Here is a 115,343-nt window from a genome sequence, read left to right as displayed (position 1 = left end):
TTTCCGCGTACGGCGTGAATGCAGGCGTGACCTTCGCGAACGAGTTTGACCGTATGACGGGGGAGAAGCTTCCGCTCGGTCCGCTCCGCAAGATCGCACGGTTCATGGAGAAGCCAGCTTCGTGGGGGCAGGCGGCAACGGGCGCCCCGCTCGCGGTGTACACCGCTGTGCTGCTTGGTGACTCGGCGCTTCCCGCGTGGAATGGCGGCAAGTTCTCGCTTCCGTTCTTGTTTGCCTCGTCGGCGAGCCTTGCCGCGTCCGGCACGGCGATGCTGTCGACCCCGCTTGACGAGATCGGTCCGGTTCAGCGTCTCGCCCTCGCGGGCGTTGCAGGCGACATGCTTTCGCTTCGCGCGATGAAGAAGGAAATGCACCCGCTCGAAGCCGAGCCGCTGGAAATCGGCGATGGCGGCAAGAAGATGCACATCGCGGAGAAGCTGCTTATTGCGGGCGCCGTGACGGGGCTTTTCGCGAAGAAGCACCGCGCGATCGCGATTGCTTCGGGTGCGTGCCTCGCGGCGGCGAGTGCGTTTACGCGTTTCGGCATCCTCGACGCGGGCTTCCAGTCGGCGCGCGATCCGAAATATACGGTGATTCCGCAGAAGGAGCGCCTCGAGCGTCGCCGCAAGCACGGAATCGTGGACGATTCGATCGTGACGGGTCCCGAAACCGACTAGTCTCCTCGAATTCCATAGAGGATGTGGGGGTTATGGCCGAGTGCCATAACCCCCACTCTCATGCTTTTTGACGTCAGTGGCCGCGAGGGACAGCTCAAACCCCCACAACCCCTATGCAATCCAGGGATTAAGCGAGGGGCGATAGCGCATGCCCTTGCGCTCGAGGATCTCGAGGTGTGCCGGCAGGCGTTCGAGGGAGGTTTCGAACATCGGCGGGTTCTCGCTCCAGGCCCGCTCCGCGAGCGCAAAAAGCCTCGGGAAGAGCATGTACTGCAAGTGTTCGGCGTTCGGGATGAACTCGGACCACGTTTGTGCTTGAAGCCCCAGGATACGGGCCGATTCTTCGGCGGTAAGGTTTTCGGGGAGTAGCTGGTCCGTGTACACGTTCTCGAGGGTAGCCACGTGACCGCCCCAGCGTGCGGCGAGTGGTTCGGTCTCACGATCAGGTGACTGCGGGAAGTCGAAGTACAAGGTGGGTGCAGTCGAGACCACGACATCATGCCCACGGCGCACGGCCTCAGCGACCGTGTCGGCTGAGCGCCAGTTCATGATGACGGCACCCTCGGGAAGTTTGCCCTCGAGGATTTCATCCCAGCCCACCATGGCGCGGTCGCGTTCGGCGAGGATCGCGTGGGCCACTTCCGTGTATTTCTGCTGCACGTGCCCCGGTTCGTTGAGTCCCCACTCGCGAAGCTTTGCCTCAACGGCAGGGCTGTTTTCCCACTCGACCCGGGGGACCTCATCGCCGCCGATGTGCACGTAGGGTGCGTCGAAGATGTCGCTCACTTGGGTGAGGACGTCTTTGACGAACTGGAAGGCCTCGTCGCTCACGCCGAGCACGTGTTCGCTCACGCCCCAGGTGTCGCGCACCTTGTGCTGTACTTCGGGGCGAGTGCCAAATTCCGGGTAGGCGGCAATTGCGGCCTGCATGTGGCCGGGAAGGTCGATCTCGGGCACAACGGTAATGCCGCGCTCACGGGCGAACGCTACGAGTTCGCGCAGCTCGGCTTGCGTGTAGTAGCCATCGTGACGCTCCTCAAGATACTGATCGGCATCCGGATCCTTGACGTTGTGGTGCCCGATCACGGTGCGCTCGCGCCACGCGGCAATGTCCGTCAGCCGCGGGTAGCCGTTGATCTCGATGCGCCAGCCCTGATCATCCGTGAGATGCAGGTGCAGGATGTTGAGCCGGTAGAGGCTCATCACCTCGACGATGCGGCGCAGTTCTTCCATGGGAAGAAAGTGTCGGCAGGGATCGATGTGGAGGCCGCGCCACGAGAAGCGTGGCTGGTCGCGAAGAATTAATGCGGGGATCCGCACTTTTTCGCCTTCGCGGCACAGCTCGGAGAGCTGTTCGAGCGTGAGGCGCGCATTCAGCGCGGCTTCATTGCTCCCGGCGCGCACCGCGATCGCCTCTTCGCTCACCTCGAGCTCAAATTCCGCGTCTTGAAGCTCATCCGTGATGTCGCATGTGAGCACCGCGAGAGGATCGGCACCCTCCCACGCGCCCTCGCGCGCATCGAGGTGCGTGGGGCTGGGGATGAGGGGAAGTTCGACGGCGGACTGGTACACGGTGCGGGCCTTTCGCTCAGTTTTTCTTCCGACGGTGCCTAGCGGACCTGGACGCTGCCTGCGGGTGCATCGGCACTTGCGGCCACGATCTCACCGATGACCGGGTACCCGGGGATCTCTCCCACGACGAGAAGGCCGCCCGAGGTCTGCGCATCGGCGAGGAACAGTAGATCCTCTTCGGTAATGCCCGCTCCTGCACGAAGCAAGGGGCGTACCCAGTCGAGGTTGCGCCGAGTGCCTCCCGAGATAAAACCACCCGCGAGCGCGTCGAGCGCATCGCCCATCGCCGGCACGGCCGCACGCTCGAGCACGGCGCTCACACCTGAGGCGCGCGCCATTTTGTGCAGATGCCCAAGTAGGCCAAAACCGGTCACGTCGGTTGCGGCTTTCGCGCCGATCTCGAGAGCCTTCGTCGAGGCTTCGGCGTTGAGGGTCGTCATCCATTTCACAGCTTCGTCGATGCTCGAGCCCGTTGCTTTGTGGCGGTTGTTCAAAAGACCTACGCCAATCGGTTTCGTGAGCGTGAGCGGCAGGCCTACCTCGGCCGCATCGTTGCGCAGGAGAGCGTCGGGCTTCGCGATGCCCGTGACCGCCTGGCCGTACTTTGGTTCGGGATCATCCACGCTGTGACCGCCGATGACGGGTACGCCCGCTTCGCGCCCCACGTCGAGCCCTCCGCGCAGCACCTCCGAGAGCATTTCCATGGGGAGTTTTTCGCGGGGCCAGCCCACGAGGTTGATGGCGACGACCGGCTCGCCGCCCATCGCGTAGATATCCGAAAGGGCGTTCGCGGCGGCGATGCGACCCCAGTCGTAGGGGTCATCGACGACGGGGGTGAAGAAGTCAGCTGTCGACAGCACTGCGAGATCCCCGCGCACGCGCACGGCAGCGGCATCATCGCCGTCATCGAGACCCACGATCACCGACTCGAATTTCTGACCGGTGAGAGCCTTCACGGCATCTTCGAGTTCCCCGGGCGGAATTTTGCACGCGCACCCGCCTCCGTGCGCCATGGTCGTGAGACGCGGGTAGTTGCTGAAGTCAGGTTTGTCGGTGCTCTGGGGATCTTCGTTGACGTTCATGCTTTCCACTTTAAGCGTTTTCACTGGTAGATTCGTGCGCGGAGGCGTACGTGTCCTGGTGGGCGCCCCGGTCTTCAAAACCGGTGATATCGAGTAGCTCGGTATGGCGGGTTCGATTCCCGTCCGCCTCCGCCAAGCTTTCGCGCCTCGCCTTTTCGGCGGGGCGCGCGTGGCACGTGGGGATGCTGGTCCGACGCTTGCCACGTCATCCGCGATTTTGAGTTTTGAGCGAAGAGGCTCGGAGGTAGTGGGGAGAACTACGTGCGATAAGGGGGATCGCAGATGCTTGTGGCGTACCTTGACGAGAGCGAGGACCGGAGACGTCAAAGGTATTACTTCGGTGCACTAGTTCTGGACGGAGAGTCTGCCACGAGGACAGTCGAGGCGATGGAAGCAATTGCACGCGACGCGGCGGAGAGGTTTCCTGTGCCCCCCGAAATAGAACTGCACGGCTACGACCTCATGAACGGGGCTGGCGCGTGGGAATGCCTCGCGGGAAAGATACGAGCGCGGTTGGGGATTTTCAAAGAATCTCTACAGGCGGTGACCTCCCAGAGGGGTGAATTTCTTGTGCGCGAGGTGGATGTGCACGCTGTTGAAGAGATCCCCGATGCAGCGGAAGCCACCCCTCACGAAATTTGCTTGGTTCACGTACTCCAGACGCTTGACCGAATTGCAGAAGAGCGGGGCGAGTATATTCTCGTGATCGCTGACGAGCATCATTTAGCTGGGAACCTCCGCGAGCAATTGCGACAGTGGCGTGCCGAGGGGACGCCTGGTCACTACAAACGAACGTACTTGTCGAGAGTCGTGGATACCATTCATTTCACGCCGTCGAAAGAAAGCCGGTTGCTCCAGGCCGCCGATTTGCTTCTCTACTTCCACCAACGTTATGAAGGGCGCACTCTTGGAAGAGACCAGCGCGAGATGAAGTTCTTGGAACTCATGAAGGTAGAGGTATCGCGGATCGAGCATCCGGACTCCGGCGGGTGGCCTCCGAAATGCACGAAACCCCCGGCCGATAGGCGCGGGGGTCAAGGCGGGTCTGAAGCCTAGGCTTCATGGCTCTAGTTTTTCACACGATGCGTGAGGTGACAAGAGGTTGGGAAGTGGCCGTAGGGGAGCAGCGACCCCCTAAACGGAGGGTGTTAGAATCGTTCGCAGTCACTATAGAGCCTGTTGAGGGCATGTTTTTGTGATTGTGGTTGCGGCTGACATGTGGTGGCCGCGCGTTGTTCTCGACCCGAGTTTTGAGCGAAGGTGCCCCGCGATATGTCACGAACCGCGCCCCCGGCAGCAAGCGGCGATCCACGACGGCGAATCCCACGGACCGATGCTTTACTCACGCTCGAGGCGGTCGAACAGGCGAAGCGGCGCATCGGTGAGGAGAACGTGCGCGAACTCGTGCGCGAGGCGCAAAACCGCGCGCGCGCCGGGAAGATCGCGCCGGAAGAGGTAGAGGGCGAGGTGCTCGCCGCGCTCGAGAACACTCGCGTAAGTGCTTTTACGCCCGTCCTCAACGCTACCGGCGTGATCGTCCACACCAATCTTGGGCGCGCCCCGCTTTCACCCCAGGCCCTCGAAGCGCTTGAGGCAGCCGCGGGCTACGTCGATGTCGAGTTCGATCTCGAGACAGGTCTGCGAGGCAAGCGTGGCGTCTCTACGCGTGAGGCGCTGCTCAAGGCGTGCCCGGCAGCGCAGGACGCGCTTGTGGTCAACAACGGTGCCGCGGCGCTTTCGCTCATCGCGACGACCCTTGCGGGCCCCGGGGCGGGGGAGCGGCGTGAAATTGTGTTGAGTCGCGGAGAGATGATCGAGATCGGCGCGGGATTCCGCCTCACCGAGCTCATCGAATCCACGGGACCCGTGATTCGCGAGGTGGGCACGACAAATCGCACGCACATCGCCGACTACGAAAAGGCCCTTGGAGAAAGCACTGCCGCGATCCTCAAGATCCACGCGAGCAACTACGTCATTAAAGGCTTCACAAGCGCCGTGGGCGTTGCTGAACTCGCCGAACTCGCCCACGCCAATGGCCTGCCGCTCGTGGTCGACATAGGTTCGGGGCTCTTTTCTCCGGAGCCGCTGCTACCGGACGAACCGACCCTCACCGAAGCCCTCGAGAACGGCGCGGACCTCGTGCTCGCAAGTGGCGACAAGCTCGTGGGCGGCCCCCAAGCGGGACTCATCCTCGGGAAGAAGGAGTGGGTCGAGCGCGTGGCCCGCCACCCTCTCGCACGAGCGATGCGCGCCGATAAACTCCTGCTCGCCGCGCTCGAGGCAACCGTCGGAGGACCCACGCCGCCCGTGCTCGAAGCCCTCCACACCGAACCTGCCGCACTCAAAACCCGCACCGAAAAGCTTGCGCGTGCAATCCACGAGCGCGTGAACGAGGCGTGCGAGGTTGTGCCGCACGACGGTCGCGTGGGCGGGGGCGGAGGCGCCGAAGTCCCCATCCCGGGATGGGCGCTCAGCATCCCAGAGCGCCTCGCGATCGAGCTTCGCAGCCTCGAGCGGCCGATCGTCGCGACAACGCACGATGGCGCATGCCTCGTGGACCTGCGCTGCATCCCCGAATCTGAGGACGACTCCCTCGCGAGCGCGATCGCTGCGCTCCTCCAACGCTAGGAAGGACGCCATGCACGTCATCGCGACCGCCGGGCACGTTGACCACGGCAAAAGCACCCTCATTCGCGCCCTCACGGGTATCGAGACGGACCGCTGGGAAGAAGAGCAGCGCCGCGGGCTCACGATCGACCTTGGCTTCGCGTGGTGCACTCTCCCTTCGGGGCGCGGAGTGAGCTTCGTGGACGTACCTGGCCACGAGCGCTTCATCGGCAACATGCTCGCGGGCCTCGGCCCGGTGCCGATCGTGTTATTCGTGGTCGCTGTGGATGAGGGCTGGAGCGCCCAATCGAGCGACCACCGCGATGCCGTGAAGGCCCTCGGGATCTCGCACGGCATCATCGTGGTGACGCGTGCCGATCGCGCACCTGATCGCGTCGAGGCCGTGATTGCCGAGGCACGGCGCGAACTCGCCGACACGGGACTTGCCCACGCTCCCGCATGCGGTGTTTCCGGCGTGACGGGGGAGGGCATCGACGCCCTCCGAAGTGAGCTCGACGCTCTCGTGGCAAGCGTCGCAGCCGCGTCCCCGCACCAGAGCGTGCGCCTGTGGATCGATCGCTCTTTCACGATTGACGGAGCGGGAACCGTCGTGACCGGCACGCTCGGGGCCGGCACCGTGCGCCCTGGCGACGACCTGATACTCGTGAGCACGCGACACGACGGCGCTGAGCCCCGAAAGGTGAGCGTGCGAGGCGTGCAGTCCCGGGGTGCGCGCGAAGACGCTGTTGAACCCGTGAGCCGCGCCGCCCTCAACCTTCGCCAGATTCCCGCGAGCGACATCCATCGCGGCGATGTACTCCTCACCCCCGGGGCTTTCCATCTCACTCGCGTCGTGGACGTGCGCAGCGTGAGCGGCGACAGCCTCGACGATATTCCGCGCGACACCATGATCCACGTGGGCAGCGCGGCCGTAAACGCGCGGGTGCGACCGCTCGGCGCAGACCACGCCCGCCTCACCTTCGATAAACCCCTCCCGCTCGTGATCGGTGATCGACTCGTCATGCGCGGCACGGGGGAGAGAGCAGTGCTCGGCGGCGTGCGGGTGCTCGATGTCGACCCCCCAGAGTTGCGTAGGAGAGGTGCCGGGAGCGCGCGTGAAAGCGAGCTCGAGCACATGAGCGAGCGTGGGGATGCGCGGCGCGAGATCGAACGTCGCGGTGCCATGCGCGAAACGGACCTCAGGAAAATGGGCTTTGAGGTGTCGGATGCGCTCGAGGAGTGTGTGTCCGACGGCGGCTGGCTCGTGAGCGCAGCCTTCCTTGACCGCGGTGCCCGCGCGCTGAGAGAGCGCGTCGCGGCTGCCGCCAAGGCACGTCCTCTTCGCCCGGGGCTTTCCCGCAAAGAAGCGGTCGAAGCTCTCGCGCTTCCCGCTCTCGAACTCTTGCCCATGGTCGTGAAGAAGGCGACGCTCATCGAGCGCGATGGGCTCATTGTCGACCCTTCGGTGCAGGCGGGGCTTGGCGAAGCAGAAGCGAGCGTTGCCGCGCTTGAGGCGAAGCTCAAGAACGACCCGTTCAACGCCCCCGAACTCGGCGAACTCGCCAATCTCGGTCTTGGCGCCAAAGAGCTCGCGGCCGCGGCGAGACAAGGACGGCTCCTGAGGATCGGCCTGCCGAGCGACAACCTCGTGCTTCTTCCCACTGCGCCCGCGCTCGCGATGCGCGAGCTCGCAGCGCTACCTCAGCCGTTTACGACCTCGGAGGCTCGTCGCGCGCTGGGGACCACAAGACGCACCGTAATCCCGCTCCTCGAACACCTCGACAAAAAGGGGTGGACGCGCCGCATCGATGCGGGGCACCGCGAAATCGTTCGTTAACGGGGCTCTCCCCGCCCCGCGATTTTCTGTGGACGGCTCGTATGTCAAGCGCGTCCTGAGGCCGCGGGGCGCGTCAGGAAGATGTACACCGTTACAGCAGTGGCGGTGAGAAGCGGCCAAATAATAAGGGGAACGGTGATCGCGCCGATATCCGCGAGTACACCCCCGAGAAGCGCAGCGAAGGGGACAGTGCCCATTGTCAACATTCGCATCGCAGCGCTCGCGCGGCCGAGGAACTTCTTGTCGACGACCTTCGCTATGTACGAGAACCCTGCGATGTTGGCGACGGTAAGGGTGAAAGCCCAACACGCAGATTGAACGAGGAAGAGGACATGAGCCCAGTTCGGGGTCATGAGTGCCAAAAGCGGAAGGCATGCCACGAGCGCTTGAATGATGGAGCTTGAAATGTAGAGCGTTCGTACCGGGACGGACTTCACGATCGCGGGAGCGAGCGATGCTGCGAGGATTCCTGCGATCGCCGACACTGTTCCGAGGATGCCGAAGGAGGGCATGCCAAGATCCAAGATCCTCAGAATGACGACGTTTACCATCGAGTCGCCCAAGGCGAGCCCAATGTTGCCAGCTGAAATCAGACACACGGCGCCGAGAAGAAAGCGATTACGACCAAGGATGCGGAAACCGTCGGTGAGCTTCTGAGAGAGGGGCCGTGTGTCGTTCTCGAGTTCAGACTCATCACTGCCATCGTCTGCGACGTGCGCGGCGCTGGCGTGATGAGTCGTGCTGTTGATCGGGGTTAGGCGCTGCAGAATACGCCAAGCGAAGACCAGAGCTAGAACGAAGAAGAGCGCGGCTGCTCCTGTTGCCGTAGTAGGGCCAAGGAACGCCAAGGTGAATCCGGCTGCTGCCGGTGCGATGACTCCTGCAATGGAGTCTGCCATTGCCATCCTGGAGATCGTAGTTTCTATCTGGCTGCTGCTTCCGGTCAGAAACGGCACTACGCTCGTTTGAGCACTTTCCGAGGCGATTGCGGAGATTCCGAGGAAGAAGACGAGAGCCATAAAAAAGACGGGACTCGTGAGCTCAAAAGCGAGTCCGAAACATAAGAATACGCCGAGCAGAACCTTGAGGGCGAGGGAGATGACCAGAATGGTTTGCGGCCGGTAGTGGTCGACCAGAAGTCCGATAGGAAGTGCCAGGAAGAGGGCAGCTCCCGACTCGAGAAAATCCAAAATGCCGATCTGCGTCGTAGAAAATCCCAGGAGCGAAATCGCGATAATCGCTATGGAGGAGTCAATGAATTCACGGCCGACGGCGTCACTCGCATTAGAAACTTGCAGGGACCGCAGGAGTCGTCGTTCCGAATTCTCGCGTTGCACGACTTTGCGCTCCCTTCACTCAGAGTAAGAATCGTACGCTAAAAGCGCTCTCCCCGCACCGAGATAGCCCCGGGCGGGGAGAGCGCGCGTGATGCAGAGTGCGTGTTTAGACGAACTCGATTGTCGAATCCGCGTGGCCGAGGATCAAGACGGGCGTGATCGCCTTGTAGCCCGCCGCTTCGATCGCCGAGCGGTCGAAGTCCACAAGAGGCTGGCCCGCGACGACGCGATCACCGTTCTTCACGCGCACCGTGAAGCCCTTGCCGTTCATCTTCACGGTGTCGAGGCCCACGTGGATGAGCACCTCGGCGCCGTCGTCGAGCGTGAGAGCCACGGCGTGACCCGTCGGGAACGCTTGCGACACCACGCCCGCGGCGGGAGCCACGACCTGGTTGCCGCTCGGGTCGATCGCGACGCCGCCACCGAGAAGCCGTTCGGCGAACGTTGAATCGGGAACATCCTCGAGCGGGACGATTGCCCCCTCGAGGGGCTGGCGCATGCGCACGAGCGCGAACTCGGGTTTGTCGGCAACGGTAGTTGCGGCAGGAGAAGCCGCGGGGGCGGCAGCGGAGCCCTCAGAACTCGCGACGGGTTCCGGATCAGCAATGCTTTCGGCCTCGGCGCGCGCGGGCGGTTCAATCGAACCGTCCATGAGCCCCTCCATCGCGTCTTTCACGAACTGGACGTTGAGTCCGTAGATCACCTGATAAAGGTTGCCTCCAGGCTTCATGACGCCAGTCGCGCCCGCGGCCTTGAGAGCCTGCTCATCGGCAAGAGACACATCGTTGAGGCTCAAGCGCAGGCGCGTCGCGCAGTTCTCGACCTCGTCGACGTTGCTCTTGCCGCCGAGCGCCTCGAGAAAACGGTGTGCAGTGAGGACGTACTTGTCGGCGCCGGTGGCCTGAGAGTTGCTTTCGTCATCGGTCTCATCCTCGTCGGCACCGCGGCCCGGGGTCTTGAGGTCCCACTTGAGGATCACGAAACGGAACACGAGGAAGTAGATCACGAACCAGATGGCGCCCATGAGGAAGATTGCCCACGGGTTCATCGCGAGGGGGTTCACCCACTGCAGCACGAGGTCGATGAAGCCGCCCGAGAAGCCGAAGCCCGAGCGAACGGGGAGGGCAGCAGTGACACCCATCGAGATCCCCATGAAGATCGCGTGGATCAGGTAGAGCCCCGGCGCAAGGAACATGAAGAGGAACTCGAGAGGCTCCGTGATGCCCACGAGGAACGCCGCGAACGCGGCGCCAATGAGGATGCCGCCCGTGGCCTTCTTCTTCGACGGCTTTGAGGTCACATACATCGCGAGCGCGGCGCCGGGAAGACCCATCATCATGACCGGGAAGAACCCGGTCATGTACTGACCTGTCACGCCACGCGTGCCGGTGCCTGCGAGGAAGTTGTTGAGGTCGTTCACGCCCGCGATATCGAACCAGAACACGGCGTTAAGCGCGTGGTGGAGACCGAGCGGAATGAGAAGACGGTTGAAGAAGCCATAGAGACCGGCACCGACCGGGCCGAGCGTAAGCATCCACTCGCCGAAGGCCACGAGACCACCGAAGACGAGCGGCCACACGAACATGAGCACGAGTGCGGCGACGAGAGAGAGGAGGGCCGAGATGATCGCCACCGAGCGCTTGCCCGAGAAAAATGCGAGGAAGTCAGGAAGCTCCGTGTCCTTGAATTTATCGAAGCTCCACGCTGCGATGAGGCCGCAGATGAGGGCCACAAAAACGTTATTGACCTTGCTGAATGCGGGGTCGACCTGCGCCACATCGCTCAGGCCCTGGAACTTCATGATGGTCTCGGGTTGGAGGAGAGTGGTGACCGTGAGCCACGAGGTCAGGCCGGCGAGGGCTGCGACGCCGTCGGCCTTCTTCGGCATGCCGATCGCGACACCGATCGCGAAAAGGAGCGGGATGTTATCGATCAGCGCGCCGCCCGCTGCCGCGAGGAACGCTCCGATGATGTTGTTCGGGTCGCCCGTGGCCCCCGCGATCCAGTAGCCAAGCCCCGAGAAGATCGAGGCGACGGGAAGTACGGCGACCGGCAGCATGAGTGACCTGCCGAGCCGCTGGAAGAATTTCATCAAGACGTATCACTCCAAGGGAAAGTGCGCATCCTTGCGCGAGGAACGCGGACGCGGTCACGCCCGAGGTAGGAATATACTACGGGGTTGGTAAAACGCAGAGATCAGCGTCGCCGTGCACGCGTGAGGTCCATGTCCCAAGAATAGTGCCGGGGAAGTTCCGGAAGATCCCATGAGGGGTTGGGGAAGAAATATTCGAAGCCCGCATTGAAGGGATAGCCCCAGGCCTCGATATCGCGTTCGGCCTCACGGCCCCACGTGCGAATCTGCTCCGTCATCTCGTGGCTGAAGTACCCGATTCGCTCGGCGCCCTCAAGTTCGTCCTCATCCTTGTAGTGGTAGTCGTGGCGGGGGAGCACCACGAGGTCGAGAACGAGATCGCGTGAGCGGACCCCCTCCTCAGTGCGCTCGAGGGGGGGTTCAAGGTTCACGTAGTAGCAGCCGAGTGTGCCATCGTCCTTATAGAACAACCACACCGAGTAGGGCTTATCGGGCAGGCCGATCATGAGAATGCCGTTGCCTGTCCACAGCTGCTTCGATTGGGTGCGGGGGGCAGTAAACATGCCCTCATCGCCGGCGCGCCTGAGCGGGGCGCCCGATTCAAGAACGGGGAGGAGAACCTCCGTGCCTGGCGCGATCCACACGACGATTCCGCGGTCATCATCAATGACGACGGTTCCCGGCCGCACGGTGATGGTCTCGTGCGCGTGCGTGTAGTACGTCCAGGTCACGTGGTCCCCGGCGGACCAACGCTTCTGGGTATTCATGACTCTTCCGTGGCCCCATAAGCCTCCCGGATGCTCCGCGACGGGCCGTTTTCGCGAAGTCATTTGTGCCCCGGAAGGGGAAACGAGTATGCCTCGAGCCTACCGGAGTGCGAGCACGTTATGCGAGTGTCATCCTTCACGGCGCGTCAAAGAGCGGTACCTGACGGAGGGAAAGGCGAGAGCGCTCAGCCCGAAAGCGAGGATTGCCCTTTAGCGAGACCAGGCATTCCACAGTTCGGCGTAGCGCCCGCCGAGCGCGACAAGTTCCTCGTGACTTCCCGATTCCACAACAGCGCCGTCGGCCATGACCAGGATTCGATCCGCCTCTTTCGCTTGTGAAAGGCGGTGCGCCACGATGAGCGTTGTGCGACCGCGTGCGACCTGGATCGCGGCCTGTTCGAGCACGCGTGCACCCGAACTACCTTCGTCGGCGGTGGCTTCATCCATGATGAGAATGGCTGGGTCCTGAAGCACAATCCGGGCGAGAGCGAGTTGCTGTCCCTGCTCTGCGGTGAGTTTCGCCCCCTTTTCACCGACCTCGGTGTCGAGCCCTTTGGGAAGGAGTCTCGCCCATTCTTCGGCACCGACCCGCGCGAGAGCGCTCCATAGCTCATCATCGCTCGCCTCAGCGTTCGCGAGGCGAAGGTCTTCGCGGAGAGTCCCGTGGAACACGTGGACGTCCTGCGAAACGATCGAGGCGTGAGAGCGCACGGCCTCGAGGTCCGCATGCGCGAGGTCGGCGCCGCCGTGGAGCACACGACCCCAGCGCGGGGTGAGCGTCCCCGCCATGATCGAGGCCAGGGTCGATTTGCCCGCGCCCGATGCCCCCACGAGTGCGACCGTTTCTCCCTCCTCGATCGATAGATCGATCGGAGCAAGCACGATCCGGCCGTTCTCGTGATACGAGTGGGCGACCCCCTCGAGGCGAATGGAGCCGTCCCTCGGCACTTCGGTCCCGGGCGAAGCGGCGGGGTCGATGGAGGTGATGACGCCGACCATGCGCGTAAGGCTCGCCGCGGCCGACTGCACGTCGTCGAGGGAGAAGATGAGCGACTGAAGGGGCCAAAAGAGCGTCACGATGTAGATGCACGCCGAGGCCACGAGCCCCACGGGCATGAGCCCTGCTTGGACGGTCGCGTACCCGATGAGCAGCACAAGAATGACGGCGAGGGTTTCGGGGATCATCATGATCCACACGACTTGCACGATGAGGCGGAAGATCCTCAGCACGAGCGCGTAGGCGGCGGCGCTGAGCGCACCAACGTGCCGCGTCTCGCGCTCTTCGATGCCGTAGGCGTGCACGGTCGGGGCGCCATTGATTGCGGCAAGGAGACCCTGTGCACGCGCGCCTTTTGCAATGCGTTCGACGCGATAAATGCGGTTCGTGCGCGGAAGGTAAAAGCGCAGTGCCCACACGTAAAAGGGAATGATCGCGACAACGAGAATGAGAAGCCACGGGCTGATCATGACGAGCGCGATGAACGTCACCGTGATTTGGAAGATCACCGTGACGAGCCACGGCACGATGTTGTTGACGGCTTTCGCGGTCACATCGACATCATCGGCGACTCTCGAGAGTGCGTCGCCGATGCCCGCCTGCTCCATCGTTTGCGTGGGCAGATCGAGGGCGCGGTCGATCACATCCTCGCGCATTCCCGCTAGGAGGCGCTGGCCGAGTCCCGAGATGAGGGCGCGTGAAAGAGCCGAGGCGAGCGCTTGGACGGCGCCCGCTGCGACGAGCATTCCGGCGATGGTCCAGAGCGCCTGAGTAGTTCCTCCGGTCGTGACCACGTCTACCGCGCGCCCCATGAAGTACGGGCCGAGTGCACCTGCAAGCGCGGCCATGATGGTTGCCGCAAGCATCCCGAGGGCGAGAGGAGTGAAGTCGCGAAGCCGGCCGAGTACGAATCGGCCGGTCTCACCGAAGGAAGCAATCGGAAGGAGCTCCGCGTGGCGCGAAAGCTGGCGCGCCACGTCGCCTTCGGCCTCCATCGAGGCGATCAGGTCGCGTTCGGCTTCGCTCGCAGTGTTTGCTGTGCGCGTGCTGTTTTCGCTCATCGTTGCACCACCTTCCGGTATGCCTCGGCGTGCATGAGCTCGTGGTGGGGGCCTTCGGCGCTTACCTCGCCGCCTCGTACGAAGAGCACGCGGTCGGCCTGATCGAGAAGCGCCGGAGCCTTCGCGATGAGCACCGTGATGCGGTCCTCGACCTTGCGCGCCTCGCGCACCCCTTGGGCGATTTTGTGTTCCGTCACGGCGTCGACCGCGGTCGTCGGGTCGTTGAGCACAAGCACGGGAACATCCGCCGCAAGTGCGCGTGCGAGAGCCAGGCGCTGGCGCTGGCCACCAGAGAGGTTCGCGCCGCGGTCAAGGATGCGCGTGTCGAGCCCCTCGGGCAGGATCCTCAAAAGATCATCTGCACCGGCTGATTCGAGAGCCGCGTGCGCCCAGGTATCGGGATCGTTCGTCGTGCCGGGTGAAGCGCCTGGAGCGGGGCGTTTTGTGTCGAGTTGCTCGCGCAGCGTACCATCGAAAAGGTCGACCGCGTGCGGCTCGATAAGGAGGCTTTCGCGCGGAATGTCGAGCGAAGAAAGTTCGCTGAGGGCGAGGCGGGCGTCGGAAGCGGATTCGGGAACGAGTGCGACGATCTGAGAATCGCGCACGGTCCCGAGAAGAGGGGTGGAGATCTCCCCGAGGCCCGGAAGACGTGGGGGAGCAGTGGGCTCCGTGCGTGCCGAAAGGGCCTCGGGCGAGCCGGCCTTGACGAGAGAATTGAGCGCGGGCTCGGTGATGCTTCGCCCCATTTCGCTCAGGAGCTGGCGGATGCGGCGCGCCGAGGTCGAGAAGCTCGCCCACCACACGGGCACGCCGGCGAGGCCCGCCATCATGCCCGAAAGATTGCGCACGAGACCCGCAATCGAGATGAACACGCCTACCGACATCGCGCCCTCGAGCGTGAGCGTACCCGAGGCGACGACGACCGCGGCAATCATGATCGAAGAGGTAAAGAGCATGAGGCCGTCTGAAAGACCTGAAAAGCGAGCGTTGGTGAGCGCGGCATCGAGGGCGGTGCGTGACCGAGTGCGATACGTGGTGCGGGCGCGAGTCTGCACGCCGAGGCCCTGCAGCACGCGAAGGCCGTGGACGAGGTCTGTCGCGGTCGCGGCAGCGTCGGCGGCGCGCGACTGCTGGTTGTCGTACTTTTCGGAGAGAATCGGGGTGACGACCCTCAAGATCAGCACTTGCAGGGCGAGGCTCGCGAACACAATGAGTCCCACGAGGGGATTCATGAGCGTGAGCCACACACCCGCGCCCACGACGGCGATCGACGCGGGCACCGCCCACGTCATCATGTCGAAGACATCGGGAGCGCGATCAGCATCCGAGGTCGCGATTGAAAGGATTTCCCCTGCGGGGCGATCGATCTGTCGGGACGCGGGGTCGAGGGCAGCCGCGGTGACGGCGAGGCGCAGATTGTGCTGCTCGCGCGCTCGGATCTCCATGATCGGTTCGAAAAATCGCGCCCAGCACCAGTTGGAGAGAAGCAGGAGTCCTGCAAGACCCACGGCACCGCCCGCGGTGAGCCAAGGATTGGCTTTAAGGATGCCGTGGTCGATCACGAGGCCGATCCCGATGGGGATGAACATATTGATCGCTTCGCTCGCCATCGCGAGCACCATGAACCACGTGAGTGGGCGCGCATTGCGGCGCACCATCGCGCGCATCACCGAGCGCTCACGAAGTTCGGTTCGGCTAAGGTGAGCCTCCGAAGCATGGCGCTTGTCTCTCGTGCGAGCACGGGTGTTTGTAGTGCTCATAGGCGTTTCGCTCATCCGTTTAAGTGAACGAAGAAAGGCGGGGTTGTGCAATCGGTTCTCGGAAAACGGACGGTGGCGTCTGACACAATGGGCCGGAATTGATTCGCCACGAAAGGAGTGCCACGTGAGCACCACGAATCGCGACGTTCTTCTTTACATCGACCCCACGTGCCCTTTCGCGTGGGTCACGAGCCGCTGGCTTCTCAACGCCGTGCAGGCACGGCCCGAGTTCACGCCACGCTTCTCGATCATGTCGCTGTACGTACTGAACGAGGGGCGCGAGCTCGACCCCGACTATCGGGCGGCGATTGACAAGACTCTGGACCCCGCCCACCTGTTCATGGCTGTGCAGCGCGAACTCGGCCAAGAGGCGTTCTCGAAGCTGTACACCGCTTGGGGCGAGCGTTTCCACGTCCAGGACCGCCGCGACGACTTCCTTGAGGTGGCGCGCGAGTCCCTTGAGGAAGCCGGAATCGATGCCTCGTATCTCGAGCATTGGGAGGGACGCACCTACGAGGCTGAGTTGCGTGAGGAGCAGGCAAAAGTTGAGCGCCTGGTAGGCAACGATGTTGGTACGCCGGTGATTTCCTTTGGCTCGGGAACCGCCTATTTCGGCCCCGTGCTCACCCGTGCGCCGCGCGGTGAGGAAGCCGGTGCGCTTCTCGATGGCCTTGCGTCGATGGCGAGCGTGCGTGGCTTCGCGGAACTCAAGCGCGCTCGCACCGGCGGCCTCGACTTCTCCTGACGTCTCCCACCGCTACAATCAATCACTCACGAAAGGGCTGTCATGCGCCTCCATATCGCCACTGACCACGCCGGCTTCGATCTCAAAAACCGGCTTATCAACGTTTTTGAGGGTAAGGGTCACGAGGTTGTCGACCACGGCGCGTTCGTGGTCGATCCGCTTGATGACTACCCGCCGTTTTGCTCGGATTGCGGTGAGGCGGTCGTCGCGGATCCCGGAAGCCTGGGAATTGTGATCGGCGGCTCCGGCAATGGCGAGCAGATTGCTGCCAATAAAGTTCAGGGCGTGCGTGCGGCCCTCGTGTGGAACGAAGCGACAGCGAAGCTCGCGCGCGAGCACAACGACGCGAACGTGATTGCCGTTGGCGCCCGCCAGCACAGCGAGGAGGAGCTCATCGCTCTCATCGAGACGTTCGTCAACGAGCCATTTTCTGGCGACGAACGTCATGTGCGACGCATCGGCAAGATCGCCGAATACGAGCAGACTGGCACGTACCAAGAGCGCTAACGAAAGGGCGGTGAGTGATGCCCGAGGGGCATACGATTCACCGGCTCGCGCGCGCGATGAACGCCGCATTCGGGAGTTCCCGAGTGCGGCTTTCCTCACCGCAGGGCCGGTTCGAGCAAGGGGCCGCAGAGCTTGACGGTTGGGTGATGGTGCGCGCCGAGGCAGCGGGAAAGCACCTGTTCATGGGCTTTTCGCCGCACGGGGACACCGAACCGATTCGGTTCATTCATATCCATCTGGGGCTTTATGGCTCGTGGACGTTCGCGGGCAGCGAGAGTTTCCACGAGGCGCGCGCGATCGGTGCGCCTCGAAGGGGGCTTGAGGTGGGGTCCGACGGCACCTGGGCCTCGATTGTGCCCGGGGTTAACGTCAGACTCCGCATTCGCGGAGCAGAGGGGCTCGCCGACCTGACCGGCCCCAACCAATGTCGCGTGATCGACGTTGCCGAGCGCGAGGCGGTTCTCGAAAGGCTTGGACCAGATCCCCTTCGCCGGGACGCCGATCCGCGTGAGTTCGTGCGGCGCATTAAGAAATCACGCCAAAGCATCGGTCAGCTCCTCATGGATCAGCGCGTGTGTGCTGGCATCGGCAATATCTACCGCGCCGAGCTCCTGTTTCGCGCGCGGCTCGACCCGTACGTGCCCGGCAATGAGCTCACGGTGCCGCTGATTCAGGCCCTGTGGGAGGATCTGGTGCCGCTCATGGCCTACGGCGAGCGCACGGGCCGCATCGTCACGACTCAGCCCGAGCATCGAAAAATCCATCGCGAACTCAACGAGCGCACGGTTCCCGTGTACCAAAACGGGGACGATGACCCCGCGAGTGTTCCGCGCGAGGAGTCGTTTTACGTGTATCACCGCCAGGGTTTCCCGTGCCGCGTGTGCGAAGCGAACATTCGCGACGCCGACCTTGCGGGGCGCGCGCTCTACTGGTGCCCCCGCTGCCAAAAGCGCCGCGTGCGGAAAGCAGGCTGGACGGAGGCGAACAGCGCGGCGAGCTGGGCCTACACTCGGGAGGGTGAATGAGATGACACGACACCCCAAATACGCGATGCGGACCCTTGCCACGAGGCCCGACGGAGCCCAACTTAAGGCCGCCCACCTCAGTTTCATGGACCCCGAGATCGTGTACTCGCTGTGCATGCTCCGCCAGGACGTGTTCATCATTGAGCAGGGGGTATCGAGCGAACAAGAGCTCGACGGGCTCGACCGCGAGGATTCCACCATCACCGTGTGGTGGGAAAAAGACGGCGAGGTGATTGGCACGATCCGCGTGTTCCCCGGAGAAGACTGCATGAGAATCGGTCGACTCGCATGCGCGAAGAGCGCCCGACGCGGCGGTTACGGCGGCGCCCTCATGGCCGCGGCGATCGACCTGTGTAAGGAACGCGAGAGCACCCAGAAAATCGTGATCCACGGACAGTCCTACCTCAAAGATTGGTACGAATCGCTCGGTTACGTGACCGTGAGCGACGAGTTCGACGAGGCCGGGATCGCGCATTACACGATGGAGTACCACCACCCGTAGGTGTTTCCAGGAGGAGCGACGATGAACACGAACGTGTCTGCCGCGCGCGCGGCCGGCGAAGAGAACGTCCAGCCACCAGCCACCCTTACGCTCCACCGGGCGAGCGCCGAGCCGTGGGCACTTGCGATTCACGGCGGTGCCGGAGGGCGCATCCTCGAGCTCGGCGAACAGGCCGACTACGAGAGCGGTATGCGCGAGGCGCACGCGGCAGGCGAATCAATTCTCGCCGCTGGCGGGAGCGCACTCGAGGCGTGCTGCGCTGCTGTGCAATCGCTCGAGGAGAACCCCCTGTTCAACGCGGGTCGTGGTGCGGCGCTCGCGAAAGACGGGCGCGCCGAACTCGATGCCTCGGTCATGGACGGGGCTAGCGGCCTCGCCGGCGCGGTTCTCGCGAGTCGGCATGCCAAGAGCCCCGTGCGTGCGGCGCGCGCCGTCATGGAACGCACCGACCACGTGATGATCGTCGATCCGCCCGCCGACCTTGTGCGTGACTGGGACCTCGAGGTTGCGGACCGCGCGTGGTTTGTGACCGAGCGGCGCCTCGCACAGCTGCGACGGCTGCTCGACAAGAAAGAGAGCGGCCCAAGGCACGGCACCGTCGGAGCCGTGGCCCTTGATACGAACGGCCACCTCGCCGCCGCCACCTCGACGGGAGGAATCAGCGCGCAGGATGTGGGCCGCATCGGGGACACTCCCGTGATCGGGGCCGGCACGTACGCGCGCGACGGACTCGCGGCACTGTCATGCACGGGGGAGGGCGAGGCCTTCCTCCGCGGCGTTGTGGCCTACGACGTTGCCGCGCGCATGAGGTATGCGACCTGCGACCTTCCCACCGCCGTCGCGGCCACCATCGAGGAGACCCTCACCGAGAAGGGCTCGAGCGGCGGTCTCATCGCGGTGTCGCCCACCGGGGAAATGGTCATCGCTCATAATTCGCCCATGATGTTTTCGGCGTACCGCGACGGGGCCGAGGTGTGCGTCCACCTCTAGTCACGAGTCGCGCCCCGCGTCGCACGCCCCAAACGGTGAGGGTGAAGAAAGCGACGCGATGAGCCCGTTTTCTCCACCCTCAACCACTGATTCCGACTACCGGGTGCGAGTGGCCTTCGACGGCGCGGATTCGTTCCACAGACGATCGAGCGCTGTCACGACGATCCACTCACCGCCCGCGACCCCCTCAACGTGAACGCTCTGGCGCACGACTTGCTCATCGGCGCGCACACACGCGAGAAGGTTGCGGCCATCCTCGAGTTCGGCGGGATCGAATCGCACACCGGAGACCCGGTAGATCGCGAAGCTCATCGCCTCAGAATGAGGGTGGCGATTGAATTCGACCACGGCATTGCCGCGCGAGCAGCGCACCTTGAGGCCGTTTGGCGTGCGCGGCGCGGCCCCGCCCATGTGAGCGATGACAGGCACGATCGCGGGATGTGTGTAGTGGCGGCGAACAACCTCGCCCATCGCACCGTCTCGCTCATCCCGCACTGACTTCGCCGAGAAGTACACATCGCCCTCGACACGCGGGTAGTCGCGATTGAAGTCGAGGTGGCGTGCCATTTCTCCCGGATCTTCGATTGCGCCCGAGGCCTGCTTATACATCGCTTGGCCAATGTAGAGTGCGACATCGGTGCCCTCGACGACATCGTTCCACCAGGGAACGAGCGCCGCGTAGTCAGCGACCTCGAGCCCGATCGGCCAGTAGATTTGCGGATTGATGTAGTCGACGAGGCCGTCTTTGACCCACGCGCGCGAATCCGCGCAAATGATCTCGTAGCTCTCCGACCCGCTCGTCGCAGAACCGGCAGGATCGCTCGTGTCGTTGCGCCAAATGCCGAACGGGCTGATGCCGAACTTCACCCATGGCTTGCAGGAGCGGATCCTCTCTCGCATCTCGCGGATGAAGAGCGTGATGTTCTCGCGACGCCAATCATCGCGTGAGGACGTGCCATCCGAGTAGCGCTCATAGGTCGCCTGGTCCGGGAAGTCCTTGCCTTCAACCTTGTACGGATAGAAGTAGTCGTCGAAGTGGACCGCATCGATGTCGTAGTGCTCGACCGAGTGCATGATCGCGCGTAGCGAGTGCTCTCGAACCTCAGGGATGCCCGGATCGAAATAGGTCTTCGTGCCGTACGCCCATGCCCACCCCTCGTTGACGAGCGCGGGGTGGTCGGGGACGAGGTGGTCGACGGATTCGGTCATCGACACCCGGAACGGGTTGTACCACGCGTGGAATTCGAGGTTGCGCTTGTGGGCCTCCTCGATCTGGAATGCGAGGGGATCAAATCCCGGGTCCTTGCCCTGTTCGCCCGTGAGGAACTGCGACCACGGTTCATACGGCGAGGGCCAGAAGGCATCGGCAGCCGGGCGAATTTGCGAAATCACCGCGTTGAGGTTGAGTTCTTTCGCCAGGTCAAGCCAGGCGAGGAATTCCGCTTGGGATTCCTCGACGCTGAGGCCGGTGCGGCTCGGGTAGTCGATATTGTCGGTGGAGGCGATCCACATCGCGCGAAACTCGCGTGCGCGTGGGGCCACGGCTGCGTCGGAGGCGCTCGGCTCCTGCGGTGAAGGCGATGCGACGGCCGGGACCGCACCGATCGCGACGGCGAAGGCGCCCGCGCTGGCGGCGCCGGAGAGGGTCACGAATGAACGGCGTGAAAGATGAGTCATGAAGGTCTCCTCGTTGAGATGCTCGTGACGGTGGAGAAACGACGTTAAGTGCCGAATGCGGGCCCTGACCTGCAGTATTCCCCACCCTGAAAGTGGAAGGGATGAAGCGCCGGTAGTGTGGGTTACCGCCTCCTCGCCGAAACCGCGGAATAGGTGCGCGCGAGCGCCTCGTGAGCCTCGTCCATGCGCGTTTGCGCGATGGCGACAAAGAGGAAATCTACGACGGTGAGCTGCGCAATCCTTGAAGCCGTCGCCCCTGAGCGAAGCTCCGACTCGTGGGCGTGGGTCAGCAGAGTGATATCCGCAAGGCGGGCGATCTCGCTCGACGGTGCATTCGTCATCGCGATCGTTGCCGCCCCCGCATCCTGCGCAATCGCAAGAGAATCGAGAATGTCCAGCGTTTCGCCGGAGTGCGAAATCCCGACCGCGACATCGCCGTCACCCATGAGCGACGCCGCAGGCAGGGCCTGGTGGGCATCCACATAGCTCGTGGCGCGCATACCGATGCGGGCGAGCTTTTGTTCGAGGTCCATCGCCGCAAACGCCGAGGCTCCCACACCGAACGTGACCACCTGGCGGGCTTTCGTGCACAGCGTCCGCGCACGCTCGAGTTCGCTGATGCTCACGGCATCGGCGGTATCGGCAACCGCGCGCGAATCGGCAAACGCCACTTTCTTGACGACGGCTTCGAGTGAATCCTGCGGATCGATATCGGCAGCAAGCGTGCTCGCGGCATGCTCATCGCCCCCCGCAATCGTCGTCGCGCGCCCGCGCGAAAACGCCAGGTCTTCACGGAACGCAGCCCTCAGCTCCCTAAAGCCGCTGAAGCCGAGACTAGTGGCAAGTCGCACGATGCTCGCCGGTGACGTGCGAGAGGCCGCGGCAATCTCGGCGATCGGCTGGGTGAGGGCCTCATCGGGATGATCCAGAAGGTAGCGGCTCGCGCGCGCGAGCGTACGCGACTCGCTCGTCGCGGCATCCTCGAGAGCATCGAGGACGCGTGCCGGTGGGCGCTGGGAGCCTTCGCTTGTCATGGTGGGGTGCCTATCGTTCCTCGGCGGCCGTCGGAGAGCTCACGCGGGCGCGCAAGGCTTCGCTTGCCGAACGAATCCCCGAGGCGTCCCCCGGGCGCTTGGCAGAAGGCGGGAACTGCGCGAGAACCTCGAGGGCCTCCGGGGCCTGCTCGAGCGGAGCACCGGCAAGCACGAGGACAAGAGCGGCACGCAGATTGTGGCCCGTTGCCTCGAGCGCCGCACGCGCCTCCTCTTCGCTCACGTCGGTTGCCTCACGCACGATCCTCACGGTACGAGCGACGAGCTTCTCGTTAGTGGCCCGCACGTCAATCATGAGATTCTCGAACGTCTTGCCGAGACGCACCATCACCGACGTCGACAGGGCGTTGAGGAGCACCTTTTGCGCGGTCGCAGCTTTCATGCGGGTCGACCCCGTGACAACCTCGGGGCCAGTGTTCACGAGAAGCGGGACATCGGCAAGCGCCGCGAGCGGTGCGTTCGGGTTTGCGCTCACGAGCGCCGTTGCGAGCCCGCGCTCGCGGGCAGCCGCAAGCGCACCCTTCACGTACGGGGTTCGGCCACTCGCGGCAAGCCCCACGATGACGTCGTGCTCACCCGCGTGGTCCGCAACCACACTCGCGCCAAGCTCTTCGCTGTCTTCGGCGCCCTCGACAGCTTTCATCATTGCCCCATCGCCGCCGGCCAGATGCGCGACGAACATATCGGAGCCTGCGTTGTAGGTGGGAAGGAGCTCGACCGCGTCAAGAACACCGAGACGACCCGAGGTCCCTGCTCCCACGTAGTGCACGCGGCCCCCATTCGTGAGGGCGTCCACGCAGAGGTCGGTCAAACGCGCGATCTCGTGCGTCAGCGCTTGCACGGCCGCGACGACCGTGGCATCTTCCGCGAGGATGCGCTCGACGACCTGTGCGGATGCGAGCGTGTCGATATCGCGAGAGCGGGGATTGCGCTCCTCGGTGGGCGAATGCACTTGGACAAGCGGCGTGAGCGGGCCATGTGAATCAGTCACGGGAATCCTCCACGAGAAGTTGGCGGGGTGTGGTTGTCGATATCGGGACGGTGCGCAGGGCGTGCGGCGGGGTGAGTTGACCGAGCACAGCGGGCTCTGCCGCGCCGGTGGCATCGATCAGCGCACCGGGTAGGCCGTGCGCAGAGTAGTAGCCGATCAGGGCCATGAGGAACGCTTCTTTGATGTCGGGGTCGAGACCGCCGAGCGGACCCGTGGTCACCGTACATGCAGGTAGGAGCGCTTTGATGCGGGTCATGAGGGTCGGGTTGTGGGCGCCGCCGCCGGTCACGTGAAGGCGAGTGCGAGGCTCGTGCCCCACTTCGGCCTTGAGAGCATCGGCGAGAGTGCGGGCAGTGAGTTCCGTGAGCGTCGCGAGCAGATCCTCTGTGCTGAGCGCGTCCAGGTCGATGCCCGCCTCGTGGGCGCGGGCGGCGAGCCACGCCGGCGAAAAGTACTCCCGGCCCGTGGACTTTGGAAAGGGAAGTGCGAAGTACGGGTCGGCGAGCAGCGCTGAAAGAAGGCCTTCGTGCACGCGCCCGGCAGCGGCAAGGGCGCCATCCGTATCGCACGCCGTTCCCGTGCGAAGGGCGGCGGCCGCGTCGATGAGCCCGTTACCGGGGCCCGTGTCACCAGCGCGCACAAGCGTAGGAGCGGCGGTTCCGACGGCTGCCGGGGTGCACAGCGTCGCATTGGCAATCCCGCCGATATTCACCGCGCATCCGCCATCGGGGCCGAGCAGGAGTTGGTCGAGGAGAGGGGCGAGTGGCGCGCCGGTCCCGCCACGGGCGATGTCGGCGCTGCGAACGGTACTCAGCGCCGCAATCCCGGTGGCGGCGTGGATACGGGAGGCATCCCCAATGGCGAGGGTCGCGAGGGTGTGCCCGCCCTCGACGTTGTGAAAAAGGGTTTGCCCGGGCGAGACGACAAGATCGAGTGGTGTGTCGGCTCCGAGGTCGCGGGCATCGTCGCGCACGCGTGTGACGACGTCAGCGAGGAACTCGCCGACGTGTGCATCGAGCAGTGTGAGTTCCGCGAGCGAGGGAACGCTCGCCCTGGTCACGGCCTCGAGGACGCGACCGCGAAGTGCGTCGGGCCACGAGTACTCGCCCGAACTTACGAGACGCGCGCGAAGCACGTCGCCGTTGCGGGAGAAATCGACGAGGGCGAAATCCGCCGAATCAACCGACGTGCCCGTCATGAGACCGAGGATCCTCATCGAACGACCTCTCCCAGAGCGAGATCGGCTGCGGCGTTCATGACGCCCCGGCTCGCGCCGTAGGTGAGAAGAACGGCGGCGGGCGATGAGAGAGTGTGGGCGAGCGGCGCCGTTTCCGGAACACCCGTGTGAAGGACGATCAGGCGCGAGCCCAACTCGTGTGCATTCGCGACGGCCTGATCGAGACGAGCCGTTTCCGCATCACTCGCCGAGCCAAGCCGCGTGAGCACGAACGTCACCTGAGGGTTTTCGTAGCCCGGCGGCGGGTCGGCGGGCAGAAGACGAATACCTCGATGCTCGAGTACCGGCGCGAGAAAGGTGCGCCCTTTACCCGCCGCGTAATCGTGCGCGAAACGCGCATCGACGATGGCTGCGGTGGAAACTTGGTCCGCGACAGGCGACGACTCGAGTGCCCACCGCACCGCACGTCGAGAGGCACGCTCGCCAACTGCCTCGAGATGAGCCTCCGCACTCTCGAGTGCCTCCGCGGTGCACGCAGACGCGCTCGCGCGGCCCGCGAATGTCGTGCGCACGCGCTCGGCGCGCGAGCGCAGCTCACCGCGATCGAGCCGCCCCGAACGAAGAGCCTCAGCGATCGCGTCGTGGGCCTCGACAAGCATGTTCTCGCCATCGCGGCGGATCGACGTCCCAAGACACAGCAGGTGCGCACCTGCCTCAAGCGCCCGCACGGTTGCCTCCGCGTAGCCCACCGATTCGGTAATCGCCCCCATGTCGAGAGCATCGGTCACGAGGAGTGCATCGGGATTGATCCGCGCGGCGAGGGCATACGACCACGGGGCAATCGTCGCGGGCCCATCACCGAGCGACGGCACACACATGTGACCCGTCATGAGGGCGTCGGGCGCGCTGCCGAGCTCGCGGAAGGCCGCGACATGCTGGGCGAGGGCGTCCTCGCGCGACAGGGCGACCGTCGGAACTCCCAGGTGCGAATCAACCGCAGTGTCCCCGTGTCCGGGAAAATGCTTCGCGCAGCTCAGCACCCCCGCGCGCGAAAGCCCCTCGCACACCGCCCGCGCATGCCGCGCGACCGGCCCCGGCGACGTGCCGAAACTGCGGGCACCGATCACGGGATTTGCAGGGTTCGTGTTGACGTCTGCGACGGGGGCGAAGTTCATGCGTACGCCAATCGCGGCGAGCACCTTCCCGATGGCCTCGCCGTACTCGCGCGAAAGCTCGGGATCGTCGATGTCCCCGAAACCACGGGCTGCTGGAAACGCGCCGCCGTGCGCCGCATAGAGCCGAGTGACGTCGCCGCCCTCCTCGTCGATCGTGACGATCGGCTCTGTGCAACTCGCCTCACGCACCTGGGCGATAAGCCTTTGGGCCTCGCGCGTATTCGGCGTGTTGTACCCGAACAGGCACACACCGCCGAGTCCGGCGCCGAGCGCCTGCGCGAGCCATTCAGGGACGTCCGTGCCGGGAAAAGACGCGAGGAGAGGGGCGAGAGCATCGGCATCAAAACGAGACTGAGACATGGGTCACCTTCTAACCTTTGACCGCGCCTGCCGTGAGTCCCGACGACAGCTGGCGCTGGACCAGGACGAAGAAGATCACAACGGGAAGCGCGATGATGGTCGAGGCGGCCATGATCGGCCCCCAGTCGGCCGTGTTCTGGGTGAAGAACGTCCGCAGACCAACGCCTACCGTGTACTTCGAAGAGTCCGTCATAAACGTGAGGGCAAAAATGAACTCGTTCCACGCGGTGATGAACGCGAACACGCTCGTGGCGACGAGACCGGGGGCGACGAGCGGCAGGAGAATCGAGAAGAACATCCTGAACCATCCGGCGCCATCGATGTAGGCGGCTTCCTCAAGTTCCTTCGGGACCGCGGCGACAAAACCCTTGAGGTTCCAAATCCCGAACGGAAGCGAGAAGGCGAGATAGACGATCACGAGCCCGAGGAGCGAGTTGAGCATATTGAGGGTACGTGCCTGGAGGAACAGCGGGATCACAAGAGCCTCGAGCGGCACCATCTGCACCATGAGCACGAGCACGAGCACGACGGTGCGAAGGCGGAAGCGGTAGCGAGCGACACCAATCGCCGCGAACAGCGCGATTGCACCCGACAGGAGCACGGTGCCGGCCGCGACGATGAGGGAGACCTTGATGTACTCGAAGAAGTTCGCGTCGATCAGAACCGTTTTAAAGTGATCGAGGGTAAAGCCCGAAGGCAGAATACCCGCGCCGCGAGAATTCGCGTGCGTATCCACGGCGGTCGTGAGCATCCAGTAAAACGGGAAGAGCGCGTAGAGGAGCAGAAGGGCGATGCCGAGAGCCTTCGCGATATTTGCGGGGCAAAGCGGGTTCTTCTTATTGGCGGGTGTGGCGCCGGTGGGAGCGGGGGTACTCACAGTTCATCCTCCTTCATGAGTGCGCGCATATAGACCACGGAGATCGCGAGAAGGACGAGAGTGAGAAGTACCGCGATAGCAGAGCCCATGCCGTACTTTCCCTGCCCAAACGACTCGGTGTAGGACCACACGCCGAGGTTCATCATGTGTCGGTTCGACCCATCGCCGCCGGGCATGAGATAAATCTGCGTGAAGACCTTGAAGTCCCAAATCGTCGACAAGATGATGCACACGGCGAGGATCGGGCGGATCATCGGGATAGTGACGTTCGTGAAGCGCTTGAACGCACTCGCGCCATCGACCTTCGCGGCCTCATACAGGGACTCCGGGATCGTGAGGAGCCCGGCGAGGGTCGTCACGGCGATAAAGGGAAAGCCGTGGTACACGACATTGAGCGCGGCAATTCCGTAAAACGCGAGGCGAGAATCCCACCAGTTGGCGCTGCCCGGAGTGAACAGTCCGAGTGATTCAAGGACGCTCGCCACGAACCCGCTCGTGGGGTCGAAAAGCCACACAAACACGTAGGTGCCGGTCAGCGCTGGAACGGCCCACGCGACCATGATCGCGCCGATGCAGATGTTGCGCCACGTGAGCGAAAGCGTATTGAGAAACAGCGCAACGGCAACGCCCACGAGCATCGTCAGCACCACGCACACGGCCGCAAATCCGACGGTGTTGGGAAGCACGGTTGTCCACAGATGCGGGTCACTGAGAATCGCCGAATAGTTCGCGAAGCCCACGTAGTTGGTGGTGCCCTTCAGCAGGTTACGCAGGCCGTACTCCTGAAGCGAGAGGTCGAATACGCGAAACAGGGGGAAGATCAACAGGACCGCGAGCGTGAGAAGCCCGGGTGCGAGCAGCAGCCACGGCGGCAGGTGTCGGCGCGCCCACATCGACAGTCGTGACGAGCGGCTCGTGTCAGCCGGGGGCAGCGCACTCTCGTGAGTGTCGTTCATGGTGGTCATCGAGGAAGCTTTCGAACGTGAGCTGGGGGCTCGGGACCCAGCCCTCAGCGAGTGGGTCCCGAGCGATGGTCGGTGAACAAAAATACGGCTTAGGCGCCGAAGATTCCGTCCATTTCCTTAGCGGCAGCATCGGCGGCAGCCTGCGGAGCCTGGCCACCGGCGAGGACGTTGCTCAGGAGGTTCGGGAGGGTCTTCTTGCCCTCGATCTGGCCCCACATCGGAGTAACGGGTACGGACTTGCCGGCCTCGGTCATTTGCGAAGCAAAGACCTTTGTGAGGTCAGTGCCGTTCTTGATGGTCTCGTCGAGCGCTGACTTCGTGCCGGGGAAGAAGTTCGTCTCTTCACTCCACCGGGTCGCGAATTCGCCGGTTGTCATGAGCTTGATGAGTTCGAAGGCGAGCTCGGGCTCCTCGGAGTCCAGGAACCGGCACAGGTGGGAACCGCCCACGAAGCTGCCGGCAATCGCCGAGTCCTTGGCGGGGATGGTGAAGGCCGTGAGCTTGTTGAACAGCTCTTCGTCGCTCGCCTTCACGGTTGCGGGCACCCACGAACCGGTGATGAACATGGCGACCTTGCCCTCCTGGAACTGCTTGAGGGAATCGGTCTCCTTCCAGGTCGAGGCCGCCTCGGTCGACGAGCCATGCTTGAGGGCGAGGTCGGTGTACCACGTGAGGCCCTCGACTGCGGGCGCTTCGTTGATGGTGGCCTTCCAGTCTTTGCCGGAGCCTTCGGCAATGTCGCCGCCTGCTCCCCAGATGAAGGGGAGGAGAGCGAAAGGGGATCCGCCGTTGACCGGGAACGGGATGACGTCGGGATTCTTCGCCCTAAGGGTTTCGATCATGGCGAGGAGGTCATCCCACGACTGGGGCTGGGAGTTGACCCCCGCAGCTTCGAGGATCTCCTTGTTCGCGAGGATCGAGCGGATGCCCGCGTACCACGGCATGCCGTACAACTTGCCGTCAAGCGTGCCCGCTTCCTTGAGTGCATCGACGAGGTCAGAGTCGATGCCGGCCTTCTTGACGTCTTCCGTGAGGTCATCGAGGCCGCCGGCATCCGCGAACTCGGGAGTCCAGGTTGTGCCGATCTCGGCAACGTCGGGGCCGGTGCCACCCGCCATGGCGGTCACGAACTTGTCGTGCGCGCCATCCCACGGCTGGACCTCGACCTTGAGAGTCGCGCCCGTGTGCTTGGTGAACTCCTCCTGGAGGGCTTTGACGTACTCGTCAGTCTTGGCGTTCGTGCCCTCCATGATCCACAGGGTGATGGTCTTGCCGTCATTGGCGGCCTTATCGGTGGGGTTGGAGGAGGAACCGCCCGAATTGCCGCACGCGGCGAGGCCCACGGTGGCCGCGCCGAGTGCTCCGGTGGCGATGAGGTTCCTGCGGGTGATCATAGTGTCTCCTTTGAGCTATGGGGGACGGGCAGCGTCGTGAAAAAATATTTCATCCGTATGCCTCAAGATGAAACTTACCACAACTTGTGGGGTGGATGACATACTGGGCGAGACCGAAAGGACTGCTGACATGCCGATTTCCGTGATTCTGGGTGCCGACGTCGGAGCGACCCACACGCGCCTCGCAATCGAGGGAGCCGATGCGCGAAGCCGCGAGAGTTTCACGCCGGTCCGCGTCGAGGGCGCGGGGTTCAACGTGAGGTCCTCCGGGCCCGACGCGCTCGAGCACTTCGAGCAGACGCTTGCGCGCGCCTTCGCTCCACTCGACACCGGCAGCACCCTGGAAAAAGCCGTCTTCGGCATATCTGGAGCGGGGCCCGCCCGCCACGAGCGCATCGAGGCGCTCGTGCGTGAGGCCGTTGTCTCGCAAGCGGCCTCTCACCACATCCAGGTCGATCCCGCCAACGTTCGTGTCGTCGATGACCTCTGCACGGCATTCGCGAGTGCCTTCCCGGCATCCGCGTCACGACCCACCGGCGTTCTCGTTCTCGCAGGCACCGGCGCGGCAAGCGTGAGCTATGTACGGGGCGTGGAGTCGGTGCGCCGCGATGGCATGGGATGGCTGCTAGGAGACGTCGGCTCGGCGGTGTGGCTCGGCAAGCGCGCTCTCGAGGCAGCGGCGGCGGACCTCGACGCGCGCGGGAGCTCGACAGCCCTCACCGACCGTGTATGCGCGGCGCTGGGCTTCAACCCACGTGACACCGCGGCTCAGCTCGACCCGCGCCAAGCGCTCATCCGTGAAGCCTACGACCTGACCCCGGCCGAGTACGGGCGTTTCGCCCCGATCGTGACCGAGCTCGGTCACTTCGGCGAGGACGAAAGCGACGAGGTCGCACGCGAGATCGTCGCGCAAGCCGTGGACAGCCTCCTCGAGGGGGCCCTTGCGCTCGCGGATCCTCTTCGCGGCAATTCGCCCGTGAGCGTCGTCCTTGCGGGCAGTGTCCTCACCGCTCGCGGTCCGATTGGGGATCTTGTGCGCTATGCGCTTGAACGCGAGGGGTTCGACGTGCGTGAGGCTGCCTCGCCGCTCGAAGGCGCGCTTGCGTTAGCGCGCGCGGAAGCTCGCCTTCAGAAGGCGTAGGTGCGGGAGAAGAACCGAGCGCTCTCGCGCGCGCTGGGCACTCCCGCATCTGGATCAGCGCCGGCCTCAACGAGCACCTTGACCGCGTCGTCGAAGCCTTTGAATACAGCGCCCGCGAGCGGGCTCTGACCACGGTCGTTGAGAAGGTCGACGTCCGCGCCGTGCTCTGCAAGCAGCTTCACGAGTGCCGCGTGGCCGTGGTAGGCGGCAAGCATGAGCATTGTGTTGCCGTCTGCATCTTGCATGTTGAGGGGAATTCCCGCCTCGATGGCCGGGCGGAGAGCGTCGAGGTTTCCCTCGCGTGCGGCGTCCATGAGGGCGCGCGCGAGTGCGGCGGCCTCATCGGCGTCGGTACCGGACTGGGGCGCGGTGTTTTCACTCATGCCACAAGCGTAGCGATGATGGGCGCGGCCAGAAGGACGATCCCGAGTCCCACGCCCCACGCATCGTGCCACGTGAAGTGCGCACTATGGACCCACGTGCGCCGTTGCGCCGTCGCGAAACCGCGCGCGTCCATCGCGAGCGCTTGGATCTCCGCGCCGCGCAGCGTCGAGACGAGAAGCGCAAACGTTGCACCGGCGTAGAGTGCGAAGGAATTGCGCTGCTGGATGCCGCGGATGCGGCGCGTGAAGACGATGTCGCCCCACTGCGAAAACACGTGTCCGAGCCGCGCGAGGCCCGCACTCATGGCCGCCGCGAACCGCGCGGGAACACGACACTTTTGGGCGAGAGCCTGACCGAAGCGGGTCGGGTCCAGACCTTCAAGAAGGATCGCACCGGGGCCGACCATGGCGAAGATTCTCAGGCCTTCGACGCCGGCGCTCTGCCATGTCGACAGTTCGCCGAGTGGCCTGCCGGAGAGAATTCCGGCCGACCACGCGATGGTGAGCGCCGCGAGCACGATTGGTGCAAGGCGCGCCATGAGCCGGGCCGGAGTGCGCCAGGCGAGAGGGATGAGCATGAGAGTGAGAATGGTGCCCGTGAGCGTCGGCGCGAGCGTGTGCATTCCGAACGATCCCGCGAAGGCTAAAGCGGCGATCGCGAGGATCGTGAGTGGATTGAGCTTATCGGCAGCCACGGCGCGCGGCGGGTGGGGGACGCGCGGGATCGGGGAGCGGGGGACGGGTCCGACGGTTGCTGGCACTCGATACTCTCTCGGAGATCGTCACGCCCCGGCGCCGCCTCGAGGGCAATCACTCGGTCGCACGCGCGCACGAGCCGCTCGTCATGAGTGGCCGCAAGGACTGCGCGGCCGCTGACGAGTGCGCGAGCAATGAGCTCAGCCACCGCACCAAACGCCGCGTCGTCGAGGCCCACAGTCGGCTCGTCGAGCACGAGAATGTCGCGGCCCGAGGCGAGTGCCGTCGCGAAGGCGAGGCGCCGCTGCTCACCCCCTGAAAGCGTGAAGGGGCCGGCGGATTCGAGGTGAGCGAGGCCTGTCGCCTCGAGCCATGCCCGTGCGGCCTCATCGTCGTTCGGATCCTCGGCGCCAGCTTTCACTTCGTCGAGTACGGTGCGGGCGACGAAGCTCTGCTCGGGGTTTTGTGGGAGCCATGCGGCTCGAAACGGCGCCTTCTTCGCTGCGCGCTTACGCCTACCCGCACGTTCGCGGGTCTCCTCGAGAAGGTAGCGGATCAAGGTGGACTTGCCGATGCCACTTGGACCCGTGAGCGCGGCGAGTTCTCCGTTGTAAAGCTCGACGTGGACGGGGCCGGCAAACAGAGTGCGGCCTTCGAGCGTCGCGGGAACCTCGAGGTCAATGAGGGCGGCCCTCTCGCTGCCTCCTCGCAGCGATTTTTGCTCGCTGCCGAGCGCACTTTCGCCACGAGAGTTGTCCGCGCGCCATGCCCCCGCGGGAGCGTCCTCAAGTATCTGACCGCCCGCACCTATGCGGATGACGCGGTCGACGTGGTCGCGCCAGAGCTCCACTTGGTGATCCGCAACGACGAGGGTGAGGCCCTCGGTTGCTTCGCAAATGGCGTCGCGTACCGCGAGTGCCGTCTTGGCGTCGAGCATCGCAAGCGGCTCGTCGAGAGCGATCGCCCCGGCACCCGTGGCGATCAGGCCCGCGAGGGAAAGCCGCTGCTGCTGCCCTCCAGAAAGGTGGTAGGGGTTGGCGTCGAGCGGAGAAGAAAACGCGGCCGCGGCGTGTGCATCGCGCACCATCGCGGGCATGCGTGCAGGATCAACGCTCGCATTTTCCGGGCCGAAAGCGGTATCGATTCCCGTCGTCGCGCCCACGAACGAGTGGACGGGATTTTGCACCATGAGGGCGACGCCCGGCACGGGAGATGCCTCGGGGAGCGGCGCCGAGGGGTCGGCCCCTTCCGGTGGGTCCTCGGGAATGAGGCCGCTCAGGGCCTTGAGAATCGTCGATTTTCCCGAGCCGCTCGCGCCCGTGAGGAGAACGCGTTCACCCGCAGCAATCTGGAGGGAAAGGCCAGAGAGAACCGGGGCCCTACGCCCCGGTGGTGTATAGGTGAAGTCGTCGATCCCCACACCCACGGCACGGCGGGTGGAGGCAAGCGTCGGGCTCTCACTCACCGCTGTGCGGCCTCCTCACGCCCGGGTGCGAAATTCCCGAGAGCCCCGGTCTTCGCAAGCGCGCGCACGATTGCCGGCGCCGGCAACGCAAGCAGAATGACGCCAGAAATGATGAACAGTGCGAGGTGGGCGAATCGGAACGGCATGGCCCAACTCGGGAAGAACACGAACTGCTCCCAAATCCACTGCAAAACCATCGAGATCCAGGCGCCTGCGAGAACCCACTTAAACGACGGCTTCGCGTATTTCGTGGCGGCACCCATGACCTCGAAGCCGATCGCAACGATCGCGCCCGAGATCAGCACCGTCCACCCGAAGTGCGAGCCGAGAAGTGCCTCGATGATCGCGCCAATCCACATCGTGCCAAGTGCCGAGCCGGGTTTACGGACGATGAGCATCGAGAGCGCCGCCGGCAGAGCCCACGGACCCGCGGCGATGCCTTCACTGGGCGGGAAGAGCGAGAAGACGGGCTTGAGCGCGCCGAGACCGGCGGCGTAGGCGAAGAACGCGACGCCCGCGATCAGGCCCATCGATACAACAACGAGAAGATCAATAGTGCGGTAGCGAAAAATAGAATAGTTATCAGGAGCAGTTGTCTTCATCATGCATCGATTCTAGAACCGCCACGCGGGGCTTGAGAGACGGCAAAGTCCCTGCCCACCGGAAACTGATTGAGTGCGCCGGCCTTCGCGAGTGCCGTGACGATAGCGCGCCCGAGGGCAGCGAGAAGCGTGAGGGCGCTGATCCAGAAGAAAACGAGAAGCATGACTTTGTAGCCCGCAGACCACGAGGGGAAGTACGCGGTGATCTCGTAAAGCCATTCGAAGAGGGTCGACAGAAGCGAGCCGCCAATCACGACCGCTGCGCTCGTACTCGCCCACCCCGAGAGTGCGAACGCAATCTCGAAGCCCGCTCCCTGAAGAAGACCCGAGATGACGGCGCCCACGCCGAAGTGGCTCCCGAGCAGCGCCTCGAGGCACGCCGCGATAATCTCCGCGCCGAAGGCCGCGCCCGGGCGGCGGACGATCAACATCGCGACGAGGGCCGGAAGGCACCAGAAACCCGTGAGGAGGCCCTCGAGCGGGGGGAACACCGAGGTGAGAGGCGCGGTGAGGTTGTAAAGCTGGGCGTAGCCGGCGAAGGCAACGCCGAAGGCCACGCCCACCATGACGATCACCACGAGGTCGATCGTGCGGTACTTGATGCGGTCCGAAAAGCCCGGTCGAGGGGCGTGTGCGTTCGTCATCACCACTCCTTCCCACTCGGAAGGGGCACGCCCCGGCAGCCTTGCCACCGCGGCACGCGAGAAATCCCGACTCCCTACGCCGGCACTACCCGGATCAGGTTCGAGGGTCAGCGCCCTTTGCGCACTCTCAGCACCGGTCGGTGCTCCCCTGTCTGTGGATGACGCCGAACATCCTACATGGCTGTGTCGATGCTCGCGTGATCGCTCAGCGCGCGAATGAGATCGCCGCCGCAATCGCCTCCGCGGCTTCGCGAGGTTTCTCGGGACTCAACAGATACGCCTTGCCATCGCGACCGATGATCTCGACCAGCTCACCGCCGTGCGTGACCGCGAACGACGTGTCGGCCTGGGGGCCGAGGAGTGTACGAGGCTTGAACGGTTCGACCGCACTCACGTCGCTCAGAGTCGAGACCGTGACCTCTGCGCGCCCAAGACCGATGTTGCCCACGAGGGAACCCACGCGTTCCGGTGCGACCCTGCGCACTTGCACGGTGCGAAAGCTCTCGAGGGGCCACGTAGGGCGAGGAATGAACCCGCCGAGGCTCGGCGTGATACCGCGGTCGTCCACGAGGAAGGTGATCGACGTGCGCAGCCACGCCCACGCCGCGTACCCCGCGAAACCGAGCGCGAGGATCACGGCGGTGCCAATCCCGGAATCGCCAAACGTGAGAAGCACGAATGCGCAGATTGCCGCGCCGATCACGAGGGTGAGGAGAACGCGAGCCCAGGCGACCCGCCCTGGCCTCACCCTGCCTTTAAAGGGCGCGAGAGTTTCGTTCGTGCGCGCCATCGCTCACCAGATGCTCACGCGATGTTCGGGGGCGAGGAAGAGCCCGTCGCCTTCCTTCACCTCAAAGGCGTCGTGGAAGGCATCAATATGGCGCACGACCCCGTTCGCGCGGAACTCCATGGGCGAGTGTGGGTCGATCGCGAGGCGACGAATGGCATCAGCCTCGCGGTTCTTACCGCGCCACACAGCACCCCACGAAAGGAAGAGGCGCTGGATGCCCGTGTAGCCGTCGGGCCCCACCTCGTGTGCCGCTGCGCCCACCTCGTTGAGATACGCCTTGAGCGCGATCGTGAGCCCGCCGAGATCGCCAATGTTCTCGCCGATCGTAAAGGCACCGTTCACGTGATGCTCATCTGAGAGGTCGCGCGGGCTCATCGCATCGTAGTCGGCGATGAGTGAGCGCGTGCGCTTCTCAAACTCTTCGCGGTCCGCCTCGGTCCACCAGCTCTTGAGTGCGCCGTCACCGTCATACTTGGAACCCTGGTCGTCGAAGCCATGGCCAATTTCGTGACCGATCACCGCGCCGATCCCGCCGAAATTCACGGCATCATCCGCATCGATACCAAAATACGGCGGCTGAAGGATTGCCGCGGGGAACACGATCTCGTTCGCGCCCGGGTTGTAGTAGGCGTTCACGGTTTGCGGGGTCATGTGCCATTCGCCGCGATCGACGCTTCGGCCGAGCTTTGCCAGCTCGAAGTTGTGCGTGAAGGTCGCGATATTTCCGACGGTGGCGAGGAGCGAATCGGGATCGATCGTGAGGCTCGAGTAATCCCGCCACATTTCGGGGTGGCCGATCTTCGGCGTGAACTTCTCGAGCTTCGCGAGGGCCTTGTCGCGGGTCGCCGGGGTCATCCACTCAAGCGAGGAGATCGACTCGCGGTAGGCGGTGATGAGCGCCTCGACGAGCTGCTCCATGCGTTCCTTCGCCTCCGGCGGGAAATACTCGGCCACGTACTTTTTGCCCACGGCCTCACCGAGCGCGGAGTCCACGAGGCTCACGCCGCGCTTCCAACGCTCGCGGATCTCGGCGGTGCCCGAAAGCGTGGCGCCGTGGAAGGCGAAGTGGGCGTTCACGAATTCATCGCTCAGGTAGGGCGCAGCCGCGTCGATCGCGTGGAGTGCAAGCCACGCGCGGAGGTTCTCGAGGCTTTCGCTGCCCCACATCTTCGAAATGGCCGCCGTGTATTCCGGCTCGTTGATGTTGATGGTCTCGACCCACTCGGCCTTCGCGCCGGCGCCCTCGAAGTAGGCGCTCCAGTCGAAGCTCGGGAAGGCGCTCGCGCGCTCGGCGACATTCATCGGGTTGTTCGACTTCTCGCTGTCGCGCCGGCGCACGACGTCGACATGCTCTTTTGCGATGCGAGTCTCGAGATCCATGACGGTTTCGGCCAGTGCGCGCGCATCGCCTTCGGGGAGCCCGGCACGTCCCGGAAGTTGCGCAAGGTCGGCAAGGGTCGCGAGATAGTCAACGTAGGCCTCGCGGATTGCCCGGTACTGCTCATCGCGGTAGAACGATTCGTCGGGAAGCCCGAGGCCCGCTTGGCCGATCTGAGCCTGGTAGCGGTCGGGGTTGTTGGCGTCTGTCCACACGTACAGAGCGATGATGCCGGTGGGGGCCGTTGCTTCGCCAGTGAAGCTCGTGAGCGCTGAACGGTCGGCGAGGCCGAGGATCCGCTCGAGCTGCGGCTCGAGGTCGCGCGTGCCCACCTCGTTCAAGCGTTTTTCGTCCATGAACAGCCCATACAGCGCGCCGATCTTCCCCTCGATCGTTTCGGTGGAGGCCTCAGTTTTGGCGGCGTTCTCGATGATGCCCCGAACACGCTCCTCCGAGAGGTCGCGCAGGCGCATGAACTCCGAGTAGCTCGGCTTATCGGCGGGGATCTCAGCCGAGGCGAGCCACGCACCGTTGATGAAGCCGAACAGGTCATCCTGGGGGCGAACACTCTCATCAATCTGGGTGAGATCGAGGCCGGTCATGGAATCGGGCGAGGTCATGAGTCTCCTCAGAGGTAGGGGAGTCGGTTGTCCGACGGTTCCCTCCACCCTAGCGATCCGGGCTTTGCAAAAGGTGCGTGTGTCACATTGCGGTCGCGAAAACCGGGGGAGAGCGGGACTGGATTTTTAGAATGGGCCCGTGCCTACGCCTTCTTCCCCCGTTTCGTCCTCCTCCCTCGCGCCCGGACTCGTGCCGTGCCTCCTCGTCGCAGTCCTCGCGGTGATCGTGAACCTCGCTGCACCCGCGGTGAGCCCGTTGCTCATCGCGATCGTGCTCGGTGCACTCCTCACGAACGTCACAGAGATTCCTGAGTCGTGGGGAGCAGGCATCCAGTTCGCGTCGAAGAAGCTCTTGCGCGTGGGAATTGTGTTACTGGGCCTGCAACTCGCGATCGGAGACATTCTGTCGCTCGGCTGGCGCGTGATCCTGGGGGTGGTGCTTGTCGTGACGCTCTCGCTTCTGGGAACTCTCGCGATGGCACGGCTACTGGGGATCAGCCGCCCGCTTTCGATTCTGATTGCGTGCGGTTTCTCGATTTGCGGAGCGGCTGCTGTGGCCGGTGTGGAGGACATCGCCGATGCCGACGAGGAAGAGGTCGCCACAGCAATCGCTCTCGTTGTCCTTTTTGGCACCCTCATGATTCCGCTCGCGCCGCTCGCTGCCCACGCCATGGGCATGGGAGAGGTGGCAGGCGGTACGTGGATCGGCGCGAGCACTCACGAGGTCGCGCAGGTCGTCGCCGCGGGCGGGGCCTACGGGGCTGCGGCGCTTTCGGTCGCCGTGATCGTGAAGCTCACGCGCGTCGTTCTCCTCGCACCGGTCGCCGTTGCGCTCTCCTTCGCGGAGCGCTCGCGCGGCACGCTCCGCGAAGGAGCGAAGCGCCCGCCGATCGTCCCGTTGTTCGTTGTGGGGTTCCTCGTGATGGTCGGTATCGGTTCACTCCACATCATCCCCGCCGGGGCGCTTTCGGGGCTTAAGTTGCTGCAAACCGGGCTGCTTGCTGCGGCGATGTTCGCGCTTGGCCTCGGCGTGAAGGTCAAGGGGTTGATGCGCGTGGGCGGGCGTCCCGTCATTCTTGGCGCGCTCAGCACCGTGTGGATCGCCCTGCTGGCGCTTGCCATGGTGGTTCTTTCGGGAACGATGGGCGCGTAGCAAGCGTCGGGCGCCTTAGGAAAGCGCGGCGACCCCGGGCGCAAGCACAAAGGCGACGGCGAGGGCGGCCGTCACGACGCCGATCGCACAGGGGGCGAACACCCACGGAGAGTTCTTACGCCGCTCAGGGCTCAAACTTTGCACGATGAGGGTGGAAAGGCCCGAGGCTATTGACAAAACGATTGTCGCGACGGTCATGATCGGAGCTGCTGTCACAAGCGTGCACGCGCCGAGTTGGAAGAGGAAAAGACCCGCGATATCAACAAAGCGCACGGTCATCGCTCGGCGCACCGAAATGCCACCGTCGAGGACGCTCAGGACAGTCTCCTTCGACCAATCCGACGGGTGCGCGATGCGCCGACGCGACGAGGCAAGCTGCACGGTCGCGAGAATGGCCCACACGAGCATCGCCCCCACGCCGATCCACAGGCCCAAAGCGCCCCTCCATTGCCAGCTGAGGGTCACGAGGGCGATGAGGGCGACGAGCAAACGCAGGAGCTCTTCGATGGCCACGCGGCCAACGAGGAACCACGGCGAAGTGGTCATCGCCGGGCCCTTCTTCGCACCGACCGTGCCGGCCACGAGCATGAGCGCGAGATGCGCGAGTCCGAGTCCAATGCCGAGGAAGAGCACCCCGGCCGAAGTCGGTGTCGCCACGAGGCACGCGGCGAAGAGGACAAGGGCGAGAAGGGGAGTGAGGAGCGAGAGGATCGCAAACCCGCGCCCGAGCGCGTGAACGATGTCGTTGCCCGTAGGACCGTGATCATGATCGCTGCCGCACGAACAACGATCGGTGCCGGGATCCACAACGTGGGCGGGTTCGGGCGCTGTACTCACACATTCTCCTTGGTCAACCGGGTGCCGGATGCGCCCTCCAAGCGTAATGAGACAACTCGCATTTGCCCATTAGGCACAGGAAAATGCGAGGAACCCAGCTTAAACTTGGCACATTGGTGTGCGCGACGAGGCGTGGGCTCCGCGCCGTGCACTCACCGCACCGGCAAACTATGCGAAGAAAGGGGAACGAGAAATGTCGAACATCGCCCCTTCACACGAGGCCCCAGAAGGTCCAGGAAAACAGGACCTCCGCGACACCCCTACCCTGAAGAAACAGCAGCGTGAACGTGCACTCGGTGCAGTTCTTGGAGCTGCCACGGGCGACGCGCTCGGCGCTCCTTACGAATTCGAGCCGCCGATCGCAGACTCCGACGATGTGGCGATGGCTGGCGGAGGTCAGCTCGGCTGGAAGCCGGGGGAGTGGACCGACGATACGGCAATGGCGATCGTGATCTTGCGCGCCGCCGCCCACAGCGAACACACGGCACCTTTCGAACGCGAAAGTGCCCTCGATGCGATCGCCGCCGGCTGGTTCCAGTGGTCGCGTGAAACGCCCGACATTGGAATCCTCACCTCGAATGTGCTCCTTGCCGCGCTCGAAACAGCCGAGGCCCACGGCAACAGCGTGCCCTCGGGCCGCGACATGCACGAAGCCGCGCGCGTCATCAACAAGGAGAGGCATCACACTGCTGGCAACGGTGGGCTCATGCGGACACACTCGGTCGTTCTGCCCCACTTGCACGCGAGCGACGATGAACTCGAGCGTGCCGTCGTTGCCGTCAACACCCTCACCCACGTCGATCTCGACACAATCGAAGCCGCGGTTCTGTGGAGCTTCGCGATCCGCCACGCGATCCTCACGGGGGAGCTCGATGTCAGCATCGGTCTCACACGACTTGCACCCGAACGGCGCGAGCGTTGGAGGGGACTCATTGCCGAGGCGCACAGCGCGCCGCCCGCCTACTTTGCGCGAAACGGCTGGGTGATCCACGCCTTCCAAGCGGCGGTCTCGGCGCTGTGGCACGCGGGTGGCGTTCCCGAAGACAAGTTTGAGCGGCGCGCCTACTTCGCGCGCGTGCTCGAAGCGTCGGTGCGCAGCGGTAACGACACCGACACGGTTGCTGCCATCGCCGGTTCCCTCGCGGGAGCCACGGTGGGTTTCAAGGCGATCGACCCCGTGTGGCGGCGGGCGCTCAATGGCTGGCCCGGCATCACCGGAGAAGATCTCGTGCAACTCGCCACGACCGTGCTAGAGCGCTCCGACGTTTCCTGAGCCGCCACGCTCGCCCGTGAGGGGCGGAGGAACCCGCCGAATACGCCCTCCATTTCCGGATTGCCCTGCACCTTTTCACCCGCAAAAGAAGAGGGGTGGAGGGCGGCGTGCACGCACCGCTCCCCACCCCTGTGCCGACCGCTATGAGAAGAGCCGGGCACGAGGCATTTTCTTCCTATTCATCCCTCCGTGCGAGCGCTTGCGCGGGCGCTGCCGCGCTCGCCCGAAGCCCGGGAAGAATCGAGGCGAGGATGCCGGCGATGAGCCCAGCCACGACAATCACGATGAGATACAGCCACGGGACTGCAGGGTAGAAGGCGAAGTCCCCTACGAGGAGCGAGCGCACACCGAGGATGCCGAACAGACACCCGAGCACCGCGCCGATCAAAGACCCAAGCGAAGCGATGAACGCGCCTTCCCACAGGAGCATCGCGCGAATCGCCCCTTTGGATGTGCCGAGTGCCCGCATGAGCGCGTATTCACTCGAGCGTTCGATGACGCTCAAGCTCAGCGTGTTGGCAACGCCCACGAGTGCCACGACCACAGCTACGGCGAGGAGCACGACCGTAATCGTCAAGAGGGTTTGGATCACCGTGGACATGATCTCGCGCTGGGCGCCCTCGAGTTTCACCATCATGACGGTGTCGGGAGGCAACTGCTCGGAAAGTTCCCCGACTGACACGACAATGTCGAAAATGGAGGTATTTGCGCGTTCGGGGGAGTTCGGGTCCGCAAACTTTGCGAACACCGCCTTGCCCTCGCGAACGCCGAGATCGTGGAGGGTGTCTGGGTTGATGAGAGAAATCGCGAGCCGCCCCGAGACGCGGACCTTGAGCTCGTGAGACGAGCCGTCTTCGCCAGAGATACTAAGGGTTTGGCCGTCCTTGACGTTGAACCTTTCCGCGCGGTCCTTGCCGAGAATGATTTCTCCCGGTTGTGGCAGTTCGATCTGATCGGACGTTGCAACGGCTTTGATGTCGTCCGCGGTCGGGGCGAAGGTCGTCATCTCTTCGGAAGCGCCGCCGATCATCAAATCAGCGGCGGGAACCTCTCGGGCCTCGCCGACGCCCGGGGTGCCTTTGACCTTGTCGAGGAAACCGGCGGGCATATCCGTCGCCGCAATAATCGAGTCGACCGGGACGCGGTCGGTGACCTCCCGAATGAGGGTCTTTTCGGCCGTGACCGCCCCGGCGGCCATCGTCGCCATGAGGGTTGTGCCAATAATCAGAGCCGACATCGTGATACCCGTGCGCTTCGGATGGCGCGCCGCATTGAGGAGCGCAAAGCGTGCGCTCGTAAGGCCGAGGGCCGAGGCGATCGCGTTGCCGGCCTTCGCAACGGGCGGAATGAATGCGGGGAGAACCCCGATCACGCCGAGAAGTACGGTGATGGAGCCAACGAAGGCAAGGAGCATCGAGATAAGTGGCGCGTATTCGTCGTCTTTGAGTGCAATTGCCACGGCGAACGAGCCGAGTATCAGCACGATGCCGAACGTGACCACGGCGGCAGAGAAGATCGTGCGAATAAGCGAGGCGTGTTTGCCCGAGGCCACCTCCGCAGGCCGCAGAGCTTCGAGAGGCTTGACGCGCATCGCGCCGAGGGCTGGGAAAACCGATGCGCAAACGGCGAGGATAAGCGAGGATACGAGCGGGACGAGGACCGCGAGGATGTTGAAACCCGGGATCACCGGCAGTGCTTCGGTGTAGGTTGCACGCCCGAGGAGCAGGATGCCCCACCACGCGAGGTAGGCGAGGAGAACACCGGCAAGGGCGCCCACGACACCCACGAGGAGAGCGTCACGAACGATCGCCCACATCGCCTGTCGGCGTTTCGCGCCGAGTGCACGCGCGAGAGCGAACGAGCGTCGGCGCTGGGCCATTGTGACGGCGAAGGAATTGGTGACCACGAGCGCGCTCGTGGCAATCGCAATCAGGATGAATCCCAAGAGGACCGTTGAAAGCAACCCCATAATGATGAGGGTCATCGTTTCTGTTTCCTCGAGGTACTTCGTTACCGTGATTGCCGAATCGTAACCGGCGCTCTTGAGGTTAGCGACCAGCGTTTCTTCGCTTACCCCCGGTTTCGCGACGACGGCTATGGGGTACATAGAGAAGGATTGATTCTCGGAGTCGCTCCCGGTGGAGCCAATAATCACATCGATGCCGGCATTCGAAAAGGTGAGTCGGCCCCCCGGGTTGAGCACCTGTGAGAGCAGGGGGCGATTGATACCCGAGACGGTGAACTGGAGAGTCTTACCGGTGTCGAGGGACTGGATCGCGAGCGTGCTGCCGACCTTGAGGTCGCGCTTTTTCGCGTACGTCGAGTCAACGGCCACCTCGTTTTCGGCACTCGGCTCCCGCCCTTCAACGTAGTCTGCCCCCACGCCTGGCCGCACGGGGTTGACCGGCACGAAAGTGCCCTTCGACTTGAGCGGGTTTTCTTGGCCTGTCTCGCCTTCATCGAGGGCGATGGCCACCAACCCGGTCGACATGTAAAAAGCGCCGTCGGCACCCTCGACCTTCCCCAGAGCCTCGGGTGTGAAAACCGCCGAGTTCGTGTCGCTACCGTACGTGGGTTGCGCAACCGCGCTCGCACCGGCGACCGGCTCGGTCATTTGTGCGCGCACGGCGTCGCCAAGAAAACTGACGGCGAGAACAGCAATGGCGATGAAGGCGCTCGTGAGGGCAATCGTGATGGCGGCGGCAAGGTGCCTGCGCCGCGGCTGAAGTTTCAGAGTACTCACTGTGCCTGCACCGCTTTCTGGCCGATGTACTCATCGGCGACGATTCGGCCGTCATGCATGCGAAGAATGCGATCTGCCCTGTGGGCAGCGTCGTCTTCGTGCGTCACCATGACGACGGTGTGGCCGAGAACGTCGACGCTCTCACGCAAGAAGCTCAGTACGGCCTCGGTCGAAGCCGAGTCGAGGTTGCCGGTGGGCTCATCGGCAAAAATGACAGCGGGGCGCGTGACGAGAGCGCGCGTCAGCGCGACGCGCTGGATCTGGCCACCCGAGAGCTGACTGGGGCGGTGCCCGAGGCGCTCGGCGAGACCAAAGCGCTGCACAAGCATCCCGAACCATTGCTCATCCACCTTGCGACCGGCGAGTTCAAGTGGGAGAAGAATGTTCTCCTTAGCCGTGAGCATGGGCAACAGGTTGAACGACTGGAAGACGAATCCGATTCGGTCGCGGCGGAGGGTTGTGAGCTGCGAGTCCGAGAGCTGAGTGATGTCGACGCCCTCAACCACGATCGTCCCCGAGTCGATTGAATCGAGACCGGCGAGGGAGTGGAGAAGAGTCGATTTTCCGGAGCCCGAGGCTCCCATGATCGCGGTGAACTCTCCGGCACGGATGTCGAGCCCGACTGCGTTGAGAGCGGTCACCTGGTTGCTGCCGCTTCCGTAGGTTTTGGTGACCCCGCGCGCGCTGACGGCGACGTGAGAGGGGGGAACGGTTGTGGACATGGGTACTCCTCTGGATGTCCGGGGTGATGTGATCGGTCAGACATCTCTTATTCTTCGCGAGCGTATGCGCTGAGGCAACAGTCTCGAGGCGCGGATGTTCTGAGGGGATCTCATACGTGAGATTGAGGGGGATTGCGACTTTTGGAGCGTCATAGTGCGTCACACCTTTTGGTTTTCTCCGCCGAAAACCCCTACTATGGAAGAGCTTATGGGGTGCATAAGCGTTAGTTAGCGCGGATGGCCTCGAAGAACGGTGTAACGACACGATTGAGGAGAGACATGCATATCGATACCCGCGCCATTCTCGCGCCGCGCACGAGCGAATTCGGGGCGGTTGTTCCGCCCGTCCACCTCTCCTCAACCTTCGAACTCGATATCGACACGATTGATGGCGACTACGCCTACCAGCGCGGCTCGAACCCCTCGCGCGGCGATCTCGAGTCTGTGATCGCCAACCTTGAGGAGGCAAAGTACGGCTTTGCCTTCGCCACAGGAATGGCGGCGGTGAGCTCGGTCTTCAGCCTTTTGAGTCCTGGCGATGAGGTTCTTTTCTCCTCGGATGTCTACGGCGGCACCTTCCGCTACGTCGAAAAGATCTTCCCGCGCGCAGGTCTCACCGGCACGTTCTTCGACGACCTCGGCTCTATTACGAGCGAAGACCTGAGCGAGAACACGCGCATGATCTTCGTCGAATCACCCGGCAACCCCACGCTGCGCGTCGTCGATATCGAGCGCCTCGCGAAGCTCGCGCACGCGCACGGCGTTCTCCTCGTCATCGACAACACCTTCATGACCGCGGTGCTTCAACGCCCCCTCGACATGGGTGCCGACCTCGTCGTGCAGTCCGCGACGAAGTTCCTCGGCGGACACAGTGACCTTCTTGCGGGTGCCGTGACCACGAATGATGCCGAGCTCGCCGAGAATATTCGGCTGAGTCAGAAGGTTTTCGGCGGGGTTCTCGAGCCTTTCACCTCGATCCGTCTTCTCCAGGCGATCAAAACTCTTCCGCTGCGCATCACACGTCAGCAGGAGAATGCCGAAAAGCTCGTCGCCTACCTCCGCGAGCATCCGGGTATCCAGACCGTGCTCTCAGCCGGATCCTTTAGTGAGCATGAGCGCGAAATCCACGAGCGCCAGGCCGCGGGCATCGGTGCAGTTTTCTCCTTCGAGCTCGCCGAGGGTTACGACCTCAAGACGTTCCTCCACGCGCTTGAGATTCCCTCCTTCGCGGTGAGCCTTGGCGGAGTCGAATCCCTCATGTCGATTCCCGCGACGATGAGCCACGACGGCATGACGCAGGCTGCGCGCGAACGCGCCGGCATCACGGATACTCTCGTGCGCTTCAGTGTGGGGATCGAAAACATCAACGACCTCCTCGCTGACTTCGATCAGGCGCTTGATGCCGCCAAGAACTCATAATCCAACCCTCATTTCAAGGAGTCCTCATGTCCCGTTTCGTTTCGCGTCGCTCGATCCTTGCCACCTCCGGTATTTCCGCCGCCGCACTCGCTCTCGCGGCGTGCGGTTCCTCCACAGGTGAGAAAGGGGGCGGCGGCTCGAGCAGCGCCGGAGACGTGCTCAAGGTTGGTGTCGAAGGCGTCTACAAGCCCTATAACTTCCACGATGAATCGGGAAAGCTTGTGGGATTTGAGATTGACATCATCGAAGCAATCGCGGAGAAACTCGGCACGAAGGTCGAGTATTCCGAAGCGAAGTGGGACAGCCTCCTCGCGGGCCTTGACGCCGGGCAGTACGACCTCGTGATGAACAACGTCGCGGTGACCGACGAACGTAAGAAAGCCTTCGACCTTACCGTCCCCTACGCCCTCACCCAGGGGCGGCTCGGCGTACCGGAAGGCTCGGACATTACGTCCCTCGCTGACGTCAAGGGGCGCCGGGCTGCCCAGACAACAACCTCAAACTGGGGGGACGTAATGACCGATGCCGGTGCCGAAATTGTCGCGTCCCCCGGCTTTGCTGAGTCGATTGAGCTTGTCTCGTCGGGCCGCGCTGACGTGACCGCAAACGAAGTCGTCGCCTTCAACACGTATCTCGAAGAGCACCCCGATGCCCCCATCACGGTGCTCGACGAGGAACTCGAGACCGAGATCCTCATCGCCGGTGCGCTCAAGAAGGGAAGCGAGCTCACCGAGAAAATCAATACGGCCATCACTGCACTTCTTGAGGACGGCACGATCAAGAAGATCGACGAGGAGTGGCTCGGTCTTGACCTCACGCCCAAGAAGTAACCCGTCACGGAGACCTCCTCGTGAATTTTGACCTTTCGCGCGCGATTGACGTGTGGTCGAGCGCCCTTGGGCCCATGCTTCTTGCCACGCTCAAGGTCACGATCCCGCTTTCGCTCATCGCCTTCGCGATTTCGCTTGTGCTCGCCGTTCTCGCGGCGAGCGCGAGGCTCTCGCGTTTTCGCCCGCTCAAGGCGATTGCGTGGCTGTACGTGTGGGTTTTTCGCGGAACGCCCCTACTCGTGCAGCTCTTCATTGTGTTTTACGGTCTCCCGAAGGTCTTCCCGGGGCTTTTGCTCAATCCGTGGACGGCAGCCGTCGGAACCCTCGCCTTGAACTGCGGTGCGTACGCTTCCGAGGCCGTGCGCGCGTCGATCCTTTCGATCCCGCGGGGCCAGTACGAGGCGGCGGCGACTTTGGATCTTGACCAGCGCACCACCTTTTTCAAGGTCATCGCGCCGCAAGCGTTCCGGATTGCGCTCCCACCGCTCAGCAACGACTTTATTGATCTGGTGAAGGGCACGAGTCTCGTGTCGACGATTACCCTCCTCGACATGTTCATGGTCGCGCAGCAGCATGCCGCCGCAACCTTCGAGCCGTTCTACCTCTATATCCTTGTGGCGGCGATTTACCTGGCCCTCGTCTCGATGCTGAGTCTCCTCCAAAGGTGGCTCGAGAAGAAAGCGAGCGTGTACGTTGAGCGCGACTAGCATCCCGGAAAACATTGACGCGAGCGTCACTCGCGAGCCTCTGAAACTACGGTCAATCACGAAACGGTTCGGCGCCCTCACCGCGCTCGATCACGTTGACCTCGATATCGAGCCCGGTAAGACTACCGTTCTCCTTGGCCCCTCCGGCTCGGGGAAGTCGACTCTTCTACGCTCGATCAATCTGCTCGAAAAGCCGGATGAGGGCACGCTCGATTTTGGCGGTGGGCCGATCGAGGTGAGCCAGAGACTTTCGGATCAGAGGATTCGGGAGATCCGGCGCCATTCGACCATGGTGTTCCAGCAGTTCAACCTTTTTCCGCACCTCACGGCCCTGCAAAACGTGACGCTCGCGCCCGTGAAGTCCCGAGGCATGGCGAGGGCCGAGGCGCGCGAGCGGGGTATTGAAGCCCTCACCCGCGTGGGCCTAGCGGAGAAGGTTAATTCCTATCCGTCGCGGCTCTCGGGTGGTCAGCAACAGCGAGTCGCGATTGCTCGAGCGCTCGCCCTGAGTCCCGACTATCTGCTTTTCGACGAGCCCACCTCGGCGCTCGATCCGGAGCTAGCTGCCGAGGTGATCGCGGTACTTTCGTCACTTGCGGCGGAGCATCGCACACTCGTGGTCGTGACACACTCGCTTCAGTTTGCGCGCAGCGTTGCCGATCGCCTCGTGTTTCTCGAGGAAGGAAAGATCCTCTTCAACGGCGATCCCGAACGCTTCTTCAACTCTGAGGATGAGCGCCTCAAGCGTTTTGTGAGCGTCGTGGGGTCCGTCTAGGAGTGTGAAACGGTAGGGAGGGCCGACGGTTGCCATTTTTGCGGCGTCACGCCCGTGGCGCGTCGCCCTCTTCGAGCGCGAGCAAGAAGCGCTTCTTCTCAAGCCCTCCGCTATAGCCGCCCAGGCTGCCGTCGGACTTCACGACCCTGTGGCACGGCACCACGATCGGGAGGGGGTTCATGCCGCACGCTGTGCCTACCGCCCGCACGGCCTTCGCGTTGCCGGCACGCTCAGCGACCCACGCGTAGCTTTGCCGTTCCCCAAAGCCGATCTGCTCGATCGCTTCGTGCACGCTTCGGCGAAAGCCCTGGGAGAGGGTGCGGTCAAGGGGGAGCGTGAAGGTCCGACGGTTGCCGGCGAGGAAGTCGAGGACCTCATTTTTTGCGTCGCTCAGCACGTCGCGAGGATCGAGAGGCTTCTCTTGCGCTGTGAGCGGTCGGGATTTGCGTAGCTGTGCTTCGGTAAGGGCCTTCATGGCCTCGAGGTCGTCACTTTCGAAGGCGATGCGCACGAGCCCGCGTGATGTTGCCGCGAAAAGAAGAGTTCCGAGAGGTGAGGGGGCTTCAGCGAACTCGAGTGAGAGGGCGTCGGCGCAGTGTGTGGGCATGGCCGCTTCTTTCTTCGGCTCGAGGGTGGAGGACGTGGCGCCTGGGCGCTGTGGTGATTGTGGCACGCGTGCCTTTGAACTGTTTTCATGGGGCGCCGGAAGGAGCGCAATGAGCACAGATGTGTTGTGCGTCATATCTGGAGCGGCCTGGAATAAGCGCAGCCTCGCAAGAGTTGAGCCTAGTGAACTCAAGTTGAGTGATACATCGATTGACAACCCCGGTTTGGGGAGCGTTGACTAATCGCGTTCTTGAGCACAGCCAAGTTGATAGCGGTGCGGCCACCACGCAAATCCACCGGTCGCACACGCGGAAGGAGAACACTTATGTCACAGGCAGTAGGAATCGACCTCGGCACCACCAACTCTGTTGTTGCCGTTCTCGAAGGTGGCGAACCCACCGTTATCGCGAACGCCGAAGGTGCTCGCACCACCCCTTCGGTTGTGGCCTTCTCGAAGTCCGGCGAAGTCCTCGTCGGTGAAGTCGCAAAGCGCCAGGCCGCGACCAACGTTGACCGCACGTACTCGTCCGTGAAGCGCCACATGGGCACCGACTGGACGACCGATGTGGACGACAAGAAGTACACCCCCCAGGAAATCTCGGCTCGCATCCTCGGCAAGCTCAAGCGCGATGCCGAGTCGTACCTCGGTCAGAACGTGACCGATGCGGTCATCACCGTTCCCGCGTACTTCAACGACGCGGAACGCCAGGCCACGAAGGACGCCGGCCAGATCGCGGGCCTCAACGTCCTGCGCATCATCAACGAGCCCACCGCGGCCGCACTCGCGTACGGCCTCGAAAAGGGCAAGGATGACGAGCGCATCCTCGTGTTCGACCTCGGTGGCGGTACGTTCGACGTTTCGCTTCTCGAAATTTCGAAGGATGAGGACGGCTCGGCTATCCAGGTCGTGGCAACCGCTGGTGACAACCGCCTCGGTGGCGACGACTGGGATCAGCGTGTCGTGGACTACCTCGTGAGCCAGGTCAAGAACAAGGACGGCGTGGACCTCTCGAAGGACCGCATCGCCCTTCACCGCCTCAAGGAAGCCGCTGAACAGGCCAAGAAGGAACTCTCGAGCTCGACCTCGACCAACATTTCGCTCCAGTACCTCTCGATGAGCGAAAACGGCCCGATCCACCTCGACGAGAAGCTCACGCGCTCCCACTTCGAGGAGCTCACGAGCGACCTGCTCGAGCGCACCAAGGCACCGTTCCACCAGGTCATTAAGGACGCCGACGTTTCGGTTTCCGAGATCGACCACGTCATCCTCGTGGGTGGCTCGACCCGTATGCCGGCCGTGACCGAGGTTGTCACCTCGCTCACCGGCAAGGAGCCCAACAAGGGCGTCAACCCCGACGAGGTCGTGGCGTACGGCGCCGCGCTCCAGGCCGCAGTGATCAAGGGCGACCGCAAGGACGTGCTCCTCATGGACGTCACGCCGCTCTCGCTCGGCATCGAAACCAAGGGCGGGCTCATGACCAAACTCATCGAGCGCAACTCGGCGATCCCGACCAAGACCTCCGAGGTCTTCTCGACCGCTGACGACAACCAGCCCTCGGTCGCCATCCAGGTGTACCAGGGTGAGCGCCAGTTCACGCGTGACAACAAGCTGCTCGGCACCTTCGAGCTTTCCGGAATCGCTCCGGCACCCGCAGGCATGCCGCAGATCGAAGTGACCTTCGACATCGACTCCAACGGCATCGTGAACGTGTCCGCCAAGGATCGCGGCACCGGCAACGAGCAGTCGATCCAGATCACGGGCGGCTCGGGTCTCTCCGACGAAGAGATCGACCGTATGGTGAAGGACGCCGAGGCACACGCAGCCGAGGACGCCGAGCGCCGCAAGAACGCTGACGCTCGCAACACCCTCGAGCAGCTCACCTACCAGGGCGACAAGCTCCTCAAGGACAACGGCGACAAGATCCAGGATGCCGATAAGACCGCGGCTGAGGACGCGATCAAGGAGGCCAAGGAAACCCTCGCCAAGGAAGACGCCTCGACGAGCGACCTCGAAGCCGCACGCGAAGCACTGAGCGAGAAGCTCCAGGCTGTCGGCACCGCGATCTACTCGGCCGCTCAGGCCGAGCAGGAAGGTAACGCCGAAGGCGCCGACTCGGCCAACGCCACCTCGGGCGAAGACGACGACGTCGTCGACGCCGAGATCGTTGACGATGAGGACGACAAGTGAGCGAGAACGACAAACCGTTCACGTTCACCGATAAGCGCACGTCCACGAAAGGCGAGGAGCCAGACATGAACGAGCAGCAACCAGGCGGCGCGCCGGAGGAAACTCCCGCGCCCGCCGCGGCCACCGCGAACAGCACTGACACGCCCGAAGGCGCCGAGGTCGACGATCTCTCCGCCGAGGCCGGAGCCCTCTACGAGAGCGCTGTCGCCGAGACCGAAGCCCTCAAGGCGAAAGTGAACGAGCTCGAAGAGCAGCTCAAGCGCGACCAAGCAGAGTACGTGAACTCGCGCAGGCGCATCGAACAGAGCGCCGTCGTGGGTCAGCAGCAGGCCGTCGCAAAGGTCCTCACCTCGCTTCTGAGCGTCCTCGACGACATCGAGCTCGCTCGGCAGCACGGGGATATCGCCGAGGGCAGCCCGTTTGCCTCGATCACGAGCAAGCTTGAGGAAGCACTCGGTGCGCACGGACTCACGCGCTTTGGCGAAAAAGGCGAAGAATTCGACCCCGAAAAGCATGAAGCGCTCATGCACTCGAGCAGTGATGAGGCCGAGGCAACGAGCCTCGAGGTCATCATGCAGCCCGGTTACATGATGGGGGAACGTGTCCTGCGCCCGGCGCGCGTGGGCACGGTCGGCCCCAACTAAGGCAGGGCAAGCGTCGGCCCCTCCCGCCACGTGACACCGGAACGGGGCGGGCCGACGCCACCAGCACACCGCGAGGCGGCGGGCACACGCACCGCCGCCTCGCTCCATAGATTCACACTTTTGACGAGGAGACACCATGAGCCAGCAGGAATGGCTGAGCAAGGACTTTTATAAGATCCTCGGCGTCTCCCAGGACGCCTCCGCAGCAGAGATCAAAAAGGCCTATCGCAAGAAGGCGAAGGAGCTGCATCCGGACAGGCATCCCGGGGATGCCAAGGCAGAAGAGCGCTTCAAAGAGGTAGGCGAGGCTTACTCGATTTTGAGTGACGCCGAGCATCGCAAGCAGTACGACGCGATTCGCGCGATGGGCGCGGGCGGCGCACGCTTTTCCTCGGGCCCCGGCGGTGCCTCCGGCGGTGGATTCGAAGACCTCTTCGGTGCCTTCACCGGCGGTGGTTTCGGTGGTGGCGCGGGCGGCGTCAACATCGAAGATCTCATGGGAATGTTTGGCGGAGGCGGCTTCGGTGGGGCTCAGGGCCGCGCAGGCTTCTCGCCGAACGGCGGCTTTGGGCGCCAGGCACCTCAAAAAGGCGCCGACGTGAGTGCGAGCGTGAAGCTGAGCTTCCGCGACGCGGTGCTCGGAACCGAGGTGTCGTTTAGCGCCGGCGGGCGGAATATTACGACCCGTATTCCCGCGGGCGTTCACGACGGGCAGAAAATTCGGCTCAGGGGCAAAGGGCAAGCGTCGGCGAACGGTGGCGCCCCCGGCGACCTCATGCTCACCGCGAAGGTTGCACCCCACCCGCTTTACACCATGGACGGGATGAACCTGCGCATTGACGTTCCCATCACCCCCGCAGAGGCTACATTCGGTGCGAAAGTGCGTGTGCCGCTCCTCGATGGCGGGCACGTCACCATGAAGGTCCCCGCCGGCACTCCCTCCGGGCGCACGCTGCGTGCTAAAGGTAAAGGCGTTCGGGCCAAGAAGGGCACGGGTGACCTGCTCGTGACGCTCACGATTGCGCTTCCCGATACGCTCAGCGAAACCGCCGAGCGCGCCCTTCGCGACTTCGCCGAGGCCACGAGCGACTTCGATCCCCGGGCGGATTTTGCAAAGAACGCCACCCGTTAGCACCACGACCGACGGCCACGAGAAGGAGGAGACATGGCACCGTCACGTTTCGATGAGCACGCGGGAGTCTTCGTCATCTCGGTCGCGGCCGAGCTTACGGGGATGCACCCGCAAACCCTGCGCACCTACGATCGGCTTGGTATTGTGTCGCCGCAGCGCACGAGTGGGCGCGGGCGACGCTACAGCGCATGGAACATCGCGCAGTTGAGGCAGGTCCAAGCCCTCTCGCAAGAGGAAGGCATCAACCTTGCGGGAATCAAGCGGATCCTCGAGCTGCAAAACGAGGTGGAGAGGCTCAGGGCCGAACTCGACGAAGTCACCGAAGAGCGAGACGAGCAGCGCCGCCGCGATAGCCGCATTTTCGCGACCTCGCAAACCGGTGAAGTCGAAGCGATGCGCCGCGGCCAGCGGCCACGCCGACGCCAAGCGGGTGCGCTCGTCGTGTGGAGGCCCGAAGGTTCCCGCTAGCGCGTGAGCTGGCTCCGGTAGAACTCGCGCCACTTCGCGGCGACCGACGCCCTCGAATAGCGGGCCGCGCCTTCGCGTGCGGACCGCTGGGCCTTCGCATACGCAGCGGGGGAGTCCTTCAGACTCGTGAGGGCCTCGACGAATCCATCGATCTCACCACGGCCGGCCTGAACGCGCGTCGCGTGATCGAACAGCACGCCTTCGTAGTACACGAGGTCACGCACCACGATAGGGGTGTCGGTTGCCATGGCTTCGAGGATCGTCATGGGAAAGAGCTCCTCGTAGCTTGGCAGGAAAAACGCATCCGCGGCGTTGAAGCACTCATTCATCTCCTCGCGCGGCACAAGCCCAATGAGCTTGACGTTCGTGGGGAGATTCTCTTTTGCCTTTGTGATTTGTTCGTAGCCGCTCGTGATGCGACCGAAAGAAAAGTCCCCGGCCCACACGAAAAGCGCCTCAGGCATCGCGCGTGCAACGTCGAGAAGATCAAAAAATCCCTTGCGGGTTTGGAGCTGGCCGGCACACATGACCACGAAGCGAGTGTCCTCTGCACCCCAGGCCCGTCGCCGCTGTGCGATGCTCTCGTTTCTCTCGAGCGGATGGAACTGTTCCTCCGAAACGAAATTCGGGATAAACGTGATGCGTGACGGATCGAAGCCGTATTCGCTTTCGAGCGCCGTGATGAACCAGGGATTGACCGTGACGAGCGTATCCGTGGCGCGGTAGAAGTTCAGCATATAGCGGTAGAACGCCCAGCGTGCCGGTTTCGGCATCGCGATCGAATCATCGACGGTCTCTGGAATGAAGTGCACGTGGGCGAGCGTCGCCCCACGCCGCTTGGCGAGGGGGATCGCAGCGCGATATTCCGGATTGATGGAATGGAAATGGTTGATGTCGCCGAAGCGTCCGAGGCGTGCTCGCGGGTTGATATCGAATTCGTCGCTAAGCTCCGCGCTGATGAGTGCGACCTGCTCGAGGTAGGCGCTTCCCACCCCCTGACCCGCGACGGAGTCGGCTTTCGAAAATGCGTGAATGCGTGGTTTCGCCATGCGTGCGCCCTCTTACCAGGGGAGGAGATTGGTGACGAGCGCGCTAATGCCGAGCCCGTATGCCACGAGGGTGGGGATCTTCCCCAGGAGGATGATCCACGCGTACGTCGAGAACTTCATTTTCGTCGTGCCCGCGAGGTAGCAGAGGAGGTCATCCGGGGCGATGGGCAGCACGATCGCCGCTGCAAACGCGGTCGTGAAACCGGGTTTCCTCGTCCACCCGAGATACTTTTCGATCGTCTTCTCGCTGAACATCGCTTCGATGAGAGCCATGCCCACCTGGCGTGCCACGATGAAGTTCGTGAGCGAGCCGGCGCACACCGCGAGCCAGTTATAGATTGTGCCCTCGATCGGCCCGAACAGAATTGGAGCAGCGATCACGAGGAGCCCGGCGGGGATGATGGGAAACATCACCGAGGCGAAGCTCGCCGCCATAAAACCTATCGGTCCCCAGATCCCGAGCGAATCGATGTACGCCTGAAGGGAATCGAGGGACTTGAGTGTACCGGTCTTAATACCCCACGCGACGAGGCCGATCGAGAACGCGAGCCCTACGAACGGCATGACCTTGACCGCAATCTGAATGGCCTTCTTGTGTGCGGTAACGCGTTCGGCGGTGTGCTCACCGAAGCGCGACTGATGGTGCTCTCTCGCACTCATCTGATCCCGCGGTTCGATCGCGGGAGCGATATTGGTGCGTGAACGCTCCGTAGGAGTAAAGGGAAGTTTTTCGGCGCCCGGGAACGCTGGCGAGGAGCTTTCGGTTGGTGCGGTTGTGGGATCCTCGTGTGCACTCATGCGGCCAGGCGCTCTTCTCCATTGGTCGTGCAGCGAGGGGCCTTTGCGGCGCCCTCGGGTCGGGTGGAAATCTTCAAACTCAACGGGCTGCGGTGGCGTCCGGTTCCGACGCTTGCGAGCACCTTTTCGTAGACCTCTTTTGCGGAGCGCCCAAAAGCTTCCGCCGAAAAAACCGTGGCGGCGCGCCGAGCGGCGCAGGCTGCCATGCGGGCACGCAGCGCATCATCCTCGAGAATGTCGGCAAGACGCTCGGCGAACTGGGTCGAGTCTGCGTAGGTGTAACCAGTTTTGCCTTCGAGGATCACGCCGTCGAGGGAATCATCCTTGCGGCACAGGAGCGGGAGGCCACACGCCATGGCCTCGATGAACGTGAGGCCCTGGGTTTCGCTGAGCGAAGCCGAGACGAAAAGATCGGCCATGCGGTAGTAGTCGGCGACCTCCTCGGGCGGGCGGAAACCGGCAAAACGCACCATGTCGCGGATTCCGAGATGGTCGACGAGACCTTCGAGCTCGTCGCGCGAAGGGCCATCGCCCACAAGCACGAATACGGTGTTCGAGGGGCGAGCTTTCGCGAGGTGGCGAAGAACATCGTCGACGCTTTTCTCCTTCGCGAGGCGGCACACCGAGACGAGAACCTTCGTGCCTTCGGCGATGCCGAGTTCGCTGCGAATCTCGCGGCTGCGCTCGAGATCGGCACTCGTCTGGGCGGCGCGGAACCGGGAAAGGTCGAGGCCCGTGGGAATCACGGCGATCGGTTGTGTGACGCCGTAACCGCGCAGAAGCTTTTCGACTTTCGCGGTCGGTGTGATCACTGCACTGACCTGCTCGCAGAACTTCTTCGAAAAGGCCGTGATCATCTTCTTGCCCATCGTCTTCGTGGGCGCGTAGTAGTGGGTGTAGTCCTCGTAGATTGTGTGGTACGTGTGCACGATCGGGATGCCTAGCGCCTTCGCAATCGTGCGGGCCCACAGGAAGGTCGAAAACTCGCACTGCGAGTGAATGACATCCGGGTGCCATTCCTCGATTTCGCGGCGGATCTTCCGGTTCGGGAGCACCGAGATACGCGCGTGGTCATAGAACATCGAAGCGTTGAGAGAAGCGAGCCGGTACACCCCGTCTCGTGAGGAGGACCTGAGGGACTCGGCGAGGGTCAACACACGCACGTCGCAGCCAAGCATTTCGAGCTGCTTCTTGAGCGTGAGAACGCTTGTGACGACCCCGTTGACAACCGGCTCGTACCAGTCGGTTGTAATAAGGACCTTGAGAGGCTCTCGATCACTGCTGTGCATCATCATGTCTCCATCGTGAGTCGCGGAGGCTTGTGGACACATCAGTCATGGGGATCGACTCAATCATCCCCGAGACTGATATTGCTCAACCCGCGAGGCTAAGACCTCACCGGCAAGCAAGGCTTGCAAACCCGCAGGCGGGCGCGTGACCACAACGCTTCGCACTTCGAGACTATGTGTCCTATGTTTCGGGGCGGTGAACGCCATCCCGGAGTTTTCCCGGAATCGCGTGCGGGGAGAAAGGCCTCAGTTGCGCGAAGTCACGCGCGCGGGAACGCAACTGAGACCTCGAGGCTCGATATAGTCGCGGCTATGGTGCACACGGAAAATTCGCCGGAAGCGGCGGCCTTGCTCGATATACAACCGGTCATTGTCGGGGGTGACATCGGCGCTTACTCACTAGCGCGCGCCTTTCACGAGGCGTACGGGGTCAAGTCGATCGTTGTGAGCGCGAAACTCGGTTGGCAGATCGCGAGGAGCGCGATTATTGACAACGTGTTGTGCGAGGATCCCATGGACCCCGAAGTGCTCGCGTCGTCGCTCACTGCCATCGCCGAGAAGATCAGGCGCGCGCGGCCGGACGCTCACGCCATCGTTTTGGGGTCCGCTGATGCCACGGTCAAATCCATCATCCGGGTCCGTGATGAGCTCGGAGCAATGGACCCCACGTGGATCGTGCCGTACGTGGGTCTCGAGGCGTTCGAGGCTGGCACCGAGAAAAACAACTTCACGCGCCTGTGCGAAAAGCTCGGTGTCGACCACCCCGAAACGGTGATCGTCGATCTCGCAGCGGGGGTGCCGGAATCATTCGACCTCCCCTTTGACTACCCCGTAATCGCGAAACCGGCCGACGTTTCGGCGTGGAAGCGAACGAGTTTTGTTGGGAAATCCAAGGTCCACACTGTAGCGAACGAGCAGGATCTGCGTGCACTTTTTGCGAAGATCCACGGGGCCGGCTATCGCAAATCGATCATCGTCCAGGATCTCATTCCCGGGGACGATCAAAACATGCGCATCCTCACCGCCTATTGCGACCGTGACTCCCGTATTCGGTTTGCCTCGTGGGGGCGGACGCTGCTCGAGGAACACACTCCAGGCGCCATTGGTAATCCCGCAGCGATCGTCTCGGGCGTCAATTGCGAAGCCGTGGCGCAGGCCCAAAAAATTGTGACTGAGCTCGGTTGGACCGGCTATGCGAACTTCGACCTCAAGTATGATCCGCGAACGGGCCGAACCGTGTTCTTTGAGCTTAATCCCCGACTCGGCCGCTCTAACTACTACATCACCGCAGCTGGCCACAATCCTGTCACCTACTACGTCAACGAGCACCTCCTCGGTGCCTTCAAAGAGCCGGGGGAGATTGTTCAGGACCAGCCCGAAACGCTCTACACCGTGGTGCCGGTGGCCCTGGTCAAGCACTACACCCGCGACCCCGAATCGCGCGCGATCCTCGAGCGCGTACTCAAGGCGAGACGTGTCAAGAATCCGCTTAACTATCGCGGAGTCGAAAAAGACCCGAAACGCTGGTTCTACTACTATGCGGCGCTCGTGAACTACGTGAAAAAATTCCGCACGCACTACAAACCCGATTATGCAGACGTGCAGGCTTCGGGGGAGAAGTGATGACGGTGTGGCAGAACCCTTTCGTAGGGGTACTTGGAGGGGTGGGGCCCGGGGCGACCGCCGTGTTCATGGACGTCCTTGTGCGAGCGACCGCTGCTCGAACGGACCAGGACCACATTGATTGCATCGTGATGCAGCACGCGAGCACCCCCGATCGTACGCGCCATATCCTCGACCCTGAGCATGCAGAGGACCCGGGCCCTGTGCTGGCCCGCGATGCGGCATTTTTGGAGAATGCGGGAGCGTCGTTTCTCGTGCTGCCCTGCAACACCGCCCATCACTACGCCGAAGCGATCGATTCGTGTGTGGACATCCAGCTGCTCTCGATTGTCGATGTCACGGTACGAGCCGCCACCCAGCGTTTACGAGAGAGACGAGCAGAGGGGGCACCCGTTGCCGTTTTCGCGACAGAGGGCAACATCCAAGCGCGGGTGTATCAGGATGCACTCGAGCACGCGGGTCTCACTGCGCTCGTTCCCGAACGAGACGTTCAAGATGTCGTGAACTCTCTCATCTACGACCAAGTCAAGGCCGGCCGCCCCGTTGACCTCCCTGCTCTTTCGGGCATTATTGACGCTATGGAGGCGGCTGGCGCGGGTGCCGTGATCTTTGGGTGCACCGAATTGAGTTTGATCTTTGACAAGGAATCGATGTCAGGCGACAGGCGCATTGTTGACTCGCTGCGTGAGCTCGCGAAGGCGACGGTCAAGAATACGGGCAGGCACCTTACACCGGCCTTCGCGCACTAAGCCCCGGGTCTTAGAAGCCGGTCTGGGTGGGGCGCGGGTAGTGTGTCTGGAATTTTCTTATGTGATTGGCGGCAACTGCGAGGGAGTAGAGCTTGGCACGCGGGTTGTCGGGACCGTATACCCACGGATTCTTCACGCCCTTGCGAGCAGCCCTCTTAACCTTCGTCCACAGAGCCGAATCCTTCACATAGCGTGAAAGAAGAGCCATGGGCACAAGCGAGTAGAGGATGCTTTCCTTGACGTCGACACACTCGAGTGAGGTGTCATGGAGAGCGTCGGCTAACGGGAATTGGGCAACGTTTGCACCCGCGCCCGTCACGTAAAAATTATTGCGCCCTATTCGTGGGTTGATCTCGAGAAAAAGAAGTGTGCCCGTTTTCGGATCGCGTTTGAGGTCGACATTCGCGAAGCCTCGGTAATCGACTGCATCGAGAAGCCTTGTAGCCTGCGCGAGTACATCGGGATCGAATTGCGTGAGCATCGCCGCGGGGCGCCCGAGTGCTTCGGGGGTGTGCTCTTCAAGAAGGACGCGAGCACTCGCGCGCAAAGTCACGCTTCCGTTCTTGTCGCGATAAAGCGTGAGGGACCACATGGCAGTGTCATCCCCCGGAATCAATTCCTGGACAACGAAACGCCCAGTGAAGGCCGCGTCGCGATGGTTGGTCCACACCTGATCGAGCTCGGCCTGTGAGCGGACAAAATAGACTTTCTTCTTCTCGGGAATAGAGAGACCGAGAAGAGCTGAAGCTTTCGCGACCTTTGCGACCACGGGGAACTCGAGCTTGGTTGGTGAGGGGAATGGGTCGCACGAGAAATCGACAATCTCAGTGCGCGGCGCGGGTACCTTATTGGTCGCGCACAGCTTCGCGAATTCCGCTTTGTCCACGATCGCCTCGAGTGCCTGATCAGAAGGGATCGGAAGTACAAAGTACTTCTCGAGCGACCCTCTGTGCTTAGCGAACATCTCGACAAGCGCGTCCTCGTTGCACAGCAGGAGGTGTTTTGCAGGTGTTCGCCCCGCAGTCAGCGCTTCTGCTTCACGCGAGCGGGCGCGTGCGAGCAGTTCCGCGACGATGTCGGCATCGGAAGCCGTCGGACCGAGCTCGATGACCGCTCCACTCGCTGAGTGCTTCTGTGCCGCGATAGGGGTGCGGGTAATGGTTGTGGTGCGCACTCCTGTCAGTGCGTGAAAAGCCGTGGAAAGCGTGTAGATGCCGAGCCCTGTACCGACGAGAAAAATCTCGAGCGAAGATTTGTATCCGCTGTTCACGCGACGACCTCCGTGCGTTTGATGAAGAATTCTTCGTGCCACACGAGGAAGCAGTAGATCGACCAAATGCGTTTCATGTAGCCATCGGTTCCGGAGAGATGGCGATCGAGGAGCCCGTTGATGTAATCGCGATCGAAAAATTTTTCGGCAGCTTCCGAATTGAATGCTTCTCGCACTTTCGTCGCATACTCTTCCTCGCGGAGCCAGCCGTTGAGCGGAACGGGAAATCCGAGTTTCTTTTTGCGGGCAGTTGCGCGGGGAATGCGTTTTTCCGCAGCGTAACGAAGTGCGGTCTTCGTGCTTTCCTTGGATACTCGAAGGGGGGTAGGAAGGCGTCGAGCCACCGCCCATACGCCTCGATCAAGGAAGGGGACTCGAAGCTCGAGTGAGTGAGCCATGGACATCTTGTCGGCTTTGAGGTTGATGTCGTGCATCATCCACGTGTGGATATCCACGTATTGCATCGTTGTGATGTCGTCGAGGTGCGAGCAGCGCCTAAACAATGCACGAGTGCGCTCCGCAGTGGGGACCGCGCTCGTGGCTGCGAGCGACCCCTTTTTCAGCACTTTGAGTCGCTCGGCCTCGCTGAACACGTATTGGTTGCGGAAGAAGCGTTCGCTCAGGGGCTTCGCAGCGCGCGTGAGGAAGCGTCGCCCAGGAACCTTGGGAAGGTGGACCGCTCCTTTCGCCAGCAAGCGACGCACGGGTACCGGAACCAAGCGGGTGTAGAGCGCGTAATCGAGAGGCTCGCGGTACTGGTTGTACCCTCCAAATAACTCGTCTGCACCTTCGCCGCTCATCACAACCTTGACGGATTCCGCAGCGTGTTTCGTCAGAAAGAAGAGGGGAAGTGCCGAGGGGTTGGGGAGGGGCTCATCCATGAAGTATTGGATGTCTGGAACTGTCGCGAAAGTCTCTTCTGCACCGAGCACCTTAGCGGAAAAGTTGACGTCGATATGATTTGCAAACTCTCGCGCATAGCTCAACTCAGAGAATTGCTCTTCGCTATAGCCCACCGAGAAGGCCTTGACATTGGAAGTCTTCGAAGCAAATTCGTTCGTGATATATGACGAGTCGATTCCTGAAGAAAGAAAGCAGCCAACCTCGACATCGGAAATGCGGTGCGTGTCGACGCTTTCTGTGATGCAAGTCTGAATTGTTTCGGTCCACTCGTCGAGGCTTTTCGTTGGATCTTCGTCGAACTCCGGCGTGAAATATCGTTCGATTGAGAGCTTGCCCTCACGAAAGGTGAAGAAATGGCCGGCAAGAAGCTTCTTGACCCCATCGAACATTGTCTCTTCGCCAGGAATGTACTCGAAGCTCAGGTAATCGGCCAGAGCGCGTTCGTTGACGGCCTTGTGGAAATGGGGGTGTGCGAGGAATGATTTGATCTCGCTCCCGTAGAGAAACGTTTTTTCGTTGTGCTGGTAGTAGAAGGGTTTGATTCCGAATGGGTCGCGCGCACCAAAGAGCGTGCGTGACTCGCGGTCCCAAATCACGAAGGCGAACATTCCGCGGAGGTGGTTGACGACGTCTTCTCCCCACTCTTCGAAGCCATGGAGGATGACTTCCGTGTCGGCGTCAGTGCGAAATGTGTGCCCCGCCTCCTCGAGCTGTTCGCGAAGGAGTGGGAAGTTGTAGATCTCTCCATTGAAGGTGATCCACTTACTCTCGTCTTCATTGGCGATTGGCTGGTGACCGTGATCGAGATCGATGATCGATAAACGGCGGAATCCGAGAGCAGCGGAGTCGTCGACGTAGTAGCCATCCGAGTCGGGGCCACGGTGCTTGATGAGGTCGGCCATGCGCGAGAGAACAGCCTTGCGTTCAGTCGTGGTCGAATCTATGAAGCCGGTTATCCCGCACATGTGGATCCCTTCTGGGGTAACAACTGTTAGATTTTGCTGACCCCACCACTCTAAGTGGCGCCTCTCGTGTCGGGGTGCAGCGTTGATGGTGTGTTGATCTCATGATCGCGTACCTGCGCTTTTATGCAGTCTGAGTGATGTGTGTGACAAGGGTCCCAGGAGGGTGCATACTGGTACTGCAACAGGGTTGCCAATAGCGCAACGCGAGAAGAGATTCTCGTGACGTGATAGCCCCGGCGCCCTTGAGCACAGCAGCCGGGTTCCGGCTGCGCCGATCGCGGGATGCTCGACGCAGCGCATTCGCGCGATCGCACATACGCAGTGCTGCGTACCGATCCGCGGCGATGTCGCGTGAGAAGAAGGAGAACTCCATGACTGAGAAACCCGCTACATCCGTATCCGAACTCGAAGCCCTCAAGACCATCCAGAACGGCGAAAAGCAGAAGCTCACCTTTTCCGACGCCGAAATGGAACGCCGCATCAGCGGCCTTCGCGAGATCATGGCCGCGAAAGACCTCGACGCCGTTGTACTGACGAGCTTCCATGGCATCAAGTACTATTCCGACTTCCTCTTCACCTATTTCGGGCGCCATTACGCCTTCGTCGTGACACAGGAAAGCACGTGCACAATCTCTGCGAACATCGACGCGGGAATGCCGTGGCGCACGAGCTACGGCGACAACATCGTGTATACCGACTGGAACCGCGATAACTACTATGAGGGTATTCGCGAGGCCCTTCGTCGCGCGGGCGTGAGTGCGAAGCGCGTTGGCGTTGAGGATGATTCGCTCCCCACGCTCCTGCGCGGTCGCCTCGAAAACGCTCTCAATGGCGCCGAGCTCGTGGATATCTCACTTGAATCGATGCGCCAGCGCATGTTTAAGAGCGCCGAAGAGATTGAGGTCATCAAGCATGGTGCGCGCATTGCGGACCTCGGCGGTGAAGCGATCCGCGATGCCATTCGCACCGGTGTGACCGAGTATGAGGTCGCCCTTGCAGGTACCGAGGCGATGGTGCATGAAATCGCGAAGACCTTCCCGCATCGAGAGGTACGCGACACGTGGGTGTGGTTCCAGTCGGGCATCAACACCGACGGCGCGCATAACTGGCCAACCACCCGCAAGCTCGAGGCGGGCGACATTCTCTCGCTCAACTGCTTCCCGATGACCTCGGGCTACTACACGGCCCTCGAACGTACTCTCTTCGTGGGAGAGCCGAGTCCCGAAGCGCACCGCTACTGGGACATCAACGTGGAGGTTCACGAGGCAGGTCTCGAGCTGATCAAGCCCGGTGCCGTATGTAAGGACATCGCGGCCGAGCTCAACAAAATCTACGTGGACTACGGGCTTCTTCCGAACCGCACGTTCGGTTACGGTCACTCGTTCGGCGTTCTCTCCCATTACTACGGTCGTGAGGCCGGCCTCGAGCTTCGCGAAGACATCGACACCGTGATCGAACCCGGCATGGTGGTTTCGATGGAGCCCATGATTACGATTCCGGAAGGACAGCCGGGCGCCGGTGGCTACCGCGAGCACGATATCGTCGTGGTCGGCGAGGACTCGACTGAAGACATCACGAAGTTCCCGTACGGGCCGGAGAAGAACATCATCCCGGCCTGAAGTCTCGCATCTTGAGCAAACACGCGGCGCGGCCACCGCATCGTGGCCGCGCCGCCTACGCTTTTTTCGTTAGTTGCGCCCGATTCGATTCATCCCGCCCCATCTCCAGGAGCCAACCGTGGACATCGACCCGACTATTCTCGACACCGCCGTATCCCCACACCCCGAACGCGACCTCGCTTTTACCGCAGCCCCCGACTATGCCGCGTGGTGCCGAGGGCGCTCCGTCGTGCTCATCCCCGTCGGCGCCCTCGAGCAGCACGGCCCCCACATGCCGCTCGGTACCGACGCCCTTCTCTCGCACGCCGTGGCACGCGGAGCGTGCGATCTCGTCAACGCCAAGGCGTATGGTGACGTTGGTCCGGTAAAAGTCGCGCAGCCGTTCGTATACGGATATAAATCCCAGCAGAAGTCCGGCGGGGGGAATCACCTCCCCGGCACAATTAGCCTCGATGCCCACACTCTCACGAGCTACGCACGCGACATCACGCGGGGTTTTCTCGCACAAGGCGTGAGCAGCGTGGTGTTCGTCAACGGACACTATGAGAACTACCAGTTCCTCTACGAAGGCGTGGACCTTGCTCTTCGAGACCTCGGGATCGTGCAGGGATCCGAGCGCAGCGCGCTCTTGCTTAGCTATTGGGACTATGTGGATGACTCGACGCTCGCGAAGGTGTATCCCGACGGCTTCCCTGGATGGGACATCGAGCACGGCGGAGTGCTTGAAACTGCCCTCATGATGCGTCTTTACCCGAGTCTCGTGAACGAATCCGCGATGGTCGATCACCCCGCGGCTGATCTACCTCGCTTCGACCGTCTCCCCGTCGTGCCCGAACGTACGCCCGAAACGGGCTGCCTCTCGTCACCGCGAGGAGCCAGCCGCGAAAAAGGAGAGTGGCTCTTTAGCGCTGCGACCTCCGCGATCGCTGCTGACCTCCTCCAAGAACTGAACCTTACCTAAGCGCCCATAGGCGCCCGCCCTAACGAAGGACAGAACTATGCCCCGACCGAGAAAGCCCGAACCGGATCAGGTAGGGCCAGAGCAATCACAAGAGGAACCGAGTACCCAGACCACGGAGGTACAGCTCCCTCGGTTCCGAGGTTCGATCATCCCGCCTATTGATTCCCTCATTATCAAGGCGCTGCCACCGGTTCTCATCGTGTGCGTGGTGGTCGCGGTTGTGGTGAATCCCGATGGAACCGCGAACGTGATCGACGGTCTTCGCACACACATCACGGCGGGATGGACCTGGTACTTCGTCGCATACTCGGTGCTTGCGGTGGCACTGTGCGTGTGGCTCACCTTTTCCAAGCTCGGCAAGGTGCGGCTCGGCGGCCCGAAAGCGAAGCCCGAGCACTCGGCTTTCGCGTGGTATTCGATGCTCTTCGCGTGTGGTCAAGGTATCGGCCTTATCTTCTGGTCGCTCGCTCAACCCATCATGATGAAGGAGGATTCAGCGATCCTCCCGATCACGGGGAATCCTGGTGAGGGCGGCATCGTGTGGACGTACTTCCACTGGGGTTTTACCGCGTGGGCCATTTACGGCGGTATCGCCGCGTGCCTCGCGTACTCGCACCACAACCTCGGCAAGACCCTCACCTTTAGGGAGGCCACCGTCGACATCCTTCCAAAGAAGGCCCAGCGCCCCGCGGGTGTGGTCATCGAGATGCTCGCGATCATCGCGACCGTCCTCGGTCTCGCCACGAGTTTCTCGTTCGCCGCCATCCAATTCTCTTCGGGGCTCAGCTCACTTACGAGCCTCGAGAGTGGTAATACGGTGTGGCTCATCGTGATCGCCGTGTTCGCTGTTTTTGCCGCGTTCTCCGCCTTTATGGGAGTGGATAAGGGCATGAAACGCATTTCTGAGCTCAACACGATTCTTTCCGTTGTGCTCGTGCTCGGCGTGCTGCTTTTCGGCCCCACGGTCTACATCCTCTCGAACCTCGTGCAGACCTCGGGAAGTTTCATCAGCAACTTCCTTTCGATGAGTTTCTTTACAGCGCCCGAACTTACGATGACCCCGATCGATTCGTGGCAGGACAGCTGGAACGGCTGGTGGACCGTGTTCATCTGGTGCTGGGTGATCGCGTTCAGCCCCTTCGTTGCCGGCTTCATCGCGCGCATCTCGCGCGGCCGCACGATCCGTGAGTTTGTCGTTGGCGTGACGATCGTGCCGTCGGTTATCGTCATGGTGTGGGTGGGCGTCATTGCCTCGGCCGGGATGTTCTACGACGAGAAGAGCGGCGGTGCCGTCACCGAAGCAGTGGGGATCGATAATGCGGCGGGCCTCTTTGAGATGCTCGGCATGATTCCCTACATCGGCACGATCCTCATCATCGTCGCGACCGTCCTCGTGGGCACCTACTACGTTACCTCTCTTGATTCAGGCACGTACGCGCTCGCGGAGTTCGTGAACGCCCCGAAAAAGGCGAGTAGCGCCTTCAGGGTTGTGCTTGTCGTCTCGATCGCCGTCGTCGCAATCGTGCTCCTTTCGCTCGGCTCCGATTCGGTTGTGGACACCGTGCAGACCGGCACGATCATCGGCGCGTTCCCCTTCTCGTTCGTGGTGCTGCTCATGATCATCAACCTGTTTAGACGTTTGCGCCATCGCGACCGCGAAACCCGCTTGCTCGAGCGTGAGGTCAACGATCCCGAGGTACGCCCCGAGGACTTCACGGTCGACGAGCATGGCCTTCCGCTTCCGCCGGAGGAGATTCCCGACGACATCCCGGGCCTTCCCGAGAAGTCATAACGCTCATCACAGTACTTGCGAGAGGGTCCCCGCTTTGCGCAGGGGCCCTCTCAAGGTGATTAGCATGGAGCCGTCATGACGAAAGCGACCACGAACACCGCGCCTCAGGCACCGCGCTCGAACTCCACGATTTCGACCGTCGCGGCCATCCTTCGATGCTTTACCGTCGACGAGCCCGAATGCGGTGTCACCGAAATTTCGGAAGCCGTCGGGCTCCACAAGTCGAGCGTGTCCCGCACCCTCCGCACGCTTGAGGCGGAGCGGATGGTCTCCCAGAACCCCGAGACCAAAAAATACCGGCTGAGCTGGGGGCTCCTCTCGATCGTAGGCCCCCTTCTTTCGCACCTCGACCTGCGCTCGCTCGCGTATCCGGTCATGAAAGATCTTGTGGCCGAAACCCGCGAGACCGTCTCCCTGTGTGTCTTTGACGGGGTGGAGGCGATCGTGGTCGAGCAGGTGCAGGGCACAGAGATGATTCGCCACGTGCCCCCGATCGGCACGCGCTACCTTTCGCTCGAACACGCGACGGTGCGTGTGTTCCATGCGTGGCGCGGGGGCGAGGTGGGGCTCAAGACTGCGGGGGTACGTGAGGCACAGCCCGAAGCAGCCGGCTGGGATCGTGAACAATGCGAGAAGCGCCTCGAAGACATCCGCCAAGACCAGGTCGCTGTCAATAATCGTGATTCAAATGACGACGAAATCGGCATTGCGAGCCCCATTTTCGATCACCGAGGCGGCATCGTGGGGGCCTTGCTGCTCGCCGCGCCGGCGTTTCGCACGCCGAATGCACGCCTCGATTCCCTGTGCCCAGCTGTGCGCGAGGCGGCGGAGAAAATCGGCAGAAGCATGGGATTTACGCCCGAAAACTTCAGTTAAAAGCGGCGGGCGCCGGTCCCGGGGCTTCCCGGTTCCGACGCCTGCCAGCTCAGCATCGCGCCTTCAGGCGCACGCGGTGCTTAGTTTTTGATCCATACCGTCGAGTTCGCGGCGAGAGTATTCTTCGCGTCCGGGACCGAGGCGAAGAGGACCTCGGCACCTGCGGGAAGCGGTGCGTCCTCACTGGTCGTGTTGACGAGCACCGTGACGGGGCCCGACGTGAGCGAGAGGATGCCCTCGCCGAGCGAATCGTTGATGGTGACGTCGGTGCCTTTGCCGAGCTCGAGCTCGCGACGCAGGCGCAGGGCCGTGCGGTACATCTCGAGTGTCGAATCTGGTTTTCCAGCCTGCTGATCTGCGGCGAGCTCACCGAAGATTTCGGGCTGGGGGAGCCACGCCTCGCCCGTCGGCGAGTAACCGTAGGCGGGGGCGTCCTTTTCCCAGGGGAGCGGCACGCGGCAGCCGTCGCGGCCCGGAACACCAGCGCGCTTGTGGGCTGGGTCTTCGCGCAGCTCGTCGGGGATGTCCGCGACCTCGGGAAGGCCGAACTCTTCGCCCTGGTAGAGGTATGCCGATCCGGGCAAGGCGAGCATGAGCGCAGTCGCGGCGCGTGCGCGGCGCACGCCGAGCTCGAAATCGGGCTTTTCCTCGCGCGAGAGGCCCTCGCCGAAGCGGTAGCCGTGATCGAAGCCGTAGCGGGTCGCGTGGCGGATCGTGTCGTGGTTCGAGAGCACCCAGGTCGTGGGGGCGCCAACCGCGTTCGCAAACGTGAGCGGCTCCATGATCGCCGACGTGAGAGTCTCGACGCTCCAACCGGCCTGAAGGAAGCCGAAGTTGAAGATCTGGTGCATTTCGTCGGGGCGCACGTAGAGGTGCTGGCGGTTCTTCGGAACCCACGCTTCGGCGACCATCATGCGATCGCCGTCGTACTCGTTCATGATTGCGCGCCACTCGCGGTAGATCTCGTGCACGCCATCCTGATCGAAATATACGGGGATGTCTTCGTCATCGCCCGTATCGAGCATGGCGGTCTCCTTGACCTCGGGAGCATCGGGAAGCCCCTCGGGCTTGACCATGCCGTGCGCGACGTCCACGCGGAAACCGTCGGCCCCCCGGTCCATCCAGAAACGCAGCACACCCTCGAAAAGCTCGTGGACTTTGGGGTTCTCCCAGTTCCAGTCGGGCTGGGAGGTATCGAAGATGTGGAGGTACCACTGGCCCGGCTTACCGTCGGCCTCCGTCACGCGCGTCCACGCGCTACCGTGGAAGATCGACTGCCAGTTGTTTGGCGGGAGCTCACCGTTTTCGCCCTTGCCGTCGCGGAACATATACATGTCGCGCTCGGGGGAGCCGGGCTTCGCCGCGAGGGCCTTTTGGAACAGTTCGTGCTGGTCGCTCGAGTGGTTCGGAACGATATCGACGATGACCTTGATGCCGAGCTCGTGTGCGCGGGCGATGAGAGCGTCGGCGTCGCTGATCGAACCAAAGCGCGGATCAACGTCGGTGTAGTCGGAAACGTCGTAGCCGCCGTCCTTCTGGGGCGACGTGTAGAACGGTGAGAGCCACAGGGCATCGACGCCCAGATCCTTGAGGTAGTCGAGTTTTGCGGTGATACCGGGCAGGTCGCCCATGCCGTCACCGTTTGCGTCAGCGAACGAGCGCGGATACACCTGATAAACAACGGCGTCGCGCCACCATTCGTTGGCCATGTGGAAGTCCTCCTTGGTTTTCTTGGGGTGCCCGCGTGAGAGCGGGCGGGAACACTTAGGGGCGGCTACGCGGTGCGTGCGGGCACGTCCGCGAGAGGCCGCATGGGGGTGATCAGGAAACCTGCGCGTTCGGCTCGCAGCGTTATGGTCTGGTCCGACGCTTGCCCACCGCTTACTGCACTCATGGTCTCAAGAGAGACGCCGGGGGAGTGTACGGCGTCGCTGTCGTGCTCGCTGGGGGAGGCAAGCACGAGCGATTCCGGAAGGGCGATGTCGTCGTGTGCTGCACGTGCGAGGTGAACGAGCACGGGCTTGGTGCGGTCGGTGCGCATGAACGTCAGTGAGTCCTCGCCTGCGTGTAGCCAGCGCAGCCCCCCGCTTTGTAGAGCCTTGAGCGCGCTGCGCGCAGCGAAAACCGCGGCCGTGAGGTCGCGCCAGTGCCGTTGGTGCTCACAGAGGGTATCCGTATCGATAGCGGTCCACGGCATGGGCGTTCGCGAATGCTCGCCGTTATTACCCTCGAGTGCAAGCTCGTCGCCGGCGAACAACGTGGGGACACCGGGCAGTCCCACGAGAGCGCCGAGCGCTGCCGCGTGACGATCGGGATCGCCGAAAACGGTGCGGCTGCGGGCAGTGTCGTGTGAGCACAGCTGGTTTTGCGAATGTAAGCGCGCTTCGTATGTGAGCTGAGCATTGTAGTCGCGCAGCGTGGCGAGCACCGCTCGCGTGGACAGTTTCGGCACCCCCATGGGAAGGCCGAGCCAATTCACCGCGGATTTTTCGGGACTGAGCCACGCCCACAGGGGCTTCGTGAATCCCGTGTAATTCATGGCGCCATCCCAACCGTCACCGGAAAGGTCAGGGGAAGCATCGTGGAAATGCTCCGCCACGAGCCACGTGTCCTCGCGCATTGCCTCGCGGATGTCGCGGGCGACCTCATGGGTGAGATCCTGCCCGCCATGGCGGCCCGTCATGTTCGCGACGTCGATGCGCCAACCATCCACGTTAAACGGGGGCCCGAGGTAGCGGCGAACGATCGAGCTTTCCCCGGAGTACATGCGCTCGCGAAGAGCGGCACTGTCGTAATCGAGCTTCGGAAGCGAATCAATGCCGAGCCAGCCGTCGTAGCGATCGGGGTGCTCCGTAAAGAAGTAGAAGCCCGCTTCTTCGCTCGTCGCGTCCGCTTGCGCCTTCTTGAACCACTCGTGCGTGTTGCCAGTGTGGTTCGTAGTGAGGTCCATGATGATTTTCATGCCACGCTCATGCGCGGCTTCGGTGAGCGACACGAGCGCCTCGTTGCCACCGAGCAGTGGATCAACCCGGTCAAACGTCGAGGCGTCGTATCGATGCGCCGACCCCGCGGGGAAGATCGGGCACATGTACACAACGCTGACGCCGAGATCTTTGAGGTAATCGAGCCGTTCCTCGAGTCCCTTCAAATCGCCGCCATAAATCTGGCGGCCATTTTTTTCACCGTTTTCTTCGCATGGCTCCTCCCACTGCATGGGAAGTGCCCACTCGGCAAGCGCGTCTTTCGGAAGCTTCCCGCTCGAGGCTGAGCGTGCAAACCGATCCGGGAACACCTGGTACACGATCGCGCCCTCGAGCCACTCGGGTGCTTTCGAGCCACGCGCGAGATATATGAAATCGTGGGCGTCGGACACGTCGTGGTCGGCGATTCCGGCGGCCGTGAGCCACTCATACACGGGACGATCGCCCTCGCGCCCGGAAATAAGGAAACGATATTTCGTCACGGGGTTGCGCGCGAGAAGCTCGGCCTCAAACCAGCGCCCGGCACCGTCGGAATTGCCCGAGGTGCATGTGACCAATCGCGGCTCCCCGTCCACCACCTGGCGCAAAACAACCGTCGGATTCTCTACCGAATCCGGAACCCATACGCGAAGCGGAACGGACGCACCGAGACCAGCGGAGCGAGACGGCACCCCCGCGCGCGAACTGTCATGAAACGGTTCGCGCGCGAGGAGGGTGCCCGTGGAATGAGCGGGAATCTCCACGCGAGGATCAGCCCTTCACCGCGCCGGCGGTCGAACCGCCCACGATGTACTTCTGGAGGAACTGATACAACGCGATGACCGGGATCATCGTCATCACAGCGCCAGCGGCGAAGATGCCGAGGTTGTTCGAGCGGTCACCCTGCAGCATGCCGTAAAGGCCCACGGCGAGGGTCTTCTTGCTGTCATCCGTGAGGAAGATCGAACCGAGGAGGAAGTCGCTCATGACACCCACGAGGGAGAGCACGAAGGTGGTCGCGAGAATAGGCGTGAGGGTCGGCACGAGAATGCGCCAAAACACCTGCCAGTGACTCGCGCCATCAATGATGGCGGCTTCGTCGAGTTCCTTCGGAACAGTGTCGAAGAAGCCCTTGATGAGCCACACCTGGCCGAGCGAACCGCCGAGCATCACGATGATGTAGCCCGGTAGTGAGTTGAGGCCAAGGAAGGGAATTGCCTGACCGAGATCCGCGATCATCGTGTACACCGCAATCATCGAAAGGATCGCCGGGAACATCATGACGAGCAGGAGCGCGAGGAGACCTCCGCGGCGGCCCTTGAACCGCATTCGGCTGAAGGCGTAGCTCGCAAGCAGCGACAGAAAGATCTGCGTGAACGACACGACCGCGCAGACGATGACCGTATTCAGGGCCCACTGCAAGAAGTTTCCGCGTGCGCCGCTCAGGAGAGTCTCGAAGTGCACCAAACTGAACTGCGTCGGGATCACCGAGGTCGAGCTCACCGTGCCAAGCGGATTGAGCGACGCCGAAATGACATACAGGATCGGGATTGCCGCGAAAATCATCGCGCCGATGCCCACGAGGTGGCGCCAACCGATTTCTAGGAACCAGTGACCAAACGGCATCTTGTTGGTGCGCTGGAAGCCTTCGGGATTTTTCTTAGCCATTGTTTTTCTCCTACCCCATGCGCCCTAGTTGATGTCCTCGAGCGCGCGCGTCGCGCGGAACTGCAGCGCGGCGAGCAGACCCGTGATGAAGAACAGTGCGACCGACACCGCGGAAGCGAAGCCGAAATCGGCGCCGGAGCCGCCGAAGGCGAGGCGGTAGATCATCGAGATCAGGATGTCGGTGCCACCCGCGGTGTAGTTGTTTCCGATGAACGGGCCACCGGCCGTGAGCAGCTGGATCGCATTGAAGTTATTGAAGTTGAACGCGAAGGATGAGACGAGAAGTGGTGCCACCGCGACGAGCAAGAGCGGGGCGATGACCCTCACGGTTGTTTGGAAACGGCTCGCGCCATCGATGCGCGCGGCCTCCTTGATGTCCTCGGGGATCGACTGGAGTGCGCCTGTACAAATAATGAACATGTAGGGGAAGCCCATCCAGAGGTTCGTGAGAAGCACGGCAACCTTCGCCATGGTTGGATCACCGAGCCAGTTGATGTCGAGGTGCAACAAATTGTTGATGAGGCCGAAGTCTTTGTTGTAGAAGTTCGACCAAATGAGGAGCGAAATGAACCCCGGCACCGCGTAGGGGAGAAGCAAGAAGGAGCGGTACAGTCGCTTGCCCTTGAGACGGTCGTCGTTGAGGACGAGCGCGAGGAAAAGCCCCAAGATAAACGTCGTGGCGACGCTCAGGAATGCGAAGGCGAGGGTCCACAGGAACACCTGGAAGAACTGCGCGCCGATTTTGGCATCGGTGAACAAGCGCGCGTAGTTATCGAGACCGATTCCTTGAAGCCAGCCCTGGGAGAGGGCCTGACCGGTTTTATCGCTCACGAAACGATCGCTACCGTTCACGTTTTTGACCGACCAGGTCTCACCGGTCTCGGTGTTCTTGATCGTGTCGGACGCCTCGTCATAGCGCATGACCTTCGTACCCTCGAAGGCCATCGTCGGAGTGAGCAAGCGGATCGCCTCTGTATCGCTCTTTTCAACGGCGATCTCGAGGACCTTCTTTCCTGCCTGGTTGATCTCCTTGTTTGTGAGGATCTGGACGCCCGTACCGGCCTCAACGACGCGTTTATTCTCGACCTTGACGTCGGCAGGATCGACTTTCTCAAGCGGCTGCTCGGTGCTTCCGTGGAAGATCTCTCCCGTTTCTGGATTCACGAGATACAGCTCGAACGGGCCGTCGGCGGCGGTGCCGGTCGTCGCAACGCTCGCGTTGAAGCGCGTCGAGCCCTCAACTTCCTTCACCGAATTGCCGGTGATCGAAGCGATTGCCTGCTCCTTCGTGCCGCGCGTGCCGTCACCGTAGTTCGTGAACGAGTAGTTCACGGTGAGGAGGATAGGCGTGATGAGAAAGACCAGAAGGAAGAACGTTCCCGGGAAGATGTACTTCGCGGGGATAAAGCGTTTAGTCGAGTAGATGCAGAAAATCGCGATCGTGACGACGATGGTGATCGCGAGCCACATCCACAGCTTGAGGCCGATCAGCACGGGGACAAGCCAGCACGCGGTGGCGAGAACCGCGCCGAGGAAAACAATCTTGAGGATCAGGGGCAAAAGCGACGTGGAGCGTTCTTTGAACGCGGGCGCATCCGTTGCGGTCATGGGCGTGGACCCTTCCTAGAGGGGCGAAGTACGGGGTCACGCGCGCGGGCAAGGCGACGGGCCGAAGCCGAGTGCCTCACTCGCGCGCGTGAGAGTCACGGGAGATTGCCCGCGGGGATCAGATCTGCGACTTGATCTGCTCGCCTGCGGATTCCATGGCGTCCTTGGGATCGGCACCCTTGACGATGTTCGCTTGAGCAATGCCGAGCGGCTGCCACACGGCAGCCATCGCGGGGATCGCGGGCATCGGCAGCGCCTTCGAGGCGAGCTCGGCGTTCTTGATCATGTCGGGATGCTCGCCCGCGAGCTTCTTCTGGATTTCCTTGTTGACCGGGGGAAGCGGGTTGATCGGGAACATTTCCTCGATCACGGTCGAATCCTCGGCGATCGACTGGAGGAACGTTTGGGCGTTGACCGCGTTCTTACCGCTCGCGGCAACGAAGAAGAGGTTGACACCAGCGAACGGCTCGGCCGGGTTCATGCCTTCGAAGCCGGGAATCGCACTCATCGTGTAGTCCATACCGGCCTTCTGGATGTCTGCGAGCGCCCAGGGGCCCGAGATGAGGTAGGCGGCTTTGCCGTCGGTAAAGCGCGCGATCGAGTTCTCGCCGGTAATCGAGGTCTTGAGAACACCCTCGGCACCGAGTTCCTTGAGCTTCTCGCCGGCAGCGATCGAGCCTTCCTTGCCCACGCCGATATCCGAGGGATCCGGGTCGCCCTCGGCGGTCCTGCCGAAGAGGTAGCCGCCGCCCGAGGTGTAAAGGGGCTCCATGTGGTAGGCGTCGCCTTCTTCGCCAATCGGAAGGGAGAGGATATCCTCTGCGCCCGAGGCCTTGCCGGCTTCGACGAGTTCCTCGATGGTCTTCGGCTCGGGAACGTCCGTGAGGGCGTTGTTCGAGTAAAGGACGAGGGTTTCGACCGCGTAGGGGAGGCCGTAGACCTGACCCTCGTACGTCGCGGCCTTCATGCCGATCTCGTCGATGCTCTCAGTCGCCTTGGCGCTCAGCTGCACGGGGGTGATCGCCGAGTTCTGGATGAGGTTACCGATCCAGTCGTGGGCCGCGAGGATCATGTCGGGGCCGTTGCCGGCCTGGTTCGCGGTAATGAAGTTTGCTTGCGGGTCCGTGGCAACGATCTGCACGGCGACGCTCATGCCGTTTGCTTCGCCCCACTTCTTGGCGGCGTCCTTCAGTGAGTTCGCCTTCTTTTCGTCGGTCCAGATGACGAGGTCCGCATCGGCGCGCTCGGGTGCTTCGGCTGCGCCGTCTTTGCCGCCATCAGAAGCGTTTGACGAGCCGGAGTTCGAGTTGTTGCCGCCACAGGCGGCAAGGGCGGTAGCGCCGATGGTTGCTGCGCTCGCAGCGAGGAAAGTCTTGCGGCGAATCTTCACCGTGTTCTCCTTTGAAATGGTGGTCCCGCGGATGCGCGGGGCGACGGGGATCTGTCGTGGTTTCACAGTAGCGGGGAAACGAAAACTGTGCAAAAATAACCGAAATATCGCAAGAATCTTGCAGTAAGGTTTTCTCCGCATGCGGGAGCGGAATTCTGGCACAGGCGCCCCTCGCACGTGAGAATTTTCGGCTCGGAGGGATCGCATGGCAAAGGTGCGACTCATTGACATCGCGCGCAAAGCCCACGTGAGCGAAGCGACTGTCTCGCGCGTTCTTGCAGGAAAACCCGGGGTTAATGCCTCAACGCGCGACAAGGTTCTTTCAGTCGCCCGCTCACTTGGCCGAACGGACGATGCGCTTGATGATGTTGCCCCGCTCGTGGGCCTCGTCATGCCCAACATGGAAAACCCCATCTTCCCGCTCTTTCTCGAGCGGCTTGAAGCCGAGGCCTATGCCGCTGATCTCGAGACCCTGGTGAGCATCAACGCCCGCAACGAGGAGCAAGAGGCGGCGTCATTGGAACGACTGATTCGCGCCGGCGCTCGTGGAATCGTGCTCGTTTCTGGTCAGCACGCTCACGATGAAACGAGTGTCGAGCATTATTTGGCCCTCGCCAAGAGAGGTATCAAGCTTTGCCTCGTCAACGGCGTAAGGCCCGGCTTCGACGCAAGCTTCATCAGCACCGATGACTCGAAAGCCGTGTTCCTTGCCCTCGAACACTTGCGGCATCTTGGACACGCACGTGTGGGACTCGCGGTGGGGGATGAGCACTCGTGGCCAGTGCGCGGGAAAGTCGCGGCTTTCGAGGAGTATTGGCCGCACGAGTATGGATGCGTGGCCTACACCGACTTTTCGTTTGCGGGTGGGTACCAGGCCGCCCTCGAACTCTACGATCAGGGCTGCACCGCGATGGTGTGCGGAAGCGACCAAATGGCGATCGGTGCGATTGCGGCGATTCGCGATCTCGGTTTGCGAGTCCCCGCCGACATGTCGGTCGTGGGGTACGACGATATTCCTCTCGCGGCGCACCACACTCCCGCCCTCACAACGATTCGCCAGCCGGTGCCGGCCATCGCGCGAACGGCCATCCGCAACGTCAGCAGTGCGGCGGGGGAGTCGAGGCAAGCCCCGCGCGCGGTTTTCGTTGTGCGTCCGGAGCTCGTGGTTCGCCAAACCACCTCGCCGCCCGCAGACACGATAGGCTAAAAAGCGTGAATACCACGGACTCTGCCCCCACGACCCATATCGCCGAAATCCCGAACAAGACCTACGAGGCGGCGCTAAGGCGCAATGCCCAGGTGGAAGAGCAACTCGCGAAGGACCCGTCGGTCTTCCGCATGCTCACGGGCGATCGCCCCACAGGTGCGTTGCATATCGGCCACTACTTCGGCACCCTCAAGAACAGGGTGCGACTGCAGCAGCAGGGGGTTGAGACCTGGCTTCTTGTTGCCGATTACCAGGTGATTACCGACCGCGACGTGTCGGGCGACATCAAAGGCTCGGTGCGCGAGCTTCTCACCGATTACCTGGCGGCGGGTATCGACCCCGAACGCGCAACGATCTTCGCGCACTCTGGGGTTCCTGAACTCAATCAGCTCATGCTTCCGTTCCTTTCGCTCGTCACGCAGCCGGAGCTTGAGCGCAACCCCACCGTGAAATCGGAGATGCAGGCCGCAGGCAAGACCGCCATGGGCGGCCTCCTCCTCACCTACCCCGTTCACCAGGCCGCCGACATCCTCTTCTGCCACGGCAATCTGGTGCCCGTCGGCAAGGACCAGCTCCCGCACATCGAGCAAACCCGCCTTATTGCGCGCCGCTTCAACGACCGCTTTGCGGGCGGGGAAAAGTACTTCCCGGAGCCCGACGCGCTCCTCTCGAAGGCCGCGGTCATCCTCGGTCTCGATGGCGACAAGATGTCGAAGTCGCGCGGTAATTCGGTCATGCTCAAGATGACTGCCTCGGAAACCGCGAAGAAGATCAAGAAGGCGAAGACGGACTCGGAGCGCCTCATTACGTTTGATCCCGAAAACCGTCCCGAGGTGTCGAATCTCCTGACGATTACGGCCGAGTGCACGGATCGCACCCCCGAGGAGATCGCCGAAGAAATCGGCGACAAAGGCGCAGGAACGCTCAAGGTGATGTGCGCCGATGCCCTCAACGCTCATCTTGAGCCCGTGCGCGCACGCCGCGCCGAACTCGAGGCTCACCCCGATTACCTCTTTGAGGTGTTGCGCGCCGGAACTGAGCGGGCACGGGAAAAGGCGGTGCAAACCCTCGATGAGGTTCGTGACCGCATGGGTATGCGGTACTGAGCGCACGCGTGAGCACTCGTCAGTTTGAACTTCGGCCCCACCACGAGCGCGTCGTTGCCCTCACCGGCGCGGGCCTGAGCGCCGCAGCGGGGCTCGCAACATTCCGCGGACCAGGAGGTATCTGGGAAGAGAATCCCGACCTCGAGGAAGCGATGGATGTGGATCGCCTTCCGGGCAACATCCCGATCCTGTGGAGGGTATGGGGGAGCGTTTTCGAGAAGGCGCTCATTGCTGGCCCAACCCCCGGTCACCGAGCTCTCGCCGCGCTCGAGGCCACGATTCTGACCCAGAACGTTGACGGGCTTCACCAGTTCGCCGGTTCGCATGAGGTCGCCGAGCTTCACGGGAGCGCGGGTGAGGCCGTGTGCCTGAATCCCGCGTGTGCGTGGCGCGCGCACCTTGCGGTGCATCTCGACCACACCCGGGATCCGTCGGAACCCGAGCATTACGGGGTGCCGCGCGAGTGCCCCGAATGCGGTGCGCTGACGCGGCCCGACATCGTCATCTTCGGTGAAATGCTCCCGAGTGGTGTGCTCGAATATTCAGAGCATGCCGCCCGCAATTGCGATGTGTTTCTCGCCGTCGGTACCTCGAATACCGTCGCTCCGGCTTCGCTGCTTGCGCCGCTCGCGCGCGCCTCAGGTGCGGTGACCGTGTGCATTGATCCGTACGCCGATTCGGCTCGACTCGCGGGCGTGTTCGACTACGTGGTGCGGGAGGACGCGCACACCGTGCTCGCACGGTGGGCGGAACACCGGGTGCGCGAACGGCGCAATCCCTTCCTGGACCCGTTTTAGGCGCGTTTCGCCCCGGTTTCACTCTTCGGGGTCCGACGATCGCTCGGCTCCCGTGTGCAGCGGATACTCCATGAGGAGTTGCTGGCTTCCGAATTCTTCGAGGCCTCGGCGTACCTGGAAACCTATGTTCTTGAGCTGCGTGACCGAGCGCTTGTTCGAGGTCTGCACGACCGCGATCATGACGGGCTCCTCGAGGTTCTCTTTCGCGAACTCGATGATGCGCTCGACAGCTTCGCGCGCGTACCCGTGGCCCACGAACTCGGGGAGGAGTGCGTAGTTAATTTCGAGCTCGCCTCTGTCATAGCTGAGATTGGCGATGCCGAGCATCTGATCGGTAGCGCCGTGCGCAATGATCCATGCACCCCACGTGTTGCCGAGCGGCGAGAGCTCGAGGGCTTGCCGCGAGCCAAAGTTAACGGCACCGCCGAGGTAGCGACTCGCCGAGGGGTCGGTCATGAGTCGCACGTAGTCGCCCCGGTCCGCCTCTCCGGGTTCCCGGATATGAAGTCGTTCGGTGCGGAGCCGAACCGGCCAATAGGGTTCTTGTTCGCGTCTCACGCCTACTAGCTTAACTGTGACGCCTGAGACATTCCGAGGTGCTCTCTTGAGGTGAGTCATCTTGAGTTTCGGTCGCGTTCATGTCACCGCAACCTGAACACCCCGCGAGGACGCGGGAAACACCGCGCGAGAATCGCGCAAGAAAGGGCAGGAAACCCGATGGCCGAGCTCATCAATAGCCCGCTGTTCGCCGTTCACGAGCGCGAAGGCGCCTCGTTCACCGATTTTGCGGGCTGGAACATGCCCGTGCGCTATACCTCGGACCTCGCCGAACACGCCGCCGTGCGCGAGCGCGCCGGCCAGTTCGATCTCTCGCACATGGGCGAGGTGTTCTTCACGGGGCCCGAGGCCGGCGCTGCGCTCGATTACGCACTCGCGGGCAAGATCAGCTCGCTCGAGGTGGGGCGCGCGAAGTACTCACTTCTCTTGAGCGAAGAAGGCGGAATCATCGATGACCTGATCGTCTACCGCCTCGCAGATGACCGCTTCCTTACTGTCCCGAATGCGGGCAACCGCCTCGTGGACGCGAAGACTCTCAGGGAACGCGCCGAGCGCTTCGATGTGGAGGTCACTGATCGCAGCGAGGAGATCGCCCTCGTTGCTGTGCAGGGCCCGAAATCAGCCGCGATCGTGTGCGCCTTTGCCGAGCGCAGCGACGTTGAGGTGGACCTCGACGCGCTTGACGCTCTCAAGTACTACCGCGTGCTCGCGGGCACGTTTGAGGGTGAGGAGATCTTCTTTGCCCGGACCGGCTACACGGGCGAAGACGGCTTCGAGATTTACGTTCCGAACGCTCTCGGCATCAAGGCGTGGGAGGCGTTCGCCGAGATCGGCGGCGAAAATATCCAGCCGTGCGGCCTCGCGTGCCGCGACACCCTGCGCCTCGAAGCAGGCATGCCGCTCTACGGTCACGAGCTGACCCTCGACATCGTCCCCGCCCAGGCTGGACTCGGCCGTGTTGTCGCCTTCAAGTCCAAGGGGGAGTTCGTGGGCCGCGAGGCGCTTGAGGGCAAGGACTTCTCGGATCGTCGGGTTCTCGTGGGCCTCAAGGCCGACGGTCGTCGGGCTGGCCGTGCTGGCTACGCTCTTCGCGATGAGAATGGCGAAAACGTGGGCGAGCTGACCTCCGGTGCGCTCTCGCCGACCCTCGGCTACCCGATTGCCCTCGCTTACGTCGAGCCGCACCTCGCGAACGAGGGGCAGGAACTTTCGATCGACGTGCGCGGCAAGGCGCTCCCGGCAACCGTCGTACCTCTCCCGTTTTACTCCCGCGGCAAGTAGCGCGTGAGGCTGCCTACCAGGAGGCAGCCCGTAGGATTTTCACGAAGTTACGCTTCACACACTCTGAAAGGAACAAAGATGTCGGAATTGAAGTACAGCAAGGACCACGAATGGGTACGCGACGAGGGCGATGGCACCGCAACGATCGGCGTGACCGACTTCGCTGCCGATCAGCTCGGCGACGTTGTGTACGTCGACCTGCCCTCCGTGGGTGAAGAGGTCGAGGCCGGCACCGAGATGGGTGAGATTGAATCGACCAAGTCGGTTTCCGATCTGTTCGCGCCGCTCTCGGGCGAGGTCACCGAGGTGAACGAGGAGGTCGTCGAGAGCCCGGAGAAGGTTAACGAGGATCCCTTCGGCGAGGCGTGGCTCATCAAGGTCAAGGTTACGGAGACCCCCGACGACCTTCTCTCGGCTGAGGAATACACCGAACTGACCAGCAAGTAAAAATATTGAGGAGTTTCCCGTTCATGTCTGAACACCACAGCAACGTCGCTGTCGACGACTCGGCGATCGAAGGTCTTCACTCGTTTGTTCGTCGCCATGTTGGTACGACGAGCGACGCGCAAAAGACCATGCTCGAGGCACTTGGTCTCGACTCGCTCGCTGCGCTCCTCGAGAAGGCCGTGCCCGGCACGATCCTTCTCGACGAGGGCCTGGATTCCTTGCTTCCCGAGGGGGCGAGCGAAGCCGAGGCTCTCGAAGAGCTGCGCGCGCTCGCGAAAAAGAACACCGTGAAGCGTTCGCTCATTGGCCACGGCTATTACGGCACGTACACGCCCTCGGTCATCCAGCGAAACATCCTTGAGAATCCCGCCTGGTACACGGCCTACACGCCCTACCAGCCCGAGATCTCGCAGGGCCGGCTCGAGGCGCTGCTCAACTACCAGACCATGATCGGGGACCTCACCGATCTCGAGATCGCGAACTCGTCGATGCTCGACGAGGCCACCGCGGCCGCCGAGGCGATGCTGCTTGCGCGTCGCGCGGCGCGAGGCAACAAGTCGAACGTGTTCCTCGTGGACACGGACGTTCTACCCACGACTCGCGCAGTGCTCGGTGGCCGTGCCGAAGCGGTCGGCATCGAGCTTCAGGACGTCGACTTCGCAAAGGACGGCGCTCCCGAAGGCGAGTACTTCGGTGCGCTTTTGCAGTACCCGGGCGCTTCGGGCCGAGTGTGGGATCCGCGCGAGGTCATCGCCGCGGTCAAGGCGAATAAAGCGAAAGCCGTCGTAGCCGCTGACCTCCTCGCGCTCACGCTCCTCGCCTCGCCGGGTGAACTCGGCGCCGATGTCGCCGTGGGTAATTCGCAGCGCTTCGGCGTTCCCCTCGGCTTCGGTGGCCCGCACGCGGGCTACATGGCTGTCACGAAGGGCCTTGAGCGTCAGATCCCCGGCCGACTCGTGGGCATCTCACTTGATGCGGAAGGTAGCCCTGCCTACCGCCTCGCGCTCCAGACCCGCGAGCAGCACATTCGCCGTGAGAAGGCGACGAGCAACATCTGCACGGCGCAGGTGCTCCTCGCGGTCATGGCGTCGATGTACGCCGTGTATCACGGCCCGGATGGCCTCAAGCAGATCGCGAGCGAAGTCGCGGGCCGCACCGCCTCGCTCGCCTCATGGCTGACCTCCAATGGCTTCCAGCTGAAGCACGAGACGTTCTTCGACACGATCGAAGTGAGCGTCAACGGCAAGGCCGAAGAGATCGCCAAGGCGTTCGATGAGCGTGGCATTCTCGTCGCCAAGCCGGATGCGGACACGATCCACGTGAGCCTCGATGAAACCGTGACACCTCGCGCGCTCCGCGAGATCGCCGAAGTCTTCTCGCAGTTCTCTCCCTCGCACGTGGGCGATGTGGCGCTCGAGGAATGGACTGAGCCCGGCGAAACCTGGGGTGAACTCGCGCGAACCTCGACCTACCTCGAGGCCCCCGTGTTCAACTCGTTCCGTTCCGAGACCGCGATGATGCGCTATCTGCGCCGTCTCGCGGACAAGGACTACGCGCTCGATCGTGGCATGATTCCGCTCGGCTCGTGCACGATGAAGCTCAACGCCGCTACCGAAATGGCCGCGGTCACCTGGCCGGAGTTCAACGCGATCCACCCCGCGGCTCCCGCGAGCGACGTCAAAGGTTACGTTGAACTCATTACGCAGCTCGAGACTTGGCTCGCGGATGTCACGGGCTACGACACCGTCTCGCTTCAGCCGAACGCCGGCTCGCAGGGCGAGTATGCGGGCCTTCTCGCGATCCGTGCTTACCACGCGAGCCGCGGCGAGTCGGCGCGAACCGTGTGCCTGGTGCCGAGCTCAGCGCACGGGACGAACGCTGCCTCCGCGGTGCTCGCGGGCCTGCGCGTCGTGGTCGTTGCGAGCGATGCCAACGGCAACGTGGACCTTGACGACCTCAAGCAGAAGATCAAGGATCACGCCGATGAACTCGCGTGCATCATGATCACGTATCCGTCGACCCACGGCGTGTACGAATCCGAGGTTCGCACGATCACGCAGCTCGTGCACGATGCTGGCGGTCAGGTGTACGTCGATGGCGCCAACCTCAACGCGCTCCTCGAAGTAGCGAAGCCGGGTGAATTCGGCGGCGACGTCTCGCACTTGAACCTGCACAAGACGTTCTGCATTCCGCACGGTGGTGGTGGGCCGGGCGTCGGCCCCGTTGCGGCGAAGGCCCACCTCGCGCCGTTCCTACCGGGTCACCCGGACATGCAGAACCCCGAACACCCGGTGATCGGCGGCGCAGACCGCACCCACGGTGGCGCGCCCGTGTCGCAGGCGCCGTACGGTTCCCCGTCGATCCTCCCGATCCCGTGGACCTACATCCGCCTCATGGGTGCGAAGGGTCTGCGCCATGCGACCGCCTCGGCGGTGCTCGCCGCGAACTACATGGCGAAGAGGCTCGGCGAAAAATTCGAGATTCTCTACCGTGGTGAGAACGGGCTCGTGGCACACGAGTGCATCGTGGACCTGCGCCCCTTCACGGACCGAACGGGGATCACCGTCGACGACGTCGCCAAGCGCCTCATCGACTACGGTTTCCACGCGCCGACCATGAGCTTCCCCGTTGCGGGCACCCTCATGATCGAGCCGACCGAATCGGAGGATCTGTGGGAGATCGAACGCTTCATCCTCGCGATGCACCGCATCGCCGATGAGGCCGAGAAGGTGGTGTCGGGCGAATGGCCAAAGGACGACAATCCGCTCGTGAATGCCCCGCACACCGCGTACTCCGTGTCGCGTGAAGAGTGGGATCACCCTTACTCGCGCGACGAGGCGGTGTACCCGGGCGTGAACGCTGCGAGCGAAGCCGGCTACGACCCGGACTTCCACATGACGCAGCAGATGCAGTACCAGGCGAAGTACTGGCCGCCCGTGAGGCGCATTGACCAGGCGTACGGCGACCGCAACCTCGTGTGCTCGTGCCAGCCGCTTGATGCCTACGACCAGGGCTGATAGCGCGATGTGAGAGTGGGGGCGTTCCTTCGGGGACGCCCCCACTTTTGCGTGTGGGGTCCACAAAATGAACGATCGTGAACGGAAGTTTTGGCCGGTTCCGGAATTCTCGTAGATTGATGACCATGACAGAGATACTCACCACACACGCGGGCTCGCTTCCGCGCACCCAGGAATTGATCGACGCGAACTACAACAGGGAACTAGAGGCCGACGGCTTCACCCCGAAAAAGTCGCCTGAGTTTGAGCGTGTTCTCGCCGATGCCGTGGATGGCGTCGTTGCTCGCCAGAAGGAGATTGGCATTTCGGTACCGGGCGATGGCGAATACGGCAAGGCGATGGGCTCGGCCATCAACTACGGCTCGTGGTGGTCGTACATCTACGACCGCACCGAGGGGCTTGAGCTCACGGGAACCGATTTCTTCAACGCCGAGCCGCATCGAAGTGAGCCGGGCAACATCGTGCTCACGAGCTTCGATGATCGCCGCGACCGCAGTCTCTTCCCCGGTGCCTACGCTGACCCGGTTACGGGTGTTCCCACGACTAACGACAAGCCGGAAACCTTCATCGTCCCCGCGGCCACCGGCAAGGTAGCGTTCTCTGAGCTCGGCAAGGAGCTGTGCGCGAACGACATCACGAACTTCTCGCACGCACTTGAGAAGTCGGGCTACAAGCAGGGCTACCTCTCGACCCTTTCGCCGGGCTCGGGCGCGCGCATCCACGACGAGTACTACGGCGACCCGGACGCGTTCCTCGATGCGTGGGTTGACGTGATGCGCCCCGAATACAAGGCCATCACCGATGCGGGCATCCAGATCCAGATCGATGATCCGTCGCTTGCCGAGAACTTTGACCAGATCAATCCGGAGCCAAGCGTTGAGGACTACCTCGCGTTCACGAAGAAGCGCGTGGAGGCGATCAACCGCGCGATCGACGGTATCCCGCGCGAGCTCGTGCGTCTGCACACGTGCTGGGGTTCGTGGCACGGCCCGCACGTCACGGACTTTGAGTTCAAGTACCTCGCGGAACTCATGCTCGAGGTCAACGCAAAGTACTACTCGTTCGAGGCGGCGAACGTGCGCCACGAGCACGAGTGGGTCGTGTGGAAGGATGTCACGCTCCCTGAGGATTGCGTGATCGTGCCCGGCATCGTTTCGCACTCGACCAACGTCGTCGAGCATCCGGAACTCGTCGCGCAGCGCATCGAGCGTTTTGCCGACATCGTGGGCCCCGAGCGCGTGATTGCCTCGACCGACTGTGGTCTCGGTGGCCGTATCCATCCGGAGATCGCGTGGGCGAAGCTCGAAAGCCTCGTGGAAGGTGCGGGCATCGCTTCGGCGAAATACTGAGTTTTTAGGCGGGAAATCACCGAGAAAACGGGGGCGTGACGCGCAGCGTTCACGCCCCCGTTACGTGTCCGACACGTGTCTTTCCCACGGCCGTTGCTCCCGAGGGACACAATGAGGAACGTGAAAATCCTCGTCGTTGCCGAATCGTTCCTTCCGCACATGAATGGCGTCACCAACTCGGTGCTCAGGGTTGTCGAGTGCTTTGCGCGCTCCGGCCACGAGGTCAGGATCGTCGCGCCAGGCGCCCCGGGTATCCCGAACGAACTAACGTTCGGCGCGGAACGTGTGCCGGTCATACCCGTGCTGTCACTACCGATGATGGGGTACGGGCAGGTGCGCATGAGCGCGACCACGAACTACCGGATTCGTTCGATTATCGACGATTTTCATCCCGACGTCGTGCACCTCGCGTGCCCGGCCCTCCTCGGTAACGCCGCCTCGAAGGCCGCCGTCAAGCGTGGCATCCCCACGGTCGCCATCTACCAAACCGACCTCCCGGGCTACACGCGCAAATACGGCGCTCCCGTGCTCGAAGAAGCGATGTGGATGTTCCTTCGCGACATTCATAACCGCTGCGAGATCAATCTCGCGCCCTCCTCGAGCACCCGCAATCAGATCGTCGAGCACGGCATTGAGCGCGTGCAGATTTGGCGACGCGGAGTTGATACTTCGCAGTTCTCGCCCACGCGCCGCAGCGAGAAGCTTCGTAAGCGCCTCGCTCCGAATGGTGAGAAACTCGTCGTGTACGTGGGGCGTCTTGCCGCCGAAAAGCAGGTAGACGACCTCGCCATTCTCGAGTCGATGCCGAATGTGCGTCTCGTGATCGTGGGGGAGGGGCCCCTCGAGGCGCAGCTTCGTTCTGCCATGCCAGGCGCCTATTTTGCGGGCTTCAAGAAGGGAGCCGAACTCGCAGAAATCGTTGCCTCGTGCGACCTCTTCGTGCATACGGGTGAGCTCGAGACGTTCTGCCAGACGATCCAAGAGGCCATGGCCTCAGGCCTTCCCGCGATCGCTCCTCGCTCGGGTGGCCCGATCGACCTCATCGACCACTCGCACACGGGTTGGCTTTACACGCCCGGCAAGCTTGAGGAGCTTCGCGCGTACGTCGAGGATCTTCTCGGTGACGACACGAAACGCGCGCATTTCGCTGCAGCTGCGCAGGAATCGGTGCGGCAGCGGACGTGGCCCGTTCTCGCGGAGCAGCTTCTCGGCTTTTATCGCGAGGCGGCGCGTCTTCACGAGGCCGCGCACGCCGCGTAACGCTCGCCCTTCTCCCGTGCCACTCGCCTTCCGTACCAATGTGAAGGTCACCGTGTGAGGGCAGGCCGAGTACCTCATGGCCTCGGCATGTTCTCCACCCTCAAAGGTGGAGGTAGAGCGCCAAGCCGGGATTGCCGTAGAACGGTAACGCGGCCGGGCATTTAGCGAGCGGAGCAGGCAAACCTCACAAAGGCGTCGAGGAGGCGCACGGGGGCATCGACTCCCTGGTTCGAGCCGCGCCACCTCTCGATCTCACGCGCGAACGACTCGGGATCACGATCACTCGGCGTGAGCGCGCTCGTGGTCGCCCATCTCGTGGCAATCGCGGGCGTAATTTCGGGATGAAACTGCACGCCCCATGCCGCCTTCCCCGCGCGGAAGGCCTCGATTCGGCCCTCCTCATCGCGAGCGAGGGGCACGATCGGTGCGCCGCTCGGGGTTGCACTCGGGAGCGCCGAAACTTCGTCCTGGTGCCATTGGAAGGCCTGAAATGCTTGGTGCGGTGCACGAACCTCGGCGCGGGCAAAGAGCGGATCGGTTGCGGCGGCGGGCTCGGGCAGTACTGTGCGCAGTCCGACGGCAGGCTTCGGCCTTCGCGTGATCGCACTTCCAAGCGCCGCTCCGAGAAGTTCCTCGCCGAGGCAAATCCCCAACAGGGGAAAACTTTCCTCGAGGGTATCGAGGCACAGTTGGCGGCACGGTGCGAGCCAATCGTAGCGCTCGTCTTGGAGAGGGCCGGGCCCGCCTCCGAGGATCACGAGGCCTTGCGAGGTGGAGGCGAGGCTGTCGAACGAGGGGAGTGGCTCGCCGCGGTAGGGGCGCACGAGCGCGAGGGCGAGGCCTGATCTGCGCGCAAGGCCTTCGAGCAAGCCCGGCGGGCAATCATCTTCGTGCTGAATGACCGTCAGTGTTTCGCGCACATTGTTTCCCATGTCCCCGTTATACAGGAGACAAACTCCGTGCGACGTACTTGGAGGACTTTCGTCCATCGTTTAGACTGGCCACGCAGCGGCAACCCCTTGCAGCCGCGACCCCGACTCGAACATCATGGAGAAAAGCGTGACCCAGCACAACGACGCCGCGGCAAGCAACGAGACCTCGCAGGGCAATAGCCTCGCCTTTTCGATCATCGTCACCGCGCTCGTCTTCCTTCTCTTCGCGGGTGGTCTCTACGTCATGAGTCTCTACACCGTCGCGCCGATCTGGTTCGTTGTGGGCCTCGCCATGTCGATCGTCGCGCTTTTTGTCGCCTTCGAGATCATTCCGCGCTTCTTCACGAAGTAGAAGCTCTCCAGTCACAAGAAAGGCCTCGGCACTGTCGCCGAGGCCTTTCGCTATACGTGCAGGCAGGAGCTACTGCGCGCGTTTCTTGTCGAGGGCCACGACCGCCTCGAGAGCCATGACGATCATCGAGTCGAACGTCTCCTGGCGCTCCTGTGCGCTCGTCTCCTCGCCCGTGAGGAGGTGGTCAGAGATCGTGCACACTGATAGCGCCTTGCGGCCGAACTGCGCGGCGAGCGTGTACAAGCCTGCGGTCTCCATCTCGACGCCGAGGACGCCGTAGTTGGCGAGGGTTTCCGTGAGGGGTTTCGGGTTGTAGAACTGGTCGGCCGAGAAAAGCCCGCCAACGCGATAGGGGAGATTCTTCTCCTCTGCGGCCTCAACCATGAGTCGCATGAGTTCGAAGTCAGCAGCGGGAGCGTACGTGACGTCGCCAAAGCGTGCGCGGTTCATGGCCGAGTCGGTGCTTGCTGCGTTCGCGATCACAACGTCGCGCACCTTCACCTCGGGCGCCATGCCGCCCGCGGTACCCACGCGAATGATGGCTTGAACGTCGTAGTCGTTCATGAGCTCGTGCGCGTAGATCGCCATGGAAGGCTGGCCCATTCCCGAGCCTTGAACGCTCACGCGCACGCCCTTGTAGGTGCCCGTGTACCCGAGCATGCCGCGCACCTCGTTGTAGAGCTGTGGATCGTCAAGGAAGGTTTCGGCGATCCATCGTGCGCGATACGGGTCGCCGGGGAAAAGGACGTAAGGCGCGATGGCGCCTTCGGGGGCATTAATATGTGTAGACATGCCTTAAGCCTACGGTGTTTGGAGATGGGATGCCCGAAACCTTTGTGCCCGATCGTGAGGCAGTGCGTGCCCGTTGGGCGGTTTCGCTCGTTTTTCTTCTCAATGGTGTGAGCTTTTGCGCTATTTTGCCTCGCTACCCCGAGATCGTGCGTCAGCTCGGCATTACCAACACCGAGCTTGGCCTCGCCGTGGGCCTCGGGCCGCTCGGCGGTCTCGCTTTCGGTTTGCTTGCCGCGCCCATCATGAAGAAGATCGGCTCAGGCACAGCCGCGCTCATTTTCCAGATTCTCGCCTCGAGCGCGCACCTTTTGATCTACGTGGCGCCGAGCTGGGGTTTCCTCGCTCTCGGTTTTGTGCTTGCGATGAGCTTCGACGCCATCACGGACATCGCCCAAAATGCCCACGGCATGCGAGTCGAACGTCGCTATCGCCGCTCGATCATCAATAGCTTTCACGGATTCTGGTCGCTCGGTGCGGTTCTCGGCGGGGTCCTCGGTGCCGTGTGTGCGCAGTTCAGCGTCCCGCTTGCATGGCAGGGCTGGGGTGGGCTCGTCCTCTTTGGCGCGATTGCCATCGCGAACTTCCCGTTCCTGCTCAAGGGGTCCGACGCCGCCGAGCGGGTCAAGGAAGTCTCCTCGCCAAGTGCGTCCTCCGCGAACGAGGCCCCGGCGGATCTCATGGGAGAAACGAGTGGCAATACCCTACTCGAAAGCACGTCACCCAGCCGCGGGAAGCTTGGCGCTCTCGCGTTGCTCGGTGCCCTCGGCATGGTTCTCGTCTTCGCTGGTTCGACCGAAGATGCCGGCAGTACGTGGGGTGCGCTCTTCATGACCCACACCTTCAATGCGTCGCCGTTCGTCGCTGGGCTCGCGTTCGTTGCCCTTCAGGGCGCACAAATGCTCGGCCGTTTCCTGGGGGACCCGATCGTGGATGCCTGGGGCGACCGCACAACCGCGCGCGTGGGCGCGGTGATCTCCTTCGTGGGCATGAGCGTCATGCTCGTGTGGCCGACCGCCGTGACCGCCGTGATCGGCTTTGCAGCCGCGGGCTGGGGTGTGGCGACGCTGTTCCCGGCCGTATTTCGAGCGGGCGACAACGTTGAAGAGCTCGGCCACGGAGTCGGCATTACCGTCGTTGGCTGGTTCGCTCGCATTGGCTTCCTCGCCGCCCCACCGATCGTGGGCTGGCTCGCTGACCTCTTCACTCTGCGCTATGCCCTCGCGCTCGTACCGCTCTACGCAGTGGGAATCCTCGTGTTCTCGGGCGCGCTCGAGAACACCACGAAGGTCGACAAACGGGCCACACTTGCGGAAGCGAGGTAGGCCCGGCAAGCGTCGGACCGGCCCTGCACTGCCTAGGCGAACGCGGATGTATCGCCTCGGCCCTCGCGAAGGACACGCGGTACGTCGTCTGTGAGATCGATGATGCTCGTGGGTTCCATGCCCGTGATCTCGCCGTCGACAATCGCGGGGATGAGGTGCCCGATGCGGTCCTCGACAATCCACGACTCGGTGAGCACATCGTTCTCACCGGGCATGATGAGGCTCGAAGTCATGAGCGGCTCCCCGAACGCGTCGACGATCGCGCGCGCGACCACGTGATCGGGAATGCGCGCTCCAATCGTGTGTTTTTTCGGGTGGAGCATGCGGCGCGGGAGCTCTTTCGTGGCCGGCATAATGAAGGTGTAGGGGCCGGGTGTGTGCGCTTTCACGAGGCGATAGTTCGGGTTCGAAATCCGCACGTACCTTCCGAGCTGCGCGAACTCGCTACACATGACGGTGAAGTGATGGTCCTTGCCCGTGTGGCGGATCGTGCGGATCTGTTCCAGGGCATCGTGCGCGCCTATGCGGCATCCGAGCGCGTAGCCCGAATCGGTGGGGTAAGCAATCAGTTCCCCGTCCCTAAGCCGCTCGACGACCTGGTCGAGGAGACGCGCTTGCGGTGTCACGGGGTGAATCGGAATGAGGCGTGCCATGCCCCCATGTTAGTGCTCCGGTGAAGGAATAAGCGTGACGTAGCCGTCGGTATCGATCGAGGCGAGCGAGGACGTCAATACCCACCCGTCCGCGCTCAGCACCGAGGTCGTTTCATCGGGTTTCTTCCAGTAGCCGTGAAACACCTGAGGGCCTTTGATCATGAGTTTTCCGACGGTGCCCGGGCCCACAACGTGCCCGCGGTCCTGCACGTTGACGACCCGCACCTCGATCGACGGAAGCGGCGTGCCCACGGTGTGCTCACGCCCCTCCACGGAGGTGCGAAGGAACAGGGCGACCCCCGCTTCTGCCCCATCGAAGCTCACCACGAGTGGCCAGCCGAGATCCCGGGCCCAGTCGCGCAGATTCGGCGTATGCTCCCTGCGGATGGGGCTCAAGGCAAGGCGAATCATGGGCGCTTTACCGGTGGTGCGCGCATACTCGGCGAGGAATCGGAAAACTTCGGTGTCACCTGAGATCACCGAGGGAGGGTTTTTCTTGAGAGCGCGCACGAGCGCCGAGTGGTCGAAGCGTGGGAAGAGAATCGTGTGGCGGCCGTAAAACAGGCTCGTGGTGAGGGTGTCGGCAATCCCGATGGTCGAGTGCAAGGGCCACAGGGCGTAGCCCGTTTCGGTTCCCGCCGGCGCCGTTTCGAGATATTCGAGAGATTGATGGGCGAGCGCCGTCAGGTTTCCGTGAGTGATCATCGCGCCGAGTGCACTTGTGCGCGTGCCTCCCTCGTACACGAGAGCGGCGAGGTCGTTCGGTTCCGGGTACGGACAGTCCAGCGGGAGGGGTGCCGAGCCAAGAAGGTCCTTGAGCTTCGCGCGCGTGCCGAAGGAGAGAGGGAGCTGGGCGGGGCCCTTGGGTGGTGCCGCAACTCGCATGACGCCCTTGCCGCTCGCCTTCGCGATTTCCGCGAGCGCTCCCGTGAAAGTGAGGCGACGCGGTGCCTGCTTGGGAAGTTCAGGAGCCTGGACGGTAATCACGGTTTTCGGTCGCGCTTCTTCATCGAGCCCCGCGAGGGCATTGAGGCGGTATTCGGCGATAATGACTGCGACGGGGGAGTAGTCGGCAAACTCGCGGCTCAGGCGCATCATGGGCTCGCGATCAGAATGCTGAACGGCGATTGCGCCGATCCGGAGAACCGCGTGGAAGGCGATAACGGCATCGATGCTCATGGGCAGGACGATCGCCACGCGATCGCCCGCGCGAATGCCCGAATCCAAAAGACCCTGCGCGAGGCAGCGGATGCGACGACCGAGCTGGCCATAGCTCACACGTGTGCCGGTCATTTCAAGTGCCGTGCGTGAGCGGAAATGCGCGATGGCGAAATCGAGAAGTTCGGAGGCGTTGAGTGGAAGGGGGCGCGCGCTCAAGCGGTGAGCCGGATCATGTGAGTGCGGCTTCGCCGGGGCCATGAGCGCCCTCCTTTCACGTGAATGTTGGTGCGGGGCACGAGCGTGCACTGCGGGTGACGTGTGCAGTTTAGGGAGAGAACCTGCACGTTGACCTCAGGTTTCCCGGGCGTTTCGTGAGCACGCCCCGCGCGAGCCAGGTATGCGAGAGTAGCACCGTGAACGAGAGTCAGAATGCCGATGCAGGAAATGGGAACGTACGCCTTGATTCGTGGTTGCACGCGGTGCGGCTTTTCAAAACACGGTCGCTCGCCTCGAGTGCCATCAAGGCCTCACACGTGAGGGTCGATGGCGAGGTCGTCAAACCGAGCTTCCGGCTGAACATCGGCAGTACGGTTGCGGTGCGCCACCCCGGTTACACGAATGAGTACGTGGTCAAAAAGCTGCTTGCGAAGCGTGTGGGGGCGCCGCTCGCGCGCGAGGCCTATACCGACATCTCGGCTCCGCCACCGCCGCAGCTGTTCGCCGCGCCACCTCGGCGCGCACGAGGAGCGGGTCGGCCTACGAAGAAGGAGCGCCGAGCACTCGATCGCCTTCGCGGCCGCGAGTCGCAAAATGGCAGGTGGCGAGCAATTTTTGACGATAACGAAAGTTGAGTGGAATAGACTCAACTTTGGTGGCGTTGCACGAGATGTAAGCGCGAAAGCGAGAGAGGCTGGAGAAGCGTCGGATCCCTCGGCGCCCGAGCCTTCCGCGTAGCGCACACCCACGTGAAAGGAGCGGAAAATATGCAATTTTCCTTTACGCAACGTTCGCGCGAAGCCGTCGAGGCGGCCACGCGCAAAGCGGAATCATTCCGCAACACCAACGTCACCGGTCTGCACTTGCTTGCGGCACTTCTCGAACAAGAAGATTCGATCGCCACGGCCGTTCTGGAGGACACGGGGGCACATATCGGTGCTCTCAAAGAGCGTGTAGATCAGGAAATCCAGCGACTTCCCCGACTCACGGGGAACACCGATCAAAAGCCGGTCTTTCAAGGCGACGGCTACGACGCACTTGAAGCCGCCGGAAAAGAAGCCGGTGCCGGCATGGGGCAGGGTGCCGAGGGGTATATCTCGACAGAGCACCTGCTTTACGGAATCGCCAAGGCGGCGAAAACGCCTGGCGACATCCTCAAAGACTTCGGCGCGACCCCGAAAGCGATCCGCGCCAGCATCGCCACACTCACCAAAGGAACAAGCATGAACAAAGAAAACCCGGAAGGCTCCTTCAAGAGCCTCGAAAAATTCGGGGTCGACCTCACCGCCCGCGCACGTGAGGGCAAACTCGATCCCGTTATCGGCCGCGATAGTGAAATCCGCCGCGTTGTGCAGGTGCTCAGCCGCCGCACGAAAAATAACCCCGTGCTTATCGGCGAACCCGGCGTCGGAAAGACGGCCGTCGTTGAGGGGCTCGCCCAGCGCATCGTTGAGGGAGATGTGCCCGAATCACTTCGCGGCAAAACCCTCATCTCGCTCGACCTTTCCTCGATGGTCGCCGGCTCGAAATACCGCGGCGAATTTGAAGAGCGCCTCAAGAGTGTCCTCGACGAAATTCGCGACTCCAACGGCAACGTCATCACCTTCATCGATGAGCTCCACACCGTGGTCGGTGCCGGTGGCACAGGTGAAGGATCCATGGACGCCGGCAACATGCTCAAGCCCATGCTCGCGCGCGGCGAACTCCGTATGGTCGGCGCCACGACGCTCGATGAGTACCGCGAACGCATTGAAAAAGATCCGGCGCTCGAGCGCCGTTTCCAGCAGGTATTCGTGGGCGAGCCGAGTGTTGAAGACACGATTACGATTCTGCGTGGCCTGAAGGACAAGTACGAGGCTCACCACAAGGTGACCATCTCCGACTCTGCGCTTGTCGCGGCGGCCTCGCTCTCGGATCGCTACATCAACAATCGTCAACTTCCCGATAAAGCCATCGACCTTATCGACGAGGCCGCGTCGAGGCTGCGCATGGAACTCGATTCCTCACCTGTTGAACTCGATATTCTGCGCCGCCAGGTTGACCGCCTCAAAATGGAAGAACTCGCCCTCAAAGGCTCGGACGACCCGGGGTCGCTCGCGCAGCTTGCGAGCGTTCGCGAGCACCTTGCCGCCCGCACCGAAGAGATGAATGAACTCTCCGCCCGCTGGGAACGCGAGAAGTCCGGCCTCAACGAGGTTGGCGAGCTCAAGGCAAAGCTCGAAGATCTACGCATGCAGGCCGACCGGGCTCAGCGTGAAGGCGACTTGAGCCAGGCCTCGAAAATCCTCTACGGCGACATCCCCGAGCTCAAAAAGAAGCTCGTGGAACTCGAACACGAAGAAGGTGCCGGGGAAGCCTCGAACGAGGAGGAGCAAAAGCCGCTCGTTGCCGACAAGGTGGGTCCCGACGACATTGCCGGAGTCGTCTCCGCGTGGACGGGCATTCCCGCGGGACGCCTCCTCAAGTCCGAAACGCAAAAGCTTCTCGATATGGAAGAGATCATCGGCAGGCGGCTTATTGGTCAGCATCGGGCCGTGACCGAGGTCGCCGACGCGGTGCGTCGTTCGCGCGCAGGTATCTCCGATCCGAACCGCCCCACCGGCTCGTTCCTCTTCCTTGGTCCCACGGGCGTTGGCAAAACGGAACTCGCGAAGTCCCTCGCCGAGTTTCTTTTCGACGACGAACGCGCCATGGTTCGCATCGACATGTCTGAGTACGGCGAGAAGCACAGCGTTTCTCGCCTCGTGGGGGCGCCCCCGGGGTACGTCGGCTACGAAGAAGGTGGGCAGCTGACCGAGCAGGTCCGACGCCGCCCCTACACCGTCGTGCTCTTGGACGAGATTGAAAAGGCCCACCCGGATGTCTTCGACATTCTCCTCCAGGTGCTCGACGACGGCCGCCTCACAGACGGCCAGGGGCGCACGGTGGATTTCCGGAACACCATCCTGATCCTGACCTCGAACCTCGGCGCACACTTCCTCCAGGATCCGAGCCTCGACGACAGCGCGAAACGGGGCGCGGTCATGAACGCCGTGCGTGCGGCGTTCAAGCCCGAGTTTCTCAACCGTCTCGACGACATCGTGCTGTTCGACTCGCTCGGTCGCGAGGAGCTGCGCCATATCGTTGGTCTCCAGGTTGCTTCGCTCGCGGCGCGTCTCAAGAACCGCCGCATTACGCTCGACGTGAGCGAAGCCGCCGAGGATTGGCTTGCCGAACGCGGCTTTGATCCGGCCTACGGTGCGCGTCCGCTCAAGCGGCTCGTGCAAAAGGAGATTGGCGATGCGCTCGCGCGCCTCATCCTCACGGGCGAGGTCACGGATGATCAAACGGTCACGGTTGACGTGGAGCACGGGGAGGGCGATTCTTCCCGCCTCGCACTCCACTGAATTCCATAGGGGTTGTGGGGGTTATTCCTCGGGTTTAGCCCCCGCAACCTCCCGCATTGCCTGGCGTCGGAATGCTTCGCGAACCTTGATAACGAGAGGCCACTCGTGAGGCTCCGGCGCCAGCGCATATGGCGATGACTTAAAGTTGACGCGATTGATGCGAGGCATCCCCGGCGCGTCTATTCGATACTTCGTTGGAAACTCGTTGCACCAACCAACATACGGGAGGTCATCGTTCACAATCGGGACGACCTCCCACCCTTCCGCCCGAAGAACCTCGGCGTGGTAGCGGTCGCGCGCCGCCCGTTGCGGCTCCTGGTGGGAGCTTCCCTGGTACTCCACCACGACTTTCTGCGCCGGATAGACGAGATCGCGGTCGGGAACGACAATTCCTCCGGGAAGCGGGATAGGAATATTAAGCTGCGGTTCGGGGAGACCCGCCTCGACAAGAAGGAGGCGGCACAGAGTCTCCTGAGGTGAGTCAGAGCCCACGCGAATATTGTCGAGTGCCCATCGCGTATTGGTGGCCCCGTCGATTTTTGGGTATCTCTTCCGTGCGTCCTCAAGGCACGCAATCGTGCAAAAGGGCTCGCGTCTTCCCTCGTAGTTCGGGCGCGGTCGACGCACGAGGTAGTCGCCTACGGCCACGAGCTCAAACGGGTTCAGCACCGTCGCAAGATCAAGGAACGTTCGTTCGCGAGACATAATCCTGAGCGGCTTTTTCCACAGGGGCGCGGTGGAGGGGTGCCACGGCATTCCGACGCTTGCTGAGCCAGCTTCGGCACCTACACCCGCAAGAATCTTCCCGGGCTCCACCTCAATGACATCGTCGCTTGCCAAAAGATGCTGCCGCCACTTTGCACACGGCTGCGGAGGGGAGCGGTGATAGTCGGGGTAAACAAAGTCCGGAAAGCCACTGAGCTTTTCGGGAATGAAAGCGTGAGCGTTGTGGATTCGCGCCAGTTCCATAGTGAGCGGATTCTCCTGCGCGAGGAATCTGGTCGGTAGAGGAAATCCCCAGAAGAGTGCTGCAGAAATTTGAGAGAGCGCGGCTTTGGGGCAGGCGTGCGTCACAATGCGCGCGTAGTCCCAACTTGTGGGCGAATGTTCCGTCGGAGCGTAAATTCCCCGGTAAAGCTGCTGATAATTGGGCCCCCGAAGTTGATCGCGCGTGACCGCCCTGGCATAGGCCTCTTGGGACGTGAATACTGTATGAGCGAGGGCGGCCGGAATAGGAGCTCGGGTGCGTGCCATAGCTTGCATGCTATGGATCGAAAAGGCGTCACCATGCGCGTCCCAGGGCGGAGTGGGGGAAACCAAGAAATGTGGAGCGCGAGCCGCTTCAGAGCGTTCGGCGAGAGTCGCTGTTCCGTCTCGAAGTGTCCCCCACACCCAAGAAGTGTGGGGGCCCGAGCCACGCGGCTCAAACCCCCACAACCCCTATGCAATTAGGGAGAGGGAGCCTGAGCCACGCGACTCAAACCCCCACAACTCCTATGCAATCCAGTTAGGAGAGGACGAGGTTGACGAGCTTCGGCTCGCGCACGATCACCTTTCGCACCTCGTGGCCCTCGATGAGCTGTTGCACGCGTTCCTCCGCGAATACTGCCTTCTCGAGGTCCTCCGCCGAAATGTCCGGGTCGACCTCGATGCGATGGCGCACCTTCCCCTTGACCTGGATGACGCACGTGACGGCGTCAGCAACGAGGTGCTGCGGGTCCGCAACAGGGTAGGAAGCGCGCGCGAGCGACTCATCGTGACCGAGCTTCGCCCACAGTTCTTCCGCAAGGTGCGGAGCGAACGGCGAGACCATGAGCACGAGTGCCTCGACGGCCGAACGCGGGGCGCCGTCCCCATCGCTCGCGACCTTCGTGAGGTGGTTGACGAGCTCGATGAGACGCGCGATCGCCGTGTTGAAGCGCATGTGCTCCATGTCGGCGCTCACCGCGTCGATGGTTTTATGCACGGCGCGCAGAGTCTCCACGCTCGGCTCGGCATCGCTCACGACGCACTCACCGGTCTCTTCCGAGACCGCGAGGCGCCACAGGCGCTGAAGGAAGCGCTGCGAGCCCACGACGTCGCGCGTGTTCCAAGGGCGCGACAGATCGAGCGGGCCCATCGACATTTCGTACACGCGGAACGTGTCGGCACCGAACTCGTCGTACATGTCATCGGGCGTCACGATATTGCGCAGGGACTTGCCCATCTTCCCGTATTCCTGGGTCACGGGCTTGCCGTCATAAGTGAAGGAGCCGTCGGCTTCCTCGACAACCTCGGAGGCGTTGACGTACACGCCTCGCTCGTCGCGGTACGCATAGGCCTGCACATACCCCTGGTTGAACAGAGTGTGGAACGGCTCGGCGCTCGCAAGGTAGCCGCGGTCGAACAGGACCTTGTGCCAGAAACGCGCGTAGAGCAGGTGGAGAACGGCGTGCTCAACACCGCCAACGTACAGGTCGACGCCGCCGGTGGGCGCGCCTTCGCGCGGGCCCATCCAGTACTGCTCGTTGGCAGGCGCGGAAATCTGTTCGTCGTTCGTCGGGTCCGTGTAGCGGATTTCGTACCACGAGGAGCCTGCCCACTGAGGCATGACGTTCATTTCGCGGCGGTAGCGCTTCAGGCCATCGCCAAGGTCAAGCTCGACCCACGCCCAGTCATCGACACGCGAGAGCGGCGTTTGCGGTTCGGTATCCGCATCCTCGGGGTCAAACGTCTTCGGGGAGAAATCGTCAAGCTCGGGAAGCTGCACGGGGAGCTGATCGACCGGGAGGGCGATCGGAACCTCGGGTGCGTCTTCCGCGTACACGATCGGGAACGGCTCGCCCCAATAGCGCTGCCGGCTGAAGAGCCAATCACGCAAGCGGTACGTCGTCTTTGCGTGGCCAAAGCCCTTCCTCTCGGCGAACTCGGTTGCGGCGGCGATCGCCTCGGCCTTGTTCATGCCGTTCAGGTCAAGTTCGGCGCTTTGCGAATTGATTTTCTTGCCGTCGCCCGTGTAGGCCTGGCCCTCTTCGAAGTCGGCCGGGGGCTGCACGGTGCGAATGATCGGAAGCTCGAAGGCGCTCGCGAATGCGTAGTCGCGCTCATCTTCGGCGGGAACGGCCATGATCGCACCGGTGCCGTAGCCCATGAGCACGTAGTCGGCGGTAAACACGGGCAGCGCGCGCCCATCCATGGGGTTCACGGCGAAAAGACCAGTGAACACGCCCGTTTTTTCGCGCGAATCGGCGGTGCGCTCATCCTCTTCGAGGGCTGCGGCGCGCTCCTGGTAGGCAGCCACGGCCTCACGGGGGTTCGCCGCTCCACCGGTCCACGCCGCCTTCGTGCCCTCGGGCCAGGACTCCGGAAGAACGCTGACATCAACCAGCAACGGATGCTCAGGGGAAAGCACCGTGAAGGTGGCGCCGAAGAGTGTGTCCACGCGGGTCGTAAACACATCGAACGTGGCATCGGCGAGGGCGGGGCTAGCGTCGGACTCCAGCGCGAACGTCACCTGCGCACCGCGTGAGCGGCCGATCCAGTTGCGCTGCATGGACTTGACCGATTCGGGCCAATTGACGGTCTCGAGATCTTCGAGAAGTCGATCGGCGTACGCGGTGATCCGCAGGTTCCACTGCCGAAGTCGGCGCTTGAACACGGGGAAATCGCCGCGCTCGGAGCGGCCCTCGGCCGTGACTTCCTCGTTCGCGAGCACGGTGCCGAGACCGGGGCACCAGTTCACGGGAGTGTCGCTCACGTAGGCGAGACGGAAGCAGTCAACGAGCTCCCGCATGTCCTCGGGCGTGTACTGGATGAGGTAGTCGAAAGGCGTGTCGTGCTCGGGATTCCAGTGCTCGTGATCCGGCTTGCGGTCGTGCCACATCTGCGGGATCTCGATGCCCTGCTGCTCAGCGAGGGCGTACGGGTCAACATCGCGATCCTGGATCGCACCCTTGAGCTCCGAAATGGGCCGTGCAGAGCCGCGTGTGCCGTCAGCCTTCACGAAGTTCGGGTCGTACCACGAGTCGAACAGTTGGAGGAACACCCACTGGGTCCACTTAACGAAGTCGAGATCGGTCGTGCGCAGCGAACGACGTGAGTCGTGTGAAAGACCAAGGCGGAAAAGCTGGCGGGCCATGTTCGCGACGTTTTCGTCCGTCGTGACCCGCGGGTGGGTGCCGGTCTGGATCGCGTACTGTTCGGCGGGCAAGCCAAAGGCGTCGTAGCCCATCGTGTACAGCACGTTCTTACCGAGCATGCGATTGTGGCGCGCGACGGCGTCGGTTGCGATGTAGCCGAGGGGGTGGCCCACGTGAAGCCCCTTCCCCGAGGGGTAGGGGAACATGTCCATGATGAACATCTTTTCGCCGAGTTCTTCGGCGGTGCGGCCATCGGAAAGTTCACCCTCGGGATTGACGGCGTTGAACGTGCCCTTCTCGAGCCACAGCTTTTGCCATTTCTGCTCGATCTGTCCCGCGAGTTCAGCGGTGTAGCGGTATGGGGCCTCAGCCATCGTGTCCCTTTCCTCGTGTCGGTTTCGTGCGCGGTAGGTCTCGAGCGCGCATGCACTGCCTCCAGTCTACGTGCTGCGTCTTTGGAGCGTTGCGTGCGGTTCCGACGCTTGCGTAGCCGCGATTGCGGCGCGTGTTTTGCGGGGTGGACGCGGCCCGTAGGATGGGTGCATGGCGATTCATTTGAGTGAGTATTCCGAGTCTTGGGTGGGCGACTTCATGGGGGTCGCCACGACCTTGGTAGACGCCCTGGACGGCCACGGAGGGCAGGGGATCGAGCACATTGGTGCGACCTCGGTTCCGAAAATGGTGGCGCGACCCATCATCGATATCGCGGTCATCGCCGCTCCCCTCGCGCTTGAGGAGGCGTGTGAGGCGCTCGCCCCACTCGGCTATGTGGCCGGGGGAGAGAGGCAGGAGGGGGAGGGCTACCGCAAGCTGAATACTCCCACCTCGGGCGTTTTGCACGCACTCACGGTCTTCGAGGAAGACTCCCCGCTGCTTCACGCGAGCATCGCTGCGCGTCAGATCCTCATGAATAGCCCGGAGCTCGTCGCGGAGTTCTCGGGCTATAAGCGAGGGCTCGCATTCACGGGTGCGATTGACGTGGAGGAGTACCGCGCCGCGAAGGTGCCCATGTTCCAGAAGATCCTGCGCGAGGCGGGGATGGACGAGGAGGCCCTCGCGGGTCTCGCCGCGAGTTTTTAGGCGCCCTGGGCGAGGCGCTCGGCGAGACGCGGCATTGCGCGCTCGAGAACGTCGAGCGTTCGATCGAAGTCTTCGGCGCCGCCATACCAGGGATCGGGCAGGGGATCGCCCGGCTCTGACTCGGGGTCGAAGTCCGTCATGAGCGCGAGTTGCTCCTCGCGCGCGCCGAGCGCACGTAGCCGGTCGAGGTGGAACTGCTCGGCTGCCACGAAGAGATCGGTGTTCTCGATGTCGGTGGCGCTCACTTGTCTGGCGGCATGCCCGCTCGCGTCGTAGCCCTCGGCTTCGAGCACGCGAGCCGCGCGGGGATCCATGGGGTTGCCGATTTCCTCGCTGCTCACCCCGACGGAGTTCACGGTAACGCTTCCGCCACCGTCGAGCGAAGAGAGCGCGGAAAGAAGAATGCGTTCGGCCATTGGGGAGCGGCAGATGTTGCCCCAGCACACGGTAGTAACGATCATGCCTCGACCCTAACTCAGATCGCTTCTCACGCGCCGAAGAGCGACGCAATCACCATGAGCGCGATCAACGTGCCCACCGACGTCAACAGCGCGATATCCCGCGTCATCTCCTCGCCAACCTCGTAACGCGCAGCGGCGACGTACACGTTTTGGGCGGTGGGAAGCGCTGCGAGCACGACGGCCGCGTAGAGCTCGGTGCCCGCGAGACCAAAGGCCCAGCGCGCGAGAGCCCACGCGATGAGAGGCATTGCGAGAAGCTTGAGTGCTGTGGCGAGGAGGATGTCGGCGCGATGGCCCGCTTCCTTCGAGAAGGGCTTCGAGGCGGTGAGCGACATGCCGAACGCGAGGAGCATTCCCGGGATGGAGATGCCCGCGATGACGTCGATCGGTTCAACGATGAAGGCGGGGAGGTGAAGGTCGAAGCCGAGAACTGCGAGGCCCGCTGCGGAGGCGATGATCATGGGGTTCGCAATGATTGTTCCCGCGAGGGCGCGCACGCTCGGTCGTTGCCCCGCGACCGCAGAGTGGAGAACCGACTGGAAGAGCGGCGTGAATACCGCCATTTGCCACAGCGCCACAGGCAGGGCGAGCGCGACGTCGCCAAGCACGTAGGCGGCGATAGGGAAGCCCATGTTCGCGCTATTGACCATCGAAGCCGAAACCGAGGAGATCACGGCGTGGGGCAGATCCTGCTTGAGGAAAATAAGCGAGAGAAGTGCGGCGAGCGAAGTCGTCAGGAGCGCCGCTAGGGCGGCGACCGCGAAATTCGCGGAGAGCACGAGGGCGAGATCGCTTTCGATGAGCGACACGAACACGAGGCACGGCCCCGCGAGGAAATAGGTGAGGCGATTGAGCACGAAACGGGCTTGCGGGCCCATGAGGTTGCTCCACCCCGCAAATGCGCCCACGGCGACGATCACGGCGATCACGAAAAAAACCGCTCACGACCCTCGCCACGGAGGCTACCTCGAAGAAATCTGGTCGGGTGCGCCCGGAACTGCCTCGGCAGGGTCGTTGCCGAGTGCGACGATGCGGTTCTTCTCATCGACGTGAACGATACGCGGCGTGTGGGCGGCGGCTTCTTCGGGGGTGAACTGCCCGTAGGCGATGAGGATCACGAGATCCCCGGGATGCACGAGGTGGGCGGCGGCGCCGTTGATCTTGATATCCCCGCTACCCGCCTCGCCGCGGATGACGTAGGTTTCAAGGCGAGCGCCATTCGTGACATCAACAATCGCCACGAGCTCGTTCTCGATGAGGCCCGCGGCATCGAGTAAATCGGCATCGACCGTCACTGATCCCACGTAATGGAGATCGGCTTGCGTCACGGTGGCACGGTGGATCTTGGAAGTCATGAGTGTTCGCAGCACGATGCTTAAGTATTCCATCCCAATCGCGCACCTGCGAGGGTGCCGGACGTGAGTTTGCGAACGAAGAGACCGCGGCACCCTTCCCGCAGTGGGGGTCGCTCACGGATACTTGAAGCGTTTACCGCCCTACGGGGCCCGGCGCTACGGCGCTCACGAGAAACACCGGACCGCGCGAAGGCGCGAAGAAAGGGGCCAACATCATGCCCAAGTCACGCAGAGTCCACAAAGCTGAACGCTTCGATGCGATGGCGCTTCCCGAAGAGCTCGTACAAGAGCTGCAGGCGCAGGGGTTTGAGCGCGCTTTCGAAATCCAGGAAGCAATCCTCCCCGACGCGCTCGCGGGCCGCGATGTTCTCGCTCGAGCCGAAACCGGATCGGGCAAAACCTTGGCTTTCGCGCTGTCCATGTGCGCGCGCTTTCGCCACCGCAGCTCACACCGACGCCGTCCGCTCGGCATGGTCCTTGTTCCCACCCGCGAGCTTGCCGTGCAGGTCGTGGACACGATCCACCCCTTCGCGCGCGCCGTGGGCATCAAGGCACAGCTCGTCTCGGGTGGCATGAATATCGACAAGCAGGCCGATGCTCTTCGCCGCGGCGTCGAGATCATCGTCGCGACGCCGGGCCGCGTCGTGGATCTCGCCCAGCGTGGCGACCTCTTCCTCGACCGCATAGAGACGACCGTGATCGACGAAGCTGACCACATGGCCGACCTCGGCTTCCTGCCGGTTGTGACCGAGATTCTCGCGCATGTCGAAATGGGCACGCAGAAGATGCTCTTTTCGGCCACGCTCGATCAGCAAGTCGACGCGATTACCGATCGTTTCCTCGTGGACCCCGTGACGCACGAGACGACGCCGGTTGCCGCGGCCGTGCAGAATATGCGCCACGTCGTGTATGCGATCAACCCGAAAAAGAAGCGCCAGATTACCGCGCAGATTGCCGCACGCGATGGCCGCACACTCCTTTTTGCCCGCACGCAGCTTGGCGCCGAACGCGTGGCCCAGGAGCTGATCGAGGTGGGCATTCCCGCCGCTGCCCTTCACGGCAATAAGCAGCAGGGGCTTCGCACGAACGTTCTCGCGGGGTTCCGCCAGGGTGCCTTTGACGTGCTCGTGGCGACCGACGTTGCCGCGCGCGGGATCCACATTGACGATGTCTCACTCGTACTCCACATCGATCCTTCCGACGACGCGAAGGAATATGTGCACCGCTCGGGCCGAACCGCGCGTGCCGGTGCCTCGGGAGTTGTCGTGACGCTGGCTCTTCCACACCAGGAGAAAAAGACTCGCCAGGTGATGGAAGCGGCAAAGGTCGAACCCGAATGGAGTGAGGTGAACTCCGAGACCGACGAGGTGATCCGGTATGTCGGAGGAAGGACGCCGAGTGGAACCCCCGCCCGGGACCCTCAGCTCGTCAAATACAAGGGGGCGCCCCGTAAGCTCGATGTCACCAGGATGCGCGGGGCTAACTCGAAAAACGCCGCCGAAAGGCGCGAGAACGAAAAGCGCCGCGCGGTCTACGACGAGCACGAGAGGTCTTCCTCTTCGCGCGCGTCCGGCCCAGGCAAAAGCCGTCGCACGGGTGGAAAAAAGCGAGGGTCCGACGCCCGCCGGGCACGCAATGCTTCCACCACCCGCCCACGCGGCCAGCGTCGGTCGCGCTAAAGCACAACTACACATCACATGATCCGCGTTCGATACGAGAAGGAGACCCCTCATGAGCGTGAGCCTCTTTGACCTGTTCAAGATCGGGATCGGCCCCTCGAGTTCGCACACCGTTGGCCCCATGCGCGCCGCGAAGGAGTTCGCTGACGAGGCCCTTGCCCATCCGACGATCGGGCCCGACATCGCCGATGTCGAGGTGCATCTTTACGGTTCGCTCGCGGCAACCGGCATGGGGCACGGGACACTCGACGCGGTCGTTCTTGGCCTCGAAGGCAACGATCCCGCGACCATCGACCCTGCGCAGGCATGGGCGCGTGCGAAGGATATCGATAGCAATGGTGGCCTCATGCTTGGCGGGCGCGTGCCCGTGAGTCTGCGCCCCTCCACGATCGTGCTTCACCCGCTCACCTTCCTTCCCGAGCACTCCAATGGCATGACTTTCGCGGTCCTTGACGAAAGCGGCAACGAACTCGAGAAACGCACGATGTTCTCGATCGGCGGCGGCTTCGTCGTGGATAAAGAGGAGCTTGAAGCCCAGCAAGCGTCGGAACCCCTCGCCGAAGGCGAGAGCGAAGCCGAGGGCGAAGGCAAAGTGAAGCCGATCTTCGAAAGCGGGGAAGAACTTCTTCGCGTGTGCGAAGAAAACGGCATCACCGTGTCGCAAGCGATGCTCATGCGCGAAAGGCAGTGGCGAAGCGACAGCGAGATCCGCAAGGGCATCCTCGAGATTTGGGCGGTCATGGAGGCCTGCATCGAGCGCGGTATGCACACCACCGGTGTGCTCCCCGGCGGTCTCAATGTGCGCCGAAGGGCAGCGACCTGGCACGATGCTCTTCAGCTTGAAGACCCGAACCATCGCGCCGATAACGCCTTTGAGTGGGTGAGCCTTGCTGCTCTCGCGGTGAATGAGGAAAATGCGGGCGGGGGGCGAGTGGTGACTGCACCCACGAATGGCGCCGCCGGCATTATTCCCGCGGTGCTCTACTACGCCCTCACGTACCTGCGCTACGACGATCGCGATGACATGATCGTGCGCTTCATGCTCGCGGCTGCGGCTTTTGGCTCGCTGTGCAAGGAACGCGCCTCGATTTCCGGTGCGGAAGTGGGCTGCCAGGGAGAGGTCGGTTCGGCCAGCTCGATGGCCGCCGCAGGCCTCGCTGAAGTGATGGGAGCGAAGCCTCGGCAAGTGGAAAACGCGGCCGAGATCGCGATGGAGCACAATCTTGGCCTCACGTGCGATCCCGTGGGTGGCCTCGTGCAGGTGCCCTGCATTGAACGCAACGCGATGGGCGCCATCAAATCGATCACCGCCGTTCGTTTCGCGATGCGCGGCAACGGTGAGCACTTCGTTTCGTTCGATACCGTGCTCGAAACGATGCGCCGCACGGGCAAGGACATGAACGAACGCTACAAAGAAACCGCGATGGGTGGCCTCGCCGTCACGGTTCCCGTGTCTTTGCCCGCGTGTTGAGGCACGTGGGCTACCGTTAGACGCGAATGCCACGCGCCACCGCGGCGCGACCTGCATGACAGAAAAGGACGGCCAAGGCCCCATGAACGATAAAGCTAGCGGCGACATCAACGGCGATTTCGCACCCGGTGAGAGCCCCGAGGAACTTGCGGCGGCGGCGGAAGTTGCCCCCGAGGTTGAGAAGCGCACCGACGGCGAACGTGCAACGCTCACGGAGGTCGCCAACTCCCTCGGCATCACGGCTGCGGTGGCGCTTCGTGCGCTCCGCGGAGAATCCGACATTAACTCGAAGCTCGTGAAGTCCGTGCGGGAAACCGCCGAGCGCTTGCACTACCCGCTCGAGGATCTCACGGGCGAGGATGACCACCGTGGTGTCGTCGCGGTTCTCGTGAACACGATGCGCAACACGTGGATCTCCGACATCGTGCGTTCGATCCGCATCGAGCTGGCCGCGACCGGTCGACACGTGGTGGTGGTGCCGACGCGGCGCCGCATGCCCGAATATCCGATCACCCTCGAAGAGGAGACCATCTCTTCGCTTACCGCTCTTGGCGTTGACGGCTTCATCATGGCGAGTGAGCTTCCCGAACTCGACAAGGTCTTCGAAGCAATCGGCACCCGACCGATCGTGGCGATCGGCGGCTCGAAAGAACGCGTTGGAAAATCTGACACGGTTCGCATCGACGACGAAGCAGGCTACGGCCTTCTCGTGGATCACCTCGTGAGCCTCGGGCACAAGGACATCGCCCACGTGGGCGGCGTGGGGTATGCCGTCGCGAAAGAACGCGCGGCAGCGTTCAAGGCTGCGATGAAGCGCCATGGTCTGGAAGATCGCGCACGCGTTGAACCCGCCGATTTCAGCGAGCAGGTTGGCCAGACCGCCGGCTCGATGCTTCTTCGCGGAAGCCAGGTCCCTACCGCGATCACGTGCTCGAATGATGTGACCGCTGTGGGCGTGCTCTCGGCCGCGGCCGATGCCGGCTACGACGTGCCGGCCCAGCTTGCGGTGACGGGGTACGGCAACACGTCGCTTGCGTCCTCGGGTATCGCACAGGTGACGAGCATTGATCCGAACTCTCGCCGCATCGGTGCGCTCGGTGCGCAGATGCTTGTCGAGCGCATTGGCGGCTTTGAAGGGCCGGCGCGCGACACGGCAGTGTCACCGCACCTCATTGTGCGCCGCTCGTCCTCGGCAGGCCCCCGCCCCGAGCAACAGCGCCGCCGCCGCGTGACGATCGACTAAACATCACACGACAAACGGAGAAAACCCTTCGAATCCTCTGAATACTTCAGGGGCCGCATTGATAGGCTGAGTGCATGATCAACTCCACGAACGACCGCTCTTCGAACGACCGCCGAACGAGCACAACCTCGCGGTCGATTGGCGAACTTGTCGCCTCGATCAAGAACGAATTCACCTCCGTGATCGATCAGCAGGTCGCGATCGCGAAGAAGGAAGTCACCGGAATCGCCGTCAAAGGCGGTGCCGTCGCGGCACTCGCGGCAGTTCTCGTGTTCTTCCTCCTGAGCGCGTGGGTCATGTTCCTCTTCTTCTGCGCGTGGGGCCTCGTGGCTCTCGGCCTCCCGGCTTGGGCGTCATTCCTCATTGTGTGCGGCTCGCTCGTCGTGCTCGGCGCGATTCTCGGCCTCATCGCCTACCTGATCGTCAAGAAGATCACCGCGCCCGAGGTCACGATCGAAACCGCGAAGAGCGCCGTCGATTCGGTGCAGGGGAAGCGTCGCGTGAACTCCGTTGATTACGACGACGCCTTCGAAGAGCTTTACGGCAAACAGGTCAGCGCCGCAACACCGCGCGAGATCTAACAATCATCACCGTCACAAAGCGAGGGGCGCCGCGAGTGCTCCTCGCTTTTTCGGTACCCACGAGAGGCTAGGCTTAAGACGTGACTCTACGACTGCACGATTCGAAAACCAGGACAGTATCGGACTTCACCCCGCTCAAGGACGGTGAAGTCTCGCTCTACGTGTGCGGGCCCACGGTCCAAGACGGCCCCCACGTGGGGCATATCCGCACGTTCCTCGCGTTCGACGTGCTCGTGCGGTGGCTGCGCAGGAGCGGCTACCGAGTCACCTACGTGCGCAACGTGACCGACATCGACGATAAGATCCTCGCGCGCGCCGCCGAAGAGGGCGAGGCTTGGTGGAAGTGGTCCTACGCAAACGAACGAAAATTCGGTGAGATCATGGATCAGCTCGGCGCCGTGCGCCCCGATCACGAGCCGCGCGCCACGGGGCACGTCACCGAGATGATCGACTTCATGCAGCGCCTCATCGAACGTGGACACGCCTACGCCGACGGTGAGGGAAGCGTGTACTTCGACGTCTCCTCGCTGCCCGAATATGGTTCGCTTACGAACCAGTCGATCGAGAACATGGTCGACGACGCCGAAGCAGCCTCGAACCTCAAACAGGACCCTCGAGACTTCGCACTGTGGAAGAAGGCCAAGGCAGGCGAACCCGAGACCGCCAAGTGGTCGACACCTTTCGGCGAGGGGCGCCCCGGGTGGCACCTCGAGTGCTCGGCCATGGCGAAGAAATACGTGGGGGAGAGCTTCGATATCCACGGCGGTGGCCTCGACTTGCGCTTCCCCCATCACGAAAACGAGCAGGCTCAGAGCTACGGCGCGGGCTACGGATTTGCGCAGCGCTGGATGCACTCGGGCATGCTCACCGTTGACGGCATGAAGATGGGCAAGAGCCTTGGCAACTTCATTACAGCCGAAGATGTCCTAGCGAAACATTCAGCGGCTGCCGTGCGCCTTGCCATCGTCGGCTCTCACTACCGCACAAACGTCGAGTTCAACGAAACGACGCTTGCCGAGGCGGAAACTGTACTCTCGCGACTTCGCGGCTCGCTCACGCGCGCACTCGACGCCCTCGAGCAGGCAGGAGCACACGAAGAGCTTTGCGAACCGGGCGAGGGAGCACTTCCCGACCGCTTCACCGACGCGATGAATGACGACCTCGGCGTCGCCGATGCCCTCGCAGTCGTCCACGAACGACACGGTCAACTCAATACTCTTCTCGCGAAACCGCACATTGATGCTCATGAGGTCGCGAGTGCCGTCAACGAGCTGCGAGACATGCTCGATGTTTTCGGCCTCGACCTGCTCGGCGCGATGTGGTCCGATGAGCTTGGTGCGGGTGGTGCGGAGCACGACGCTCTCGATGCCCTCATCCGAGCGCAGCTCGAGGAGCGCGCAGAAGCACGGAAAAACAAGGACTGGGCGAGCGCCGATGCGATTCGCGATCGCTTCGCAGCCGCCGGCATTCGCATTGAAGACTCCGCGGGCTCCTCCCGCTGGAGTCTCACGAACTAGGAGAGACCATGGCAGGACACAAGAGCTCCCGCAAAGGCCCCAAAGTCGGTTCTGGCGGCGTGCGCCGCCGTAGGCTCGAAGGCCGCGGCCCCACCCCCAAGGCGGAGGATCGCCCTCACCACAAGGCCTACAGGGGTACGCACGACACCGTCGGAAAATCCGGTACCAAATCCGGCAAGCGCCGCCCGCCGCGCAGGTCCCCGAAGGACGCCGCGAATCGGCCCACCGTGATTGCGGGCCGTAACTCCGTGCTCGAAGCCCTCCAAGAAGGCGTTCAGGCGCTCTCTTTGACCCTCGCGATCAGGCTTGAGGCCGATGAACGCGTACGCGAGATTATGCGCCTTGCGCATCAAAAGGGCCTTCAGCTGCATGAAGCCACGCGCGCCGAACTCGATCGGTTCACCGATGACGCGATCCACCAGGGCGTGGCCCTCACACTTCCGCCGTATGAATACGCCGACCCGGCAGATCTCCTCGAGATTGCCGCGGACGACTTTGACACGCCGTTGCTGATTGCGCTTGACGGCATTACCGACCCACGCAACCTCGGCGCGATACTCCGAAGCGCGGGCGCGTTCGGCGCGCACGGCGTGATCATTCCCGAACGTCGAAGCGTAGGCATGACCGCGAGCGTCTACAAGGTTGCCGCGGGCGCCGCGACGCGTGTGAAAGTCGCCCAGGTCACGAACCTCAACCGCACGATCGACTCGCTCAAGAAACAGGGCGTCTTCGTTGTGGGGCTCGATGCCGATGGCGAATTGGAGCCGCGAGACATGGATCTGGCGACCTCGCCGATCATGCTCGTTGTCGGTGCCGAAGGTAAGGGAATTTCGCGCCTCACGCGCGAAAAGTGCGATGCGATTGTGTCGATCCCCATGGCGGCGACGACCGAGTCGCTCAACGCCTCGGTTGCCGCGTCAATCGTGATGTACGAGATCGCGGGTACGCGTGCACGAACGGGGCGCGCCTAGCCCTGAGTGAGCCTTACAGCTCCGTCTCGGTCACGATCGGGATTGCCGAGGTCTCCGACGTGATGAGCGCTCGCTCGTCCTGGCGGTAGGCGAGGACGTTCAGAATGTAATCCTGCACGGCTTTATCCCACGTGACGTCCTTGCCGAGACGCTGGGACATGAACCATTTGTGCTCGAGGAGTTCGTGGTAGAACTCGGGCGCGGGGAGCTTCTTCCGCATCGCGCGAGGGATTGCCCGCACGACCGGCTCGTACTGTTCCTGAAGCCATTCGTGCGCCACGAACTCTTCCTCCTCGCCCTGCTGGTCGGTGAGGGCGCGGAACTGATCGAGATCGTTGAGCAGACGCCTCGCCTGATTTTCTTGCGCATCGATGCCCGTGAGACGCATGAGGCGCCGCCTATGGTGGCCGGCGTCCACAACCTTCGGCTGCACCGTCACGGTCGTGCCGTCTAGGTCGGTTGTCATGTCGAGCTCGTCGACGTCGAAGCCGAGCTCATTGAGTTTTTCGATACGCGCACTCACGCGCCAGCGCTCATTCGCGCTGAACGTCTCGCGGCCCGTGAGGGCATCCCACAGCTCGTTGTAGCGCTCAAGCAGGCGATCACCCACGGTGATGGCGTCAACGTTGTCGGGCAATTGCTCGGCAGCTTGAAGATCAAGCATCTCGCCCACAATGTTTGTGCGTGCAATGTCGAGATCGTATTCACGCTGCCCCTTCGTGAGGTGGTCCTCGAGTTGGCCCGTCTCGACGTCGACGATGTACGCGGCGAAAGCCCCCGCATCGCGTTTGAAAAGCGTGTTGGAGAGCGAGACATCGCCCCAGTAGAAGCCTACGAGGTGGAGTCGAACGAGGAGTACGGCGAGGGCATCGAGGAGTTTGCGGGCCGTGTCTTCGCTATTGAGCTGCGAGAACACTGCGCGATAGGGAAGTGAGTACTGTAAATGGCGCGTGATGAGGATGGCGTCGAGCTCGCGGCCATCCTCGGACGATTCTCGGCCGCTCACGACGGCGAACGGTTCAACCGCGGGGATGCCGAGCTTTCCGAGGAGGCGCAGGGTCGTGAACTCGCTGCGCGCGAGGTTCTCGTTGATCTCTTTGAGGGCGAGGACTCGCCCGCTCACGCGCGCGAAACGCACCACGTGGCGCGAAATACCGCGGGGGAGTGAGGCGAGGAGCGAATCGGGCCATTCGGCCAGGGGAAGGCCCCACGGTAGATCGAGGAGCGCCTCGTCGGCTCGCGCTGCGGAGATCTCGATGGGTGCCATGCTCTCTATTCTCCCTCACTCTGGTGCCGAGTATGCAAAGAAGGCACGCGATTCGCGTGCCTTCTTTGTGAATGTTTCCTCGTGAGAGGAACGACAGGGTCAGTCGCCGAGGCGGTTGCCCGACTTCAGGTCGAACAGGTGCACGTGGTCAGCCTTCGGGTGGAAGTGCACGGTCTCGCCCTTCTGCGGAGGGCGGCGGCCGTCAACACGCGCGATGATCGGCTTGTCGGTCTCGCCTGCACCGGCGAGGCGACCGTAGACGTATGCATCGGCGCCGAGCACCTCGACCATGTCGACCTCGACGGGGAGGCCATCGGAAGCGAGTTCGAGGTCCTCGGGGCGCACGCCGACGGTGACGGCCTTTTCATTGGACTCCGAGAGAGTGGAGCGATCCACGGGGATCACGGAGCCACCGAAAGCAACGCCCTGGTCGGTGAGGGGCTGCTCAATAAGGTTCATGGCGGGCGAGCCAATGAAGCCTGCAACGAACACGTTGTTCGGGTGATCGTACATGCGCTGCGGCGAGTCGATCTGCTGGAGCACACCACCGGCGAGAACAGCGACGCGGTCACCCATCGTCATAGCCTCGGTCTGGTCGTGGGTCACGTAGACGGTCGTGACGCCCAGGCGGCGCTGGAGCGAGGCGATCTGGGTACGGGTCGAGACACGGAGCTTTGCGTCGAGGTTCGAGAGCGGCTCGTCCATGAGGAACACCTGAGGCGAACGCACGATCGCGCGGCCCATGGCCACACGCTGGCGCTGACCACCCGAGAGGGCCTTCGGCTTACGGTCGAGGTACTGCTCGAGGTCGAGGATCTTCGCGGCCTCTTCCACGCGCTTGCGGATCTCATCCTTCGGCGTACCCGCGATCTTGAGCGCAAAGCCCATGTTGTCGGCGACCGACATGTGCGGGTAGAGAGCGTAGTTCTGGAACACCATCGCGATATCGCGGTCCTTCGGCGGAACGTTTGTCACGTCGCGATCGCCGATGAAGATGCGGCCGGCGTCGATCTCTTCGAGACCCGCGAGCATGCGCAGCGAGGTGGACTTACCGCAGCCCGAGGGGCCAACGAGGACGAGGAATTCGCCGTCTTCGATCTCGATGTTGAGGTCGTCAACCGCGGGCTTATCGCTGCCCGGGTAGATGCGGCTTGCGTGGTCGTAAATCACCTTTGCCATGGGTATTCCCTTCACCGGCAGGTACGTGCCGGACGATCCGTTGTGAAGTAACAGCCAGCGTTCCTCGCTGACGTACGGATAACAATACCGCACTGTGGCACTCACCATACGGGACGCGCCGGTGGGTGGGCCGGTCGCTTCGGTTTGGGAGGGCCGTAAGGTGGTCGGGGAGCCCGACGCATGCTCCGCTCTCTGAGTGCCTCGGTGGCGCGCGGCGAAGATCGGCACATGCGTGCGTGTGAGATGGGCTGTGAAGCGACGATGACGAGAGCGAAAGGCGGCGATGGCATGACGAGCCTCGCGGAACTCATTGAAAAGACCCTGGCGAAGCGGCGGAGCGAGAACGAGCCGCTCAGGATTGTGCAAGCGGGGCACCCGGCACTTCGCGCCCACTCAAAGGACGCGGCACGGGCGCTCGATCCCGAACTCCTCGGTGAGTTCATCCAGGCACTCGTGGTCACGATGTACGAAGCTCCCGGTGTGGGGGTGGCGGCCCCGCAGGTGGGTGTGCCGATCCGCCTCGTGGTAATGGAGGATTCCGTGCGGGAAGAAGGCGAGGAGCGCGATGCTGGCGACGCTCTTTACGAGCGTGACAATCTCCCCCTCATGGCAGTGATCGACCCTCGCTATGAAGAAGTGGAGGGGGAAGATACCGTGACGTTTGGGTGGGAAGGGTGCTTGAGCGTTGACGGTTGGCGTTCGCTTGTGCCCCGACCGAAGAGCGTGCGCGTTTTCGGTACCGCGATCCTTGCCGGCGGCGAAGTACGTGAACTCGACGAGGTGTGGACGGGATGGAGTGCTCGCATCTTCCAGCATGAAAGCGATCACCTCGATGGAATTTTGTGCCACGATCGCGGCGTTGAGCGATCACTCGTGCAGGATTCCTACCTGCACCGTTACACGGATCTTTCAGCCGCGGTTCGTTACCTTGGTCTGCGCGGCGACGTCGCGAATCTTGAGCCCGGCGCCGTAGATCTTCACCGCACGCGGGCGTGAGTGCGCCCGAAAGCGTCCATGAAAAGGAGAGCAATGGCCTCGAAGGACCTGCGCACATCAAAGAAATCGAGCGGGAAGGGCAAGGGCGGGGAATCGCTCATCGATGACAAGCAGTTTGAACTCATCGATAAGGCCCTCGCCGTCCAAGGGCCGATCGCTCGCAAATACGTTGATTCGCTTCGCCGCAAGAATCCCACGTGGAGCGATGACCAGATCATCGCTCGCCTCGAAGGCCACTTCACGAAACTAGCCGTGGCAACGGGCGTCGGCATCGGCGGCGTGGCCGCACTTCCCGCGGTTGGAACCGCTACCGCGGTCGCGCTCACCGCGGGTGAGGGCATCGCCTTCGCCGAGGCATGTGCCTTCCTCACTCTCGGCATCGCGCACGTGCGTGGCGTGGACATGAGTAAACCATCGGTGCGCCGCACCGTGATCCTCGCGATCCTCGGCGGTGAGCGGGGCACGGAGATCGTGACGAAAGCTCTTGGAAAGAACGGCCTTCAGTGGTCGACGGTTCTCGACGGCATGGCGCCGCCGTTCATTGCCGACGCGGTGAACACACAGGTGAACCGCTGGATTCGTCGGACTGTGACACGTCGCTTTACGGGGCTGTGGGCGGGGCGCCTCATCCCGTTCGGTATCGGTGCCGTGATCGGCGGGCTTGGCAACAAGACGCTCACGAAGACCGTCATCGAAGCCGCACGCGAGGTGTTCAGCCACGTCGACGACCCCGTGCCTTCGAGCCTCGTTGAAGATCCCGAGAGTGACAGCAACTCCGGTGAGGGGCGCGACGCCTAGGCCCGCATAGCTTTTCGAAAGAGAAAAGGCGCTTCCGGATGTTCCGGAAGCGCCTTTTGTTCTAGCACGACGATTAGATGTCCTGAGTGAACTCGTTTTCGTGCTCGGTGCCTTTCGCGCGGCGATAGGACGCACGGATTTCCTCTTCTGCGTCGTCGCGGCCCTCCCAGTGGGCACCCTCGACGCTCTTGCCGGGCTCGAGGTCCTTGTAGACCTCGAAGAAGTGCTGGATTTCGAGGCGGTGGAATTCGGAAATATCGGTGAGTTCCTGGCGTCGGATCTGGCGCTTGTCGCCAACCGGAACCGCAACGATCTTGTCGTCGCCGCCGGACTCATCGCGCATGCGGAACATGCCGAGTGCACGGCAGCGAATCAGGCAGCCGGGGAAGGTCGCCTCTTCGAGAAGGACGAGCACGTCGAGCGGGTCGCCGTCCTCACCGAGCGTGCCCTCAATGAAGCCATAATCATCGGGGTAGCGGGTTGCCGTAAAAAGCATGCGATCGAGCCGGATGCGACCATTGTGATGGTCGACTTCGTACTTGTTGCGATTTCCCTTGGGGATCTCGATCGTGACGTCGAATTCCACGTGCGTGACTCCATTGCCTAAGGTGATTCATGTGTGCGAGGGCCGTGCCCTCTGCGTGCAACAATAGCGAAGATCCTCAAGCGTCGGCTGTTTTACGGAGTCTGGGCGGGCAACGCGCGCGTAAACTTTGCACGAAGTCACAGACACAAAGACGCCCAGCGCGGTCATACCAGGGTGAAGAGGAGCATTCTCAGATGGCGAAGTCGAAGGCAACCGAGATTGTTGCCGCGGCCCTTGCGCTCGCGCTTCCCGCAGCCTTCTATACGTTTGGGGACCTCGTCGATGGCTTCCCCGGCCCCCTCACCCTCCGCACCCAAAAGGTTGCTGACCTCGAAGGGGTTCCCGCCGAAGGCGAGGCATGGGAGCGTGAAGATCTCGTGCGGCCGCGGGATGCTGCGTCACCCGTCGAGCGCGTGAGTGGCGAGCACATTACGGCGGCAGTTGAAGCACTTCCCGGGCTCGGTGCCTATTCCGGGAAACTTTCCTACGCGGTCGTGGATGCGGCAAGCGGTGAAATGATTGCTGAACGCGATGCGAGCGTGAGCCTCACCCCTGCCTCGACCATGAAACTTCTTTCGGCACTCGCGGCGGCGAAAGCGGTGGGGCCCGAGCAGACACTCACCACGCGTACAGTTCTCGATGGTGAGCGACTCGTGCTCGTAGGCGGTGGGGACAACCTGCTGACGGTGAAGCCGAAGGAAACGAAAGAGGGGATCGCGCGTGCGTCCCTCGCCTCGCTCGCGGATCAAACCGTGCAAAAGCTGAAGGCGGAGGGGCGCACGAAAGTGACGCTCGTGTTCGATGACACTCTCTTTGGCAACGATCCCGTCAATCCGGCGTGGGGCGAGAACGGCCCTGCCGGGGGGTGGGTTGCGCCGATTACGCCGCTCGGGATCGATGCGGGGCGAGCCGACGGTACCAAGTACGGCGCGAAATCGAAGGACCCCTCGTACGACGCAGCAAAGGCCTTCGCGGAGCTCCTCAAGGAGCGCGGGATCACGATCGAGGCAGAGCCCACTCGCGGTGCTGCGCCCGAAGGAGCAACCGAGCTGGGATCCGTGCAATCCGCACCTCTCAGTAGCTGGATTGCCCATACGCTTCTCTATTCCGATAACACTCTTGCGGAAACGCTCGCGCGCCTCGCCGCCGTCAAGACGGGACGCCCGGGAACCGTGGCAGGTGCCCGCGAAGCCGTGAAAGCGGAGCTTGACGAGGTCGCGCGCGAGAAGGGGTTTTCAACCGAAGGCCTCGTGATTGCCGACAACTCGGGTCTGTCGAAAGATAATCGACTATCACCGTCGCTTCTTGCACATTTGACAGCGTGGGCATCCGGGAATGCGCCAGTCGAGATCAGGGACACCTTTGCACGTGTCCCGATCGGCGGGCTCACGGGAACGCTCAAGAATCGTTTCGGCGAGGCCGGTGCCGAAGAGGCCCGCGGTGTGGCACGTGGAAAAACCGGAACGCTTTCGGGAACCTCCACGCTTGCCGGCACGACCGTGCTCTCGGACGGCCGCGTGGTCGGTTACGCCATTTTCGCGTACGACTCTCAGGCGGATGGGTACGCGGAGGCACGTGCGCTCGTCGATGACGTTGCGAGCGCGATCATTTCGGCGGGAGGTCCGACGCCTGCGGGCCTCTACGATGCTCCAAGTTCTCCCGCAGAAGCCGGAGCAGGGGAAGGTGAGGAACAGTGAGCGGCCCGCCCGAACCCGTTGCACGGGCACGCGTTGCCGTGAAAGCGGCCCTCGTGGCAAGGCTCGAGGAATGCGCCGACCTCTCCGAGGGAGCGCAGCTCGCGCCTCGCATCCTCGTTGGCGTGAGCGGAGGCGCCGATTCCCTCGCGCTTGCCGCGACAACCCAGTGGGTCGCCTCGAGGCTCGGTCTCGAGGTTGAAGCGGTACTCATCGACCACGGTCTCTCCGATCACTCCGCTTCAGTTTCCGAACGCGCGGCCCTCCAATGCGAGCGGCTGGGTCTCGCCCGGTGCCACATCCGCCGAATTCACGTGGACACGGCGGGGGAGGGGGGCCTCGAAAACGCCGCCAGAATCGCGCGTCACGAGGCCTTCAACGACATGTGTGAGGAACGTTCCGCCCTCGCACTCCTCCTTGGGCACACACTCGATGATCAGGCCGAACAGGTGCTTCTAGGGCTCGCACGTGGCGCGGGAGCCCGCTCGCTCGCGGGGATCCCGCGAAAACGCGGGAGTCTCCTTCGCCCGTTTCTCGGCACGGGACGCG

General features: G+C 62.8%; 98 protein-coding genes, 1 tRNA gene and 1 riboswitch (2 of these 100 running past the window's edge). Of the genes, 50 read left to right on the top strand and 49 right to left on the bottom strand.

Annotated features, from left to right (window positions below):
• A protein-coding gene (nrfD, locus tag NBW56_RS07420) for an NrfD/PsrC family molybdoenzyme membrane anchor subunit (RefSeq protein ID WP_250258682.1) crosses the window boundary here: on the top strand, positions 1 to 677 show its 3' portion. Its footprint begins 427 nt before the window's first position; only the last 677 of its 1,104 coding nucleotides appear in the window; its start codon lies beyond the left edge, outside the window; the stop codon is at positions 675 to 677.
• A 111-nt stretch (positions 678 to 788) separates the two neighbouring features.
• On the opposite strand, the gene NBW56_RS07415 is transcribed toward nrfD, so the two are convergent.
• Positions 789 to 2,249, bottom strand: coding sequence for a beta-N-acetylhexosaminidase (locus tag NBW56_RS07415; RefSeq protein ID WP_250258681.1), 1,461 nt, complete (start codon positions 2,247 to 2,249; stop codon positions 789 to 791).
• A 38-nt stretch (positions 2,250 to 2,287) separates the two neighbouring features.
• Entirely contained in the window at positions 2,288 to 3,331 is a 1,044-nt protein-coding gene (gene selD, locus NBW56_RS07410; protein ID WP_250258675.1) for a selenide, water dikinase SelD, read from the bottom strand.
• Between the two features lie 40 nt (positions 3,332 to 3,371).
• On the opposite strand from selD, the gene NBW56_RS07405 reads away from it, so the two are divergent.
• From NBW56_RS07405 to selB, 4 genes are all read left to right on the top strand, one after another.
• Positions 3,372 to 3,466 (top strand) — tRNA-Sec (locus tag NBW56_RS07405).
• A 147-nt stretch (positions 3,467 to 3,613) separates the two neighbouring features.
• The gene (locus tag NBW56_RS07400; RefSeq protein WP_250258674.1) at positions 3,614 to 4,387 is read left to right on the top strand and encodes a DUF3800 domain-containing protein; all 774 of its coding nucleotides are present in this window, start codon (positions 3,614 to 3,616) and stop codon (positions 4,385 to 4,387) included.
• A gap of 216 nt (positions 4,388 to 4,603) precedes the next feature.
• Positions 4,604 to 5,959 (top strand): L-seryl-tRNA(Sec) selenium transferase, encoded by a 1,356-nt coding sequence (selA, locus tag NBW56_RS07395; RefSeq protein ID WP_250258672.1) that lies wholly within the window; start codon positions 4,604 to 4,606, stop codon positions 5,957 to 5,959.
• A gap of 10 nt (positions 5,960 to 5,969) precedes the next feature.
• Positions 5,970 to 7,775: a selenocysteine-specific translation elongation factor gene (gene selB, locus NBW56_RS07390; protein WP_250258670.1), complete on the top strand. Its 1,806-nt coding sequence runs from the start codon at positions 5,970 to 5,972 to the stop codon at positions 7,773 to 7,775.
• A gap of 44 nt (positions 7,776 to 7,819) precedes the next feature.
• Here the strand turns inward: selB and NBW56_RS07385 are convergent, their stop codons facing one another.
• The 5 genes from NBW56_RS07385 to NBW56_RS07365 form a co-directional block, all read right to left on the bottom strand.
• Positions 7,820 to 9,112 carry an MFS transporter gene (locus NBW56_RS07385; RefSeq protein ID WP_250258668.1) on the bottom strand — a complete coding sequence of 431 codons (1,293 nt, stop codon included), beginning with the start codon at positions 9,110 to 9,112 and terminating at the stop codon, positions 7,820 to 7,822.
• Positions 9,113 to 9,218: 106 nt separating this feature from the next.
• A complete protein-coding gene (nagE, locus tag NBW56_RS07380) occupies positions 9,219 to 11,204 on the bottom strand; it encodes an N-acetylglucosamine-specific PTS transporter subunit IIBC (protein ID WP_250258666.1) in 1,986 nt (661 codons plus the stop codon).
• Positions 11,205 to 11,308: 104 nt separating this feature from the next.
• Positions 11,309 to 11,971, bottom strand: coding sequence for a ribonuclease FAU-1 family protein (locus NBW56_RS07375; protein WP_250258664.1), 663 nt, complete (start codon positions 11,969 to 11,971; stop codon positions 11,309 to 11,311).
• Between the two features lie 210 nt (positions 11,972 to 12,181).
• Positions 12,182 to 14,029 (bottom strand): ABC transporter ATP-binding protein, encoded by a 1,848-nt coding sequence (locus NBW56_RS07370; RefSeq protein ID WP_250258663.1) that lies wholly within the window; start codon positions 14,027 to 14,029, stop codon positions 12,182 to 12,184.
• A complete protein-coding gene (locus NBW56_RS07365) occupies positions 14,026 to 15,789 on the bottom strand; it encodes an ABC transporter transmembrane domain-containing protein (protein WP_250258661.1) in 1,764 nt (587 codons plus the stop codon). Before NBW56_RS07365 ends, NBW56_RS07370 begins: the two co-directional genes overlap by 4 nt.
• A 124-nt stretch (positions 15,790 to 15,913) precedes the next feature.
• Between NBW56_RS07365 and NBW56_RS07360 the strand changes: the two genes are divergently transcribed.
• Genes NBW56_RS07360 through NBW56_RS07340 form a run of 5 tightly spaced genes read left to right on the top strand, consistent with a single transcriptional unit; the run spans position 15,914 to position 19,558 of the window.
• The gene (locus tag NBW56_RS07360; RefSeq protein WP_150333443.1) at positions 15,914 to 16,534 is read left to right on the top strand and encodes a mycothiol-dependent nitroreductase Rv2466c family protein; all 621 of its coding nucleotides are present in this window, start codon (positions 15,914 to 15,916) and stop codon (positions 16,532 to 16,534) included.
• A gap of 42 nt (positions 16,535 to 16,576) precedes the next feature.
• Positions 16,577 to 17,041 (top strand): ribose-5-phosphate isomerase, encoded by a 465-nt coding sequence (locus tag NBW56_RS07355; protein WP_250258660.1) that lies wholly within the window; start codon positions 16,577 to 16,579, stop codon positions 17,039 to 17,041.
• A gap of 17 nt (positions 17,042 to 17,058) precedes the next feature.
• On the top strand, positions 17,059 to 18,066 hold the full coding sequence (locus tag NBW56_RS07350) for an Fpg/Nei family DNA glycosylase (protein WP_250258656.1): 1,008 nt from the start codon (positions 17,059 to 17,061) through the stop codon (positions 18,064 to 18,066).
• 1 nt (position 18,067) lies between these two features.
• Positions 18,068 to 18,568, top strand: a complete 501-nt coding sequence (locus NBW56_RS07345; protein ID WP_250258763.1) for a GNAT family N-acetyltransferase — start codon at positions 18,068 to 18,070, stop codon at positions 18,566 to 18,568.
• Between the two features lie 21 nt (positions 18,569 to 18,589).
• Entirely contained in the window at positions 18,590 to 19,558 is a 969-nt protein-coding gene (locus NBW56_RS07340) for an isoaspartyl peptidase/L-asparaginase family protein (RefSeq protein WP_250258655.1), read from the top strand.
• A 96-nt stretch (positions 19,559 to 19,654) separates the two neighbouring features.
• Here the strand turns inward: NBW56_RS07340 and NBW56_RS07335 are convergent, their stop codons facing one another.
• From NBW56_RS07335 to NBW56_RS07300, 8 genes are all read right to left on the bottom strand, one after another.
• Positions 19,655 to 21,235 carry a glycoside hydrolase family 10-like protein gene (locus tag NBW56_RS07335; RefSeq protein ID WP_250258653.1) on the bottom strand — a complete coding sequence of 527 codons (1,581 nt, stop codon included), beginning with the start codon at positions 21,233 to 21,235 and terminating at the stop codon, positions 19,655 to 19,657.
• A 122-nt stretch (positions 21,236 to 21,357) separates the two neighbouring features.
• Positions 21,358 to 22,269: a MurR/RpiR family transcriptional regulator gene (locus NBW56_RS07330; protein WP_065247557.1), complete on the bottom strand. Its 912-nt coding sequence runs from the start codon at positions 22,267 to 22,269 to the stop codon at positions 21,358 to 21,360.
• A gap of 10 nt (positions 22,270 to 22,279) precedes the next feature.
• Positions 22,280 to 23,278, bottom strand: coding sequence for an N-acetylmuramic acid 6-phosphate etherase (gene murQ / locus NBW56_RS07325; protein WP_250258649.1), 999 nt, complete (start codon positions 23,276 to 23,278; stop codon positions 22,280 to 22,282).
• Positions 23,271 to 24,494 carry an anhydro-N-acetylmuramic acid kinase gene (locus NBW56_RS07320; protein ID WP_250258643.1) on the bottom strand — a complete coding sequence of 408 codons (1,224 nt, stop codon included), beginning with the start codon at positions 24,492 to 24,494 and terminating at the stop codon, positions 23,271 to 23,273. The genes murQ and NBW56_RS07320 overlap by 8 nt, the downstream gene beginning before the upstream one ends.
• Positions 24,491 to 25,990: a glycoside hydrolase family 3 N-terminal domain-containing protein gene (locus tag NBW56_RS07315; RefSeq protein ID WP_250258642.1), complete on the bottom strand. Its 1,500-nt coding sequence runs from the start codon at positions 25,988 to 25,990 to the stop codon at positions 24,491 to 24,493. The genes NBW56_RS07320 and NBW56_RS07315 overlap by 4 nt, the downstream gene beginning before the upstream one ends.
• A 10-nt stretch (positions 25,991 to 26,000) precedes the next feature.
• Positions 26,001 to 26,867 (bottom strand): carbohydrate ABC transporter permease, encoded by an 867-nt coding sequence (locus tag NBW56_RS07310; RefSeq protein WP_502799332.1) that lies wholly within the window; start codon positions 26,865 to 26,867, stop codon positions 26,001 to 26,003.
• Positions 26,864 to 27,832 (bottom strand): carbohydrate ABC transporter permease, encoded by a 969-nt coding sequence (locus tag NBW56_RS07305; protein ID WP_101686853.1) that lies wholly within the window; start codon positions 27,830 to 27,832, stop codon positions 26,864 to 26,866. The genes NBW56_RS07310 and NBW56_RS07305 overlap by 4 nt, the downstream gene beginning before the upstream one ends.
• Positions 27,833 to 27,921: 89 nt before the next feature.
• Positions 27,922 to 29,226 (bottom strand): sugar ABC transporter substrate-binding protein, encoded by a 1,305-nt coding sequence (locus tag NBW56_RS07300; RefSeq protein WP_034372629.1) that lies wholly within the window; start codon positions 29,224 to 29,226, stop codon positions 27,922 to 27,924.
• A gap of 130 nt (positions 29,227 to 29,356) precedes the next feature.
• Here NBW56_RS07300 and NBW56_RS07295 point away from each other — a divergent pair, with 130 nt between their 5' ends.
• The gene (locus tag NBW56_RS07295) at positions 29,357 to 30,367 is read left to right on the top strand and encodes an N-acetylglucosamine kinase (RefSeq protein ID WP_180755177.1); all 1,011 of its coding nucleotides are present in this window, start codon (positions 29,357 to 29,359) and stop codon (positions 30,365 to 30,367) included.
• Here NBW56_RS07295 and NBW56_RS07290 read toward each other — a convergent pair.
• The 7 genes from NBW56_RS07290 to NBW56_RS07260 all read right to left on the bottom strand — a co-directional run bounded on the left by NBW56_RS07290 (position 30,355) and on the right by NBW56_RS07260 (position 36,945).
• The gene (locus NBW56_RS07290; RefSeq protein WP_034372631.1) at positions 30,355 to 30,750 is read right to left on the bottom strand and encodes an ankyrin repeat domain-containing protein; all 396 of its coding nucleotides are present in this window, start codon (positions 30,748 to 30,750) and stop codon (positions 30,355 to 30,357) included. The two genes, NBW56_RS07295 and NBW56_RS07290, sit on opposite strands and share 13 nt — an antisense overlap.
• On the bottom strand, positions 30,747 to 31,445 hold the full coding sequence (locus tag NBW56_RS07285; RefSeq protein WP_250258640.1) for an energy-coupling factor transporter transmembrane component T family protein: 699 nt from the start codon (positions 31,443 to 31,445) through the stop codon (positions 30,747 to 30,749). The genes NBW56_RS07290 and NBW56_RS07285 overlap by 4 nt, the downstream gene beginning before the upstream one ends.
• Positions 31,394 to 32,911, bottom strand: a complete 1,518-nt coding sequence (locus NBW56_RS07280; RefSeq protein ID WP_250258639.1) for an ATP-binding cassette domain-containing protein — start codon at positions 32,909 to 32,911, stop codon at positions 31,394 to 31,396. Before NBW56_RS07280 ends, NBW56_RS07285 begins: the two co-directional genes overlap by 52 nt.
• On the bottom strand, positions 32,908 to 33,516 hold the full coding sequence (locus NBW56_RS07275; protein ID WP_081976459.1) for an ECF transporter S component: 609 nt from the start codon (positions 33,514 to 33,516) through the stop codon (positions 32,908 to 32,910). The genes NBW56_RS07280 and NBW56_RS07275 overlap by 4 nt, the downstream gene beginning before the upstream one ends.
• A complete protein-coding gene (locus NBW56_RS07270) occupies positions 33,513 to 34,157 on the bottom strand; it encodes an ECF transporter S component (protein WP_250258638.1) in 645 nt (214 codons plus the stop codon). The genes NBW56_RS07275 and NBW56_RS07270 overlap by 4 nt, the downstream gene beginning before the upstream one ends.
• Positions 34,158 to 34,211: 54 nt before the next feature.
• Positions 34,212 to 34,317, bottom strand: a riboswitch (TPP riboswitch).
• 45 nt (positions 34,318 to 34,362) lie between these two features.
• Positions 34,363 to 34,947: a hypothetical protein gene (locus NBW56_RS07265; RefSeq protein ID WP_250258637.1), complete on the bottom strand. Its 585-nt coding sequence runs from the start codon at positions 34,945 to 34,947 to the stop codon at positions 34,363 to 34,365.
• A gap of 3 nt (positions 34,948 to 34,950) precedes the next feature.
• Entirely contained in the window at positions 34,951 to 36,945 is a 1,995-nt protein-coding gene (locus NBW56_RS07260; RefSeq protein WP_250258636.1) for a M13 family metallopeptidase, read from the bottom strand.
• A gap of 139 nt (positions 36,946 to 37,084) precedes the next feature.
• Between NBW56_RS07260 and NBW56_RS07255 the strand changes: the two genes are divergently transcribed.
• Entirely contained in the window at positions 37,085 to 38,098 is a 1,014-nt protein-coding gene (locus tag NBW56_RS07255; protein WP_065247569.1) for a YeiH family protein, read from the top strand.
• A gap of 15 nt (positions 38,099 to 38,113) precedes the next feature.
• Here NBW56_RS07255 and NBW56_RS07250 read toward each other — a convergent pair whose 3' ends face one another.
• Positions 38,114 to 38,935, bottom strand: a complete 822-nt coding sequence (locus NBW56_RS07250) for a hypothetical protein (protein ID WP_250258635.1) — start codon at positions 38,933 to 38,935, stop codon at positions 38,114 to 38,116.
• Between the two features lie 193 nt (positions 38,936 to 39,128).
• Here NBW56_RS07250 and NBW56_RS07245 point away from each other — a divergent pair, with 193 nt between their 5' ends.
• Positions 39,129 to 40,208, top strand: a complete 1,080-nt coding sequence (locus tag NBW56_RS07245) for an ADP-ribosylglycohydrolase family protein (RefSeq protein WP_250258634.1) — start codon at positions 39,129 to 39,131, stop codon at positions 40,206 to 40,208.
• Between the two features lie 175 nt (positions 40,209 to 40,383).
• Here NBW56_RS07245 and NBW56_RS07240 read toward each other — a convergent pair whose 3' ends face one another.
• A complete protein-coding gene (locus tag NBW56_RS07240; protein ID WP_250258633.1) occupies positions 40,384 to 42,951 on the bottom strand; it encodes an FtsX-like permease family protein in 2,568 nt (855 codons plus the stop codon).
• Entirely contained in the window at positions 42,948 to 43,673 is a 726-nt protein-coding gene (locus NBW56_RS07235; RefSeq protein ID WP_065247571.1) for an ABC transporter ATP-binding protein, read from the bottom strand. The genes NBW56_RS07240 and NBW56_RS07235 overlap by 4 nt, the downstream gene beginning before the upstream one ends.
• A 279-nt stretch (positions 43,674 to 43,952) precedes the next feature.
• Between NBW56_RS07235 and NBW56_RS07230 the strand changes: the two genes are divergently transcribed.
• From NBW56_RS07230 to NBW56_RS07215, 4 genes are read left to right on the top strand one after another with little or no spacing between them, the layout of a single operon-like run.
• Positions 43,953 to 45,092, top strand: a complete 1,140-nt coding sequence (locus NBW56_RS07230; RefSeq protein ID WP_250258632.1) for a trans-sulfuration enzyme family protein — start codon at positions 43,953 to 43,955, stop codon at positions 45,090 to 45,092.
• Between the two features lie 26 nt (positions 45,093 to 45,118).
• Positions 45,119 to 45,922, top strand: a complete 804-nt coding sequence (locus NBW56_RS07225; RefSeq protein ID WP_250258631.1) for a transporter substrate-binding domain-containing protein — start codon at positions 45,119 to 45,121, stop codon at positions 45,920 to 45,922.
• A gap of 20 nt (positions 45,923 to 45,942) precedes the next feature.
• Complete coding sequence (locus tag NBW56_RS07220; protein ID WP_250258630.1) at positions 45,943 to 46,629, top strand: amino acid ABC transporter permease; 687 nt, start codon at positions 45,943 to 45,945, stop codon at positions 46,627 to 46,629.
• A complete protein-coding gene (locus tag NBW56_RS07215; protein WP_250258629.1) occupies positions 46,616 to 47,404 on the top strand; it encodes an amino acid ABC transporter ATP-binding protein in 789 nt (262 codons plus the stop codon). Before NBW56_RS07220 ends, NBW56_RS07215 begins: the two co-directional genes overlap by 14 nt.
• 46 nt (positions 47,405 to 47,450) lie before the next feature.
• Here NBW56_RS07215 and NBW56_RS07210 read toward each other — a convergent pair whose 3' ends face one another.
• Entirely contained in the window at positions 47,451 to 48,011 is a 561-nt protein-coding gene (locus tag NBW56_RS07210; RefSeq protein ID WP_250258628.1) for a methylated-DNA--[protein]-cysteine S-methyltransferase, read from the bottom strand.
• Between the two features lie 324 nt (positions 48,012 to 48,335).
• Between NBW56_RS07210 and dnaK the strand changes: the two genes are divergently transcribed.
• The 4 genes from dnaK (at position 48,336) to NBW56_RS07190 (ending at position 52,442) form a co-directional block, all read left to right on the top strand.
• Positions 48,336 to 50,198: a molecular chaperone DnaK gene (gene dnaK, locus NBW56_RS07205; RefSeq protein ID WP_250258627.1), complete on the top strand. Its 1,863-nt coding sequence runs from the start codon at positions 48,336 to 48,338 to the stop codon at positions 50,196 to 50,198.
• A complete protein-coding gene (locus NBW56_RS07200) occupies positions 50,195 to 50,842 on the top strand; it encodes a nucleotide exchange factor GrpE (RefSeq protein ID WP_250258626.1) in 648 nt (215 codons plus the stop codon). The genes dnaK and NBW56_RS07200 overlap by 4 nt, the downstream gene beginning before the upstream one ends.
• Positions 50,843 to 50,978: 136 nt before the next feature.
• On the top strand, positions 50,979 to 51,974 hold the full coding sequence (locus NBW56_RS07195) for a DnaJ C-terminal domain-containing protein (RefSeq protein ID WP_250258625.1): 996 nt from the start codon (positions 50,979 to 50,981) through the stop codon (positions 51,972 to 51,974).
• Positions 51,975 to 52,007: 33 nt separating this feature from the next.
• Entirely contained in the window at positions 52,008 to 52,442 is a 435-nt protein-coding gene (locus tag NBW56_RS07190) for a heat shock protein transcriptional repressor HspR (protein ID WP_126847588.1), read from the top strand.
• On the opposite strand, the gene NBW56_RS07185 is transcribed toward NBW56_RS07190, so the two are convergent.
• The 3 genes from NBW56_RS07185 to NBW56_RS07175 are packed head-to-tail and all read right to left on the bottom strand — an operon-like array spanning position 52,439 to position 55,584.
• A complete protein-coding gene (locus NBW56_RS07185; protein WP_250258624.1) occupies positions 52,439 to 53,491 on the bottom strand; it encodes a glycosyltransferase family 4 protein in 1,053 nt (350 codons plus the stop codon). The two genes, NBW56_RS07190 and NBW56_RS07185, sit on opposite strands and share 4 nt — an antisense overlap.
• A 12-nt stretch (positions 53,492 to 53,503) precedes the next feature.
• A complete protein-coding gene (locus NBW56_RS07180; RefSeq protein WP_250258623.1) occupies positions 53,504 to 54,289 on the bottom strand; it encodes a TVP38/TMEM64 family protein in 786 nt (261 codons plus the stop codon).
• Entirely contained in the window at positions 54,286 to 55,584 is a 1,299-nt protein-coding gene (locus NBW56_RS07175) for a glycosyltransferase family 4 protein (protein ID WP_250258622.1), read from the bottom strand. The genes NBW56_RS07180 and NBW56_RS07175 overlap by 4 nt, the downstream gene beginning before the upstream one ends.
• Positions 55,585 to 55,890: 306 nt before the next feature.
• On the opposite strand from NBW56_RS07175, the gene NBW56_RS07170 reads away from it, so the two are divergent.
• Both NBW56_RS07170 and cuyB read left to right on the top strand, forming a co-directional pair.
• The gene (locus NBW56_RS07170) at positions 55,891 to 57,201 is read left to right on the top strand and encodes a carboxylate--amine ligase (protein ID WP_065247582.1); all 1,311 of its coding nucleotides are present in this window, start codon (positions 55,891 to 55,893) and stop codon (positions 57,199 to 57,201) included.
• Positions 57,201 to 57,950 (top strand): cysteate racemase, encoded by a 750-nt coding sequence (gene cuyB / locus NBW56_RS07165; RefSeq protein ID WP_250258621.1) that lies wholly within the window; start codon positions 57,201 to 57,203, stop codon positions 57,948 to 57,950. Before NBW56_RS07170 ends, cuyB begins: the two co-directional genes overlap by 1 nt.
• 10 nt (positions 57,951 to 57,960) lie before the next feature.
• Here the strand turns inward: cuyB and NBW56_RS07160 are convergent, their stop codons facing one another.
• Positions 57,961 to 59,220, bottom strand: coding sequence for a carboxylate--amine ligase (locus tag NBW56_RS07160; RefSeq protein WP_250258620.1), 1,260 nt, complete (start codon positions 59,218 to 59,220; stop codon positions 57,961 to 57,963).
• Positions 59,217 to 61,088, bottom strand: a complete 1,872-nt coding sequence (asnB, locus tag NBW56_RS07155; protein WP_250258619.1) for an asparagine synthase (glutamine-hydrolyzing) — start codon at positions 61,086 to 61,088, stop codon at positions 59,217 to 59,219. The genes NBW56_RS07160 and asnB overlap by 4 nt, the downstream gene beginning before the upstream one ends.
• Positions 61,089 to 61,459: 371 nt before the next feature.
• Here asnB and NBW56_RS07150 point away from each other — a divergent pair, with 371 nt between their 5' ends.
• The 4 genes from NBW56_RS07150 (at position 61,460) to NBW56_RS07135 (ending at position 66,336) form a co-directional block, all read left to right on the top strand.
• Positions 61,460 to 62,707: an aminopeptidase P family protein gene (locus NBW56_RS07150; protein ID WP_250258618.1), complete on the top strand. Its 1,248-nt coding sequence runs from the start codon at positions 61,460 to 61,462 to the stop codon at positions 62,705 to 62,707.
• Between the two features lie 118 nt (positions 62,708 to 62,825).
• Entirely contained in the window at positions 62,826 to 63,668 is an 843-nt protein-coding gene (locus NBW56_RS07145) for a creatininase (protein ID WP_250258617.1), read from the top strand.
• 37 nt (positions 63,669 to 63,705) lie between these two features.
• Positions 63,706 to 65,460 (top strand): BCCT family transporter, encoded by a 1,755-nt coding sequence (locus NBW56_RS07140; protein WP_250258616.1) that lies wholly within the window; start codon positions 63,706 to 63,708, stop codon positions 65,458 to 65,460.
• A 75-nt stretch (positions 65,461 to 65,535) separates the two neighbouring features.
• Positions 65,536 to 66,336: an IclR family transcriptional regulator gene (locus tag NBW56_RS07135; protein WP_250258615.1), complete on the top strand. Its 801-nt coding sequence runs from the start codon at positions 65,536 to 65,538 to the stop codon at positions 66,334 to 66,336.
• Positions 66,337 to 66,416: 80 nt separating this feature from the next.
• Here NBW56_RS07135 and NBW56_RS07130 read toward each other — a convergent pair whose 3' ends face one another.
• The 5 genes from NBW56_RS07130 to NBW56_RS07110 form a co-directional block, all read right to left on the bottom strand.
• On the bottom strand, positions 66,417 to 68,045 hold the full coding sequence (locus tag NBW56_RS07130) for a glycoside hydrolase family 13 protein (RefSeq protein WP_250258614.1): 1,629 nt from the start codon (positions 68,043 to 68,045) through the stop codon (positions 66,417 to 66,419).
• Between the two features lie 65 nt (positions 68,046 to 68,110).
• Positions 68,111 to 70,060, bottom strand: a complete 1,950-nt coding sequence (locus tag NBW56_RS07125; RefSeq protein ID WP_250258613.1) for a glycoside hydrolase family 13 protein — start codon at positions 70,058 to 70,060, stop codon at positions 68,111 to 68,113.
• A gap of 7 nt (positions 70,061 to 70,067) precedes the next feature.
• Entirely contained in the window at positions 70,068 to 70,964 is an 897-nt protein-coding gene (locus NBW56_RS07120) for a sugar ABC transporter permease (protein ID WP_065247589.1), read from the bottom strand.
• Between the two features lie 24 nt (positions 70,965 to 70,988).
• Positions 70,989 to 72,572 (bottom strand): ABC transporter permease subunit, encoded by a 1,584-nt coding sequence (locus tag NBW56_RS07115; RefSeq protein ID WP_250258612.1) that lies wholly within the window; start codon positions 72,570 to 72,572, stop codon positions 70,989 to 70,991.
• Between the two features lie 118 nt (positions 72,573 to 72,690).
• Positions 72,691 to 73,962, bottom strand: a complete 1,272-nt coding sequence (locus tag NBW56_RS07110) for a sugar ABC transporter substrate-binding protein (RefSeq protein WP_250258611.1) — start codon at positions 73,960 to 73,962, stop codon at positions 72,691 to 72,693.
• A gap of 205 nt (positions 73,963 to 74,167) precedes the next feature.
• Here NBW56_RS07110 and NBW56_RS07105 point away from each other — a divergent pair, with 205 nt between their 5' ends.
• The 3 genes from NBW56_RS07105 to NBW56_RS07095 are packed head-to-tail and all read left to right on the top strand — an operon-like array spanning position 74,168 to position 77,072.
• Positions 74,168 to 75,169: a LacI family DNA-binding transcriptional regulator gene (locus NBW56_RS07105; RefSeq protein ID WP_250258610.1), complete on the top strand. Its 1,002-nt coding sequence runs from the start codon at positions 74,168 to 74,170 to the stop codon at positions 75,167 to 75,169.
• 5 nt (positions 75,170 to 75,174) lie between these two features.
• Positions 75,175 to 76,275 (top strand): tryptophan--tRNA ligase, encoded by a 1,101-nt coding sequence (trpS, locus tag NBW56_RS07100; protein WP_250258609.1) that lies wholly within the window; start codon positions 75,175 to 75,177, stop codon positions 76,273 to 76,275.
• 8 nt (positions 76,276 to 76,283) lie between these two features.
• A complete protein-coding gene (locus NBW56_RS07095; protein WP_250258608.1) occupies positions 76,284 to 77,072 on the top strand; it encodes an SIR2 family NAD-dependent protein deacylase in 789 nt (262 codons plus the stop codon).
• Positions 77,073 to 77,090: 18 nt separating this feature from the next.
• On the opposite strand, the gene NBW56_RS07090 is transcribed toward NBW56_RS07095, so the two are convergent.
• Positions 77,091 to 77,630: a GNAT family N-acetyltransferase gene (locus NBW56_RS07090; protein ID WP_250258607.1), complete on the bottom strand. Its 540-nt coding sequence runs from the start codon at positions 77,628 to 77,630 to the stop codon at positions 77,091 to 77,093.
• A 159-nt stretch (positions 77,631 to 77,789) separates the two neighbouring features.
• Here NBW56_RS07090 and gcvT point away from each other — a divergent pair, with 159 nt between their 5' ends.
• The 5 genes from gcvT to NBW56_RS07065 all read left to right on the top strand — a co-directional run bounded on the left by gcvT (position 77,790) and on the right by NBW56_RS07065 (position 84,984).
• Positions 77,790 to 78,911 carry a glycine cleavage system aminomethyltransferase GcvT gene (gene gcvT / locus NBW56_RS07085; RefSeq protein ID WP_250258606.1) on the top strand — a complete coding sequence of 374 codons (1,122 nt, stop codon included), beginning with the start codon at positions 77,790 to 77,792 and terminating at the stop codon, positions 78,909 to 78,911.
• Positions 78,912 to 78,989: 78 nt separating this feature from the next.
• Positions 78,990 to 79,358 carry a glycine cleavage system protein GcvH gene (gene gcvH, locus NBW56_RS07080; protein ID WP_250258605.1) on the top strand — a complete coding sequence of 123 codons (369 nt, stop codon included), beginning with the start codon at positions 78,990 to 78,992 and terminating at the stop codon, positions 79,356 to 79,358.
• Positions 79,359 to 79,381: 23 nt separating this feature from the next.
• Entirely contained in the window at positions 79,382 to 82,375 is a 2,994-nt protein-coding gene (gcvP, locus tag NBW56_RS07075; protein ID WP_250258604.1) for an aminomethyl-transferring glycine dehydrogenase, read from the top strand.
• Between the two features lie 125 nt (positions 82,376 to 82,500).
• Positions 82,501 to 83,724: a cobalamin-independent methionine synthase II family protein gene (locus tag NBW56_RS07070; protein WP_250258603.1), complete on the top strand. Its 1,224-nt coding sequence runs from the start codon at positions 82,501 to 82,503 to the stop codon at positions 83,722 to 83,724.
• Between the two features lie 111 nt (positions 83,725 to 83,835).
• Complete coding sequence (locus NBW56_RS07065; RefSeq protein WP_502799331.1) at positions 83,836 to 84,984, top strand: glycosyltransferase family 4 protein; 1,149 nt, start codon at positions 83,836 to 83,838, stop codon at positions 84,982 to 84,984.
• Positions 84,985 to 85,145: 161 nt separating this feature from the next.
• Here NBW56_RS07065 and NBW56_RS07060 read toward each other — a convergent pair whose 3' ends face one another.
• Positions 85,146 to 85,916 carry a type 1 glutamine amidotransferase gene (locus tag NBW56_RS07060; RefSeq protein WP_250258601.1) on the bottom strand — a complete coding sequence of 257 codons (771 nt, stop codon included), beginning with the start codon at positions 85,914 to 85,916 and terminating at the stop codon, positions 85,146 to 85,148.
• 127 nt (positions 85,917 to 86,043) lie between these two features.
• Between NBW56_RS07060 and NBW56_RS07055 the strand changes: the two genes are divergently transcribed.
• Complete coding sequence (locus tag NBW56_RS07055) at positions 86,044 to 86,268, top strand: hypothetical protein (protein WP_082991074.1); 225 nt, start codon at positions 86,044 to 86,046, stop codon at positions 86,266 to 86,268.
• 69 nt (positions 86,269 to 86,337) lie between these two features.
• On the opposite strand, the gene deoD is transcribed toward NBW56_RS07055, so the two are convergent.
• Positions 86,338 to 87,060 carry a purine-nucleoside phosphorylase gene (deoD, locus tag NBW56_RS07050; protein ID WP_065247600.1) on the bottom strand — a complete coding sequence of 241 codons (723 nt, stop codon included), beginning with the start codon at positions 87,058 to 87,060 and terminating at the stop codon, positions 86,338 to 86,340.
• A gap of 29 nt (positions 87,061 to 87,089) precedes the next feature.
• On the opposite strand from deoD, the gene NBW56_RS07045 reads away from it, so the two are divergent.
• Positions 87,090 to 88,382, top strand: coding sequence for an MFS transporter (locus tag NBW56_RS07045; RefSeq protein WP_250258600.1), 1,293 nt, complete (start codon positions 87,090 to 87,092; stop codon positions 88,380 to 88,382).
• Between the two features lie 32 nt (positions 88,383 to 88,414).
• Here the strand turns inward: NBW56_RS07045 and NBW56_RS07040 are convergent, their stop codons facing one another.
• Together NBW56_RS07040 and NBW56_RS07035 are read right to left on the bottom strand one after the other, a co-directional pair.
• Entirely contained in the window at positions 88,415 to 89,035 is a 621-nt protein-coding gene (locus tag NBW56_RS07040; protein ID WP_250258599.1) for an L-threonylcarbamoyladenylate synthase, read from the bottom strand.
• A gap of 9 nt (positions 89,036 to 89,044) precedes the next feature.
• Positions 89,045 to 90,454 carry an AMP-binding protein gene (locus NBW56_RS07035; RefSeq protein ID WP_250258598.1) on the bottom strand — a complete coding sequence of 470 codons (1,410 nt, stop codon included), beginning with the start codon at positions 90,452 to 90,454 and terminating at the stop codon, positions 89,045 to 89,047.
• A 155-nt stretch (positions 90,455 to 90,609) separates the two neighbouring features.
• Between NBW56_RS07035 and NBW56_RS07030 the strand changes: the two genes are divergently transcribed.
• Together NBW56_RS07030 and clpB are read left to right on the top strand one after the other, a co-directional pair.
• Positions 90,610 to 91,047: an RNA-binding S4 domain-containing protein gene (locus NBW56_RS07030; RefSeq protein WP_250258597.1), complete on the top strand. Its 438-nt coding sequence runs from the start codon at positions 90,610 to 90,612 to the stop codon at positions 91,045 to 91,047.
• 132 nt (positions 91,048 to 91,179) lie between these two features.
• Entirely contained in the window at positions 91,180 to 93,798 is a 2,619-nt protein-coding gene (gene clpB, locus NBW56_RS07025) for an ATP-dependent chaperone ClpB (protein WP_126847527.1), read from the top strand.
• A gap of 21 nt (positions 93,799 to 93,819) precedes the next feature.
• Here the strand turns inward: clpB and NBW56_RS07020 are convergent, their stop codons facing one another.
• Entirely contained in the window at positions 93,820 to 94,767 is a 948-nt protein-coding gene (locus NBW56_RS07020; protein ID WP_250258596.1) for a putative endonuclease domain-containing protein, read from the bottom strand.
• Between the two features lie 538 nt (positions 94,768 to 95,305).
• A complete protein-coding gene (gene leuS / locus NBW56_RS07015; RefSeq protein WP_250258595.1) occupies positions 95,306 to 98,290 on the bottom strand; it encodes a leucine--tRNA ligase in 2,985 nt (994 codons plus the stop codon).
• 169 nt (positions 98,291 to 98,459) lie between these two features.
• Between leuS and NBW56_RS07010 the strand changes: the two genes are divergently transcribed.
• Entirely contained in the window at positions 98,460 to 98,996 is a 537-nt protein-coding gene (locus tag NBW56_RS07010) for a GrpB family protein (RefSeq protein WP_250258594.1), read from the top strand.
• Here NBW56_RS07010 and NBW56_RS07005 read toward each other — a convergent pair.
• Genes NBW56_RS07005 through panD form a run of 3 tightly spaced genes read right to left on the bottom strand, consistent with a single transcriptional unit; the run spans position 98,993 to position 100,827 of the window.
• On the bottom strand, positions 98,993 to 99,457 hold the full coding sequence (locus tag NBW56_RS07005) for a low molecular weight protein-tyrosine-phosphatase (RefSeq protein WP_250258593.1): 465 nt from the start codon (positions 99,455 to 99,457) through the stop codon (positions 98,993 to 98,995). The two genes, NBW56_RS07010 and NBW56_RS07005, sit on opposite strands and share 4 nt — an antisense overlap.
• 26 nt (positions 99,458 to 99,483) lie before the next feature.
• Positions 99,484 to 100,386: an AEC family transporter gene (locus tag NBW56_RS07000; RefSeq protein ID WP_250258592.1), complete on the bottom strand. Its 903-nt coding sequence runs from the start codon at positions 100,384 to 100,386 to the stop codon at positions 99,484 to 99,486.
• A 33-nt stretch (positions 100,387 to 100,419) separates the two neighbouring features.
• Complete coding sequence (gene panD, locus NBW56_RS06995) at positions 100,420 to 100,827, bottom strand: aspartate 1-decarboxylase (RefSeq protein ID WP_065247610.1); 408 nt, start codon at positions 100,825 to 100,827, stop codon at positions 100,420 to 100,422.
• A 200-nt stretch (positions 100,828 to 101,027) separates the two neighbouring features.
• Between panD and NBW56_RS06990 the strand changes: the two genes are divergently transcribed.
• The 6 genes from NBW56_RS06990 to rlmB all read left to right on the top strand — a co-directional run bounded on the left by NBW56_RS06990 (position 101,028) and on the right by rlmB (position 108,274).
• Positions 101,028 to 102,491, top strand: coding sequence for a DEAD/DEAH box helicase (locus NBW56_RS06990; RefSeq protein ID WP_126847517.1), 1,464 nt, complete (start codon positions 101,028 to 101,030; stop codon positions 102,489 to 102,491).
• A gap of 52 nt (positions 102,492 to 102,543) precedes the next feature.
• Entirely contained in the window at positions 102,544 to 103,962 is a 1,419-nt protein-coding gene (locus NBW56_RS06985) for an L-serine ammonia-lyase (RefSeq protein WP_250258591.1), read from the top strand.
• Between the two features lie 82 nt (positions 103,963 to 104,044).
• Positions 104,045 to 105,205, top strand: coding sequence for a LacI family DNA-binding transcriptional regulator (locus NBW56_RS06980; RefSeq protein ID WP_126847513.1), 1,161 nt, complete (start codon positions 104,045 to 104,047; stop codon positions 105,203 to 105,205).
• A 74-nt stretch (positions 105,206 to 105,279) separates the two neighbouring features.
• The gene (locus NBW56_RS06975) at positions 105,280 to 105,786 is read left to right on the top strand and encodes a phage holin family protein (protein ID WP_065247614.1); all 507 of its coding nucleotides are present in this window, start codon (positions 105,280 to 105,282) and stop codon (positions 105,784 to 105,786) included.
• An 80-nt stretch (positions 105,787 to 105,866) separates the two neighbouring features.
• Entirely contained in the window at positions 105,867 to 107,303 is a 1,437-nt protein-coding gene (gene cysS, locus NBW56_RS06970; RefSeq protein ID WP_250258590.1) for a cysteine--tRNA ligase, read from the top strand.
• 8 nt (positions 107,304 to 107,311) lie between these two features.
• Positions 107,312 to 108,274, top strand: coding sequence for a 23S rRNA (guanosine(2251)-2'-O)-methyltransferase RlmB (gene rlmB, locus NBW56_RS06965; protein ID WP_250258589.1), 963 nt, complete (start codon positions 107,312 to 107,314; stop codon positions 108,272 to 108,274).
• Between the two features lie 13 nt (positions 108,275 to 108,287).
• Here the strand turns inward: rlmB and NBW56_RS06960 are convergent, their stop codons facing one another.
• Entirely contained in the window at positions 108,288 to 109,541 is a 1,254-nt protein-coding gene (locus tag NBW56_RS06960) for a DUF4032 domain-containing protein (protein WP_239378823.1), read from the bottom strand.
• A 99-nt stretch (positions 109,542 to 109,640) separates the two neighbouring features.
• Complete coding sequence (locus NBW56_RS06955; RefSeq protein WP_239378822.1) at positions 109,641 to 110,720, bottom strand: ABC transporter ATP-binding protein; 1,080 nt, start codon at positions 110,718 to 110,720, stop codon at positions 109,641 to 109,643.
• Between the two features lie 261 nt (positions 110,721 to 110,981).
• Between NBW56_RS06955 and NBW56_RS06950 the strand changes: the two genes are divergently transcribed.
• Together NBW56_RS06950 and NBW56_RS06945 are read left to right on the top strand one after the other, a co-directional pair.
• Positions 110,982 to 111,716, top strand: coding sequence for a peptide deformylase (locus tag NBW56_RS06950; protein ID WP_250258588.1), 735 nt, complete (start codon positions 110,982 to 110,984; stop codon positions 111,714 to 111,716).
• Positions 111,717 to 111,749: 33 nt separating this feature from the next.
• Positions 111,750 to 112,514 (top strand): hypothetical protein, encoded by a 765-nt coding sequence (locus tag NBW56_RS06945; protein ID WP_250258587.1) that lies wholly within the window; start codon positions 111,750 to 111,752, stop codon positions 112,512 to 112,514.
• A 73-nt stretch (positions 112,515 to 112,587) separates the two neighbouring features.
• On the opposite strand, the gene NBW56_RS06940 is transcribed toward NBW56_RS06945, so the two are convergent.
• Positions 112,588 to 113,100, bottom strand: coding sequence for an inorganic diphosphatase (locus NBW56_RS06940; protein ID WP_016664322.1), 513 nt, complete (start codon positions 113,098 to 113,100; stop codon positions 112,588 to 112,590).
• Positions 113,101 to 113,294: 194 nt separating this feature from the next.
• Between NBW56_RS06940 and NBW56_RS06935 the strand changes: the two genes are divergently transcribed.
• Complete coding sequence (locus NBW56_RS06935; RefSeq protein ID WP_239378819.1) at positions 113,295 to 114,797, top strand: D-alanyl-D-alanine carboxypeptidase/D-alanyl-D-alanine-endopeptidase; 1,503 nt, start codon at positions 113,295 to 113,297, stop codon at positions 114,795 to 114,797.
• Positions 114,794 to 115,343: the start of a tRNA lysidine(34) synthetase TilS gene (gene tilS, locus NBW56_RS06930; protein ID WP_250258586.1), read on the top strand. It continues 551 nt past the right edge of the window; 550 of the gene's 1,101 nt are visible here — the first part of the coding sequence; the start codon lies at positions 114,794 to 114,796; its stop codon lies beyond the right edge, outside the window. Before NBW56_RS06935 ends, tilS begins: the two co-directional genes overlap by 4 nt.

The sequence above is a fragment of the Dermabacter sp. Marseille-Q3180 genome (genome assembly GCF_940792985.1).
In the GTDB taxonomy this organism is placed as follows: Bacteria; Actinomycetota; Actinomycetes; order Actinomycetales; family Dermabacteraceae; genus Dermabacter; species Dermabacter vaginalis.
Note: the sequence above shows the minus strand (reverse complement) of the source record. Positions and strands in the feature narration are given on the sequence as shown.

Bases quoted from the DNA above. Each gene is read 5' to 3' on its own strand.
- NBW56_RS07210 (WP_250258628.1), bottom strand. From the start codon at position 48,011: ATGCCCACACACTGCGCCGACGCCCTCTCACTCGAGTTCGCTGAAGCC.
- NBW56_RS07045 (WP_250258600.1), top strand. From the start codon at position 87,090: ATGCCCGAAACCTTTGTGCCCGATCGTGAGGCAGTGCGTGCCCGTTGG.
- NBW56_RS07335 (WP_250258653.1), bottom strand. From the start codon at position 21,235: ATGACTCATCTTTCACGCCGTTCATTCGTGACCCTCTCCGGCGCCGCC.
- clpB (WP_126847527.1), top strand. From the start codon at position 91,180: ATGCAATTTTCCTTTACGCAACGTTCGCGCGAAGCCGTCGAGGCGGCC.
- NBW56_RS07330 (WP_065247557.1), bottom strand. From the start codon at position 22,269: ATGACAAGCGAAGGCTCCCAGCGCCCACCGGCACGCGTCCTCGATGCT.
- NBW56_RS07245 (WP_250258634.1), top strand. From the start codon at position 39,129: ATGTCGAACATCGCCCCTTCACACGAGGCCCCAGAAGGTCCAGGAAAA.
- NBW56_RS07225 (WP_250258631.1), top strand. From the start codon at position 45,119: ATGTCCCGTTTCGTTTCGCGTCGCTCGATCCTTGCCACCTCCGGTATT.
- NBW56_RS07365 (WP_250258661.1), bottom strand. From the start codon at position 15,789: ATGAGCACTACAAACACCCGTGCTCGCACGAGAGACAAGCGCCATGCT.
- NBW56_RS07195 (WP_250258625.1), top strand. From the start codon at position 50,979: ATGAGCCAGCAGGAATGGCTGAGCAAGGACTTTTATAAGATCCTCGGC.
- leuS (WP_250258595.1), bottom strand. From the start codon at position 98,290: ATGGCTGAGGCCCCATACCGCTACACCGCTGAACTCGCGGGACAGATC.
- NBW56_RS07070 (WP_250258603.1), top strand. From the start codon at position 82,501: ATGACAGAGATACTCACCACACACGCGGGCTCGCTTCCGCGCACCCAG.
- NBW56_RS06935 (WP_239378819.1), top strand. From the start codon at position 113,295: ATGGCGAAGTCGAAGGCAACCGAGATTGTTGCCGCGGCCCTTGCGCTC.
- gcvP (WP_250258604.1), top strand. From the start codon at position 79,382: ATGTCTGAACACCACAGCAACGTCGCTGTCGACGACTCGGCGATCGAA.
- selA (WP_250258672.1), top strand. From the start codon at position 4,604: ATGTCACGAACCGCGCCCCCGGCAGCAAGCGGCGATCCACGACGGCGA.
- NBW56_RS07150 (WP_250258618.1), top strand. From the start codon at position 61,460: ATGACTGAGAAACCCGCTACATCCGTATCCGAACTCGAAGCCCTCAAG.
- selD (WP_250258675.1), bottom strand. From the start codon at position 3,331: ATGAACGTCAACGAAGATCCCCAGAGCACCGACAAACCTGACTTCAGC.
- NBW56_RS07350 (WP_250258656.1), top strand. From the start codon at position 17,059: ATGCCCGAGGGGCATACGATTCACCGGCTCGCGCGCGCGATGAACGCC.
- NBW56_RS07355 (WP_250258660.1), top strand. From the start codon at position 16,577: ATGCGCCTCCATATCGCCACTGACCACGCCGGCTTCGATCTCAAAAAC.
- NBW56_RS07370 (WP_250258663.1), bottom strand. From the start codon at position 14,029: ATGAGCGAAAACAGCACGCGCACAGCAAACACTGCGAGCGAAGCCGAA.
- NBW56_RS07275 (WP_081976459.1), bottom strand. From the start codon at position 33,516: ATGATGAAGACAACTGCTCCTGATAACTATTCTATTTTTCGCTACCGC.
- NBW56_RS07305 (WP_101686853.1), bottom strand. From the start codon at position 27,832: ATGACCACCATGAACGACACTCACGAGAGTGCGCTGCCCCCGGCTGAC.
- NBW56_RS07180 (WP_250258623.1), bottom strand. From the start codon at position 54,289: ATGAGTGCACACGAGGATCCCACAACCGCACCAACCGAAAGCTCCTCG.
- NBW56_RS07300 (WP_034372629.1), bottom strand. From the start codon at position 29,226: ATGATCACCCGCAGGAACCTCATCGCCACCGGAGCACTCGGCGCGGCC.
- NBW56_RS07020 (WP_250258596.1), bottom strand. From the start codon at position 94,767: ATGGAACTGGCGCGAATCCACAACGCTCACGCTTTCATTCCCGAAAAG.
- NBW56_RS06960 (WP_239378823.1), bottom strand. From the start codon at position 109,541: ATGGCACCCATCGAGATCTCCGCAGCGCGAGCCGACGAGGCGCTCCTC.
- gcvT (WP_250258606.1), top strand. From the start codon at position 77,790: ATGGCCGAGCTCATCAATAGCCCGCTGTTCGCCGTTCACGAGCGCGAA.
- NBW56_RS07120 (WP_065247589.1), bottom strand. From the start codon at position 70,964: ATGGCTAAGAAAAATCCCGAAGGCTTCCAGCGCACCAACAAGATGCCG.
- NBW56_RS07170 (WP_065247582.1), top strand. From the start codon at position 55,891: ATGGTGCACACGGAAAATTCGCCGGAAGCGGCGGCCTTGCTCGATATA.
- NBW56_RS07035 (WP_250258598.1), bottom strand. From the start codon at position 90,454: ATGGCCCCGGCGAAGCCGCACTCACATGATCCGGCTCACCGCTTGAGC.
- NBW56_RS07010 (WP_250258594.1), top strand. From the start codon at position 98,460: ATGGCGATTCATTTGAGTGAGTATTCCGAGTCTTGGGTGGGCGACTTC.
- NBW56_RS07400 (WP_250258674.1), top strand. From the start codon at position 3,614: ATGCTTGTGGCGTACCTTGACGAGAGCGAGGACCGGAGACGTCAAAGG.
- NBW56_RS07185 (WP_250258624.1), bottom strand. From the start codon at position 53,491: ATGGCGAAACCACGCATTCACGCATTTTCGAAAGCCGACTCCGTCGCG.
- NBW56_RS07175 (WP_250258622.1), bottom strand. From the start codon at position 55,584: ATGATGATGCACAGCAGTGATCGAGAGCCTCTCAAGGTCCTTATTACA.
- nagE (WP_250258666.1), bottom strand. From the start codon at position 11,204: ATGAAATTCTTCCAGCGGCTCGGCAGGTCACTCATGCTGCCGGTCGCC.
- NBW56_RS07340 (WP_250258655.1), top strand. From the start codon at position 18,590: ATGAACACGAACGTGTCTGCCGCGCGCGCGGCCGGCGAAGAGAACGTC.
- asnB (WP_250258619.1), bottom strand. From the start codon at position 61,088: ATGTGCGGGATAACCGGCTTCATAGATTCGACCACGACTGAACGCAAG.
- NBW56_RS06945 (WP_250258587.1), top strand. From the start codon at position 111,750: ATGGCCTCGAAGGACCTGCGCACATCAAAGAAATCGAGCGGGAAGGGC.
- cuyB (WP_250258621.1), top strand. From the start codon at position 57,201: ATGACGGTGTGGCAGAACCCTTTCGTAGGGGTACTTGGAGGGGTGGGG.
- NBW56_RS06955 (WP_239378822.1), bottom strand. From the start codon at position 110,720: ATGGCAAAGGTGATTTACGACCACGCAAGCCGCATCTACCCGGGCAGC.
- NBW56_RS06950 (WP_250258588.1), top strand. From the start codon at position 110,982: ATGACGAGAGCGAAAGGCGGCGATGGCATGACGAGCCTCGCGGAACTC.
- NBW56_RS07115 (WP_250258612.1), bottom strand. From the start codon at position 72,572: ATGACCGCAACGGATGCGCCCGCGTTCAAAGAACGCTCCACGTCGCTT.
- NBW56_RS07315 (WP_250258642.1), bottom strand. From the start codon at position 25,990: ATGTCTCAGTCTCGTTTTGATGCCGATGCTCTCGCCCCTCTCCTCGCG.
- NBW56_RS07270 (WP_250258638.1), bottom strand. From the start codon at position 34,157: ATGACGAACGCACACGCCCCTCGACCGGGCTTTTCGGACCGCATCAAG.
- NBW56_RS07235 (WP_065247571.1), bottom strand. From the start codon at position 43,673: ATGTCCACAACCGTTCCCCCCTCTCACGTCGCCGTCAGCGCGCGCGGG.
- NBW56_RS06975 (WP_065247614.1), top strand. From the start codon at position 105,280: ATGATCAACTCCACGAACGACCGCTCTTCGAACGACCGCCGAACGAGC.
- NBW56_RS07295 (WP_180755177.1), top strand. From the start codon at position 29,357: ATGCCGATTTCCGTGATTCTGGGTGCCGACGTCGGAGCGACCCACACG.
- selB (WP_250258670.1), top strand. From the start codon at position 5,970: ATGCACGTCATCGCGACCGCCGGGCACGTTGACCACGGCAAAAGCACC.
- NBW56_RS07130 (WP_250258614.1), bottom strand. From the start codon at position 68,045: ATGGCCAACGAATGGTGGCGCGACGCCGTTGTTTATCAGGTGTATCCG.
- gcvH (WP_250258605.1), top strand. From the start codon at position 78,990: ATGTCGGAATTGAAGTACAGCAAGGACCACGAATGGGTACGCGACGAG.
- NBW56_RS07135 (WP_250258615.1), top strand. From the start codon at position 65,536: ATGACGAAAGCGACCACGAACACCGCGCCTCAGGCACCGCGCTCGAAC.
- NBW56_RS07060 (WP_250258601.1), bottom strand. From the start codon at position 85,916: ATGGGAAACAATGTGCGCGAAACACTGACGGTCATTCAGCACGAAGAT.
- NBW56_RS07265 (WP_250258637.1), bottom strand. From the start codon at position 34,947: ATGGCGCGCACGAACGAAACTCTCGCGCCCTTTAAAGGCAGGGTGAGG.
- NBW56_RS07065 (WP_502799331.1), top strand. From the start codon at position 83,836: ATGAGGAACGTGAAAATCCTCGTCGTTGCCGAATCGTTCCTTCCGCAC.
- deoD (WP_065247600.1), bottom strand. From the start codon at position 87,060: ATGTCTACACATATTAATGCCCCCGAAGGCGCCATCGCGCCTTACGTC.
- NBW56_RS07190 (WP_126847588.1), top strand. From the start codon at position 52,008: ATGGCACCGTCACGTTTCGATGAGCACGCGGGAGTCTTCGTCATCTCG.
- NBW56_RS07345 (WP_250258763.1), top strand. From the start codon at position 18,068: ATGACACGACACCCCAAATACGCGATGCGGACCCTTGCCACGAGGCCC.
- NBW56_RS07320 (WP_250258643.1), bottom strand. From the start codon at position 24,494: ATGAGGATCCTCGGTCTCATGACGGGCACGTCGGTTGATTCGGCGGAT.
- NBW56_RS06980 (WP_126847513.1), top strand. From the start codon at position 104,045: ATGAACGATAAAGCTAGCGGCGACATCAACGGCGATTTCGCACCCGGT.
- NBW56_RS07290 (WP_034372631.1), bottom strand. From the start codon at position 30,750: ATGAGTGAAAACACCGCGCCCCAGTCCGGTACCGACGCCGATGAGGCC.
- NBW56_RS07005 (WP_250258593.1), bottom strand. From the start codon at position 99,457: ATGATCGTTACTACCGTGTGCTGGGGCAACATCTGCCGCTCCCCAATG.
- NBW56_RS07040 (WP_250258599.1), bottom strand. From the start codon at position 89,035: ATGGCACGCCTCATTCCGATTCACCCCGTGACACCGCAAGCGCGTCTC.
- NBW56_RS06990 (WP_126847517.1), top strand. From the start codon at position 101,028: ATGCCCAAGTCACGCAGAGTCCACAAAGCTGAACGCTTCGATGCGATG.
- NBW56_RS07375 (WP_250258664.1), bottom strand. From the start codon at position 11,971: ATGAATACCCAGAAGCGTTGGTCCGCCGGGGACCACGTGACCTGGACG.
- NBW56_RS06985 (WP_250258591.1), top strand. From the start codon at position 102,544: ATGAGCGTGAGCCTCTTTGACCTGTTCAAGATCGGGATCGGCCCCTCG.
- NBW56_RS07260 (WP_250258636.1), bottom strand. From the start codon at position 36,945: ATGACCTCGCCCGATTCCATGACCGGCCTCGATCTCACCCAGATTGAT.
- dnaK (WP_250258627.1), top strand. From the start codon at position 48,336: ATGTCACAGGCAGTAGGAATCGACCTCGGCACCACCAACTCTGTTGTT.
- NBW56_RS07230 (WP_250258632.1), top strand. From the start codon at position 43,953: ATGCATATCGATACCCGCGCCATTCTCGCGCCGCGCACGAGCGAATTC.
- NBW56_RS07140 (WP_250258616.1), top strand. From the start codon at position 63,706: ATGCCCCGACCGAGAAAGCCCGAACCGGATCAGGTAGGGCCAGAGCAA.
- NBW56_RS07105 (WP_250258610.1), top strand. From the start codon at position 74,168: ATGGCAAAGGTGCGACTCATTGACATCGCGCGCAAAGCCCACGTGAGC.
- rlmB (WP_250258589.1), top strand. From the start codon at position 107,312: ATGGCAGGACACAAGAGCTCCCGCAAAGGCCCCAAAGTCGGTTCTGGC.